This is a genomic window from Helicobacter sp. 13S00477-4 (assembly GCF_002272785.1).
Classification (GTDB): Bacteria; Campylobacterota; Campylobacteria; order Campylobacterales; family Helicobacteraceae; genus Helicobacter_J.
In genome coordinates this window covers 115,344-230,686 of record NZ_MLAS01000001.1, presented here as the reverse complement: position 1 = coordinate 230,686, position 115,343 = coordinate 115,344, and the positions used below count along the sequence as shown (strand labels likewise).

Annotated in this window: 107 protein-coding genes (2 of these 107 cut by a window edge); 62 read left to right on the top strand and 45 right to left on the bottom strand. The window is 32.2% G+C overall.

The window, feature by feature from the left end:
• The 5 genes in view from BKH44_RS01090 to BKH44_RS01070 are tightly spaced (at most 5 nt apart) and all read left to right on the top strand, a layout consistent with a single transcriptional unit that may run on beyond the window.
• Positions 1-515: the end of a peptidoglycan DD-metalloendopeptidase family protein gene (locus BKH44_RS01090; RefSeq protein ID WP_095269239.1), read on the top strand. It extends 640 nt beyond the left edge of the window; the window shows 515 of its 1,155 coding nt (coding positions 641-1,155); the start codon falls outside the window, past its left edge; the stop codon is at positions 513-515.
• A 5-nt stretch (positions 516-520) separates the two neighbouring features.
• Entirely contained in the window at positions 521-1,120 is a 600-nt protein-coding gene (locus BKH44_RS01085; protein ID WP_095269237.1) for an NUDIX domain-containing protein, read from the top strand.
• Positions 1,121-1,915 carry a plasminogen-binding N-terminal domain-containing protein gene (locus BKH44_RS01080; protein WP_095269236.1) on the top strand — a complete coding sequence of 265 codons (795 nt, stop codon included), beginning with the start codon at positions 1,121-1,123 and terminating at the stop codon, positions 1,913-1,915.
• Positions 1,915-3,300, top strand: a complete 1,386-nt coding sequence (locus tag BKH44_RS01075; RefSeq protein WP_095269234.1) for an FAD-linked oxidase C-terminal domain-containing protein — start codon at positions 1,915-1,917, stop codon at positions 3,298-3,300. Before BKH44_RS01080 ends, BKH44_RS01075 begins: the two co-directional genes overlap by 1 nt.
• Positions 3,301-3,792: a methylated-DNA--[protein]-cysteine S-methyltransferase gene (locus BKH44_RS01070; protein ID WP_219349877.1), complete on the top strand. Its 492-nt coding sequence runs from the start codon at positions 3,301-3,303 to the stop codon at positions 3,790-3,792.
• A gap of 259 nt (positions 3,793-4,051) precedes the next feature.
• Here BKH44_RS01070 and BKH44_RS01065 read toward each other — a convergent pair whose 3' ends face one another.
• From BKH44_RS01065 to prfB, 8 genes are all read right to left on the bottom strand, one after another.
• The gene (locus BKH44_RS01065; protein ID WP_095269233.1) at positions 4,052-4,591 is read right to left on the bottom strand and encodes a hypothetical protein; all 540 of its coding nucleotides are present in this window, start codon (positions 4,589-4,591) and stop codon (positions 4,052-4,054) included.
• Between the two features lies 1 nt (position 4,592).
• On the bottom strand, positions 4,593-6,998 hold the full coding sequence (locus BKH44_RS01060; protein WP_095269231.1) for a molybdopterin guanine dinucleotide-containing S/N-oxide reductase: 2,406 nt from the start codon (positions 6,996-6,998) through the stop codon (positions 4,593-4,595).
• A gap of 174 nt (positions 6,999-7,172) precedes the next feature.
• Positions 7,173-8,057: an ARMT1-like domain-containing protein gene (locus BKH44_RS01055; RefSeq protein ID WP_095269229.1), complete on the bottom strand. Its 885-nt coding sequence runs from the start codon at positions 8,055-8,057 to the stop codon at positions 7,173-7,175.
• Entirely contained in the window at positions 8,054-8,575 is a 522-nt protein-coding gene (locus tag BKH44_RS01050; RefSeq protein WP_095269227.1) for a DUF3972 domain-containing protein, read from the bottom strand. The genes BKH44_RS01055 and BKH44_RS01050 overlap by 4 nt, the downstream gene beginning before the upstream one ends.
• Before the next feature lie 10 nt (positions 8,576-8,585).
• Complete coding sequence (purE, locus tag BKH44_RS01045; RefSeq protein ID WP_095269225.1) at positions 8,586-9,092, bottom strand: 5-(carboxyamino)imidazole ribonucleotide mutase; 507 nt, start codon at positions 9,090-9,092, stop codon at positions 8,586-8,588.
• A gap of 10 nt (positions 9,093-9,102) precedes the next feature.
• Complete coding sequence (locus BKH44_RS01040) at positions 9,103-10,386, bottom strand: peptidase U32 family protein (RefSeq protein ID WP_095269224.1); 1,284 nt, start codon at positions 10,384-10,386, stop codon at positions 9,103-9,105.
• A complete protein-coding gene (locus tag BKH44_RS01035; RefSeq protein ID WP_095269223.1) occupies positions 10,386-11,081 on the bottom strand; it encodes a chemotaxis protein in 696 nt (231 codons plus the stop codon). The genes BKH44_RS01040 and BKH44_RS01035 overlap by 1 nt, the downstream gene beginning before the upstream one ends.
• Before the next feature lie 67 nt (positions 11,082-11,148).
• Positions 11,149-12,240: a peptide chain release factor 2 gene (gene prfB / locus BKH44_RS01030; protein WP_095269222.1), complete on the bottom strand. Its 1,092-nt coding sequence runs from the start codon at positions 12,238-12,240 to the stop codon at positions 11,149-11,151.
• A gap of 255 nt (positions 12,241-12,495) precedes the next feature.
• Between prfB and gdhA the strand changes: the two genes are divergently transcribed.
• Positions 12,496-13,842, top strand: coding sequence for an NADP-specific glutamate dehydrogenase (gdhA, locus tag BKH44_RS01025; protein ID WP_095269221.1), 1,347 nt, complete (start codon positions 12,496-12,498; stop codon positions 13,840-13,842).
• Positions 13,843-13,968: 126 nt separating this feature from the next.
• On the opposite strand, the gene icd is transcribed toward gdhA, so the two are convergent.
• Positions 13,969-15,261, bottom strand: a complete 1,293-nt coding sequence (icd, locus tag BKH44_RS01020; RefSeq protein ID WP_095269219.1) for an isocitrate dehydrogenase (NADP(+)) — start codon at positions 15,259-15,261, stop codon at positions 13,969-13,971.
• A gap of 177 nt (positions 15,262-15,438) precedes the next feature.
• Between icd and BKH44_RS01015 the strand changes: the two genes are divergently transcribed.
• Positions 15,439-16,722, top strand: a complete 1,284-nt coding sequence (locus BKH44_RS01015; RefSeq protein ID WP_095269218.1) for a citrate synthase — start codon at positions 15,439-15,441, stop codon at positions 16,720-16,722.
• On the top strand, positions 16,723-17,664 hold the full coding sequence (locus BKH44_RS01010) for a bile acid:sodium symporter family protein (RefSeq protein WP_095269216.1): 942 nt from the start codon (positions 16,723-16,725) through the stop codon (positions 17,662-17,664).
• A 3-nt stretch (positions 17,665-17,667) separates the two neighbouring features.
• Here BKH44_RS01010 and BKH44_RS01005 read toward each other — a convergent pair whose 3' ends face one another.
• From BKH44_RS01005 to BKH44_RS00985, 5 genes are all read right to left on the bottom strand, one after another.
• Positions 17,668-18,615, bottom strand: coding sequence for a linear amide C-N hydrolase (locus BKH44_RS01005; protein WP_095269215.1), 948 nt, complete (start codon positions 18,613-18,615; stop codon positions 17,668-17,670).
• A 14-nt stretch (positions 18,616-18,629) separates the two neighbouring features.
• Positions 18,630-20,222 (bottom strand): MFS transporter, encoded by a 1,593-nt coding sequence (locus BKH44_RS01000; protein WP_095269213.1) that lies wholly within the window; start codon positions 20,220-20,222, stop codon positions 18,630-18,632.
• A 138-nt stretch (positions 20,223-20,360) separates the two neighbouring features.
• Positions 20,361-20,909 carry a hypothetical protein gene (locus tag BKH44_RS00995; RefSeq protein WP_095269212.1) on the bottom strand — a complete coding sequence of 183 codons (549 nt, stop codon included), beginning with the start codon at positions 20,907-20,909 and terminating at the stop codon, positions 20,361-20,363.
• Positions 20,906-22,990: a TonB-dependent receptor gene (locus tag BKH44_RS00990; RefSeq protein ID WP_095269210.1), complete on the bottom strand. Its 2,085-nt coding sequence runs from the start codon at positions 22,988-22,990 to the stop codon at positions 20,906-20,908. The genes BKH44_RS00995 and BKH44_RS00990 overlap by 4 nt, the downstream gene beginning before the upstream one ends.
• Positions 22,991-23,162: 172 nt before the next feature.
• Complete coding sequence (locus BKH44_RS00985) at positions 23,163-23,981, bottom strand: CPBP family intramembrane glutamic endopeptidase (protein ID WP_219349876.1); 819 nt, start codon at positions 23,979-23,981, stop codon at positions 23,163-23,165.
• Between the two features lie 450 nt (positions 23,982-24,431).
• On the opposite strand from BKH44_RS00985, the gene BKH44_RS00980 reads away from it, so the two are divergent.
• From BKH44_RS00980 to BKH44_RS00940, 9 genes are all read left to right on the top strand, one after another.
• Positions 24,432-26,696: a TonB-dependent receptor gene (locus BKH44_RS00980; RefSeq protein WP_095269208.1), complete on the top strand. Its 2,265-nt coding sequence runs from the start codon at positions 24,432-24,434 to the stop codon at positions 26,694-26,696.
• A gap of 164 nt (positions 26,697-26,860) precedes the next feature.
• The gene (locus BKH44_RS00975) at positions 26,861-27,862 is read left to right on the top strand and encodes an ABC transporter permease (RefSeq protein WP_095269373.1); all 1,002 of its coding nucleotides are present in this window, start codon (positions 26,861-26,863) and stop codon (positions 27,860-27,862) included.
• A 1-nt stretch (position 27,863) separates the two neighbouring features.
• Positions 27,864-29,411, top strand: coding sequence for an ABC transporter ATP-binding protein (locus tag BKH44_RS00970; protein WP_095269375.1), 1,548 nt, complete (start codon positions 27,864-27,866; stop codon positions 29,409-29,411).
• An 89-nt stretch (positions 29,412-29,500) separates the two neighbouring features.
• Positions 29,501-29,704, top strand: a complete 204-nt coding sequence (gene rpmE / locus BKH44_RS00965; protein ID WP_095269207.1) for a 50S ribosomal protein L31 — start codon at positions 29,501-29,503, stop codon at positions 29,702-29,704.
• Between the two features lie 4 nt (positions 29,705-29,708).
• Positions 29,709-30,572, top strand: coding sequence for a 16S rRNA (cytidine(1402)-2'-O)-methyltransferase (rsmI, locus tag BKH44_RS00960; RefSeq protein WP_095269206.1), 864 nt, complete (start codon positions 29,709-29,711; stop codon positions 30,570-30,572).
• The gene (gene rlmB, locus BKH44_RS00955; RefSeq protein ID WP_095269204.1) at positions 30,569-31,246 is read left to right on the top strand and encodes a 23S rRNA (guanosine(2251)-2'-O)-methyltransferase RlmB; all 678 of its coding nucleotides are present in this window, start codon (positions 30,569-30,571) and stop codon (positions 31,244-31,246) included. The genes rsmI and rlmB overlap by 4 nt, the downstream gene beginning before the upstream one ends.
• Position 31,247: 1 nt before the next feature.
• Entirely contained in the window at positions 31,248-32,177 is a 930-nt protein-coding gene (locus tag BKH44_RS00950; RefSeq protein ID WP_095269202.1) for a hypothetical protein, read from the top strand.
• Positions 32,177-33,001 (top strand): hypothetical protein, encoded by an 825-nt coding sequence (locus tag BKH44_RS00945; protein WP_095269200.1) that lies wholly within the window; start codon positions 32,177-32,179, stop codon positions 32,999-33,001. Before BKH44_RS00950 ends, BKH44_RS00945 begins: the two co-directional genes overlap by 1 nt.
• A gap of 12 nt (positions 33,002-33,013) precedes the next feature.
• Positions 33,014-34,222 (top strand): LL-diaminopimelate aminotransferase, encoded by a 1,209-nt coding sequence (locus BKH44_RS00940; RefSeq protein ID WP_095269199.1) that lies wholly within the window; start codon positions 33,014-33,016, stop codon positions 34,220-34,222.
• Between the two features lie 5 nt (positions 34,223-34,227).
• Here the strand turns inward: BKH44_RS00940 and BKH44_RS00935 are convergent, their stop codons facing one another.
• Positions 34,228-35,793, bottom strand: coding sequence for an amidohydrolase (locus BKH44_RS00935; protein ID WP_095269197.1), 1,566 nt, complete (start codon positions 35,791-35,793; stop codon positions 34,228-34,230).
• A 369-nt stretch (positions 35,794-36,162) separates the two neighbouring features.
• Between BKH44_RS00935 and BKH44_RS00930 the strand changes: the two genes are divergently transcribed.
• Complete coding sequence (locus BKH44_RS00930) at positions 36,163-36,867, top strand: hypothetical protein (RefSeq protein ID WP_095269195.1); 705 nt, start codon at positions 36,163-36,165, stop codon at positions 36,865-36,867.
• A 36-nt stretch (positions 36,868-36,903) separates the two neighbouring features.
• Here the strand turns inward: BKH44_RS00930 and BKH44_RS00925 are convergent, their stop codons facing one another.
• The 12 genes from BKH44_RS00925 to BKH44_RS00870 form a co-directional block, all read right to left on the bottom strand.
• A complete protein-coding gene (locus tag BKH44_RS00925) occupies positions 36,904-38,187 on the bottom strand; it encodes a GntP family permease (protein WP_095269194.1) in 1,284 nt (427 codons plus the stop codon).
• 21 nt (positions 38,188-38,208) lie between these two features.
• Positions 38,209-38,985 (bottom strand): 3-hydroxybutyrate dehydrogenase, encoded by a 777-nt coding sequence (locus tag BKH44_RS00920; protein ID WP_095269192.1) that lies wholly within the window; start codon positions 38,983-38,985, stop codon positions 38,209-38,211.
• A gap of 4 nt (positions 38,986-38,989) precedes the next feature.
• Entirely contained in the window at positions 38,990-39,631 is a 642-nt protein-coding gene (locus BKH44_RS00915; RefSeq protein WP_095269191.1) for a 3-oxoacid CoA-transferase subunit B, read from the bottom strand.
• A gap of 1 nt (position 39,632) precedes the next feature.
• Entirely contained in the window at positions 39,633-40,328 is a 696-nt protein-coding gene (locus BKH44_RS00910; RefSeq protein WP_095269189.1) for a CoA transferase subunit A, read from the bottom strand.
• A gap of 30 nt (positions 40,329-40,358) precedes the next feature.
• Positions 40,359-41,537: an acetyl-CoA C-acetyltransferase gene (locus BKH44_RS00905; RefSeq protein ID WP_095269188.1), complete on the bottom strand. Its 1,179-nt coding sequence runs from the start codon at positions 41,535-41,537 to the stop codon at positions 40,359-40,361.
• A gap of 206 nt (positions 41,538-41,743) precedes the next feature.
• Positions 41,744-42,937: an NAD(P)/FAD-dependent oxidoreductase gene (locus BKH44_RS00900; protein ID WP_095269186.1), complete on the bottom strand. Its 1,194-nt coding sequence runs from the start codon at positions 42,935-42,937 to the stop codon at positions 41,744-41,746.
• Between the two features lie 93 nt (positions 42,938-43,030).
• Positions 43,031-44,308, bottom strand: coding sequence for an outer membrane family protein (locus BKH44_RS00895; protein ID WP_095269185.1), 1,278 nt, complete (start codon positions 44,306-44,308; stop codon positions 43,031-43,033).
• Positions 44,309-44,361: 53 nt separating this feature from the next.
• Entirely contained in the window at positions 44,362-45,720 is a 1,359-nt protein-coding gene (locus BKH44_RS00890) for an outer membrane family protein (RefSeq protein WP_180674070.1), read from the bottom strand.
• A gap of 75 nt (positions 45,721-45,795) precedes the next feature.
• Complete coding sequence (locus tag BKH44_RS00885) at positions 45,796-47,166, bottom strand: outer membrane family protein (RefSeq protein WP_095269181.1); 1,371 nt, start codon at positions 47,164-47,166, stop codon at positions 45,796-45,798.
• A 176-nt stretch (positions 47,167-47,342) separates the two neighbouring features.
• Positions 47,343-48,755: an outer membrane family protein gene (locus tag BKH44_RS00880; RefSeq protein WP_257842560.1), complete on the bottom strand. Its 1,413-nt coding sequence runs from the start codon at positions 48,753-48,755 to the stop codon at positions 47,343-47,345.
• Positions 48,756-48,968: 213 nt separating this feature from the next.
• A complete protein-coding gene (locus tag BKH44_RS00875) occupies positions 48,969-50,354 on the bottom strand; it encodes an outer membrane family protein (protein ID WP_180674069.1) in 1,386 nt (461 codons plus the stop codon).
• A gap of 177 nt (positions 50,355-50,531) precedes the next feature.
• Complete coding sequence (locus tag BKH44_RS00870; protein ID WP_095269178.1) at positions 50,532-51,404, bottom strand: aspartate carbamoyltransferase catalytic subunit; 873 nt, start codon at positions 51,402-51,404, stop codon at positions 50,532-50,534.
• Between the two features lie 91 nt (positions 51,405-51,495).
• On the opposite strand from BKH44_RS00870, the gene BKH44_RS00865 reads away from it, so the two are divergent.
• The 9 genes from BKH44_RS00865 to BKH44_RS00830 all read left to right on the top strand — a co-directional run bounded on the left by BKH44_RS00865 (position 51,496) and on the right by BKH44_RS00830 (position 61,538).
• The gene (locus tag BKH44_RS00865; protein WP_095269176.1) at positions 51,496-51,981 is read left to right on the top strand and encodes a hypothetical protein; all 486 of its coding nucleotides are present in this window, start codon (positions 51,496-51,498) and stop codon (positions 51,979-51,981) included.
• 7 nt (positions 51,982-51,988) lie between these two features.
• Entirely contained in the window at positions 51,989-52,702 is a 714-nt protein-coding gene (locus BKH44_RS00860) for a TlyA family RNA methyltransferase (RefSeq protein ID WP_095269175.1), read from the top strand.
• Positions 52,668-53,507 (top strand): bifunctional riboflavin kinase/FAD synthetase, encoded by an 840-nt coding sequence (locus BKH44_RS00855; protein ID WP_095269173.1) that lies wholly within the window; start codon positions 52,668-52,670, stop codon positions 53,505-53,507. The genes BKH44_RS00860 and BKH44_RS00855 overlap by 35 nt, the downstream gene beginning before the upstream one ends.
• A 191-nt stretch (positions 53,508-53,698) precedes the next feature.
• Entirely contained in the window at positions 53,699-55,642 is a 1,944-nt protein-coding gene (gene tkt, locus BKH44_RS00850; protein ID WP_095269171.1) for a transketolase, read from the top strand.
• Positions 55,642-58,596, top strand: a complete 2,955-nt coding sequence (locus tag BKH44_RS00845; protein WP_095269169.1) for a type ISP restriction/modification enzyme — start codon at positions 55,642-55,644, stop codon at positions 58,594-58,596. The genes tkt and BKH44_RS00845 overlap by 1 nt, the downstream gene beginning before the upstream one ends.
• Positions 58,593-58,778 carry a hypothetical protein gene (locus tag BKH44_RS08920; RefSeq protein ID WP_257842559.1) on the top strand — a complete coding sequence of 62 codons (186 nt, stop codon included), beginning with the start codon at positions 58,593-58,595 and terminating at the stop codon, positions 58,776-58,778. The genes BKH44_RS00845 and BKH44_RS08920 overlap by 4 nt, the downstream gene beginning before the upstream one ends.
• 20 nt (positions 58,779-58,798) lie before the next feature.
• Complete coding sequence (locus BKH44_RS08915) at positions 58,799-58,957, top strand: adenine specific DNA methyltransferase (protein WP_257842558.1); 159 nt, start codon at positions 58,799-58,801, stop codon at positions 58,955-58,957.
• Entirely contained in the window at positions 58,954-59,262 is a 309-nt protein-coding gene (locus tag BKH44_RS00835) for a type ISP restriction/modification enzyme (protein ID WP_257842557.1), read from the top strand. The genes BKH44_RS08915 and BKH44_RS00835 overlap by 4 nt, the downstream gene beginning before the upstream one ends.
• Before the next feature lie 50 nt (positions 59,263-59,312).
• On the top strand, positions 59,313-61,538 hold the full coding sequence (locus BKH44_RS00830; RefSeq protein ID WP_180674068.1) for a PD-(D/E)XK nuclease family protein: 2,226 nt from the start codon (positions 59,313-59,315) through the stop codon (positions 61,536-61,538).
• Here BKH44_RS00830 and BKH44_RS00825 read toward each other — a convergent pair.
• On the bottom strand, positions 61,535-62,998 hold the full coding sequence (locus BKH44_RS00825; RefSeq protein WP_095269163.1) for a hypothetical protein: 1,464 nt from the start codon (positions 62,996-62,998) through the stop codon (positions 61,535-61,537). The two genes, BKH44_RS00830 and BKH44_RS00825, sit on opposite strands and share 4 nt — an antisense overlap.
• A gap of 364 nt (positions 62,999-63,362) precedes the next feature.
• On the opposite strand from BKH44_RS00825, the gene BKH44_RS00820 reads away from it, so the two are divergent.
• From BKH44_RS00820 to guaB, 5 genes are all read left to right on the top strand, one after another.
• Positions 63,363-65,627 carry a DNA translocase FtsK gene (locus BKH44_RS00820; protein WP_257842556.1) on the top strand — a complete coding sequence of 755 codons (2,265 nt, stop codon included), beginning with the start codon at positions 63,363-63,365 and terminating at the stop codon, positions 65,625-65,627.
• Positions 65,628-65,706: 79 nt separating this feature from the next.
• Positions 65,707-66,501 carry a spermidine synthase gene (locus BKH44_RS00815; RefSeq protein WP_095269160.1) on the top strand — a complete coding sequence of 265 codons (795 nt, stop codon included), beginning with the start codon at positions 65,707-65,709 and terminating at the stop codon, positions 66,499-66,501.
• 2 nt (positions 66,502-66,503) lie between these two features.
• Entirely contained in the window at positions 66,504-67,097 is a 594-nt protein-coding gene (gene coaE, locus BKH44_RS00810; protein ID WP_095269158.1) for a dephospho-CoA kinase, read from the top strand.
• A gap of 73 nt (positions 67,098-67,170) precedes the next feature.
• Positions 67,171-68,526, top strand: a complete 1,356-nt coding sequence (gene gatA / locus BKH44_RS00805; RefSeq protein ID WP_095269157.1) for an Asp-tRNA(Asn)/Glu-tRNA(Gln) amidotransferase subunit GatA — start codon at positions 67,171-67,173, stop codon at positions 68,524-68,526.
• 9 nt (positions 68,527-68,535) lie between these two features.
• Entirely contained in the window at positions 68,536-69,981 is a 1,446-nt protein-coding gene (guaB, locus tag BKH44_RS00800; protein ID WP_095269155.1) for an IMP dehydrogenase, read from the top strand.
• Between the two features lie 11 nt (positions 69,982-69,992).
• Here the strand turns inward: guaB and BKH44_RS00795 are convergent, their stop codons facing one another.
• Positions 69,993-75,695, bottom strand: coding sequence for an autotransporter outer membrane beta-barrel domain-containing protein (locus BKH44_RS00795; protein WP_095269153.1), 5,703 nt, complete (start codon positions 75,693-75,695; stop codon positions 69,993-69,995).
• 168 nt (positions 75,696-75,863) lie between these two features.
• Here BKH44_RS00795 and BKH44_RS00790 point away from each other — a divergent pair, with 168 nt between their 5' ends.
• Positions 75,864-76,571: an MnmC family methyltransferase gene (locus BKH44_RS00790; RefSeq protein ID WP_095269152.1), complete on the top strand. Its 708-nt coding sequence runs from the start codon at positions 75,864-75,866 to the stop codon at positions 76,569-76,571.
• Positions 76,572-76,580: 9 nt separating this feature from the next.
• On the opposite strand, the gene motB is transcribed toward BKH44_RS00790, so the two are convergent.
• From motB to BKH44_RS00765, 5 genes are all read right to left on the bottom strand, one after another.
• Entirely contained in the window at positions 76,581-77,363 is a 783-nt protein-coding gene (gene motB, locus BKH44_RS00785) for a flagellar motor protein MotB (protein ID WP_095269151.1), read from the bottom strand.
• Between the two features lie 8 nt (positions 77,364-77,371).
• Positions 77,372-78,142, bottom strand: a complete 771-nt coding sequence (gene motA, locus BKH44_RS00780; protein WP_095269149.1) for a flagellar motor stator protein MotA — start codon at positions 78,140-78,142, stop codon at positions 77,372-77,374.
• 63 nt (positions 78,143-78,205) lie between these two features.
• A complete protein-coding gene (locus BKH44_RS00775; RefSeq protein ID WP_095269147.1) occupies positions 78,206-78,616 on the bottom strand; it encodes a M67 family metallopeptidase in 411 nt (136 codons plus the stop codon).
• The gene (locus BKH44_RS00770; protein WP_095269146.1) at positions 78,613-79,395 is read right to left on the bottom strand and encodes a HesA/MoeB/ThiF family protein; all 783 of its coding nucleotides are present in this window, start codon (positions 79,393-79,395) and stop codon (positions 78,613-78,615) included. The genes BKH44_RS00775 and BKH44_RS00770 overlap by 4 nt, the downstream gene beginning before the upstream one ends.
• Before the next feature lie 12 nt (positions 79,396-79,407).
• Positions 79,408-80,028 carry an MBL fold metallo-hydrolase gene (locus tag BKH44_RS00765; protein ID WP_095269144.1) on the bottom strand — a complete coding sequence of 207 codons (621 nt, stop codon included), beginning with the start codon at positions 80,026-80,028 and terminating at the stop codon, positions 79,408-79,410.
• Positions 80,029-80,189: 161 nt separating this feature from the next.
• On the opposite strand from BKH44_RS00765, the gene BKH44_RS00760 reads away from it, so the two are divergent.
• Positions 80,190-81,347 (top strand): aminotransferase class III-fold pyridoxal phosphate-dependent enzyme, encoded by a 1,158-nt coding sequence (locus BKH44_RS00760; protein WP_257842555.1) that lies wholly within the window; start codon positions 80,190-80,192, stop codon positions 81,345-81,347.
• Positions 81,344-82,342 (top strand): SAM-dependent methyltransferase, encoded by a 999-nt coding sequence (locus BKH44_RS00755; protein ID WP_095269142.1) that lies wholly within the window; start codon positions 81,344-81,346, stop codon positions 82,340-82,342. Before BKH44_RS00760 ends, BKH44_RS00755 begins: the two co-directional genes overlap by 4 nt.
• A 9-nt stretch (positions 82,343-82,351) precedes the next feature.
• On the opposite strand, the gene hsrA is transcribed toward BKH44_RS00755, so the two are convergent.
• The 3 genes from hsrA to BKH44_RS00740 all read right to left on the bottom strand — a co-directional run bounded on the left by hsrA (position 82,352) and on the right by BKH44_RS00740 (position 86,352).
• Positions 82,352-83,029: a homeostatic response regulator transcription factor HsrA gene (gene hsrA / locus BKH44_RS00750; RefSeq protein WP_095269141.1), complete on the bottom strand. Its 678-nt coding sequence runs from the start codon at positions 83,027-83,029 to the stop codon at positions 82,352-82,354.
• A 322-nt stretch (positions 83,030-83,351) separates the two neighbouring features.
• Positions 83,352-85,898 carry a flagellar hook-associated protein FlgL gene (gene flgL, locus BKH44_RS00745; protein WP_095269139.1) on the bottom strand — a complete coding sequence of 849 codons (2,547 nt, stop codon included), beginning with the start codon at positions 85,896-85,898 and terminating at the stop codon, positions 83,352-83,354.
• A 94-nt stretch (positions 85,899-85,992) separates the two neighbouring features.
• Positions 85,993-86,352 carry a hypothetical protein gene (locus tag BKH44_RS00740; RefSeq protein ID WP_095269138.1) on the bottom strand — a complete coding sequence of 120 codons (360 nt, stop codon included), beginning with the start codon at positions 86,350-86,352 and terminating at the stop codon, positions 85,993-85,995.
• A gap of 88 nt (positions 86,353-86,440) precedes the next feature.
• On the opposite strand from BKH44_RS00740, the gene BKH44_RS00735 reads away from it, so the two are divergent.
• The 22 genes from BKH44_RS00735 (at position 86,441) to BKH44_RS00630 (ending at position 102,959) form a co-directional block, all read left to right on the top strand.
• A complete protein-coding gene (locus BKH44_RS00735; RefSeq protein WP_095269136.1) occupies positions 86,441-86,818 on the top strand; it encodes a Rid family detoxifying hydrolase in 378 nt (125 codons plus the stop codon).
• 124 nt (positions 86,819-86,942) lie between these two features.
• Positions 86,943-87,254: a 50S ribosomal protein L21 gene (rplU, locus tag BKH44_RS00730; protein ID WP_095269135.1), complete on the top strand. Its 312-nt coding sequence runs from the start codon at positions 86,943-86,945 to the stop codon at positions 87,252-87,254.
• Positions 87,255-87,265: 11 nt separating this feature from the next.
• Positions 87,266-87,520: a 50S ribosomal protein L27 gene (rpmA, locus tag BKH44_RS00725; RefSeq protein ID WP_095269133.1), complete on the top strand. Its 255-nt coding sequence runs from the start codon at positions 87,266-87,268 to the stop codon at positions 87,518-87,520.
• Between the two features lie 244 nt (positions 87,521-87,764).
• A complete protein-coding gene (gene obgE / locus BKH44_RS00720) occupies positions 87,765-88,871 on the top strand; it encodes a GTPase ObgE (protein WP_095269132.1) in 1,107 nt (368 codons plus the stop codon).
• Entirely contained in the window at positions 88,868-89,779 is a 912-nt protein-coding gene (fmt, locus tag BKH44_RS00715; protein WP_095269130.1) for a methionyl-tRNA formyltransferase, read from the top strand. The genes obgE and fmt overlap by 4 nt, the downstream gene beginning before the upstream one ends.
• The gene (locus BKH44_RS00710; RefSeq protein ID WP_095269129.1) at positions 89,776-90,408 is read left to right on the top strand and encodes a biotin--[acetyl-CoA-carboxylase] ligase; all 633 of its coding nucleotides are present in this window, start codon (positions 89,776-89,778) and stop codon (positions 90,406-90,408) included. The genes fmt and BKH44_RS00710 overlap by 4 nt, the downstream gene beginning before the upstream one ends.
• Positions 90,409-90,419: 11 nt before the next feature.
• Positions 90,420-91,208: an AAA family ATPase gene (locus BKH44_RS00705; RefSeq protein WP_095269128.1), complete on the top strand. Its 789-nt coding sequence runs from the start codon at positions 90,420-90,422 to the stop codon at positions 91,206-91,208.
• Positions 91,205-92,083, top strand: coding sequence for a ParB/RepB/Spo0J family partition protein (locus tag BKH44_RS00700; protein ID WP_180674067.1), 879 nt, complete (start codon positions 91,205-91,207; stop codon positions 92,081-92,083). The genes BKH44_RS00705 and BKH44_RS00700 overlap by 4 nt, the downstream gene beginning before the upstream one ends.
• Before the next feature lie 69 nt (positions 92,084-92,152).
• Entirely contained in the window at positions 92,153-92,578 is a 426-nt protein-coding gene (locus BKH44_RS00695) for a FoF1 ATP synthase subunit B' (RefSeq protein WP_095269127.1), read from the top strand.
• 10 nt (positions 92,579-92,588) lie between these two features.
• Positions 92,589-93,095: a F0F1 ATP synthase subunit B gene (locus BKH44_RS00690; protein WP_095269125.1), complete on the top strand. Its 507-nt coding sequence runs from the start codon at positions 92,589-92,591 to the stop codon at positions 93,093-93,095.
• Positions 93,095-93,625 carry a F0F1 ATP synthase subunit delta gene (locus BKH44_RS00685; protein ID WP_095269124.1) on the top strand — a complete coding sequence of 177 codons (531 nt, stop codon included), beginning with the start codon at positions 93,095-93,097 and terminating at the stop codon, positions 93,623-93,625. The genes BKH44_RS00690 and BKH44_RS00685 overlap by 1 nt, the downstream gene beginning before the upstream one ends.
• Positions 93,626-93,650: 25 nt before the next feature.
• Positions 93,651-95,165, top strand: a complete 1,515-nt coding sequence (atpA, locus tag BKH44_RS00680) for a F0F1 ATP synthase subunit alpha (protein ID WP_095269122.1) — start codon at positions 93,651-93,653, stop codon at positions 95,163-95,165.
• Between the two features lie 20 nt (positions 95,166-95,185).
• Entirely contained in the window at positions 95,186-96,082 is an 897-nt protein-coding gene (gene atpG / locus BKH44_RS00675; RefSeq protein WP_095269121.1) for an ATP synthase F1 subunit gamma, read from the top strand.
• A 14-nt stretch (positions 96,083-96,096) separates the two neighbouring features.
• Positions 96,097-97,497: a F0F1 ATP synthase subunit beta gene (atpD, locus tag BKH44_RS00670; protein WP_095269119.1), complete on the top strand. Its 1,401-nt coding sequence runs from the start codon at positions 96,097-96,099 to the stop codon at positions 97,495-97,497.
• A gap of 11 nt (positions 97,498-97,508) precedes the next feature.
• The gene (gene atpC / locus BKH44_RS00665) at positions 97,509-97,901 is read left to right on the top strand and encodes an ATP synthase F1 subunit epsilon (protein WP_095269118.1); all 393 of its coding nucleotides are present in this window, start codon (positions 97,509-97,511) and stop codon (positions 97,899-97,901) included.
• Positions 97,902-97,903: 2 nt separating this feature from the next.
• On the top strand, positions 97,904-98,485 hold the full coding sequence (locus BKH44_RS00660) for a MotA/TolQ/ExbB proton channel family protein (RefSeq protein ID WP_095269116.1): 582 nt from the start codon (positions 97,904-97,906) through the stop codon (positions 98,483-98,485).
• Complete coding sequence (locus BKH44_RS00655; RefSeq protein WP_095269114.1) at positions 98,475-98,873, top strand: biopolymer transporter ExbD; 399 nt, start codon at positions 98,475-98,477, stop codon at positions 98,871-98,873. The genes BKH44_RS00660 and BKH44_RS00655 overlap by 11 nt, the downstream gene beginning before the upstream one ends.
• Positions 98,873-99,586, top strand: coding sequence for an energy transducer TonB (locus BKH44_RS00650; protein ID WP_095269113.1), 714 nt, complete (start codon positions 98,873-98,875; stop codon positions 99,584-99,586). The genes BKH44_RS00655 and BKH44_RS00650 overlap by 1 nt, the downstream gene beginning before the upstream one ends.
• Positions 99,586-100,839, top strand: coding sequence for a Tol-Pal system protein TolB (tolB, locus tag BKH44_RS00645; RefSeq protein WP_095269111.1), 1,254 nt, complete (start codon positions 99,586-99,588; stop codon positions 100,837-100,839). Before BKH44_RS00650 ends, tolB begins: the two co-directional genes overlap by 1 nt.
• 72 nt (positions 100,840-100,911) lie before the next feature.
• A complete protein-coding gene (gene pal / locus BKH44_RS00640) occupies positions 100,912-101,418 on the top strand; it encodes a peptidoglycan-associated lipoprotein Pal (protein WP_095269110.1) in 507 nt (168 codons plus the stop codon).
• A 12-nt stretch (positions 101,419-101,430) separates the two neighbouring features.
• Positions 101,431-102,408: a tetratricopeptide repeat protein gene (locus tag BKH44_RS00635; RefSeq protein WP_180674066.1), complete on the top strand. Its 978-nt coding sequence runs from the start codon at positions 101,431-101,433 to the stop codon at positions 102,406-102,408.
• Entirely contained in the window at positions 102,405-102,959 is a 555-nt protein-coding gene (locus tag BKH44_RS00630; RefSeq protein WP_095269107.1) for a peptidylprolyl isomerase, read from the top strand. The genes BKH44_RS00635 and BKH44_RS00630 overlap by 4 nt, the downstream gene beginning before the upstream one ends.
• 37 nt (positions 102,960-102,996) lie before the next feature.
• Here BKH44_RS00630 and ligA read toward each other — a convergent pair whose 3' ends face one another.
• Positions 102,997-104,973 carry an NAD-dependent DNA ligase LigA gene (gene ligA / locus BKH44_RS00625; RefSeq protein WP_095269105.1) on the bottom strand — a complete coding sequence of 659 codons (1,977 nt, stop codon included), beginning with the start codon at positions 104,971-104,973 and terminating at the stop codon, positions 102,997-102,999.
• Between the two features lie 97 nt (positions 104,974-105,070).
• Here ligA and BKH44_RS00620 point away from each other — a divergent pair, with 97 nt between their 5' ends.
• Genes BKH44_RS00620 through ppa form a run of 4 tightly spaced genes read left to right on the top strand, consistent with a single transcriptional unit; the run spans position 105,071 to position 108,915 of the window.
• Complete coding sequence (locus BKH44_RS00620) at positions 105,071-106,018, top strand: chemotaxis protein CheW (RefSeq protein ID WP_095269103.1); 948 nt, start codon at positions 105,071-105,073, stop codon at positions 106,016-106,018.
• 24 nt (positions 106,019-106,042) lie between these two features.
• Entirely contained in the window at positions 106,043-107,797 is a 1,755-nt protein-coding gene (aspS, locus tag BKH44_RS00615; protein WP_095269101.1) for an aspartate--tRNA ligase, read from the top strand.
• A gap of 16 nt (positions 107,798-107,813) precedes the next feature.
• On the top strand, positions 107,814-108,386 hold the full coding sequence (locus BKH44_RS00610; protein ID WP_095269100.1) for an adenylate kinase: 573 nt from the start codon (positions 107,814-107,816) through the stop codon (positions 108,384-108,386).
• 10 nt (positions 108,387-108,396) lie between these two features.
• On the top strand, positions 108,397-108,915 hold the full coding sequence (ppa, locus tag BKH44_RS00605; RefSeq protein ID WP_095269098.1) for an inorganic diphosphatase: 519 nt from the start codon (positions 108,397-108,399) through the stop codon (positions 108,913-108,915).
• 3 nt (positions 108,916-108,918) lie between these two features.
• Here ppa and folE read toward each other — a convergent pair whose 3' ends face one another.
• The 6 genes from folE to recR form a co-directional block, all read right to left on the bottom strand.
• Positions 108,919-109,464, bottom strand: coding sequence for a GTP cyclohydrolase I FolE (gene folE, locus BKH44_RS00600; protein WP_095269096.1), 546 nt, complete (start codon positions 109,462-109,464; stop codon positions 108,919-108,921).
• Positions 109,461-110,396 (bottom strand): zinc metalloprotease HtpX, encoded by a 936-nt coding sequence (gene htpX / locus BKH44_RS00595; protein ID WP_180674065.1) that lies wholly within the window; start codon positions 110,394-110,396, stop codon positions 109,461-109,463. The genes folE and htpX overlap by 4 nt, the downstream gene beginning before the upstream one ends.
• Positions 110,397-110,435: 39 nt before the next feature.
• Positions 110,436-111,539, bottom strand: a complete 1,104-nt coding sequence (gene truD, locus BKH44_RS00590; RefSeq protein WP_095269093.1) for a tRNA pseudouridine(13) synthase TruD — start codon at positions 111,537-111,539, stop codon at positions 110,436-110,438.
• Positions 111,539-112,567 (bottom strand): alanine racemase, encoded by a 1,029-nt coding sequence (locus BKH44_RS00585; protein ID WP_095269091.1) that lies wholly within the window; start codon positions 112,565-112,567, stop codon positions 111,539-111,541. Before BKH44_RS00585 ends, truD begins: the two co-directional genes overlap by 1 nt.
• Positions 112,568-112,606: 39 nt before the next feature.
• Positions 112,607-112,921, bottom strand: a complete 315-nt coding sequence (locus tag BKH44_RS00580) for a c-type cytochrome (protein WP_095269089.1) — start codon at positions 112,919-112,921, stop codon at positions 112,607-112,609.
• A 111-nt stretch (positions 112,922-113,032) separates the two neighbouring features.
• Positions 113,033-113,614, bottom strand: coding sequence for a recombination mediator RecR (recR, locus tag BKH44_RS00575; RefSeq protein ID WP_095269087.1), 582 nt, complete (start codon positions 113,612-113,614; stop codon positions 113,033-113,035).
• Between the two features lie 95 nt (positions 113,615-113,709).
• Between recR and dnaJ the strand changes: the two genes are divergently transcribed.
• A complete protein-coding gene (gene dnaJ, locus BKH44_RS00570) occupies positions 113,710-114,882 on the top strand; it encodes a molecular chaperone DnaJ (RefSeq protein WP_095269085.1) in 1,173 nt (390 codons plus the stop codon).
• Here dnaJ and dxr read toward each other — a convergent pair.
• Positions 114,875-115,343: the end of a 1-deoxy-D-xylulose-5-phosphate reductoisomerase gene (gene dxr, locus BKH44_RS00565; protein ID WP_095269083.1), read on the bottom strand. It continues 623 nt past the right edge of the window; only the last 469 of its 1,092 coding nucleotides appear in the window; its start codon lies off the right edge, out of view; the stop codon is at positions 114,875-114,877. The genes dnaJ and dxr overlap by 8 nt on opposite strands.

Genomic DNA, 115,343 nt, shown 5'->3' with positions numbered 1-115,343 from the left:
CTGTGCAGTATACAAGGATTTCATCTCGATTTTCTTATGGTAGGGTTCATCCCATACTCAAAATCATTCGCCCTCATTATGGTGTGGATTATGCTGCTAGGGTAGGGACTCCTGTCCATGCAGCTGCGAATGGGAAAATCATATACATAGGGGTGAGGGGTGGTTATGGTAAGACCATTGAGATAAGTCATGGCAATGGACTTAAAACGCTTTATGCCCATATGAGTGCTTTTGCCAAAGGGATGAAAGCTGGTTTATATGTCAAAAAAGGTCAAGTCATAGGGAAGGTTGGTAGCACTGGTATGAGTACAGGACCACATTTGCATTTTGGTGTGTATAAAAATAATCGCCCTATCGATCCACTAGGTCGTATCAGGACTACAAAAAGTGAACTCAAAGGCAAAGAAAAAACCAAATTCCTCCAAATGGCTAAACAATACAAACAAGAGCTTGATAAAGCCATTGGGCAGTTTTCTTTTGAAGAGCAAAAAGCTTATCTTTCAGATAGGAGTTAGGGTAAATGCAATATTTTTCTGAAGTCAAATCAAAAGTTGATTTTGACTCTATTGGTTTTGAAAAATGCACAAATTCACTTTATATCCAATCAAAACGTATGTCTTATAAAGAAAATGGCAAGAAAAAGACTTGGGATATTATCAGCTCTCTTGATAGTGTTTCAATCCTCTTGTATCATAAAGATTTTGATAGTTTTTTGGTAGTTAGGCAGTTTCGTCCTGCTGTTTATCTCAACAATAACGATGGCTATACTTATGAATTGTGTGCGGGTTTGGTTGATAAGGCTGAAAAATCCCTTGAACAGATAGCTATTGAAGAAGTTTTTGAAGAGTGTGGATATCAAATACAGCCTCAAAAGTTAGAAAAAATAGCTAGTTTTTATAGCTCTACAGGTATAAGTGGTAGCAAGCAAACCATATTTTTTGCTACGATTTGCCAAAAGGATAAAGTCAATGAGGGCGGAGGTATTGATGATGAATGTATAGAAGTTTTGTTTTTGCCAATCAATCAAGCACAAGCTTTTATTGATGATGATTCTATAGCCAAAACCAGTGGTCTTGGCTATGCTTTCAAATGGTATATAGATAAATTTAAAGGATTTTAAGTGTTGAAAAGATTTTTAAATATTATAGTTTTTGTGAGTATTGTTTGTGTTCAAGCTCAAGCTAGCTGGTTGAACGAACCTCTAAGGGTCAATATCCAAGAAGTCAATAAAGATAAAAAAACCATTAGTTTCCCAGCCTATGACCTGAAGGTCGGAGAAAGTGGTTTTGTCCTTGTGAAACTTGCTGATTATAGTGCTATTTCTGCGAAACTTCAGATAATATCTATTGATAATGGAGTTGCAGTAGCAGAATTTTCTCCTTTTGATAGGATGAAACAAAAATATTTGCCCACACCCCGTTTAGAACCTAAGGTTGGCGATATGGCAGTTTTTAGAGACTTAAACAATAAAGCTTTTTTGATAGCACCTGATTCGACTACTTATGAAAAGATAAAGTCTCAAATCAAAGATACTACTTTTATGAGTTCAGATTTATTGATGGGGTATTTGAATGATTATGGAGGGTTTGATCCAAAGCCAAAATTTTTAAGGAAAGCTTGTGAAGTTTATAGTGTGGGTTTGCTATATGTAGTGGCTAGTAATGGAATCAATGTTTTGGATTGTGAAACTTTAGCGACTTTAGATACTTTTGCTTTTGATACCTCAAAAGTTAGCAAAACAAGTGCTCCTTTTTTCTCTCGTTTGGAAGAAGTCAAAACAGGTAGCCTAGCAAGTCTCTTTTATAGTAAGAAATCCAAGCAGTATTTTCAATATTATGATGCCTTAGTGCAAAATAATCAAGCAAGCCCAAAAGAAGAAAACCCTAAAAAAAGCAGACCAAAAAAGGAACCATAATGCTACAAGCATTCCATTCTAGCGTGCTCAAAGGAATTGTCGGTGAAGATAATTTTTATGATGACAAAGCCCATTTGCTTGCTTATTCTTATGATGCTACAAGGGAGCATTATGAGCCTGAATGTATTGTATACCCTAAAGATGAAGAGACAGTATCAGGGGTATTGAAATTTTGTAATGAGCATAAAATATCTGTAATAGCACGTGGTGCGGGGAGTGGTTTTACTGGAGGGGCATTACCTGTTAGAGGTGGAGTCATCTTGGCTATGGAAAAATATTTCAATCAGATTTTAGAGATTGATGAAAAAAACTTGATAGCCAGAGTCCAGCCCGGTGTGGTCAACAAACATTTTCAAGAAGAGGTTGAAAAAATAGGTTTATTTTATCCTCCAGATCCTGCTAGTCAAGAATACAGCACATTAGGTGGGAATGTGAGTGAAAATGCTGGTGGTATGCGTGCTGCTAAGTATGGTATCACCAAAGATTATGTGATGGCATTGCGTGCAGTATTGCCCAATGGTGATATCATACGAGCAGGCAAAAAAACAATCAAAGATGTCGCAGGTTATAACATTGCTGGTATCTTGATAGCGAGCGAAGGGAGTTTAGCAGTGATAACTGAAATCACTTTAAAGCTCATTGCCAAGCCTAAACTCAAAAAATCTGCAATGGGAGTTTTCCCTGATATCCAAAGTGCGATGAATGCTGTTTACAAAACAATGTCAAGTGGTATAGTCCCAGTAGCAATGGAGTTTTTAGATAACCTTACGATAAAAGCTGTCGAAGAGAGATTTCATAAAGGTTTGCCTGTTGAGGCAGGTGCTATACTCATCACTCAAGTAGATGGAGATATCTTAGAGCAAATTTCTTGGCAGCTTCAAAGGATTGAAGAAAGATTTCAAGAAAATGGTTGTATTCATTTTAAGGTAGCTCAAAATGAGCAAGAAGAGGCAGATTTATGGTTTGCTAGACGCAATGCATCCCAAAGCATTACCATTTATGGCAAAAAAAAGCTCAACGAAGATATTACAGTCCCACGATCAAGGCTGCCTGATCTTTTAGAAAAAATTTCTGAAGTTAGTAAAAAATATGGCTTTAAAATCCCTTGTTTTGGACATACTGGAGATGGAAATGTCCATACAAATGTAATGGTACCCAATCCAGACGATAAAACACAGCTTGAAAAGGGCTATCAAGCCATTGAAGAGATTTTTAAAATCACAGTTGGGTTAGAAGGCACTTTGAGTGGAGAGCATGGCATAGGTCTTTCAAAAGCACCTTTTATGCCTCTGGCTTTCACGTCTTCTGAAATGGAGCTTTTTAGGAATATCAAAAAAGCATTTGATCCCAATAATATCTTAAATCCCGGTAAAATGGGATTGTAAATGAAAAAGATGGTTGGATTGTATGATTATTTTATGCCAGCACCCTTAGGGTTAAAACATCCTTATATTCATATTAGTTGTAATGATATTGGGATAAAATCCATATCTTTTGTAGATAAAAAACATTGCGAAGAAAAACCAAATGCTCTAGCATTTGATTGTGCTGATAGTTTAGAAAAATATTTCAATGGAAAGCTTTTTTCATTTGATTTGCCACTAGATCTGCAAGGCACTCCTTTTCAGATAAAAGTTTGGCAAACTCTTCTTCAGATTAAATTTGCACAGACTTGGAGTTATAAGGAGCTGGCTTTAAAAATTGGTTCTATAAATTATTGTCGTGCTGTTGGTGGGGCAAATGCAAAAAATCCTATTTTTATCATTGTCCCTTGTCATCGTGTAATAGGCAATAATGGAAAATTGGTCGGTTATGCAGGTGGCTTAGATATTAAACAATGGCTTTTAGAACACGAAAAGAAAATCCTCTCAATTTAGATTTCAAGATTTTAAAATATTTTTACAATATCAAAAACCCCAATAGATTATGATATGAATATGAAAAGAAAGTTTTTGTGCTGAAGCTTATCAAAAAATGGATAAAAATTATAAAGATTGCCTAATATATTATTTAAATTCATTAGAGTAGGGGAGTAAAATTAGAAAAGAAACTAGAAGGAATTTTTTCAAAAGTATTATCAAATACTTTTGAAAAAATTAAAAAATAATCTTGAGGATTGAAATTAGGCTTGATATTTTATTCATCATCTGTGGCATAACCATCAGTTGCATGTGCTTTGAGGTATTGAATAATAATATCAGCTTCTTTGTCTGTAGGCATCGCGAATGCTCTCATTGTAGTGAATAGACCATCCCATTCCATCATATTGTGTTCTTTTGGTGCGTGTGCTGCATGGCACATTGAGCAAGTGTCATAGTATAAAAATTCTGCATCAGCCCAAGCTTGAGATTGATCGGGATTGAGTTCATTTTTTGGCAATGAAATTTCAATTGAATCAGAATCTATTTCACCAGTTTTGAGTTGTATGAAAGGTAGTTGAAGGTTTTTTGTACCATAGAGGGTTTTTTTGTCACCATCTTTAAGATAACCTTTGACTTTAATGATTATTTTTCCATTTGTTTCGCCAATTTTTTCACCCGGGGTGCCTCTTGCGATAGTACCTATGATTTCTTTACCTTCTTTATCATAAGCATTAGTATTATCCATCACATAAAGAGTTTCTGCCCATAAAAAAGTGCTTAGGAATGCCAAAGATAAAAGTAGAATTTTTTTCATTTTATGCTCCTGTGATATCTGGGACTGATATAGATTTATAAGGTTTGATGACTTCGTTTTTGGCTAATTTTTTTATACCAACAAGGGCAGTGTTGACTGAAGTAGCTTGTGCCATTTGGCTGGTAGGGCGAGAAGAAGTAAGGACATTTACATGCCCTGCATTGCATCTTGGATTTTTTTCTTGAGTATCTTGGGGATCATACCATGCACCTTCTTGGATGGCTACTACTCCTGATCGGATATTGTCAGTCACAAAAGCTCCTGCAAGGAGTCTACCTCTGTCATTATATACTTCGACAATTTCACCATGTTTGATATTGAGGTTTTGAGCATCTTTAGTGTTTATCATGACAGGTTCTCTACCTTGTATCTTATAAATATCTCTCACCCAAGTGTTGTCAAGCTGTGAATGGACACGATATCTTGGATGTGGAGAAACGAGATGAAAAGGGTATTTTTTACTTTCTTTGGCACCTAGCCATTCAGCTGGTTCAAACCAAGTTGGATATCCTTTGAAATCTGGGAGATTGTAAGAGGCAAATTTTTCAGAATATATTTGGATTTTACCACTCTCTGTGGCTAATTTATTAGCTATGGGATCTGCTCGAAATTCAGCGTGACGGACATATTTTCTTGCTTCTTGGGGTATGTCAAATTCTACATAGCCATCTTTCCAGAAATCATCAAATTCTTTGAAGGCAGAGCCATCACTTTTTTCATAAAAACCTTTGATCCATTCTAAGTAGGTTTTGCCACCTGTGTAACGTTTTTCGACTTTTTCTCCACCAAGTTTCAAGGCTAGGAGTCTAAAGATTTCAAAATCATCTTTTGACTCATAAACAGGTTCAATAACTTTTTTCATTGCATAAATTACATTCCTTGAGTAGGTGCCTCCTGATGTAATATCATCACGTTCCAATGTGCAAGTTGAAGGAAAAACAATATCAGCCATTTTTGCCAGGGGAGTCCACCAAGGTTCATGAACAACGACTGTATCTACGCTCCTGAGAGCTTCTATGAGTTCATTGGTATTGGGATGATGACCTAATAAAGAAGCACCGCATACATAAACCATATCAATTTTTGGGAATTTGATTTTTTTGCCTTTGAAATTGATTTCTTTACCAGGATTTAAAATCGCTTCAGAAATCCTTGAGGCTGGGATCGCATTTTCGACTCTGTTTCTCCCTTGTGATAGTCCTGGAGTGGTCCGATAACCAGAATTGGCTTGCCCACCACCACCGTAATGCATAGAAAAACCAAATCCACCTCCAGGAAGTCCAATTTGTCCTATCATGCTTGCTAATGCGATGAGTGTCCAATCAGCTTGTTCGCCATGTTGTGCTCTTTGCATTGCCCAATTACCAGCTAGAAAAGTTCGTGTTGAGACAAAGAGATCGGCAAGTTCTTTGATTTTGTTTGCAGGGATTTCTGTGATGTTTGCAGCCCATTGGGGTGTTTTTGGTGTTTTGTCTTCACCTTTTCCCAATAGATAGGGTAAAAATTTATCAAATCCATCCGTGTAGGTTTGGATAAATTTTTTGTCATATTTACCAGAATTATAAAGATAATTCATCATTCCAAGCATTAAGGCGACATCTGTATTGGGTCGGATTTTTATCCATTCTGCACCAAACATTTGGGCAGTTTCTGTATAGATAGGGTCAATGGAGATGAATTTAATCCCAGCTTTTTTGTATTTGGGATAATAGCTGTCATTGACATGATTGGGTACTACATAATCAATGCGATTGCATTTGAATAAGTCTGTTCCCCACATAACATAAACTTTACAATTAGCTATCATTTCTTCGTGCGATGTTTGGAGTGAATAGACCTCCATATCTCCCATAATGGTAGGATTAACTCTGCCTGCAGCTCCATTGCTGTATTCACCATCTGTTCCTACAGCTCCTCCTAAGGTAGTGTTAAAAAATCTACCTGCAACAATATTAGAATTATGGAGTCTGCCTACATGTCCCCAACCTCCATAACTGCCATTGTAAATATTTTCTCTAGGGATTTCTTTTAGTTTTTTTCCTACTATATCCAAAGCAGTCTCCCAACTTACTCGCACAAATTCTTCTTTGCCACGTTTGGATTTATTGTTCCTTTTGCCTTCTAGGTAGCTTTTTCTCACACAAGGGTATTTTACTCTAGTGTCAGAATAGACACGATCAATCATTGCTTTTATCATGATAGAGGGATTGACATCAGTTTTTTGGGGGATGATGTCTTTGATGATTCCATCTTCAACTTTGGCTATAAATGGTCCAAAATGCGTAGCATGTGGTATCATCTCTGTTTTTTTAAATACTCCTACTGCATTCAGAGGTGATGATCCTAACATGCTAAGGGCTGCTGCACTTGCTGATCCCTTAAGCATATCTCGTCTTGAAACGGGCATAAAATCTCCTTGTTCGTTAAGATATTTTGTTATGGTGATATTTTATATGAATTGGTTTCAAAGTGGTTGTATAAAATTTTATACAATGGTTTTTGAAGGATATAACAAGTTATCTGTATAGATTGCAATGAAATATTTTATTTAAGTAGTATATATACTTATTTATATGTAAATTTAATTTAATTTTTTAAATATCATTTTTCCTAAAGGTTGTTTGAGATATTTAGCTACAACATTGCATTTGATTTTAAATAGTAGGAATATACGTGGGTCATTTTTATCTTCAAGGCATTCAAAATTGCCCATTCCTTTAGCTAAAACAATATCTGCATTGTCGTATAAATTTTGAGCTTTTGTACTAGCTATTTCTTTGATAAAGCCCGGACTTTTAACCCCACTATCAATTACTTCAGAAATATCAAATATCTTTTGGCATTCAGGATGGGTTTGTAAATCTTTCAAAGTGATGTCATTGATGATTGGAGTGCCTCTGACAAAATAATAAATATGCAAGAGTGGGTATTGATTTTTGAGTATTTCTATGAATATTTCATCAAAGAGATTTTCTCCAGCATTGTCTGCAATATATACTAGGGTTTTTGCATTTTTGAGTTGCTTGGTGAATTCATCTATGTCAAAAACAATAAAATCTAGTTGATCTAAATTGAAACAATAGCTATTGATGTTAAAAGCACTTTCACTCCCATAATCTATAACGTTCCCTAATGCAGCAATCTTTATACCCCATTCTAATTCATTTATAGGGCTTTTGAAGATTGGTTTATTATTTTTGAGGGTATTGGTGATTTTTTTGGCTTTTTGAATACATTGAGATTTGATATTTTTATAAATATCTGAATTTTGTGTGATTGAAGCGATTATTCCATAAATATCAATGGCAGTTTGTGGTGGAGGTGTAGTAATGTTTTGAATAGTTGTGATGAATGAACTGATGGCTTGGGAAGTTTTTTCTTTGATGGTTGGGGATTGGTGAGTCAGATCCATTACCTGAACTGATTGATTTTTGAGGCAGGTAAAACATTCTTTTTTTATTTTCATTTCAAATTTATTTCGTCATTTTGAATGTTATGGCTAAGGGAAGAGACTTTTCCCCACATCAAACGATATTTTCTTTTTATGAATTCAATTTCTTCTGAAGCTTTTTTTAGCTCTTCGCGTAACGTATCAATGGTTTTTTTGTCATCTTCATAGACTTCTTGTGTGGATATAATTGCATCTTTTAAGAATAAATTTTCATTTTTATAAGCAGAAATGGTTTCATTTTTAGCTGCTATAACTTTGTCGTGCAAGCCTAAAATTGTATTGATGGTTTTTTCTACAAATATAGGATCTAAATTTTTATTTGACATATCTGCAGAGACTAGATTATTTTCAGTCCGTTTGATGATAGCATCTGTAGCACTTGTGGCTTCAATGAGTAAAATATCATTATTTTTTTTGCTCTCAATAGTTCCTTCTTCTATCAATTTTAGAACTTTTTCTTCTTCTAGTCCGCTAAGTTGCACAAATTCTTTGAGTCCCATCCAGACAGTATCAGTATTTTTTTTATTTTCCATTCCTATTCTTTCATGATGGATTTGAGATTTTAATTTCTATGGATTGTGAATCTGATTGGATTTTTTTAGCTTTTTGGATGCGATCTTCTAAGAGCTTTTGATAGAGATCATTGTTTTTAAGGCTAAGGATTTGTATAGCCATATAAGCGGCATTGATAGCTCCAGCTTTGCCTATTGCAAGTGTGCCTACAGGCATTCCTGCAGGCATTTGTACTGTAGATAATAATGCATCAAGTCCATCAAGAGCACCTCCTGTAAGTGGTACGCCAATTACAGGTTTGCAAGTTTGAGAAGCGATAGCTCCTGCTAGGTGGGCAGCCATACCTGCTGCAGCGATAAAGACTTGAACTCCTTTTTTTTCTGCTTCGGCGACATATTCTTTTGTCCTTTGAGGTGTCCTGTGAGCTGAACTAATGATAACTTCGTATTTGACATCAAATTGTTTTAAAATTTCTGTGCATTCACTCATGATTGTCCAGTCGGTTTTGCTACCCATGATGATTGATATGAATTCCAAATTGAACTCCTTATTGATTTGCTTTTATCCTTAAAAAACTATATGGAGGTAGTTTTTTTGGGAGTTTAACAGGATTGATGTTGCCACTATGAATTTCTTCTAGTTCTTTATTATCTTTGAGGATGATTTTATTCAAAATCAGATAATACCTATCATTGTATTGATATATTTTGCCTGTATCATTATTAAAAGGTTCAATTTTTATATGAGCTGGAGCAATTATTTCATAAGCTTTTCCTATTTTAGTTGTGTATTTGCATAAAAAATATTCTCCACTTTCATCAACTTCTCCATTGACTTGATAATCCCCTTCACTTATAGCTGTGGAATGATTTTGCGTATCAAGTCGTTCAAATGGACGTCTGATGAGGTAGCCATCTGTAAAACCACGATTTTTAAGTGTTTGGAGTTCAAATTGATAGATTTGAGGTCTTTGTTCGTTGTTATAATAATCATCAATAGCCATTTTATATGTTCTTGTTGTTATACCTGCATAGTAAGTAGATTTAGTTCGTCCTTCTATTTTTAGTGCATCAATAACACCAGAATCAAGAATTTCTGCAATATGGCTAGAGAGATTTAAATCTTTAGCATTGAAGATATGCGTCCCTACTCCTTCTTCCTCTTCAAGTCTCATCATTACGCCATTGTCGGGATTTTTGACATAATACTCATAGTCAAATCTACAATCATTCGCACAACTGCCACGATTAGGGACTCTACCATTTTGTAAGGCAGAAATCAGACATCTTCCAGAAAATGCAAAACACATACTCCCGTGTACAAAAATTTCAAGTTCTAAATCCGGGATATGTTTTTTGATTTGTGCAGCATCGCTCAGACTTAGTTCTCTTGCAGCAACGATTCTTTTTACCCCCATTTCATAAAAGACCTCTGCATCTAATACATTCAATACATTTGCTTGAGTGGATAGGTGTATAGGGATATGAGGGGCAATTTTTTTACTGAGTTTTACAACACCTGGAGTAGCAATGATAAAGGCATCTGGATTGAGTTCAGCCATTTTTTGTATATGGGTTTCAAGGAGTTTGAGTTGAGAATTAAAGGGAAAGCCATTGATAGTAACAAATACTTTTTTATTCAATGAATGTGCATAATCAATCCCTTCTTTGAAACTTTTTATATCAAATTCTTTGCTTGCACGGTTTCTAAGTGAAAAATGGCTTACTCCGCCATAAACAGCATCTGCTCCATAATTTAATGCAATTTTAAGTTTAGTAAGATTGCCTGCAGGGGATAATAATTGAACTTTTTTTGGTGCTATTTGAGGCATTATTTTTTGCCAAATGAGGCAATGAGTGCTTCAATATCATCTTCATTGGCTAAATCATCTTTGCTATCGCCGGCTATATAGGTTGCTGAACTAGCTCTTTTATCATCATCAATCTTTCCTTCAAAAAGTGAATTCATATATTGAGTTAAAGCCCTCATTACATTGATGACACGTTCAATTTTTTGTCGATGTATATCTTGAAATTGCATTATATCCATAGCTTGCATTGATGAATCAAGACAATCATTGGCACTCTCATCAATAGATTTTAATGTTTTGAGTATTGCAGTGGTTTCTTCCAAAGAAGTTTGAAATGTATCGACTTGAGGGAATTTTTTAGATAATTTTTCAAAAATTTCTTGATGTTTTTCAAGGTAATCTTTGATTTCTTTTGAGGCTTTGATGATATTGTCTGATTGATGGTTTATATAGTCAAGTTGATCAAATATCTGGGTAGCTTTGACTTCAGAATCTTTTGTAACATCATCAAGTTGATGAACAACTTTGTGTTCATCAGTAGGGGGTGGGGGAGGCCATTTTTTCCCTGCTTCTATTTTGTAATTTTTGGCATCCATAAAATCAGTATTTGAATCTTGATTTTGCTCTGTAATATGTTCTTGTATGTTTTTTTTGATATCTGTGCTATCGTCTAAATCTCCAGACATTATGAGTGCGTCTAGTTCTTCTTGAGTCATTGATTCTCCTTATAAGGAATTTATCTTAATCATTATAAAGTTTTTTTAGTATATTTTAGATTAAATATTAAGATTTTGATACTAATACCCCTTCAATAATATCATCAATATCGCCATCAAGGATTGCTTCTACATTGCTATAGGCTAGATTACTCCTTGCATCTTTTACTTGTTGATAAGGAGCAAGTACATAACTTCTGATTTGATGTCCCCATCCAATTTCGCTTTTTTCTTCACTTGAGTTTGCAGTGTTTTGTTTTTCTAGTTCTAGTTCATAGAGTTTGGATTTTAGCATTTTGAGTGCAGTGGCTTTGTTTTTATGTTGACTCCTGTCATTTTGACATTGGACAACAATTCCACTTGGCAAATGTGTGATACGGATTGCAGATTCAGTTTTGTTCACATGTTGACCTCCTGCACCGCTTGCACGATAGGTATCAATCCTCAAGTCTTTTTCTTCAATCACAATATCAATATCATCATCAACCTCAGGACTTACTTGCACGCTTGCAAAACTAGTATGTCGCTTTGCATTTGCATCAAAAGGAGAAATCCGAACGAGGCGATGGACACCATTTTCGCTTTTCATATAGCCATAAGCATTTTCACCTTTTATTAAAAAAGCAACTCCTTTGATACCCGCTTCTTCTCCATCTTGATAGTCTAAAATCTCAGTTTTAAACCCTCTGCGTTCAGCCCATCTTAAATACATTCGATACAATATACTCCCCCAATCTTGACTCTCTGTTCCTCCAGCACCTGGCTGTATAGTAACGATTGCATTTGCTCCATCATTTTCACTGCTTAGCATTACTTCTATTTCTACTTTTTTTATGCTTGATTCCAATGAATGACCTTCTATAAAAAGCAGTTCTAAAGTATTGGTATCATTATCCATTGAAGCAAGCTCAAAAAGTTCACAAGCATCATCTATTGATGATTTTGCATTGTTGTAAGTTTGTAGGAGTCGTTGGATTTTTACTTTTTCTTTATTTATTTCACCAGCTTTTTTTGCATCATTCCAAAACTCTGGATTTTGTTGGGCTTGTTCAATTTCTTGGAGTCTTGTATTTAGTTTATCAGGCTTGATGATTTTGGTAATGTTTTCACATTTATTTTTTAATTCTTTGAGTAATTCGCTGTATTCATAAGAATCCATTTCAAGCCTTTAGGTTATGTTTGATATGAAAGAATTCTACAAAAATATTGTATAGTTAAAAATAAAATTCAGTTCAATATTAGGAATAAGATATTCTAAAATATGATTAAAAAATTTTATAAAATCTCTCAGGATTTGACCATAAATTACAAGTATTAAAAAATAATGATTTTTTTATGATTATCATGAGGGTTTATTTTTGTTAGGATAGAATAAAACCTTAAATGAGTTCAAAAACTAAAATAAGGATCTTTAATGTATGTAGAAAATGTGATTGAAAAAGTTAAACTCAAATATCCTGACCAAAAAGAATTCCATCAGGCAGTCCAAGAAGTTTTTACCTCATTAGCTTTGGTCATAAAGAAAGACAAAAAATATCAAGAAAGTGCTATTTTAGAGCGGTTGGTAATACCTGATAGGGAAATTTATTTTCGTGTTAACTGGGTAAATGATGTAGGTAAAATCCAAGTCAATCAAGGCTATAGGATTGAGTTTAATGCTGCTATTGGTCCTTATAAAGGCGGTCTGAGATTTCATCCTAGTGTGAATGCAGGGATTATCAAATTTTTGGGTTTTGAACAGGTTTTTAAAAATTCTTTGACTACGCTTCATCTTGGTGGGGGAAAGGGTGGGAGTGATTTTGATCCAAAAAATAAAAGCGATGGTGAAGTGATGCGATTTTGTCAGGCTTTTATGAATGAACTTTATCGTCATATTGGTCCTTATACAGATATTCCTGCAGGAGATATTGGAGTTGGCGGAAGAGAGATTGGTTATTTGTTTGGACAATATAGAAAATTGACTAATCGTTTTGAAGGAGCATTGACAGGAAAACGATTTGATTGGGGTGGGAGTTTGATGAGACCAGAAGCTACAGGATATGGATGTGTTTATTTTGCAGAAGAAATGTTAAAAGAACGTGGAGAAACCCTTGCAGGAAAGATTTGTACAATTTCTGGAAGTGGTAATGTAGCGATTTATACAGTAGAAAAACTTTATCATTTGGGTGCTAAACCTGTCACTGTGAGTGATTCAAAGGGAATGATTTATGATGAGGCTGGTATTGATGTTGCTTTATTGAAAGAACTCAAAGAAATAAAACGAGTCAGCTTAGAAGAATATATTAAATTTAGAACCAATGCCAAATATATTAAAGTTGGTGATTACAAAGAAGATACTAATGCAGTCTGGAGCATTCCTTGTTTTGCTGCATTCCCAAGTGCAACAGAAAATGAACTCAATGGAAAAGATGCTAAAACTTTATTGCAAAATGGTTGTAAATGTGTTAGTGAGGGTGCTAATATGCCTTCAACTTTAGAGGCACTTGATTTATTCTTGAGAGCTAAGATTTGTTATGGACCTGCAAAGGCTGCAAATGCTGGGGGAGTTGCAGTCAGTGGATTGGAAATGTCTCAAAATGCAAGTATGCATCCTTGGGATTTTGAAACAGTGGACAAAAAACTTCATAATATTATGGAAAATATCTTTAGTATTTCTTCCCAGACTGCCAAAGAATTTGCAGAACCTACCAACTTAGTTTTAGGTGCTAATATAGCAGGTTTTAGAAAAGTTGCAGATGCGATGATTGATCAGGGGGTTTGATTCTAAACTATTAATATTATATACAATACCCTTTAAAATTTTATTTAAGGGTATTGTAACATTTTGTATTTTCTAAAAATTGGAATTTTAAGCTTTAAGCTAATTTTGATTATAAAAAATGAATTTTTACATATAGCTTATCATTATATCAGCAAATTCAGAGCATTTGATTTCTTTTGCATTCTGCATTAACCTTGCGAAGTCATAAGTTACTTGTTTGGATTCGATAGCTTTTTTCATTGATTGGACAATCAAGTCAGCTGCCTCTATCCATCCCATATACCTTAACATCATTTCAGCACTTAAAATAAGTGAACCTGGATTTACTTTGTCTAGTCCAGCATATTTTGGAGCAGTTCCATGAGTGGCTTCAAACATTGCTACACTATCATTCAGGTTTGCACCTGGTGCGATACCAATACCTCCAACCATTGCAGCAAGTGCATCAGAAATATAATCACCATTGAGATTCATCGTAGCTATGACATCATATTCTGCTGGTCTGAGTAGGATTTGTTGCAAAAAAGCATCAGCTATCATATCTTTTATGATGATTTCTTTGCCAGTTTTTGGATTTTTGAATTGACACCAAGGTCCTCCATCTATTTCTATTGCATTAAATTCATTTTTGGCAAGAGCATAACCCCATTTCATGAATGCACCTTCAGTGAATTTCATGATATTGCCTTTGTGTACTAGAGTTACTGATGACCTGTCATTTTCAATAGCATATTGGATAGCTTTCCTTATCAATCGTTCGCTTCCTTCTTTGCTGACAGGTTTGATACCTATGCCACTACTTTCTGGGAAACGGATTTTAGTAACTTTCATTTCATTTTGTAAAAATTGAATGAGTTTTTTTACTTCATGGGTTCCTTGAGCAAATTCAATACCAGCATAAATATCTTCACTGTTTTCTCGGAAGATAACCATATCGACTTTTGAAGGCTCTTTAATAGGGCTTGGACTGCCATACCATCTGACAGGACGTAGACAAACATAAAGGTCTAGCATTTGACGTAGTGCAACATTAAGAGAACGGAAACCTTCCCCAATGGGTGTTGTCAAAGGTCCTTTTATGGATATTTTAAAATAATTTATCGCTTCAATAGTATCAGGTAATAACCATTGCTCCATAGGAGTGAGAGAAGATTCATTTTTAAATTTGTTGTAGCATTTTTCTCCAGTAAATACTTCATACCAATGTATTTTTTTTTCGTTTTTGTAAGCTTTTGAAACCGCACTATCAATCACTTTTAGCATTGCGGGTGTGATATCTACACCAATACCATCCCCTTCTATATACGGAATGATAGGGTTGTTGGGTATATTAAGTTTACCTTCTTTTGTAAGTGTGATTGCCTCTCCATTTTGAGGGAGTTTTAAGAATTTTGGATTGTAACCATTAAAATTTGACATTTCAATTCTCCTTATTAAAATTTAAATCATATTGTGTAGTTTAGCACTAAAAAACACAGAAATATAAAAATATGATGAAGTATTGACTTATTTTAAGTGTTTATGTGTAAAATAGTGCTTATACATGAAAAGATTGTCAAATGACAAAAATCAATCCATTTATGAAAGGAAACTAAAATGGGAACAATCACTTTAATCAATAATACTACCAAAGAGAAGTTTGATTTTGATCTGATTGAGTGTACTAGGGGACCTAAAGCAGTCAATTTTTCAAAACTATTTGAAACAACAGGTATATTTTCTTATGATCCGGGTTATGGTTCTACTGCAGGGTGTGAATCCACTATTAGCTATATAGATGGCAAAAAGGGTGAATTGCTCTATAAGGGACATTCAGTTCAAGAACTTGTAGCTAAATATAAATTCAGCGATGTTTGTAAGCTTCTTATCAGTGATGAATTACCTAAGAATGAAAAAGAATCGCTTGAATTTGATTTAGAATTACGTCATCGAAGTTTTTTACACGAAGGTTTTATCAATCTTTTTTCTGCTTTGCCAGATGGAGCTCATCCTATGGCGACTCTTTCTTCGGCTGTTTCTATCCTATCTACATTGTATTTTGATCATAAAGATATGGAAGATGAAGATGATTATCAAACCATGGCTCGTAGGATTATTGCAAAAATCCCTACAATGGTGGCTTTTTGTTATCGAAATGCTGTTGGAGCTCCTTTTATCTATCCAGATATTACAAAGTCTTATGTTGAAAATTTTCTTTATATGCTTCGTGCTTATCCTCATGGTAAGCTAAAACAAACATTAGATGGAGAGCAAGAAATTTCATCTTTGGAAATAGAAGCTTTGGATAAAATTTTTACATTACATGCTGATCATGGACAAAATGCTTCCACGACTACTGTAAGGAATGTAGCTTCTACGGGCGTACATCCTTATGCAGCTATCAGTGCTGGTATTTCAGCTTTGTGGGGACCTGCACATGGGGGTGCAAATGAAAAAGTACTCAGACAACTCAATGAAATTGGTGATGTAAAAAATGTGGATAAATTCATTGAGAGGGTAAAGGATAAGAATGATTCTTTTAGATTGATGGGATTTGGTCATCGTGTATATAAAAATTATGATCCAAGGGCAAAAGTGCTAAAAGGACTTAAAGATGATTTGGATAAAAAAGGTATAAAAATGGATACTCATTTGAGTGAAATAGCACAAAAGGTTGAAGAAGTCGCTTTGAATGATGAATATTTTATTGAAAGGAATCTCTATCCTAATGTGGATTTTTATTCAGGTATTATCCTCACGGCATTAAAAATCCCTGTGCAGTTGTTTACTCCAATATTTGTAATTGGGAGGATGCCTGGATGGTGTGCACAGCTTTTAGAACATATAAAAAATCCACATGCTAGGATCACGCGTCCTAGACAAGTATACATTGGCAAATAAATGAATTTTTTAAAACAAAGTGCTTCTTTTGCAGGCAAATACCTTGCAATGATTGTAGTTTTTTTTGCAGGCATGGCTTTGTTTTTGCCTCAATATTTTAATTTCATTCGTTCTGATTTTATTGCTCCTTTATTGGGAGTTATTATGTTTGGGATGGGCTTATGTATCCGTATGCAAGATTTTAAGATACTTTTTTTGAAACCAAAGGAAGTCATCATTGGAGGGTTTGCTCAATTTTTAGTGATGCCTTTGTTGGCTTTTGTGCTTATTAAAATTTTTGCTTTGCCTGTAGAGCTTGCTATTGGTGTGATTTTGGTAGGGACAAGTCCAGGTGGGACTGCTTCTAATGTCATTACTTATCTTTCAAAAGGAGATGTTGCACTTTCTGTAGCTATTACAAGTTGTACAACATTCCTTGCTCCAATTATTACTCCTGTATTGATTTATTTTTTTGTGGGAAAAGATGTAGAAGTTGATGTTTATAATATATTTTTAAGTATTGTGCAGGTTATTTTAATACCTATTGGTTTGGGTATGTTTGTCCATAAGTTTTTTCCAAAATTTTCTAAGCATTTTGAAGAAATCCTGCCTTTAATATCTACAATTGGTATCGTAGCGATTATTGTTTCTATCGTAAGTGCAAATGCTTCAAAAATTTTATCAAGCAGTTTTATCATTGTATTGGTGGTGATTTTGCATAATTTGTTTGGTTATTTGTTTGGTTTTTTGATTGGTAGATTTTTTAGATTTTCAGTTTCTAAGATCAAAGCAATTTCCATTGAAGTGGGTATGCAGAATTCAGGATTAGCTGCAAGTCTTGCTGTGATTCATTTTGCTGCATATCCTCTTGCTGCAGTGCCTGCTGCAATCTTTAGTGTATGGCATAATATATCAGGAGGTATTTTGGCAAGTATTTTTGTAAAAATAAATGAAAAGAAGTGAATTTTAGGTCATTTTCTTAAGGACGATTGGATTTTTTGCATCAAGATAATTTTTCAAACCAAATACTTCCAAGTCTAAACCATCATGATGTTTTAAGTAATAATTAAGTTCAATGTTATCCATTATGGCAATGTATTGTGTGATTTCAAATACTTTATCTTTTTTCATTGCACCAAAAGGAATATCAAATTGATGTAGTATCCTTAATGCTTGTTTGACTCCTTTGAGGTTGTCTTCAAATATCGGAGAATTACGTACAAAAAATGCTGCTCTAATGAATCGTGAAGTTGGTGTAAAATCTCCAGGAAGTCCCATAGAGGTACTTCCCCAGCCATAAGGGTTTATCCCTTCAAAGTCGTGATTGTTTTTTTCTTCTGCTTGAAGGTGAGTATAATTAGATAGATTTTGGATATGCCAGGGGAATTGCGGGGAGTTGGTCATTACTCTGATTTTACTTTCATAAATCTTGAGTTCTTTGTCTTGAGGTTCTATGACTAAAAAACCACCTTGTTTGTCAAACAATGCAATATGAAGGGCTAGGACTGATTGAGTCCCTTCAAAAGGTATTTGAAGCATTTCAATATCTTTTAAAAATTCTTTTGCTTCATTGCAATTCTTTACATTTCCTAACAAAAAAGGGAATAAATCCTGAGGAGTAAAAGAAAGATTTTTACTTGGGTTTTGTGGGTAAGAACTCAAGTGAGGGAACAGATTTACACTTCCTGAAAGCCCATGTTCATTTATTCCATCACAAAGAGAGTATAAGCCATAATGACTGCTACCTAAAATAGCATATCGATTGGGGATTTTTTGATTTTGAGCATTGGGTATGCAAAAACCTTTAGGAAGAACTAAAGTATTGAAATGCTCATAATTTCCTGGAGTTGGGCTTTCCATACTTCTAGCACTTATGAAACCTTTTTTTGTTTGTAATGAAAATGCAGTACACATTGTTTTTGAACTCCTTATTCTTGTTTTGTATGAAATTTAGGGATATGGCTTGTGCCAAAAAGCGATAAAAAGGCTATAAATGCAGCAAAAAACATTGCTATTTTTGAAATATGAAGTCTGTCTGAAATATAGGCATTTTTTAAGATAGATTGATCGGAAGGATTTTGATTGGAAATCAGAGAGTTGAATTGTTGATTGCTCATAAAACGGAATTTTTTATCATGGAGAAAGTTTTTTGTCTCTTCAGAAATAGGCTGTTTTTGAATGGTATTAGAATAATGTAAGGGCAACATAAATGTCAAAAACATCCCTAAAAGTGCGATAATAATTGATTCTCCTATATTTCTTGTAGTGGCTTGTATGCCTCCACTTTGTTGTGCATCTCTTTTATTTACAGAGTTTGCTACAACGCTGTCTGCTTGAGAGGTCAATATACCCATCGCTGCACCACAAAAACTAAGACCAATATACATCAACATATTTACTCCATTAGCTTCCATGCCAAAACCACATAAGATAAATCCTATGATGAAACTAACATAAGCTATCCTGATAGCCAACTGTCTGTTTATGTCAGGGAAAAGTTTGGGTACACCCATAGAAAAAAGGATCATCATAATTGAGGCAGGTAATACGGCTATACCTGTTTGTCCAGCACTGAAACCAGCTACTAGCATAAAAAAAGGATCAATAACAATAATGATAGCACCCAATCCGCCAAATACCATTGCACAACCATATAATCCATTTCTGACTGCAGGGTTGGAATAAAAACTCTTTGGCAATAGGGCAGAGCCGTGTTTTTCTTCAATTTTTTTCTCTATCGGTATTAGGATTGTCAATAAAATAATGCCAATGAGGATGCTCAAAAGTGCTGGGGAGATTCCAAAAAATTCAAAAGGAGGTTTAATAGGTGTTATCAATCCCCAAACTGATATTTTATTAATACCTATGACAAACAAAAATAGTCCAAGAGAGGCAATAATTGTCCCGATAAAATCAAAGCGAATTTTTTTGTTCTCAGTGCTAGTTTGTGGGATAAAAATACTCATTATTAACACAATAATAAAATAAAAACCCAAAATTGCAAAAGCAAATCTAAATCCAAAAAAATCAATAATATAACCACCCACAACCATACCAAATATTTTTGCAATACCAGTAGCAGTGCCAATAAAACCAAATGCTATTGCTCTTTGCTTGTTTTCATAAATAGCTGCTACTAGACCCAATACAGAAGGAATGAGTAAGGAAGCACCCAAGCCTGTTAGCACTCTGCCTACCCAAATAAAAAAAGTGATATTAGGGGAGAATGCAAGGCAAAATTCTCCTATAGATATCATCACCAAGCCTATTCTAAGGGTATTTTTGAGCTTAAGGACAATAGCAATGAGTCCACCAGCTATCATAAAAGAGGCGGCAATAAGAGAATAGACTGAATTTGCCAAAGAAATATCAGAAATATTGGCATTAAGGTTTGAGATAATCGCACTCGCACCGATAGCTAAAAAATTATTATCCGCACTTGTGCCAAATTGTCCCATACATAGGACTATTAAGGGTAATATTAAGAATGCTGTATTTGAATTTTCTTTCAGGATTTTCATAAGATTTCCTCAAGATTTGATTGAAAGATAAATCATTTTAGAATGATTTATCTGAAAGCTTATGGTTGAGTGTAAAATAGATTTATGGTTTTTACAAAAAGTTACATTTTGTTTGGTGGATATATGGCTAGAGGAGAACTAAAATGAACTCCAATAAGCTATAAACGATGTAACCCCTAATCCTAAAAAGAATGTTATCCAAAGGGGTTTTTTATATTTGGAATGTCTGATCATAAGGATTCCACTAAGATAAAATATACCTAAAGCGATACCAAAACAAATACCTAAAACATCAAAATACCATCTCCCTTGTGCGAAATGCAAAGCTAGGAGATTGCTAATAAAATCTCTTTGAAATGTTTTGATGATTAAAATATCTTTTTCTTGTTTGATTTGAGCAATATAACTCATCACGCCAATTTCAATACCTTTTTTGTCTCTTGTAGGTTTTGGAGTTTTGTCATTAGGGATTTTGAGTTGATTGGATGATAAAAAATCAAGTAAAAAATCTTTGAGTTCTTCTGTTAGTAAAATCTCTTTTGGATTGTGCTTGATTTCATAAGTTTGGGTTTTGATATTTCCATAATAGCCTGTTAGGAAAAAAATACCACTCAAAGCATATATAAATGCTAATGGCAAGAAAAATAAGCTTGAATACAGATGGATAGAGTGTAATTTCTTTTTCATAATTTTATACCAAGCTCAATACCAATGTTTCTTAAATTTTGTAATTGTGAATAATATGGTTTTCCTTCACCAAAATTGTAGGCATAGCGATAATGTTTGTAGTTTCCAAGATTGTTGCCATAAAGTCTGATTTGTATATTTTTCATCTCAAGTCTTAAAGAAGCGTCAAATAGAGCGTAAGGATTTTGTTTTACAAAATTTTGATTATCAAAATAAGTTGTTGAGTAGTATTGTAGGTTTAGATTAGCATAAAATTTTAGGTTACTTAAAGAATAGAAATTGTAATCCACATTTGCATTGAGGGAAACATCTGGAGCAAAGGTGAGGTAATTGTTAGTGATATCTAGTTTGGTGATAGGGTCATAACTATTTTTGAATCGTGAATTGCCTATGTTTGTATTGAGCGAGAACAAAAGACTTTCAATGGGGTTATATGATACATTAAGTTCTAAACCTGTGCTTTGGGCATTGCCTAAGTTTGTCAAAGTTATTTTTCCTCCAGCAATACCAGCAGGCTCTTGTCTATCAGTGATATAAATATAATAATAAGCTGCTTGTAAACTTAGCTTATCACCAAAAAAGAAGGCTTTATAACCAATTTCTCCATTATAAGAGATTTCAGGATTGAAATGATTTTTATAGGCTTCAGAAAATATAGCATTTGGAAAACCTCCGGGTTTAAAACCTTCCGAAAAAGACACATAGACTCGATTATCATCATTGATTTGATATCCAAGTGCGATTTTTGGAATCAATCGTTGGTATTGATAAAATCCTTTAAAAGAATCGAAGCCTTTTTGAAGAGGGTGCTCAACTGTATAGTTGATATCTGATGTCCCATACTGATACCTCAGACCAAAAGTAAAATCAAAAACTTTTAAAAAAGAGATTTTATTTTCATTGAAGATAGCGTATTGATTAGTGATGAGATGATTAGAGGCTCCATTGAGTTTGCCATCGGGGAAATTTTTTAGCGTATCAGGGGTTTGGTGATGAAAATTTGCATTGGAAAAATAAAATCCCACAATAGAGTTGCTCCCATTTTGATATTTTTTGACAAAGCGAAGTTCATCAGTGATTTGATTTTGTTTTTCATACCAATCACCCCATTGTGTGTCTTGATAAAGGTTTCTTCTTTGGAATGAGAAAACATTATAAAAATCAATGTTTTCAAAACGATAACCTAGCTTTAGGGCATATGTATCTACTCTGCGTTGCACGAAAGGGACAAAACCACTGAATACTAAATCTTTGAACTCTGTAGGGTTGAGGTAAATAGAATCGTGTGTTTTTACATCATCAGCAGAATAATTCAAGCTTGCATAAAAAGGATGATTTTTTGGTTCTAATAATAAAGTAATATTGCCTAATAGCATATTGTATGTATCGACTTTTAACCCTGTGATTTTTTGTTTTATTTGCCCTGAAAAATAAGATTTTTCTAGATTACCTCGCATATATAACCAATCTTTGATGATAGGTGTGGAAATAGTGATGAGTGCATTTTGTTTGAGGAGAGAGAAGTTTGTACGTATATTTGTTTTTGGGGTATTGGTTTTGGATGTGTTGGTGATGATGTTTAGGATACCGGCTTGAGCATTTTCTCCATAAAGAGTGCTTTGAGGACCTCGCAGGAGTTCTACTCTTTCTACATCTATCAATGATTGGTTGATAAAAGCCATATCTTGAGGGATGCCATCAACATACAATCGTATGCTTGGAGAATAGTAATACCCTGCATGTATGCCTCGCAATGTAACAGAAGGATAACCGATATTTCCTGAACTCGTAATGATGAGTCCTGAAAAGACTTTACCTAACTCTTGAGTATTTGTAATACCTAATTTGTCAAGTTCTTTGCCTGTCGCAATGGAAAGTGAAGAGTCGCTTTGAAATGCTAATTCTTCAATTTTGTTTGAAGTCGTTGTGATGGATTTTAGCTGGTAAGAATTTTTGGATTCTATAAAATCATTAAAATCATTATCAGGTGGAGGGGAGGTGCTTGGATTATCTGCAAATAATAAGCTAGACAACATTAAAAAACCCAAATTAAATTTTTTAAAACTATTTTGTTTTGTCACTTTATTTTCCTTTTGTAGTAAATATTATTTAAAAATGATTATTATAATTATTAATAACTTAAGGAAGAATAAATGATTCAAAAATATTCTGTTTCGAATAAGAAAAAAACATTGTCTTAAGGAGAAGAATTGTAAAGATTTAATTTTAGAGTAGACTGGAGAAAAGGTTTTTTTAAGCTCTATACATTGGATAGGTGAAGAAAAGTAAATGTGTTAGATTGAACCCAAAGTGGAATAAAGTGCTTATCCATAATTTCCCGCTCCACATCCAAGCAATACCATAGATAAGTCCTGCCAAAATAGCAAAAATCACTAGCAAGTATCCACCTGAATAATGCATCATACCAAATAAAATAGCAGTGATGAATAATGCAATCAAGTTGCCTGTGATTTTAGATAAACGTTGTTGGATATAACCGCGAAAAAGAGCTTCTTCAGCAAGTGAAACAAAAAATAGATTTGCTAAAGCAAATTGCCATAACCAGTTTGGAAAATGTGGTTCAATTTTTAATCCCCCTATTGCCATAGCAATTAGCAATAAGAGAGGCACAGATATAACAAGTAAAATCCAGTGCCACCAAACTTGTTTTTTTGATGTCCCTGCATTAAAAAGAGTTGGCACTATCATGAATAAAATAAATGGTATGAGTGCTTTGTCAAAGTTAAAGTACATAGTGTAAGGAGTGCTATGGGGACCTATAGTTACCTTATCAAGAATCCTTAAATTCTCAATACCAGGCAAAAAATGTAATACCAATAAAATTGTTGAGATAAACAATAGTATTTCTGTAGGGATACGGAGTGTGGTATTGGAATATTGATGTAAAAACCCAATGCAAGCAATGGTCAGCAAACAGGCTAATGCAATTGGTGTGAGTACTCCTTCGAAAATACCCAAGACAATAGAGATGAATAATAATGTGATAGCTAACATTTTCTTTGAAGAAAGAAAACCTAATGAAGTAGCTAAAATAAACCACATAATAAACATAAAAATCCTTTTTAAGAGTATTTTGATATTATATTATTGCTATAATATATAAAAATTATTTTAATATATTATCATATTTATATAAAAGATTGTTTTTAATGTTTTATTAGTATTTTTCCATATATTAATGGATTCATTAAGGATTTTTTGTTGAGATTTTTAGGGATAAAGCTTTCTGATAGTCTATGATTTAGACATTTGAATAATTTATAGAATAAAATTTGTATTTGGGTTGTTTTTAGTATTTTGCTCTTCCATATTCTTCAATGTCGTTTATTTTCTTACAAATATCAAAAAAATATAACACTTGTTTTTTGATTACGATTAATTTTATTTGATTTTATTGAAAAATAAAATTATAACTATATTTAATAAAATTTTAATAATCATTATTATAACCTTCGTATATTGAAAAAAATTCATAAAAAATTCACGATAAAAAGGTTTAGAATGAAAGTATTTAGAAAAGCTTTAATTGCAAGTTCAATGGTTTTGTTTCCTTTGCTCACATTTGGAGATGAGCTAGGTGGAGAATCAGAAAAGAGTTATCTTCTTCAAAAGTCAGTTGTATCTGCGACTGGTTTTGCTCAGGATATAAAAGAAGCACCCGCTTCTATATCTGTAGTGGATGAAAAAAGTCTTCAAGAAGTAGATTATCATGATTTGGCAGAGGCGGTATTCAATCTACCGGGTGTAGATATTGGTACAGGACAGGGTAAAAGTGGTGGATATGAAATTTCAATTCGTGGGCTTCCTGCAATCTATACATTAATATTAATGGATGGTTTGAGGCAGAATGTGGCTGGGGATGTAGGTACTCAAAATTATGGTTGGGCTCAGGCTTTGAATGTTTTTATGCCTCCGAGGGTTGCTATTGATAGGATAGAGGTTATTAGGGGTCCTATGAGTACTTTATATGGAAGTGATGCTATTGGTGGTGTAGTCAATGTGATTGTAAAAAAACCCAATATGAAGAATTGGGAAACTGCCTTTGAGCTTCAAAGTACAATCAATGAACGTAGACAATTTAGTGATTATTATGGGGTGAATTTTTATACTTCAGGACCTATTGTGAAAGATAAATTAGCCTTACAACTCAGAGGGATGTATTTTTATAGAACCCCTTCAAATGTCCAGTTTACATATACTGATATAGATGGAGTAAAAAAAGAAGCAACTCCAGGCTATATTGGGAATCCTTCAGAGGGAAATGCTTATAATATCGGATTGAGGTTAGCCTATGCAATGGATGAGTCGAATTATTTTTATTTAGATGTTGCTAATGGTTATCAAAACTATGACAATCGTAAAAAACAGCTTGGAGATTTTACTTCTTCTCCAAAATTTTACATAAATTGGCGGACAAACTCTGTATTGGCACATTTAGGGAACTATTCTTGGGGTAAGACAAAAACAACTTTACAATACAACAATACAACAAATTTGGGTCGTGTGGTTCCGTATGTCATTTCGCCAACGAATCCAGATCACGAAAATAGGGATATTAAGGGAAATGATATGATATTGCAGTCTCAAGCGGCTATCCCTTTGTATACTAATAGTTGGTTTGCTGATACGCTTACTGTTGGAGCACAATATTGGCTCCAAACATTTCATGATGCACCTTATGGGACTAATAAATACCCTTGGAGTCATGATGGCACTAAAACAGCAGCAAAAGACACCACACTCACTGATAAAAATGAAATTATTTATGCTACTCCAAATGGTATCAATACAGCTAAAAGCCAGATAGCAATATATGCAGAAGATGAGGCGAGTTTCTTAGAGAGTATCACATTGACTTTTGGAGGACGATATACATATGACCAGCAATTTGGTAATAATTTCTCTCCAAGGGGCTATCTTATTTATGATCCTTTTTCTTGGATCCAATTGAGGGGGGGGGTCTCCACATCGTATAGGCAACCTTATGTGAGCGAGACTACAGACTTGGCATTTGGCTATGGAGCACAAGGAGGGTTACCATTTTTGGGTAATTCAAAATTGAAGCCAGAAACTTCTGTGAGTTATGAAGCTGGATTTGCACTAGATTTTGATCCGATAACTTTCAGTGCGACCTATTTTAGGAATGATTATAAAAATAAAATCAACCGTTTATCGCTTGCTTATGGTGACCCTGGATGTATCAACCCTCATGTGGTGGGGCATGATAGCTCAACAAATGGATGTAGTACACTTACTAATGTTGATGAAGCTTTTACTCAAGGCGTTGAAGTTGTTTTTGATGTCAAGCCTATTTATGGATTTCATTTCAATGCAAACTATACTTTTACTCATAGCAAGCAATTGAGTGGTGGATCAAAAGGTGATCCAGTCACAAACACTCCTCAAAATCAAGTCAATGTTACAATGGGTTATAATATATTAGGTAAAGCAGATGTTTATTTACAAGGGGTATATAAATCTGAACGATACCGCAATCAGAGTGGAAAAACTTTGCAAAATCTTCAGAAGAATTTGGGTAATTATAAAGCTAAATGGTATTTGCCTTATTATGTATTCAATCTTGGGGTTAACTATCGTATTGATAAAAACTTTCGTGTGAGTTTTGGTATTCAAAATCTTTTGAATACCAATTTTATTGATTATTATGCTTATGGCAAAAAAGGTGCTGGAGATCAAATCACAAATCTATGGAATTCTAGCTATGAAGGTAGACGTTATTTCATCACTTTGTCTACAACATTTTAAGCCATCAAAATCCTTTACCATAAGTTAATAGCTTATGGTAAACATATTTCTTATTTATCAAGATTTTTTCTTCTATAGTTTTTTGGTAAAAATTTATTTTTTTTATGTAAAATTTGAAGAAAAAGGAAAATAGAATGGGCTTTTTGAAATTTTCAGAGTCTGTAATGATATATAGACGTTGGAGAATCTTCAAAGCCAATAAAAGAGCTTTTTATTCTTTGTGGATTTTTATTTTGATGTTTATGCTTTCAATGGGTGCAGAATTTTTTGCCAATGAAAGACCTTTTTTTATCTATAAAGACTCTAAGGCATATTTTCCTATGTTTGTGAGTTATCCTGAAAAAGTCTTTGGTGGAGATTTTTATACAGAACCTAATTATAATGATCCTTATGTCAAAAATTTATTAAAAAATGCTTTTGTTATTGATGCCCCCATCCCTTATAGCTACAATACGATTGTGATGGATTTAAAAAGTCCTGCCCCCACATCTCCAAACTCCAAGCATTGGCTAGGTACAGATGATCAGGCTAGGGATGTGTTAGCTAGATTGATTTATGGGTATCGTGTGTCAATATTTTTTGGACTGGTATTGAGTATTTTTAGCGTGATAATAGGAGTAGGTATAGGTGCTTTACAAGGATATTATGGGGGTTTAAGTGATTTATTTGGGCAAAGATTCATTGAGATTTGGAGTGGCATACCTATATTATTTTTATTGATAGTGATTTCTAGTTTTTTAGAGCCAAATTTTTGGTGGGTTTTAGCTTTAGTTTTAGCTTTCAGTTGGATGGGGTTGAGTGGTGTTGTGAGGGCAGAGTTTTTACGTGCGAGGAATATGGATTATGTAAAGGCTTCTAAGTCGCTTGGAGCTAGTGATTTGCGAATAATTTTTTATCATATTTTACCCAACGCACTTGTAGCTACGATTACTTATATTCCTTTTATCATGGCTGGTAGTATTGCAACTTTGGTGAGTTTGGATTTTTTGGGTTTTGGTATGCCTGTAGGGAGTGCTTCTTTAGGAGAGTTGCTCAATCAGGGAAAAAATAATCTTTCTTCGCCACACTTAGCTATTGTAGGTTTTTTATCTGTAAGCTTGCTTCTTTCGGTGCTTGTATTTATCGGAGAAGGAGTTAGGGATGCATTTGATGCCACTACAAAATGAAATCTTAAAAATTTCACATTTGAACTGTAGTTTTGAAGAAGGTTTTTGTCTGAAAGATATATCTTTAGGAATAGGCAAGGCTCAAAGAGTTGGTCTGGTAGGTGAGTCAGGAAGTGGGAAAAGTTTGATAGCCAATATCATACTTCGTTCGCATTTGCCTATTGCTATTCAATCAGGTGTGATTGAATTTGAGGGTTATGATTTGCTTACTTTAGATGATGATTTTATGAGGAAGATTCGTGGTAGAGATATTGCTTATGTTGCTCAAGAACCCCTTTCAAGCCTAAATCCATTGCAGAAGGTTGGATTTCAAGTTTTAGAGTCTTTATTATTGCATTGCCCATATTTGAGTAAAAAAGAAATGTGGAAGAAAGTTGATGAAGTCTTTTTGCAGACAGGTTTAGAGCTTGGACTCAAAAATCGTTATCCATACCAGCTTAGTGGTGGTCAGAGGCAAAGGGTTAGTATTGCTATGGGGATTGTGAATCGACCAAAAATTTTGATTTGTGATGAACCTACTACAGCTTTAGATGCGAATATTCAAAAACAGATTTTAGAGCTACTAAGGACATTGGGTGAGCAAAATCAAATAGCAATTTTGCTTATCAGTCATGATTTGGGTGTGATTAGGGGATTTGTTGATAGGATATATGTAGTTAATAAAGGTAAAATATGTGAAGAAGGACAGACACAAAATATTTTTGAAAAACCTAAAAATGCTTATACTAAAAAACTTTTAGATTCTTTAAATTTGCCAAAAAAATCTATTTTACCCACAAATAAAAAGATTTTTGAGGTTAAGAATTTTGGGATTATTTATGGCAAAAAGAAGATTTTTTTTAAAACAGATTTTAAGCAAGCACTTTTAGGGATAAATTTTTCAATGTATGAGAGAGAAACTTTGGGTATTGTGGGAGAGTCAGGTAGCGGGAAAAGCAGTTTGGCTATGGGGATATTAAAACTCATAAAAAGCCAAGGAGAAGAATATCTTTTGGGCAAGAGGGTTGATACTTTGAATCAAAAAACATTTAAGCCTTACCGGAAGGATATTCAAGTTGTTTTTCAAGATCCATATGCTTCTCTCAATCCAAGAATGCGGGTCAGAGATATTATTTCGGAAGCTCTTAGATTGCAATATCTTCAAGCAAATGATTATCACGTATTGATTGAAAAGATTTTAGATGATGTGGGTTTGGATGGTGATTTTGCCAATTTTTTCCCATATCAGCTTAGTGGTGGGCAGAGACAAAGAGTTGCTATTGCTAGAGCTATTATTTTGAAACCCAAGATTATTGTCCTTGATGAGCCAACTTCAGCACTTGATAAGAGAATGCAAAAAATTATATTAGAACTTCTTTTAAGGTTACAAGAAGAGTTTGGCTTGAGTTATTTGTTTATTAGTCATGATTTAGATGTGATTGAAGCAGTTTGTGATAGGGTAATAGTACTCCAAAATGGTAGATTGATAGAGAGTGGTAGTGTTATGGATGTGTTTGGTAAGCCTAAGGAGTTGTATACAAAAAGTTTGATAGAATCTAGGATAAGGTAAAATTACTATAAAATTTAATAAAATCTAAGGAAATATAAGTTATAATCCTTAGCTTAAATTTAAGACTGTCAAGTTTCAAGGAATAGTAAATGAAAAAAGGCATCCATCCTGAATATATCCCATGTAAGGTTACCTGTGTCACGAGTGGAAAAGAGATAGAGGTTATGAGTACTAAAAGTGAGCTTAGGATTGATATTTCTAGTTTTTGTCATCCTTTTTATACAGGTAGTGATAAAATTGCAGATGCTGCTGGTAGAGTTGAAAAATTTAGACAAAAATATAATTTAAAATAATGTCGTGTTGACTTTTTTGCCTACGCCTATAGGTAATCTTGCTGATGTTACTATCAGGACATTGCAAGTTTTAGCTCAAGCTTCTATTTTGATGTGTGAAGATATTAGAGTTAGCAAAAGATTAGTTTCCCTTTTTAAAAAAAATCCCCTGATACAATCAAATTTTAGTCATATTTTTGTTGAAAAAGAATTTGTTTCTTTTCACTCTCATAATGAAAAAGAATTTTTACACAACATTCAAAGAGATTTTTTTGTTAAAAACAATGTCGTTTTTATGAGTGATGCAGGAATGCCTTGTGTCAGTGATCCAGGTATGTCTTTAGTGGCTTATGCTATTGAAAATAATATTACTTATGATGTTTTGCCCGGACCTTGTGCAGCAATCAATGCTTATTGTTTTTCTGGAATCAAAACAGATGGTTTTTTGTTCGGTGGATTTTTACCTCCCAAACAACAAGATAGGAAAAATAGAATTATAAATCTTTTGGAGAGTTGTGCTAGGTTTGAGCAAAATATTTCGATAATTTTGTATGAGAGTCCTCATAGGATTTTGGAATCTTTAGAGGATATTGCTTCTTTGTGTCCAGATGTTTATTTGTATGCTATCAAAGAAATGACGAAAATCCATCAAAAGTATTTTGTAGGTTTGAGTTCTGAAGTTTTTTCTCAAATCAAAACGTCTAATATTAGTGGAGAATGGGTATTGGTATTAAAATCAAATCGTGATGTTGAACCTACTTTATCTTTGCATCAAATCCAGCATCTTGATATACCTCCAAAGATTAAAGCCAAAATACTTGGAAAACTCCAAAATGCAGATATAAAATCTATTTATAAAAAAATTTGTGAACAAAGTGATAAGCGATGATTGTTTATGGAAAACAAGTTGTATTGCATTTGGTGGAATCATACCCACAGTATATTGAAGAAATATATTTAGCCAAAGAGGTTGAACCTAAAATATTTTCTTTGATAGCTAGGGATAATCGTGCTATTGTTCGTTTGGATTCTAAAAAGGCTCAAGCAATGTCAAAAGGAGGGAATCATCAAGGGTTTTTAGCTAGGATTGTTCCGCCTGTAAGTCTTGCATTTAAAGAGATAAAAAAATATAATAAGATTTTAGTCTTGTGTGGTATTACTGATGTTGGGAATATTGGAGCAATTTTTAGGACAGCTTATTGTTTAGGCATTGATGGCATTGTATTGAGCTTGTGTGAAAATTTTTCTTATGAGGGTGTATTGCGTTCTAGTGTCGGATCTATGTTTGATATGCCTTTTTGTGTGAATAAAAATGTTTTAGATGTCATAAATGAGCTAAAAAATGAGAATACTTATTGTTATGGAGCCGACATTAGGGGTGAAAATATTAAAAGTATCCAAATAAAAGATAAATGGGCTTTATTTTTAGGTGCTGAAGGAGAAGGATTGAATAAGAAAATTTTATCAAAACTTGATAAAATAGTTAGGATTGAAATGAAAAAAGATTTTAATTCTCTTAATGTAAGCGTAGCTGCTGGTATCTTGATAAATAGGATGTGTTGATATGGAAGAGGCAATATTGGTACTCAAAAAAATTGGTGTCAAAGAGATTAGCAAAACCACTAAAATTTCAATGAGTAAAATTGAAGATATACTTGAAAAAAGATTTTCAAATCTTCAAAGGGTTAGGGTAGTAGGTTTTTTAAATATCCTAGAAAGGGAGTATAAGTTAGATTTGAGTCAGTGGCTTGAAGAATATGATGAAAATATTTTTTTTGATGTAAATACTTACGAGCAAATCCCTACTGTTAATAATGAGGGTTTTGGTGTTGGTAGCTTGAATTTTGATACACAAAAGCAAAAGGATGATTTGATAGAACAGAGGAAGAAACAATTTGTTTTAAAAAAGAGATTTTATCTTTCTTTGATAATTGTAGTTATAGTATTGGTGGGTTATTTTATGTATAAAAGTTTTTTTGGAAATAACCAATCAAAAACTACTTTGTCACAAAATCAAGCATTGCAAATAAATAAAGAACCAAAAAGCGATGAACTTTCAGAAAATACTGAAGGACAACAAGATTTTACCTCACAAAAAAATCAATCTGAGGAATCTATGCCTCCTGCTGAAGATTCTCCTCAAAAAATCCCTAATGTGTCAACTCAAGAATCTTTATCATCCCAAATAACAATCAATCCAGATAAGGAACTTTGGATTGAAATCATAGATTTGAGTAACGGACAAAAATCAGAAACTATTACTTCTAAACCTTATTCTATAGAGACAGGGAATAATAAATTATTAATATCTTTTGGTCATGGTGAGTTTGAATTAAGAGAAGGGAATAAGGTTGAGCATTATAGCAAGTCTTATCCTATGCGTTTTTTATATACTCCAAATGATGGCTTAACGCATATCAAATATACACAATATTTAAAATTAAGCAATAAAAATACTCAAGATATAAAGGATAATGCAGGTGGCAAAGATTAATGATTTTTAGGATTATTTTTTATTTTGGTTTGTCATTGTGTATGGTTTTTGGTGATGCTTTAGATGACAAGATACAAAACCTCATTGGAATGCAATCTTATAATGTAAATAGAAATTTTATTGATAGGATTTTTCAAAATAAAAATGATTTTTATACTGATGGTAGGATTGATATTCAAAAACTCATGGCAACCTTGAAAGATAATGGTTTATTGGTTTTAAAATTTAAAGAACCTGCAGAACTCAATGTTGCATTTGTATCACAAACAACACCAATTTTCCTAACTCGTAGTATCAATAGCACACTTTCTTCAATGGGTTATTCATATTTTGCAGTTTCAAAGGCTGAGTATATTGATGGTATTGCTAAAATAACTTTTAGCTTTTCTACAGAACATGCTTTAGATCCATCTATTGTAATCAATGAGCTTCTTAAAAGAGGGTATTTTTTTACAGATATTAAGAGAAATTCTATTTATGATTGGGAATATGATATTGAATTGATAGATCCTAAGCTTGCTAATGCTAGAGAAATATCATCTGCTGATGGTATTATTGATGTGAGGGATGTGAGTGGAGAATATTGGTTCAGCACACAGGATAGTGGCAATATTGCTATCAAGGCAAAAACTTCTTCTTGGCATCCTAGGATCATACTTTATGACAAGAATTTGCAAATCATCAATCTTATCAATCAAACTACACCAACAAATAAAATAACTTTTAGTCTTTTGGATGGGGTTCGTTTCATTATGATTAGTGATACTCAAAATCCTGCTATAATAAAAAATGGCATTCAAATTCAGTTTGAGACTTCTGAATGATTAAGGTTTTTTATGTTTGATGAAATAGAGTTTGAAAAAATTAAACGTTTACCAAAATATGTTTTTGCCGCTATTAATGAAATCAAATCAGAAATGCGAGGGCATAATGAAGATGTCATTGACTTTAGTATGGGCAATCCAGATGGGCATACTCCTGAACATATTATTCAAAAGTTATGTGAGGCATCAAATAAGCCTAAAAATCAAGGGTATTCTGCTAGTAAGGGCATTTATAAGTTACGTTTAGGTATATGTAATTGGTATAAAAAAAAATATAATGTTGATTTAGAGCCCAATACAGAAGTCTGTGTGAGTATGGGAAGTAAGGAAGGCTATGTTCATTTAGTGCAAGCTATTACCAATCCGGGTGATAATGCTATTGTTCCTGAACCTGCTTATCCTATCCATTATTATGCTTTTATCTTAAATGGTGCAAATGTTGCTAGGTTTGGCATTAAATGGAATGAAAATATGGAGCTTTGTGAAGATAGCTTTTTTGCTAATCTTTCAAGAGTATTGAAAGAAGCTATGCCAAAACCTAAATTTGTAGTTGTAAATTTTCCTCATAATCCTACGACTGTAATTGTTTATAAGAGTTTTTATGAACGTCTTGTAAAAATGGCAAAACAAGAGAGATTTTATATCATTAGTGATATAGCTTATGCAGATTTGTGTTTTGATGGGTATAAGACTCCAAGCATTTTGGAAGTACAAGGAGCTAAAGATGTAGCTGTGGAGACTTATACATTGAGCAAAAGCTATAATATGGCAGGCTGGAGGATTGGTTTTGTAGTAGGGAATAAAAAAATGATTGAAGCCTTGCAAAAGATTAAAAGTTGGATTGATTATGGCATATATACTCCTATGCAAATTGCTGCTACTATTGCTTTGGAAGGATCTCAAGAATGTGTAGATTCTATTCGTTCTAAGTATGAGCAACGGATGGAAGTTTTGATAAAATGTTTTAAAGAAGCAGGCTGGGAAATGGCAAAGCCCAAAGCAAGTATGTTTATTTGGGCTAAGATCCCTCCTTGTGTAGAACATTTAGGTAGCTTAGAGTTCTCAAAACGATTGTTAAAAGAGGCTAAGATTGCTTTGAGTCCGGGTGTTGGGTTTGGTGAAAATGGAGAAGGCTATGTTCGTATCGCACTCATAGAAAATGAGAATCGTATCCGACAAGCAGCAAGGAATTTAAAGGCTTTTTTAAAAACCTTTAAATAGTAATTTTAGACAACTTGTTTTCCATTGATATAAACTTCTTTTGGTAAGACTTCGCTTAATTTGCTAGTAGGCATAGTAAAAATATCTTTATCTAGAATCTGGAAGTTAGCATCATAACCAACTTCAAGCTTTCCTGTTTGAGTAAGACCCATAATTTTTGCTCCATTTATTGATAACATATCAATAGCTTTAGGAACACTTATAGCTTCTTTTTTGTTCATATCCTCACCATTTGCACTCACTCGATCTACGCTTGCTTGAAGTGAAACATATAGATTTTCAGGGTTTGCCCAAAGTGTTGCTGGAGCGTCGCTAGATAGGGTCGTCAACACATATTCATCATCTGTTTTCATTCCATAGGCTATGGATAATAGATCAGGTGTTAAATTATTTTTATAAGCAATATATTCAGCAAATAAAAATATAGGTTGTGGAGCGATACCAAAAGTCATTTTTGCTTCTTTGAGCTGTTTGAGCATTGGTACAGACATAATAGATGCATGTTCAAGGCGAATGGTAGGGGCGTCTTTTATCCAAGGATCTATATCTTTGAGTGTGTCAATGACAAACTGTATTGAAGCATCCCCCATTATATGGATAGCGATTTGTAATTGATATTTTTTGGCATAATCGACTGCTTCTAGCAATTCATCTTTATCCATTAGTTTCATTCCCTTGTCTTTGCTATTAGGATAATCTTTTTTCATAAAAGCTGTTCGTCCAGCAATACTACCATCCATAAATAGCTTTATCCCACCAATAAAAATATCTCCATGCTTCCTTATAAGAGGTTTTTTGCCATGTTTTTTAATGTCATTCCAATCATAGTAGAGTACAACTTTTTGTAAAAAACCTTTTTCTCTTGCTTTTTCATATAGTGTGATTTGATCGTAAGGTTCAAAAAGACTGACCATATCACTTACTGCACTGATTCCAAGCTCATTATATCTTTTGCCAAGTTTTAGGATTTGATTGATTATATCTTCAAAACTATCAGGCTTTTGTTTGTCTCTGATTAGATTAATAGCAGCAGCTTCATAAAAAATCCCATTAGGTTCACCATTTTCAAATCTACCGATTTTGCCTTTTTGAGGATCTTTGGTATTTTTGTTGATATTAGCTATTTCTAATGCTTTGGAATTGCAAGCAATAAGGTGATAGGATGAGTGATAGATCATTACAGGTTGTTTGAGAGAAACTTTATCCAAGTCTTTGCAGGTTGGAACTCTTTTTTCTTCAAGGACATTTTCATCCCATCCAAAACCCTCTATCCATTGATCGGAGTTGCCCGTATTGAAAGGTGATTTTTTAAGCACTTCAATCATTTCAGCAATCGAATTTACAATTGGTGGCAAACAAGGAGTTCTATCAATATTTTTTGCTACCATTGTAGGATGAGTGTGAGAATCAATAAATGTTGGGATGACAAATGCGTTTTTTAAATCAATAGCATTTTCATTTTTAATATCTGTATTTTTGCCCAGCCAAGAAATTTTGCCATTTTTAATCCCCATAGCTTCATAGAAAGCACCATTATCTTGAAAAACCTTAGCATTTTTAAAGTATTGCATTTTTACTCCTTTTTGTTTGTGGTTGTTTGTTTGTATTGTTTTTCTAGTCTGCTTTTGAACCAGATATAAAAAAATATATCAATAAATGATTAATATTTACAATTTTAATGATGAAGTATCTAGTTGGCTGGGTAATATATTTAGAAAAGCTTTTATTGCTTATATAAAATTTTCTAATACAGATTGAAGGTTGCTATATTATGCTTATTGAGTCTATCTTGTATTGAAAATTATATTAAAATATAATTTATTTTGTAATTGTAACTTTTTTACTCAAAAAAAATTCATAAATAATTGATAGTTGTGATAAAATTTTATTCTGTATTTGATTAATATGATATTTAATTTTAGTAAAAAGAAAGGAATAAAATGAAAAAAAGAATATATGTATTTATGGTAGGGGCTTTATTCTTGAATTTTGTTTTTGCTGATAATATTTTAGCAGAGAAGAAAAAAGACTTACAGATGATTCAAATTGATAAAAATGGTTTTTTTGTTGGCGTTGAGGCGGTCTTAGGAGATTCGTATATAATAGATAGTCAAAAAAAAGTTACTTTTGATCTTGGAGTATTGGGTGGTTATCAACGTTATTTTGATATTGAGCAAAAGCATGGGATAAAGGGTTCAGTTTATTTGCATTCTGGTTTTGGCAATAAATTTGATATGCCTGCTCCTAAATATGGAACTTCAAGCGTAAAAGCTGTACCTGATTCTAAGACCTACATTCCCTTGAAGTTTGGTTTTGATGTGAAATATTTATGGGATTTTTTCCAAAAAGGTAAGCAAACTTTGGGTTTGAGTGTTGGGTTAGGTTATGAGGCAGATTGGTTTTTTGATACGACTCCAGTGCCTGCGACTCCTGCTTCTAAATATGCAAAATATACCACACCTTCAACACCTAATAAAAATCTTTTTGTCCAAGATATTTATCCTGTGATTGGAATCCACTATTATTATTCTCACCATCAATTTGAACTTTTGAGTAAATTTTTACAGACTAATTTATCACATGTAGTGAATGGTCCTATATTGATTCAAAGTTATTTGACATTTAATTATTCTTATCGTTTTTGATTGAAAATGATTTTTATCATTTGCATAGTAGAGGGATTAGAGTAATCCCATATAGCTTAAAAAGATCACAAAAGCTAATGCAATCAATGGGATTATAATCCCGACTATACCTATATCTAAATAGCTTTTCTTATGAGTCATTCCTGTTACGGCTAAAAGAGTCAAAACAGCTCCATTGTGAGGTAAAACATCCAATCCTCCTGATGATATTGAGGCTACTCTAGCAAAAAGCTCTAAATTTAAGTTTTGTTCCAAAGCAATTTCGTAATATTTCTCTCCCAAAGCTTCTAGTGCAATCCCCATCCCTCCACTAGCAGAGCCAGTAGCTCCAGCAAGGATATTGATAGCAATGGCCTCAGATATTAAAGGACTTCCTTTGATATTCATCAAAAAATGGGTAAGTTTGTCAAAACCCGGGACAATTTTGATAACACTTCCAAATCCAACAGCTGCACTTGTGTTGATAATAGCTATGAGAGAACTATTGGCTCCTTCATTGATAGAAGAAATGAATATTTTGAAGTTTTTGAAATCTAATATAATGATAAGGATAATCCCCAAAAGAAGAGAGGGGATGATAGGAATTTTAGCAAAATTCAATGCACATACTACTGCAATCAAAGGTAAAATTGAAATGATAAAATTTGGAGTTTTTATGATGTTTTCATCATTGATTTTTCTTTGAGGTTCATCAAAATTTTCTCCATTTTTTTTAAGTTTTCTTTCTCTATAAATGAGATAAAAATGTCCCCCAACTGCCATAATAATAGCAGCAATTATGCCCATCAAAGGTGCTGCAGTAGGTGTAGTATGAAAATATTTCATAGGGATGAGGTTTTGGATTTGAGGTGTTCCAGGTAGGGCTACCATTGTAAAGGTAAAAGCTCCTAATGCGATCGCACCAGGGATAAGCCTGCGAGGTATGTTTGCCTCTCTGAATAAAGATAATGCTAGGGGATAGACTGTAAATACCACCACGAAAAGACTTACACCCCCATAAGTTAGGATAGCAGCTGCAAGCCATATGCCTAAAATAGCTTGTTTTTTACCCACTATTTTGCTAATCATTATAGCGACAGAATTTGCCATTTTTGTAGATTCCATTAATTTTCCAAATATTGCACCTAGCATAAATACTGGGAACCAGTCTTTTGCAAAACCTACAAAACCGCTCATATAAGGACCGGTATAGCTTGATAACAAGTCCAGTCCACCAGTGAGTGCAACAACTCCTGCTGCAATAGGGGCAACCCAAATGATAGACCACCCCAAATAAGCTAAAACCATAATAACAATCAGTCCTAAAAGAATACCTAGCATTTTTATTTCCTTGTATAGTTTTTATTGAATGGTATAGCCCCCATCAATGATCATACTTTGACCTGTTATATTTTTGGCATGTTCAGAGCTTAAAAATAATGCAAGCTCAACAATATCATTAATATCAACTAATTGTTTTTGAGGGATAAGGGGAAAAAGGACTTCTTCTAAAACTTGCTCAATACTGACCCCTCTATTTTTGGCTAAATCTGCCATTTGACCCCTTACAAGAGGTGTATCTACATAGCCTGGACAAATTGCATTTGCAGTGATACCTTTTAAGGCACCTTCTAATGCAGTTACTTTTGTCAGTCCAATGAGACCATGTTTGGCACTATTATAAGCAGATTTACCAGCAAAGCCAATGACACCGTTTATAGAAGCCATATTGATGATGCGACCAAAATTCTGCTCTTTCATTATAGGAAAGGCATATTTAGTTGTTATGAATGCTGCTGTAAGCATTATTTTTATCATGAATTCAAATTTTTCTGTTGGGAAATCTTCAATATTTGCTACATGTTGTAAACCTGCATTGTTGATAAGGATATCAATCCTGCCATAGTTTTTTTGACTTTGCATGATGAGATTTTTTATTTCATCTTCTTTGGTCACATCGCATTTGATACCAATACAATCTCCTCCTTTAGATTTTTCTTCAGCAACAACTTTTTGTAATCCTTCTTCATTGATATCAGAAAGGATTACTTTTGCATTTTTTTTGAGATAACCTTGAGCAATATGTAACCCAATACCACTTGCTGCACCCGTAATGATAGTAATTTTATTTTTAAGCATTTGTTTATCCTTTCAGGCAATTTTCAAAAGAAGCTAATGTTTTTGTTTGAATTTCTTGTAGTGTAATACCTTCTTGGAGCTCAATAAGCCTCATTTTGCCTTCTAAAAAATCAAAAACTCCAAGATCAGTGATCAATAGATTCACTACTCCACATCCTGTGAGGGGTAGGTCACATTTTGTTTTGACTTTACTTTCACCATTTTTGTTGGTATGTTCCATTATGACAACAACTTTTTTTGCACCATGGACTAAATCCATCGCTCCACCCATTCCTTTGACAAGTTTTTTTGGAATCATCCAGTTGGCTAAATCTCCATTTTGAGAAACTTCCATCCCTCCTAATATCGCTAAATCAATATGACCTCCACGTATCATTCCAAAAGATTCTGCACTATCAAAATAGCTAGCTCCTTTGATAGAACTCACAGTTTCTTTACCTGCATTGATCAAATCAGGATCAACTTCACCGATTAAAGGGTAAGGTCCAATGCCTAACATTCCATTTTCTGACTGGAACATGACATTTTCAACCCCTTGTGGTAGATTGTTAGCTACCAGTGTTGGCATTCCTATCCCTAGATTGATATTCATATTGCTTTTGACTTCTTGTGCAGCTCTTTTGATGATAAGTTCTCTACCAGACATTTTATACCTCCCTTGTGGTAATTTTTTCAATTCTTTTTTCGTAGTTTTGTCCTTGATAAATATATTGGATATAGATACCTGGCAGATGGATTTCATCAGGTTTGAGTTCCCCGATTTCTACGATTTCTTCAACCTCAGCAATTGTGATTTTTCCTGCCATTGCACATAGAGGATTGAAATTTCTGGCAGTTTTGTTAAAAATCAAATTGCCATAAGTATCTGCTTTTTGGGCTTTTATAATACCAAAATCCCCATTGATAGCTTGTTCTAAAAGATATTTTTTGCCATTAAATTCTCTGGTTTCTTTACCTTCTGCAATAAGAGTGCCTACCCCTGCAGGTGTATAAAATGCAGGAATACCTGCTCCTCCAGCTCGAAGTTGTTCTGCAAGTGTTCCTTGAGGAGTAAGGATAACTTCAATCTCTCCATTGATGAATTGTTGTTCAAAAGTTTTGTTTTCTCCTACATAAGATGCGATAATTTTTTTTATCTGTTTGTTGGAAAGTAAAATACCCAATCCAAAGTCATCAATACCACAATTATTGCTAACAATAGTAAGATTTTTTGTACCTTTGTTTTTGATTGCTTGAATACATTTTTCTGGTATTCCGCATAGCCCAAACCCACCGACTAGAAGAGTATTACCATCTTTTAGTGTTTTTAAAGCTTCGTCTAAATTATGAATAATTTTGCTCATTATTTTTTCCTTATGTGATTTATTTTAAATCTAGCAAGATTTTATAATGCTTGCGATGCCTTGTCCTCCGCCTATGCACAAAGTAGCAAGCCCATAGGTTGATTTGCGTTTGAGCATTTCATGAATAAGGGTTACTAAAATCCTAGCACCACTCGCACCTATAGGATGTCCTAATGCGATCGCACCCCCATTCACATTCAGCTTTTCTGGATTAAAGTGCAATTCTTTATCTATAGCAAGACTTTGAGCACTAAAAGCTTCATTAGCTTCAATCAAATCTATTTGTTCTAAGTTTAATTTTGTTTTTTGAAGGACTTTTTTTGTTGCTTCAACAGGTCCAATACCCATAATGCTTGGATCAACACCAGCTGTTCCAAAACCTTCTATGCTCACTAATGGTTTTAATCCTAAATCTTGAGCTTTTTGCTTGCTACATAAGATAACTATAGCCGCTCCATCATTAATACCTGATGAGTTTCCTGCTGTTACACTCCCATCTTTGTTGAAAGCAGGTTTTAGTTTTGAGAGGGATTCTAATGAGGAATCTGCTCGGATAAATTCATCGTTATCAAAAATTTTAATACCTTTTTTGTCAGGGATTTCAATAGGAATGATTTCATCTTTAAATCTTCCTGATTGTTGTGCTTTGAATGCTTTTTGTTGCGAATTGAGGGCAAAATTATCTTGTTCTTGTCGAGTGATTTGATAAAGTTTGCATAAATTTTCTGCAGTTTGTCCCATGTGGTAGTCATTCATTGCACACCATAGACCATCAATAATCATAGAATCAATCATTTCGGCATTGCCCATTTTGTAGCCAAACCTTGCTTTTTTGAGTAAATAAGGTGTTTGACTCATATTTTCAACTCCACCTGCTACTACTAAATCATTTTCTCCACTGAGTATTGATTGGTAGGCTAATGCTACAGCTTTGAGTCCAGAACCACATACTTTATTGACAGTATAAGCAGGTGTATTTTGATGGAGTCCAGATTTTATGACAACCTGTCTTGCTGTATTTTGACCATTGCCTGCTTGAAGTACTTGACCTAGGATGACTTCATTTATCTCTTTAGGGGAAAGTTGTATTCCTTCAAAAGTGGCTTTTAAAACTTGTGAAGCTAGATTGACAGGAGAAATATCTTTTAAACTCCCACCAAAATTTCCAATAGCAGATCTTTTCGCTGCTACGATGACTACTTCTTTCATTAGAGTTTCCTTAAAAATTTTTAGATCTTAAAGCATATTAGTATTATTTGAAACAAGAAGTCAATAAATGAAGATTTAAATTTTTAACTCTTTTCTTTTTGAAACAATCAAAATAAAGTATTCATATATTTTTGATTATTAAAAATATTATACTAATGATAATTTGAATTTAAAGATCGTTGATAAATAAAAAATAATATACATTCTTAATCTTTTTTAAAAATACTGCTTAAGCCAGATATCTTAATATTCCATAAATTTTCTATGATGCGTTTGAGTATATAAGCTTTGAAACCAGAAATATTCCTGCCATTTACAGTTCCTAGCCCATATCCTTTTCCTAATGAACATATACTATCGCCGGATTTGAATACAAATGGATTTTTGGGTTGATTTCCCAACAATGATACATTTATGTTTTTTGCAAGATACTTCCCTTCTTGTGTCGCTAATTGGGCAGTTGGTGGAAAGAATCTTTTGGTATTAGGATCTTGTAATGCACCACAATCTCCGAGTATAAAGATTTTATTTTTATTGGGGAGTTCTTGGATTGGGTGTAGGAAAGCATCAATTTCAATTTTGCTACGTTTGCTCTCAAAATAATTGGAATTTTCAATCACACTATTTCCTTTGACTCCTGCACTCCAGATGATTGTATGTGCTGTGATTTTTTTCTCTTTATCTTCATTTTGTATGATAACCCCATCTTTTTGACATTCTAGTATTTTAGAATTTTCCCATACTTTTATCCCTAGATTTTGAAGCCTTTGGACAGCCATTTTAGACATATTTTCATCAAACATTGGGAGAATATGAGGCATTGCTTCAATGCAAGAAATTTCAATCAAGCTAGTATCTATATTGAGTTTTTTAGCTTCTTTATGAAGTTCTTGTGCTAATGAAGCACTAAATTCAATACCAGTGAATCCACCCCCACAGACAATAAATTTGAGTTCATTGTTATCTTTGTTTTCAAGGTAAAATTTGAGTTTATTTTGAATATGATTACTGATATTTTGAGCACTCAAAAAAGATGTAATACTCAAAGAGTATTGTTCAATACCCTTGATTCCAAAAGAATCAGATTGAAACCCTAAACCAATGATTAAATAATCATAATCAAAACTTTTATTTTTAGTGATTACGCAATTTTGTTTGATTTCTGTTACTTCATCAATGATGAGTTCAACTTCTTTGGGCAAAATATTTTTGAGATCATATTGAGTACTTTTGTTTTTTGCTCCTGCACCAACTTCGTGCAAAACTATTGTATGATAGTGGTAAGTATTATTATTGATAAGTGTGAATTGAGCTGCTTTGAAAATATCTTTTTTCAGTTCTTTTAAAAAACTCAAACAGCCATAACCTGCACCCAATAATAAAATCTTTGGTTTTTTCATTTATTTTCCTTGTCTTTGAGAGGTATTAAATTCAATATATTTTTAGAATTATAAACTAATTTTGAAAGAAATAATCAAAACTAAATATATAGATTAAAAAGTATAGGTGATATGCACCATTGCGTGGCTTCTGTCAGACTTATTGTTATTTTGAAGTATTGGACCATTACCAATGTGATAGCCTTTATGTGTGGTATCATTGAAATATTCAAGTTTAAGCCCTGCATCAATATGTTTGTTGAAGGCATAACTTAAATAGAGTGCTAAACTTTGTTCATTTGCTCTAGGACTAGTTGTTATCCTCCCAAGCAACTGCCAGTTAAAATCTTTTATTTGTGAACCTACAAATAAAAACCAGCTTAAAGCATCTTTGCCTATCATATTTGACAAAGATGGTCCAGAATCATAAACGCTTCCTGTCCATACATTATAAGCAATAGGGTCTCCATATATCCCGATTTTTCCATTTGCATTCCCAAAGTTTTTATAAACAATGCCACCAAAGCTGTAATTATCAATATCAAATTGTTGTCGGATAAATAAAGTTTGTGCATTTTTACCCAATAATTCTCCAAATACAATCACATCTCTTGAAGTTGGAGTCGTTTGACTATAGAATGGAAAAAGTCCTACAATAGTCGTTTTCATACGAAAACCTTTTTGATCAAAATTAGGATTTGTATCATAGGTGATATTAAATCCTGGGGCATTTAAACTTTCTGGAATATAATAAATATAAGGAGAAACACTCAAGCCATTTTTGGAATATTTTATACCAGCAGCAAAAAAAGGAGCTCCTGTGCTATAATATCTACCATAAGGCCAAAACCAATCATTATATGCTGAAGCACGAGCATCAGAAAATAATCCCCAAATTTTTATCCCGCTATATTGAACATAAGCCTCTACTCCTTGATTAAAAGCACTAAACCAGTCATATCCTGTGGTTTCGTATCGTCCAGCCTTGAATCCAAAGATACCTTGATAATCATAGCTAATGTAAGCATTGTGAATCATATAAAATCTTGGCTGTTGTTGTATTTGTCCGCTATGTCCAGCATACCAACCTATATATTCAGTTGCCAATGGACCATCTCCTTGCCAAAGCGTAGAATCATAGACAATTCCATTGATCATTCCTCCAATAGTTATATTAAGTCCTTCGGCAAGATTCATATCCAAATCAAGCTCTCCCATCATAGTTGCATAACTTTCTGTGGGATATATCCCTTTATTAGGATCATATTTTTTTCCATCAAAACCTATTTTTGAAAAGCTACTTGCCTGTCCCCTGACTTTATAATCAAAAGAAAAAAGAGGCAATGAAAGTATAGAAATAAGATATAGGGTTTTTTTGATGATTGTTTTCATATTTTTTCCTACAAAGTTTTGTGTCTTGATTTTATTTTGAATATGATCATAATCTAAAAACTATGTTTTATATAGGTGGAGAGATAACTTCTATCTTCCCTAATATTATGATTGAGATAAGTTTGATAGATCTGATAACCCTTTTTGGTAGTATCATCAAAATAAGTAAGGTTAATGCCAAAGCTAGTTTTTTGTTTTAAAATATAATCCATATTTAATGATAAGCTTTCTTCATTGCTTCTAGGGCTGATAGTATAACGATTGACCACATTAATGTTTAATTTTTGATATTTCAGTCCATAAAAGACAATGTTATTAAATGCGTCGGTGGCAAAAATAGCATTATTAGCTGTGCCTCTATCATATATAGTGCTATCATTGAGGTCTAATCCGAGTGGATTTCCATATCCTCCTATGAATTCATTTGCATTCCCAAAATTTTTATAAATTTGAAATCCAAAATGATGCTTAAGATTCTTTTGAGGGATTCTAAAAATTTGTTTGAGTAAAAAGCTTTCGCCACCTTGCCCTACAAGTCTACCCTTGTAACCATCAAGAGTTGGTGTGTTGATGGGTCCAAATACAGGTGTATTGCCATCATCATAAGTTGAGATGCGTTTTTTAGCTGATGGAGTATAATGAACATAAAAACCAAAAATATCAGTCTGAGAATATATAGGGATTTCCCAAAGTGTAAAGCTATCTTGGTAAGTGCTGTGAAATCCTGTCATTAAATATAAGTTTGGTTGTGTTTGTATATAGGGTATGAATGTTATTTTTGGATAAGTGATTTTGCTACCTATTGCAAATGTTGGCATTGTTGATGAGTTGATGTATTTAAAATCTTTGAGCCATTTTCCACCTAAAGAAGATTTTTTATGTGTTATGACTCCCCATGTATCAATATGTTTAGTTTTTAGGTGGGTTTCAATACCTTCTTGATTGCCAGTAAGCCAATCAGTATTTTTGAATAAAAATCTTCCTATTTTAAAACTAAAAAAATCATTATCATAACCAATGAAAAAATTTGAAAAATAATAGTCTTTTGTATCCATTGGAGTAGCTTTTTCTTTTCCATCATGCCCACTATAATAACCCATATATTTATAAGCTAGACCATCAGGATTGAGAAGTTTACCTTTGATATCTTTGTCAAATTTTGTAGAATCATAAATAATTCCCCCAAATGCAAATCCTATCCCTGCACTAAAATGATTTGAAAAATTAAAATCAAAAGATGGATCACTATAAAGGATAGAAAAACTATCTGTAGGGTATTGACCTATTGTTTCATCTATAATTGAATGATTGAATCCAAATTTAGAGTAATTAGCAATATCTCCTGTAAAATGATATTCAAATGCAAAGATTGCTTGATAGGCACTAAAGGATAAAAAAAACAATTTCTTCACAAATATATTATCTCCAGTTCCATATTTTAGATTTTGTATTTTAAATTTTTATTATATCTAACTAGGGCATAAATATTAAAAATTATGCGAAATATAGGTTGAGACATAACTCCTATCTTGTGTTACATTTGATTGTAATGGCATTGGTTTTGGTTGATGGCTTGTATAACCCAATGTATATCCTCTGAATGTAGTGTTATTGTAGTACTCAAGCTTAATCCCAGCAGTGATATTCAAAGGGAATTTATAATCAAAATTTAAAGAAACAGCTTGTTCATCAGCTCTTGGACTGTGCGTGATGCGACCAAGAAATCCCCAGCTCCAATGGGTGTATTTACCCGAGGCAAATATAAAACCATTGATCGAATCTCTGCGGAAAACATTATTCCAAGCAGTGCTATCATAGACACTATTGTCGTAGTTATCAAAACCAGTTGGATCCCCATAGGGTGTGAGGAATTCATTAGGATTGCCAAAGTTTTTATAAACTATAGCCCCAAAACTATAGTTATTTATGTCAAAACTTTGTCTTATCATCAAGCTTTGCCCACCTTTTCCTGCAAGTTGAGGTCCTGTGTATAGAAAAATATCATAATTGTTATAAGAAGTTGTTTTGTTAAGAGCTTGACCAACATGTTGCATGAATAAATAGATGATTTCTGTTTTTGATCGAAAACCTTCTAAATTGAAATTTGGATTTGTATCATATGTTAGGTGAAGTCCTGGTGCGATGAAACGAGAATCTTGAGCATAGACATAGGCTTGGATTCCGAAATTTTTATATTTAAAATCTGCACCTAATGAATACATATAAAACCCTTTGCCATTGTCTAAGGCTATATTTTGATTCATGTATTTAAAATCTTTGAGCCATTTTCCCCCTAAAGAAGCTCTTTTATTGGTAGTAAATGCCCAAATTTTTGTGTGTGGGATGGCTGAAGATTGTAGCCATAAACCTTGTATATAGCCACTAAGCCAATCTCCAGGTATTGAAAATCTACCAATTTTGGCTTCAATGTATTTGTCATACTGGTAACTTATAAAGGCATTTTGAAAAAGATAATTTCTTGTTGTGCGTGCAGATATTTGGGATCTATAATCAGGACCTGGCCAAAAACCAAAGTAATTCCAAGCGAGTCCTTGAGGATCATAAAGCTCACCTGTTGTCGTGTGCTGGAATTTTGTGTTATCAAAAACAAGACCGCCTACCGTCCCACCAAGACCTGCTTTAAATCCTGCTCCTAATTGTAGCTCTATCCCTAAGGATGCAGAAATAACAGAAAAACTATCTGTAGGGTATTTGCCATTGATTGTGTCTATTTTATTATTATTAAAGCCAAATTTCGACCAGTTTTGCACTTGTCCGCTGATATTATAATCAAAACCCCAACTTACAGAAACAAATAATCCTGTTAGTAATAAACTTTTAGTTTGTGTTTTTAGCATTATAAGCTCCTTTTTTTATTCATATCAATTAATTTAATTTATATATTTAATGTAGAGAATATTAAAAATAGTTTAAAAATGGAAAGTAGATTTAAATGAAAAACAAAAGTTTTAATTTTGTAACATACTTTTTGAGATTTAAAGATATGTTACAAGGTATTATCAAAAAATATTTTTTAAAAACTATAAGTAATATGTGTCATTAAATGGCTCCTGTCTTGAGAGATATTTTTTGAAATGCCAAAATTTGGATTTCCATCAATATTGATAGGTATACCGTTTTCAGCAAGCAGACCTGAACCAGGATTGTAACCAGTTTTTGTTGTGGAATTGAAATATTCAAGTTTAAGCCCTGCTTGAATATGTTTTGTAAACTGATAATCAAGATATAAAGCTAAGCTTTGTTCATTTGCTCTTGGAGCTGTCGTAACCCTTCCAACCATATTCCAGCTGAATTGACCATAACTTGCACCACCTTTTAAAAATACTGTGATAGCATCAGCAGCTGTAATATTATTAATCCCTGCAAAACCAATATTGTAAATGCTATCTGTCCATTGTTCTATTCCGATAGGATTTCCGTAAGTACCAATATTTGGATTTGGATTTCCAATATTTATATACAGACCACCTCCAAAGTTATAATTATTTAGATCAAATCTTTGTTTGACAAGGATTGTTCCTCCACCAGGACCTTGTAGATACTTCCACTTTCCTCCATCTAAATATGGATCCCAAGTGTTATACCTAGCTGGGGCATATCTTCCCCATTTGTCATTATTGGCTTGATAGACATACATCCCTATGAAGGTGGTTTTTGATCGAAAACCACTGCCTTGAAAATTTGGATTGGTATCATAAATTAGTTTGAGTGAAGGTGCAGTAAAAGTTTCTGGAGAAAACCATACGTTGGGTTCTATAGTAAGATTTTTATGATTGTAACTAACACCTAAAGCATGGACACCATAATATTTTTCTCTATAAAAGTTATATAGCCATTGTCCATCAGCAATACCTCTTCCCCAAGATGTAAAGGCGTAGAATGTGAAATCAGATAGTTTTAATGTTGCTTTGGCTCCTTCAGTGTATTCATAAAACCAATCCATATCAGATTTGTATCTCCCTACGATGATATGAAAAATATCAGCATATTTATAATCAATATATGCATTGTAAATAACATATTTTTTTGCGTTTCGGCTTGTAGCAGGTGGATAATAATCTTTTGGAAACCAACCGTTCCATTCACCCATATACTCAAAACCTAATCCATGCGGGGTAGCCAAAGAACCATCAGTATATTTTGCAAATTTGGTAGAATCATAAGCTTGCCCACCAATTGCTCCACCTATACCAGCACTGAAACCAGCACCTAAATCGGCATCTACTTGTAGTGTTCCTGTGAGGTTGACAAAAGTTTCTGTTGGGTATTGTCCTTTTTGTGGATCAATCCTGCTATCATTGAAACCAAATTTAGAAAAATTAATGGCACTGCCACTGACTTTATAGTCAAATCCATAAAGACTCGACATCAAAAGCATAGAAGCTATCAAGTATTTATATTTTTTTGCAACATTTATTTTCTCCATTATTTTCTCCATGATTTTAAGTTGTTAACCACTGATTTTATTGAAAAAAAATAAATATTCATATTTAATTCATAAATAATTGACAATTTAATAATAAATACTAAATAAAAATTTTATTTATAAAATAAATTTTTGATAATAAATCATTAGTGATTTTGCTAAAGAAAGAGGATAGTATGTCTCTTTAGCAAAGCAGTTTATTAAAGAAAATAATTAGAATTTTGTCCTGAAAAATGCCATTAAATGGCTTCTGTCTGATATATTTTTGGGCTGATTGGCAAGATTTGCACAAGCACCTGTTGAACTTGGACCGCTGCAACCGACTTTATAACCGGCTTTTGTTATATCATTGAAATATTCAAGTTTAAGTCCAATTGAAATATTTTTTTCAAAATCATAACCAACATTTAGAGCTAAACTTTGTTCATCACTCCTTTTGCTTGTCGTTAATCGTCCTAACAGCCCCCAAAGAAATCTTCCGTGTACACCTCCTGCATATAAAAAGCCGCTCAAGGCATCTTCGCCCATCATATCACTAATAGAGGAACCAATATCATAAGCAGATGCTGTCCAAAAGTCAATACCAATAGGGTTTCCATAAGTTCCTACTTGAGCATTAGCATTTTTGAAGTTTATGTAAATACCACCACCAACATTGTAGTTATCAATATCAAATCTTTGTTTGAGCATTATGGTTTGTCCATTTTTGCCAGTTGGGTTGCCGTATCTATAAACATCTTGGACTCTTTTGTCAAAAAAGGAAAATAGACCAATGAATGTTGTTTGAGACCTGAACCCTATGCCATTGAAATTTGGATTGGTATCATAGCCAATTTCAATACCTGGAGAGGTATAAGTTTTAGGTGAAAAATAAATAAAAGGGGCTGCTGTTATACCATTGTGATAATAAGTTGCTTTAAATGCATGAATACCTAAATTGATTATTTTACCTGAAGAAGTCGTATAAGTTTTTGGTGCATAAAAATCATAAACCCATTCATCATAAGCAAATCCTCTTCCATACGAGCTAAACCACCAAAGTTTTAAATCAGAAAATTTTGCGTAAAGTTCAAAACCTTGTGTATACCCACTTGAAAAATCAGCACTTGATTCATAACGACCACCCTTTATGCCAAAAACCCCATTATAATCATAGTCTAAATAAGCATTATAGATCACATAATTTCTTGTATTTGCTGCCATACCTGTATTTGTACTTGACCAAGAGGCATTCCCATCATAATGTGCCCAATAACCAGCATAATTATAGATAACAGATCCAAATTTTTGTCCAGTTGCTTGATCAATTAAATTTCTGGTAGAATCATAAGCCAATCCTCCTATTAGTCCTCCAATTCCTGCATTCAATTTATGCTCAGTCAATGTTTTTGGCAATAGATTCATATCAATTTGTAAAGAACCCACCATTGTAGTGAAACTTTCTGTTGGGTATTTACCTTCGGTTGAATTTATTGGCGTATGATTGAATCCATATTTAGTGAAGGATTCAGCTTTGCCTGTTATTGTATATTCAAATGCTTGAAGTGAAATACTTGTAAGTAATGCTACTGAAATAAAACCCAAAGATGATTTTTTCACATTAATCCTCCATTGTTTTAAATTGAATTATTGTATTTCCTAATACAAGGCTTTTATTCTTAAAATCATTACATTATACATAAAATTATTTTTATGGCTAGTTTGCTAGTGTTTTTTCATTTTATTGGTTTTTTCTTTGTGAATTTTTTACACAATTTTCTTTGTAAATTTTATGCTTTATAATAAAAAATGTTCCATAACAGCCATTCTTAAGGCAACTCCATTTGTTGCTTGCTGTAAGACTTTGCATCTTGGGTCTTTCAATACTTCATCTTCAATATCAATATTCCTATGTACAGGACCTGGATGGAGGATAATGATATTTTTGTCTTCTATCATATCTTTGGTGATACAAAAGTTATGAGCATAATCTTTGAGTGAGCCATAAGTTTGTGTATCATGCCTTTCAGTTTGAGTCCTTAGGCTCATTATGATGTCAATTTGATTGATAATGGATTTCAGATTTGAGCTTGTTTTTAGTTTAGTTTGGGGTAAAAAATGAGGTGGTCCTATCAAAGTGATTTCTAATCCATAGCGACTGAGTAGTTCAATATTACTATTGGCAACTCTTGAATTTTTTATATCCCCTACTATAGCAATTTTTTTGCCTTTTAGATTCCCTTTGAAGTGATTTTTTATGGTCAAAAGATCTAAAAGGGCTTGAGTTGGATGGGCATGAGCTCCATCACCTCCATTTATAATAGGGCAAGAGACATATTTAGCCAGGTGTTCTCCTGCTCCAGCATTTTTATGACGGATAATGATAGCATTTGGTTTCATAGCATTGAGATTTGCAGCTGTATCAGAAATAGACTCTCCTTTTGCAGTCGAGCTTTTGCTAACATCAAGTCTGACGACATTCGCACCTAGTCTTTTCAAAGCAATTTCAAAACTACTAAGTGTGCGAGTAGAATTTTCAAAAAATATTGTAACAACCATTTTTCCTTCTAAAGTGCAGGGATTGTATTCTCCTAGATAGGTATTGGCTTTGTCTAAAATCTGGTTGATTTCATCTGTGCTCAAATCAGTTGTTTGTATCAAATGCCGCATTTTTGCTCCAATTTTTTGTGATAAAATCTTATTATGATTTTATCGTATAAATATTAAAGAAATACTCTTGAATAGGAATTGGATTTTAATAATGCACAAAATATTTTTTTTGATTGCGCTGTTTTTTTTGGGTTGTAATAGTTATTATATAGATAGCTATAAGCCTGATATTATTGCAGAAAAAAAAATTCAAGCCAGCAGGAAAGGACAGATTATTAAAAATCAAAAACCTGTTGTCATTGCTGTTGCAACCCATCTTAATGAGGTAGATGATGTTGTTTATGGGGGTAGAGAATATTTTTTTGTAGAGATTTTCAGTGAAGATCAAAGTATTTTTTTGAATGATATGATTGATTTCACTCTTTTTAAAAAACCCCCTATCTGGGTACGTGAAATCAAAAAAGATGAGTTTGATGAAATTTTACATTCTTCTAATAAATGGAGTAAAGTTTATTTGATTGCTTTTAATAAGCTTGATCCACTAAGTTCTAGGAATGCAAAATTGATAATGGAAGTTTATGGTTTAGGAAAGATAGTGTTTGATTTTGCTTATCAAGCTATCCCTATGCAATTTTAGGAAAAAAATGAGATTAGATAATTATTTAGTAGAGGCAAAATATTGTAAAAGTAGAGAAAAGGCTAAAATGTTGATATTGGAGGGAAAAGTTTCTTTAGGGGATCGTTTGATTTTAAAACCTTCTTTTGAACTCCCTATTGATTTACAAGATTTTCTTGTTGTGGATAAATCAGAATTATTTGTTAGTCGTGGGGCACAAAAGCTTTTGGGTTATTTGCAAACAAATCAAATTGATTGCTTGGATAAACATGTTTTAGATGTTGGTTCAAGCACAGGAGGTTTTGCTCAGGTGCTTTTGGAAAAAGGGGCTAGGAAGGTAACTTGTGTAGATGTAGGTAAAGATCAGCTTGACTTGGATTTGAGGAGAAATCCTAAAATAAGATTATTTGAGCAATGCGATATCCGTGATTTTTTTTCACAAGAGATTTTTGATTTTATTGTGTGCGATATAAGTTTTATATCTTTGAGCAAGATTTTAGATGCTTTGGTTCGTTTGGGGAATGAATTTATTTTACTATTCAAACCCCAATTTGAAGTAGGTAGAGATGTAAAACGTAATAAAAAAGGTGTTATTTTTGATAAATTGGCTATCAAAACGAGATTGGATAATTTTTTAAATGAATTAGAAAACAAAAAATTGAAAGTTTTTGATGTGAAAAAATCTGTTTTAAAAGGAAAAGAGGGAAATGAAGAATTTTTTATCTATGCCAAAAAATTCTAAAATCACAGCTATTGCAATGGGTAAATTTGATGGTGTGCATTTAGCACATCATAAGCTTTTTGAGTTTTTGGACTCAAATGGTTGTGTGCTTTTGATAGATAAAGACAGGACTCCTTGCATTACTCCTTTTAAATTCAGAGAAAAACTAATTCCTTTTAGGACTTATTGGGTTCCTTTCAAAGAAGTTTATTTGTGGGAGGGGAAGGATTTTATCGTATTTTTATGTGAAAAACTTCCACAACTCCAAAAGATTATTGTTGGGTATGATTTTCGATTTGGTAGGGACAAAAATTATGGTGCAGATGATTTGAAAAATCTTTTTAAAGGGGAGGTTGTTATTGTCCCTGAAGTTAAGATTGATTCTATCCCATTGCATTCAAGTATTATCAGAGAATTGATTGCTTTTGGCGATTTGGCTTTGGCAAATAGGCTTTTAGGAAGGAATTATTTTCTTGAGGGTAGAGTGGTGTCAGGTCAAAATTTGGGTTCAAGAGAGCTTTATCCTACTATCAATATCAAGCATCGTTTATTTGTGTTGCCCGCTAATGGTGTATATGCAGCCTTCACACATATAAAATCCAAAATTTTTCCTTCAGTTTGTTTTGTAGGGAACCGTTTGAGTACAGATAGGAGCTTTGCGATTGAGACACATATATTAGACAGAGAAATTATTTTGGATGAAAAAAATATTCGGATTGAATTTGTTGCAAAAATACGAGATAATCGGCATTTCGAAAAACTAAGTGAGTTAAAAAAACAAATCACTCGAGATATAAAGGTTGCTAAAAAAATCTTAAAATATTGATAAAATCTATTTTAGAATATTTTAAAATCATAAAAACATTTTACCTCTATTTTAAATTTAATAATAGTAATTCAAATTAAAATTTTTTCTATTTAGATCTTAGAATCTTGGAAAAAATCAAATTTAATATATTGCTAAATCTTTAAGAGATAGAATTTCAACATCAAATCAAAATAAATGGGGATTTAGATATGGATTCTATACCGATTCAAGCAAATGATTTTCCTATGCTTTCAAAGATGGCTAACACGATTCGTTTCCTTTGTGCTGATATGGTTGAGTCTGCTAATAGTGGACATCCAGGTGCTCCTATGGGGTTAGCAGATATAGCTACTGTTTTATCTCATCATATTCATATCAATCCTAAGAATCCTAATTGGTTGAATCGTGATCGTTTGGTTTTTAGTGGAGGACATGCGAGTGCTTTGGTTTATAGTTTGCTTTATTTGTGGGGATTTGATGTTAGTTTGGAAGATTTAAAAAATTTTAGAAAAATAGATTCTAAGACTCCTGGACACCCAGAGTTTGGACATACAGAAGGGGTAGAGATCACAACAGGTCCTTTGGGACAAGGCTTTGGAAATGCTGTGGGGTTTGCTATGGCAGCTAAACATGCACAAAATATTTTGTGCAAAGAACTTATTGATCACAAAGTGTATTGTTTTTGTGGTGATGGTGATTTGGAAGAAGGTATTAGCTATGAGGCTGCTTCTATGGCAGGGCATCATTGTTTGAATAATCTGATTGTTGTTTATGATAGCAATGAGATTACGATTGAAGGGGATGTTGCTGCGGCGATGAGTGAGGATATTTCGTTGCGTTTTGAGGCACAAGGATGGGAAGTTTTAAAATGCGATGGACATCATTTTGATTCTATTAATTCTTCTTTTTTGAAAGCTAAAAATGCCTCAAAGCCTATTTTGATTATCGCAAAAACGATCATTGGAAAAAATGCTATTGGTCTTGAGGGAAGTCATAAAACTCACGGTTCTCCTTTAAGCAAAGGGGTGATTGCAGATTCTAAAAAGGCTTTGGGTTTTGATGAAGAAAAAAGTTTTGTTGTTCCAGATGATGTGGCTTTGCGTTTTGCAAATGTCAAAGAAAGAGGAGAACTTTATGAAAAGCTTTGGATTGAAAAACTAGAAAAATCATCCTTTAAGGATAAAATCTACAAAATGCAACATCCAGACTTTAAAGATATTGTTTATCCAAATTTTTTAGAAAGTGATTTGTTAGCTACAAGGGTTAGTAATGGGAAGATTTTAAATGCAATTTCAAAGACTCTTGATGGTTTTTTAGGAGGGAGTGCTGATCTAGCTCCATCTAATAATACTTTTTTAGAAGGTGAATTTGATTTTCCTAAGGGTAAAAATTTACATTTTGGTATACGAGAGCATTCAATGGGTGCTATTACAAATGGATTAGCTAATTATGGGTTATTTTTGCCATTTTGTGCGACTTTTTTTGTATTTAGTGATTATATGAGTGCTAGTATTCGAGTCGCTGCCATCATGAAAGCAAGAGTATTTTATATTTTTACTCACGATAGTATAGGTGTGGGAGAAGATGGAGCCACGCATCAACCAATTGAGCAACTAACTCATTTTAGAGCTATGCCTAATCTTTATGTTTTCAGGCCTGCAGATGCTAATGAAAATATCGCTTGTTGGCAAGTAGCCTTAAAATTAAATGCTCCTTGTATGTTTGTCCTTTCAAGGCAGGATCTTCCTGTTTTATCACTTGTCTTGCCTGAAAAAGTCAATAAAGGTGCCTATATCCTCAAAGAAAATCAAATGGCTAAAATCACTTTACTTGCTACAGGCAGTGAAGTGTCTTTGGCACTTAAAAGTGCTGCTGTTTTAGAATCTGAAGGGATTGATACAAGGGTGGTGAGTGTGCCTTGCTATGACCTATTGTTGGAACAAGATGATGAGTATATAAAATCTTTGTTTAAAGATAGCAAAGTCCTTGCTATTGAGGCTTCAAGAGGACTAGAGTGGTATCGTTTTGCTGATGAGGTTGTAGGGATGGATAGCTTTGGTAGTTCAGGAAAAGGCGATGAGCTTTTTAATCGATATGGATTTGATACTCAAAATATAATTGTCAGAGTCAAAACCCTTTTGGAGGCAAGATAATGATAGAGCATATTAGGGATTATTTGGTAGCTATCAATGATATTTCACTCCAATCTAGTGAATATCAAAAACGTGGAGCATTAGAAAATTTCCTTAAGGCTTTTGCCCCTGAGGGTGTGGTAATCAAGCACGAACCACCACGTGATAAAAGTGAGAATAAGGCAGGCTCACCTGATTTTTTGATTTTAAAAGATTCTTTGACTTTGGGTTATGTAGAAAACAAACGAGTGAATGCAGATTTGGAGGCAGTTGCCAAAAGCCCTCAAATAGCAAAATACCTTACTTTAAGTGATAATATCTTGCTCACTGATTATTTACGATTTTGCCTCATTAGAGCAGACAGTAAGGGCAGTGCTTGCATTATCAAAGAAGTGAGGCTTTGTAGTCTCAATGAGATAAATGCAACCATCAAAGCATTTCAAAAATCTTCTTTGAGTCAAAATATCGAACAAATCTCTAAAGATATAGATGAATTATTCAATCTTTTTTATTGCTACCAGCTAAAACCCATAGCCACATCTATCCAATTTGCCAATTCTTTGGCATTAAGGACGCGATTGCTTAGGGATTTTCTTTATGATTATAGTTCAAACTCTAAGATTTCAAGCCTTTATGAGACTTTTAAGCAAGGGCTTTATAAAGAGCTTGAATTTTATGATTTTTGTGATAGCTTTGCTCAGACCCTCACTTACAGCCTTTTTTTGGCTAAGCTCAATAACACAAGTGGCAAAGAGATTGATTTGTATAATGTCAAAAAGTTTATCCCGCATTCTTTCCCTCTTTTGCGAGCATTGAGCGGATTTTTGGAAAATCTTGATGATTTAAAAGATTTGCAATGGTTATTACAAGAAATACTCAATATCACCAACCACATCGACATCACTGCTATCATAAAAGAACTCAACCAGCTTGGTGAAAAAGATGAATTTGGTATCGTGCATAAAGACCCATATTTGCATTTTTATGAAACCTTTTTGGCTCAATATGATCCTAAGCTTCGTGAGCTTAGGGGTGTGTATTATACCCCTGCAGCGGTAGTGGATTTTATCATCAATGGCATTGATGAGGTATTGAGAGAGGATTTTGGAGAATCAAAAGGGCTAGGTTCAGCTCTAAAAAAAGAGTCCAACATCACGCTTTTGGATTTTGCTACAGGGACGGGGACATTTCTTTTGGAAGCATTTCGCAAGGCTTTGAGTTCTGAGCCTAGAAATTCTGCATATTTTGAACCTGCAAGATTGATAGAGAGATTCAAAGGATTTGAATTCCTCATCGCTCCTTACACGATAGCACATCTAAAGCTTTCTCAAACACTAAAAGAAGAGTTTGGCTATGAAGTAGGGGCAAAAAATGAAGAAGAACGGCTCAAAATCTTTTTGAACAACACGCTTAGTATCGATGATGTAGGCACTGATGAAAAGAGTGCCACACAGCTTTTTAGTGAATATGAGCTTGCCTTAGAGACAAAGTCAGCCCAAAGGGTCAAAAATGAGCCTATCCTTGTCATCACGGGCAATCCTCCTTATAATTATACAAGTGTGAATATATATGAAAAGGTTAGGGATTATTATGATTTTGGTGTGGATAAAAATGGTAAACCTATTAAAGAAAAGAATTCAAGAGGGCTTTTGGATGATTATGTTAAATTTATCCGCTTTGCAGAGGATAAGATAGAGTCTCAAAAAAGTGGAGTCATAGGCATTATTACCAATCACGGCTTTTTGGACAACCCTACATTCAGAGGTATGAGGAAGCATTTGCTCAATTCTTTTGATAAGATGTATTTGATTGACTTGCACGGCAATGCAAAGAAAAAAGAAAAATGCCCCGATGGTAGCATAGATCAAAATGTCTTTGATATCCAACAAGGCGTCTCTATCAGTATTTTTGTCAAAAAAAATTCTGCTGATAATGCACCCCCCCCCCCCCTAGAATCCAAGAATACAGAAGTCTATCATTATGATCTTTTTGGCAAACGCGATAGTAAATATGACTTTTTGTATGCCAATACACTCAGTAGCATTGCGTGGAATAAGCTCAATCCACAAGAGCCTTTTTATGTCTTTGTTCCCAAGAATGAAGCCTTAAAAAAAGAATACGAGCAGGGTTGGGGCATTAAAGATATTTTTAGGATTTCAGGCACTGGAATTTATACCAATAGAGATCAGGTTGTATTGCATAAAACAAAAAAACAAATTGAGCAATTAGTTTATGATTTTTGTAAAATGGAAAAAGATGAAATTGTTAAAAAATATGATATTGATAAAGATAGTCGAGATTGGCAAATCCAAAGAGCTATTGATTCGGTCAGGAAATCTGAACAAGATGGGAGTGGTCTGATATGTCAAGTTCACTATCGTCCATTTGATTTTCGTTGGACTTATTTTAATGGCAAATGTAGAGGTTTTATGGCATATCCAAAAGAGGAAATAATGGAGCATTTTTTACAAGATAAAAATAAAGCCCTATTATTTTCGCGTCAAGCTGTGATCAAAGATGAGGGGTTTAACTCTACTTTTGTGAGTGATAGGCTGGTTGATTACAATTCCATTGCAGGAGGAGGAGCGAGCATAAGCCCGCTTTATTTGCACAATACCCCTGATGCCAAAAAAAGCCTCAAAAAACAATCCAAGCAACCTGATGAACATCTCTTTAAAGATGATAAAACATTTGAATCTGATCCTTTTGAGGGCAAAGATAGGATAGAAAATTTCACTCCAGAATTTCGAGATTTTATAGATAAAAAATATGGAGAGCATTTTTCTCCTGAGGTGGTGTTGGGCTATATTTATGCGATCTTGTTCCATAAAGCATACAGGGAGAAATATTTGGATTTTTTGAAAAATGATTTCCCAAAAATCCCCTTTAGCGATAGCAAAGAAAAATTCTTAAAATTAAGCCAGCTAGGCTGTGAACTCATCGAGCTTCATCTCGGGGGGGGGGGCAATATATGAATATTGGTCTGAATGTAGTCAGACAAATGAGGCTACAAGGTGGATGGAAAAATGCGATGGTAACAAACACATTAGTGGAGTATGGCTTCAATATTGGCGGTTCTGGAGCGGGGTATATCTTCCCTCTCTACCTTTATCCAACCCAGAGGGCAAAAAAGCTACTCAAAAATACTTCAAAGTAAAAGAATGCTATAATATTGCGTTGGTATGTGATAGGGGATGTAAGCTTCAAAAAGTGGATAATATGTTTATCACGCAAGATATAGTTGATTACCATTTGATAGGATCTGGGAGCTATGCTTTCCCACTTTATCTATACCCGACTGGCTCAGCTAAAAAAACACTAAAAAAGGAGAAATGAATTTGGGAGAGTTGCCAGAAAACATTGGCGATCCATTTTATAAGGATGAGCAAGATAAAAATAGAAAAATAGAAAAAATTTCATACATTGAGAGTGAGAAAAAAATATTCATCAATAAGAGTTTGTATTTTGATAATGTATTTACAGAAGTGTGGGAATATAAGATTGGGGGTTATCAAGTGCTTGATAAATATTTAAAATCACATAAAAATGAAGAAATTGATTTGGAACATTTTTCTAAAACTATAAAAATTCTTCACAAAACTATTCAAATAGAATCTCAGATAGCAAAATGCGATTGGTAGATAGCTTCAAGGAAAAATCTCCTTTATATGTTTTTTCTACTAGGAGGCGGTTGAATGATTTTTATTTGAAGCAAGGCGATGGGTTTTTGCCTCAAGGATTTAGTGCAAAGGAATTTTTTACAAATGTCGTGGTTGTTAAGGCTTTGAGATTTATTCCAAAAAATATCCGTAAGGTATTCCTTATATCCATCATTTCAAAAATGCAAAATTTTTCTGAAAATTGGGTTTTTGAAAAAAGTTTTTTAGGGTATTTGGAGAGTAGTTCATTTTTGTTTAATTTTTTTGATGAATTGGCTTTGTTTTGTATTGACCTTGAACAGATACCTTTAAAGGATACTTATGGGGATTATGAAGAGCATCTTAATGTCCTTTTTGAAATTTATAGGTTTTATAATCAAGAATTAGAGCGATATGGATTTTATGATGTGCTTTATGGGAGGGATTATGAAATTTTGAGGGAATATTTTAAAGATATTTCTTGTGTGGAGTTTTATTTGGATGGTTTTTTATCTGTCCAAGAAAGGCAAATCTTAGAAAAAATACAAGAAATAGTGCCTGTATATTTGCATATTGAGTGTGATATGTATAATCAAGGGCATTTTGGATTTTTGAATGTTTCATTACAAAAAGACTATGCTTATCGTATTGAGCTTGCAACTTCTGAAATTTCTTTGCAAAAATCTTTAGAGCAGATAGGTGAAGTTAATATTTTTGGTTTTGCTTCTAGAATGTCTCAAGCTGCTTTGGTTTTTGAACGTGTGAATGAATGGCTAGGAGCTGGCATTGATGCTGAAAAGCTAGCTATCATTATACCCAATGAAGGTTTTTCAAAATATCTTAAATTATTAGATACTTATAATAATCTCAATTTTGCTATGGGTAAAAGCATCGAAACCTCTCCTTTCATCTCTGCACTCAAAATGAGGTTAAAATCGCTCAAAGAAGTCCATAATCGTATTGAATCAAATCCATTAGATATGCTCAAAACAGAAATTGAGATTTTGCTTGAAAATAGTACTGATAAAGAGGTAATGAGTAAATTTCATCAAGAGATTTTATTTAGTTATGAGAAGATTGCTTCTAGTTTTGAAGGTTTTGGCTTGAATGAGCTTTTGGAATTATATATTTTGGATTTGTTAGATTTTCGGATAGATGATGTTGGGGGTGGTAAAGTCAAAGTAATGGGTGTATTGGAGTGCAGAGGATTACATTTTGAGCGAGTTGTGATTGTTGATTTTAATGATGAATATATACCTGGTATCAAAGATAGTGATATGTTTTTGAATACAAAAATCAGAAAATCTTTAAAAATCCCCACATTAAAAGACAGACAAGATTTACAGAAACATTATTATTTACAGATTTTTAAGAACACAAAAAAAATTGATATTGCTTTTGTTGATAATGAAAATTCATCATATTCAAAGATGATTGATGAGCTTGGCTTGCAGGGAAAGATTGAAAATGGAGATGAAAAATATAGGATTTTTCCTTTCAATCAAGAGAAAAAAGTAAAACAAGAGTGTTTTATTGAATTGATGCCTAGAGATTTTATTTTTTCAGCTTCTAAAATAAATGATTTTTTTTCTTGTAGGAGAAAATTTTATTATAAATATTTAAAAAAAATAAAATCTAATGATAGTAATAGTAAAGCCAAAATTGGTGTCGCTATCCATCAGATTTTATTTGATGGGTATAGAAAATATATCAATGCACCTTTAGATATAGAAAAAATCAAAAAAGATTGTCTTAAACAGATTGATTCAATCAAGCTTGATTCTCTTGGAGAATTCTTAGATTTTGAGTTTAGCTTTAAGAGTCTTGAAGCATTTTGGGAAAATGAAAGCAATAGAGTTAAGAAAGCTGATATAGTAGTGCTAGATTGTGAAAAGACATTTGAGATTCAAATAGCTGGATTTCCCTTTAAGGGGGTCATTGATAGGATTGATAATTGTGATGGGGAGATTTTATTGATTGATTATAAATTCAAATCCAACCTCAAAGTTGATAAAGAAAAAGATTTAGATAGAACAAGTGATTTTCAGTTACCTGTTTATTTCTATGCAGCGAAATATTTAGGGTATGCAAATAATAATATAAAGGCATATTATTATGATTTAAAAGAAGGAAAAATGAAAGAAGAAGAGACTTTGGAAATAAAGGCTACTTTTTTGGAAAGTAAACTCAAAGTGTTTGAAAAAGAAGTTGATTTTCAAATGACTCATGACAGAAAAATTTGTTCATATTGCGATTATAAAGATATTTGTGGTATTTAGTCTTTTAGGGCGGCTATTTGCTCTTTGGAAACAATACTGAATTTTGTATTTTCATTATATTTTGATTTCCTTGCATCATCAATAAGTTGCTTGATATCAGCATCAATATAAGGATCAATATAGCCTAATTCAAATTTTTGTTGGTTTATATTAGTATAAAACTCACTATCTTTTTTTATGATGATAACAGTGTAGTGTTTTGAGATTGACATTATCTGGATTTTTAGACTCATTTCGAGTTTTTGATTGGTCGTAAAAATAAGAAATCTTCTTTCAAAAGTTTGTTTGTAATTGAAATAATAATTATAAACAACACGTTCATTCTCACTTAGTTTGGTTTTATCAAGAAGTCGAAGGTATTGACCTAAAAAAGTCATCGCACAATACGGATTATTAATATCATGTTTGAAAAACATATTTTTGATTGCTGTTGAACCCATCCCAAGTTTCCATATTTTATCATCTAAGTTGCTTGCACAAATATCCATTGCTTCTTTTGTTTTGTTGACTAAGATTTCGTGGAATTTCTTGAATACATTTTCAAAGACCTTAAAATACTCTTCCTTAAATCCTTCGGCTAATTTTGTAAGGTTTTCTAAAGCTTTATTGAGAATTTTAGTTTCTTCTTCGCATTTTGCAATCATATTTCTGATGCTTGTAAGTCTTGTATTGAGTGTTTTTTCATCATTTTTTTTATTTTCTAATTTGATTTTAATTTGTTTGGTTTCATAAATACAGTTTTTTACTTTATTGCTGAGTTGGAGTATTTTTTCTTTAGTGCCAAGTATTGCTCTGAGCACTCCTTTGTAATTATATTGCATATCTAAAAAGGATTCTGTATAAATTTTTTTGATATTGAGGTTTATTTGTTTTGTGAAGTTTTTGTATGAATATTCAAGGCTATTGAGTGTTTGTAAATCACCAGCAAAGTTATCCATTGTGATGTTCCTATCTGTAAAGACTAGATAATCCATAGCTTTTATTAAAAAACGTTTGATGTATAAGTAATTGATAGTGGAAGGATCATTAGTGTTATTTTCATTGATGACAAATTTAATGGTATTAAATTCTTGAACAAAATATGTTTTGAGGCAATCTTGGATTGAGGAATTTAATTCAATAGATTTTAGTGTAAAATAATTTGTTTCTTTGAATATTTTTTGTGCAATTTGATTGCGGATGTCTTGTTCTTTTTGTTTGAGCTCTTCATCAGTATTACTTTTCCAAAAATCTATTTCTTTGATAATACTTTCGGGTGGGAATTCTTGGTAATAAGATGCTTTTGCACTTGTGATAGAGTAGCCATTATTATCGCATCTAAATTCGACAAACATCCCTACCACTGGTAAGAATCTAGTGTCATGCCAACTTTCTTTACGGAGTTCAAATATTTTTTTTGATGCATTAGTTACAACCCCCAATCCTGTAGAAATTGAGTACCTTAATATTTTTCCATGCATTGCTTGATGATCCTGATTTTGTTTGTCTTTTTAAAAATAGGTATTATGCTATAATATAGGCAAAAAATACCTAAAAGGATAAACGATTAATAAATTATACCTATTTGTAATTTTTTGTGCAATACTGATATTTTTATCAATTTCAACAATAGTTGGTAATAGTGGAATTGTTGGTGATTTTGGTGTTGTATTTGCGAAAATAAATATTGAACTTTTTGGGTATATTGCATATTTTTATTTGTTATTTTTAATCTATCCGGCTTATTTTTTTTATAAAAATGGGAATTTAAATCAAAATAGAATTGAGTTCATTATTGCAGGTATTTTGACATTTTTTTCTTTATTGATTTTGCAAGCAGTTGTGATGGAAAAAGGTCAGGTTGGTAAGGGTATATTAGATTTTTTATATCCTTTTATTGGATATTTTGGTGTTTTTGTTTTGGTGTCTATAATGCTTTTTTTGTCTTATAGGATTTTTTTCCCAAATAATTTTTTTAGCTTATTGATGATATTAAGGGGAATATATCGAAATATACTGCTTTCATTAAAAACTTTTTTTGATAATCAAAAATCTTCTAAATTGCAAGAAGCTTTTTCAAAGCCATCTAAAAAAGATGAAGAAGAAATTTTTGAACCAACCTCTATGAGTATTTTGACAAGTAAAACAAAAGAAAATTTAGATGTTGATTTTGATGAGAGTAGTATCAAGGTGAGTTATACTCCTGCCTTTAATAAAAATCTTGAAGAAAAAAAGTATGCTGATATGGTGAGGCTTGTAAATGATGATGAAGGGGCAGAAGTCAGGGAAGTTAATGTTGAGCGGATTTTAGAAAGGAATAAAAAAATTTTTGAAGAGCTGAATGTTAAGCATTTTGAAGAACCACCAATTTTAAAATCAAGAGAGCAAAATCAAGATAATACTTTAAAGCAGGTTGTGAATGATTTCAGCCTAAATCTTTTGAAAAAGCAAAATATCCCCAGTGAAGAAAAAAATACTTTTATCTGCCTAAATGAAGGTAGTCTAAAACAAGAAGAAAATATTTTACCTTCAAAGGATATATCTTTTGAGTCTGCAGAAGAAAATATTTTAGGACTTCAAGATGGTGTTGAAGAAAATAAAAAATTCATTTCACATTCAAAGACAAATCCTTTTCAAAAGCCTTTGATTGTCAAAGAATTGGCAGAAAATAAACAACTTTTGGAAGAACTTGAATTTGGTGAAGTTGAAAAGCCAAAAGACTATAGATTACCAGATGTGAGTCTTTTACAAGTTGTAAAATCACAGCTTATTCAAGTTGATGAAAATGAGATTGATCAAAAAATACAAGATTTACTTTCCAAACTAAAAATGTTTAAAATAGAAGGAGATATTGCTAGAACTTATTCAGGGCCTATCGTGACAACCTTTGAGTTTCGACCTGCTCCTAGTGTTAAGGTTAGTAGGATTTTGACATTAGGAGATGATTTAGCGATGGCTTTGCGTGCTCAATCTATTCGTATACAAGCTCCAATACCTGGTAAAGATGTTGTAGGTATTGAAATCCCTAATGCAAAAACAGATATTATTTATTTGAGAGAAATTTTTGAAAGTGATTTGTTTAAAAATTCTGCTTCACCACTTACATTAGCACTTGGAAAAGATATTGTAGGCAATCCTTTTATTACAGATCTTAAAAAACTCCCTCATCTTTTGATAGCTGGGACAACCGGAAGTGGCAAGAGTGTGGGTGTGAATGCGATGATTTTGTCGTTGCTTTTTAGAAACTCTCCAGATAACCTCAAGTTGATTATGATTGATCCTAAAATGGTCGAATTCAGTATGTATGCAGATATTCCACATTTACTTACCCCCATCATCACTAATCCAAAAAAAGCTATTTCTGCTTTGAGTAGTGCAGTGAATGAAATGGAGAGACGATATAAGATAATGAGTGAATGTAAGACTAAAAATATTGATAAATATAACCCTAAAGCTAAACTTGAAGGGTTTGAGGTTTTTCCATTTTTGGTGATTATTATTGATGAACTTGCTGATTTGATGATGACTGGAGGTAAGGAAGCTGAATTTCCGATTGCCAGGATAGCACAGATGGGTAGAGCTGCTGGATTACATTTAATTGTAGCCACGCAAAGACCAAGTGTAGATGTCGTGACTGGCTTGATTAAGACCAATCTTCCTTCTCGTATTAGCTTTAAAGTAGGGTCTAAAATAGATTCTAGGGTTGTTTTAGATGCTGAAGGGGCTCAAAGTCTTTTGGGTAGAGGGGATATGCTTTTTACTCCTCCAGGCATTGGAGGAGTCGTTAGATTGCATGCTCCTTGGGCTTCAGAAGAAGAAATAGAAGAGATTGTAGAGTTTATAAAGTCTCAACGAGAAGTTGAATATGACAAAACTTTTTTGTTAGATGAAGCAGAGGTTAGTTTACCAACGATTTCTTTTGAAGGCGGAGGAGAGCTTATTGATGAAGCTAAACGTATTATTTTGCAGGATAAAAAAACTTCCATCAGTTATCTGCAAAGAAAACTTGGAGTAGGTTATAATAAAGCTGCCTCAATCATTGAGGAGCTTGAAAAACAGGGATTTTTATCTACTCCTAATTCAAAAGGTCTTAGAGAGATTCTTTATTAGGTTTGATTTTGATTGAAGTTTTATATAATTTTGATTAATATTTTGATTTTATAGATTTTCGAAAATAAGGATAATGACTATGTGGATCGCTCGACAAATAAGCCCAAATTTTCGTCAAGAATATACAATAGATACAAAAACACTAGATGCAAGGAGTACTGAACATATTCTTGAGATTTTTAAATCCAGTGATTTTGATGAAATAGCCGTGTTTGATGAAGAATATATAATGCTCAAAAAATACCTTTATGTAGAGAGTGAATTGTATTCTCATTTGCCTATTTGTTCACATCCTGATCCAAAAAATGTCCTTATACTTGGTGGTTTTAATCTTCAAATAGCTTTTGAATTACTAAAATATGAGGAGTTATGTGTAGATTTTGTTCAAAGTGATGATAAAATACTTGATTCTTTGATTAGTTTTTTGCCTGATTTTTCTTCTGTGGTGAATAATCCAAGATTCAATAAATATCATAGGGCTATTGACTTGGATGTCAAAAAATATGATTGTGTGATTTGTCTACATCAGCCAAATAAGCATGAAATTGATGGCATTCAAAGGATGTTGACAAAAGAAGGTATCTTGATTTTTGCCACCAAACATCCTTTGCTTGAATTTCATTCATTTAGAAGCATCCTTGAAGATATTGGAGGATTTTTTAGTATTGTGATGCCATTTTTTGCACCTTTATCTATTTTGGCAGATAAAGGATTTGTTTTTGCTTCTAAGAAATATCATCCTATTGCAGATATGTTGTTGCAAAAAATTGACATGTTGGATGGTTTGAAGTATTATAATGCAGATATCCATCAAGCTGCTTTTGTGATGCCAAATATTTTGAGTCAAAAATTAAAAGGTGTTATAAAAAATTAAAAATGTATTTGAAATATGCTATTGCTATGACTGGAAATATAGGCTCTGGAAAAAGTACTGTTGGAAGTGTTTTATCCTTGCTTGGTTACCATATTATTGATGCGGATAAAATTACACATCAATTGCTTCAAAGCCATCAAAAATATATTACAGATTTATTTACCAAAGATATTTTAGATGAAAATGGGGATATCGATAGGAAAAAATTAGGCAAGATTATTTTTTCTAATAATATAGCTAGAAAGCAATTGGAAGTATTTTTACATCCTAAGATTCGTATTGAGATTTATCATCAAGCCTTGGAGCTTGAAAAATATTGTAAACATTATTTTTTAGATATTCCTTTGTTTTTTGAGGTTGGAGGAAGAAAAACTTATAATGTTGGTAAAGTGTTGCTTGTTTATGCTTCTTTGGAAGTTAGGAAACAAAGGATTATGCTTAGAGATTCTATGGATATTCAAGAGGCAACTAGAAGGATTGAAGCTCAAATGGATGCTGAACATAAAAAAACTCAAAGTGATTATATTATTGACAATACAAAAGGCTTGAAAGAACTCCAAAAAGAAGTTGAAAATTTTTTACTGACTTTGTCTTAACATTTTTTTATAAGCAATAAAACCTTATAATTATTTAGTCAGTAGAATCAATCTGGTTTATAAGGATACAATGATGATTACTTTAAAAAAAGCTCTTTCGCTTTCTCAAGAGGAGTTAAAAGAAATTAAATTACAAATCAATCAAAAAATAAAAGAAAAAGTGGAGTTAAACGCTTATATTGGTCAACCAGAAAATCATACATATGATGGTGTGCCTATTTTAATTAAAGATAATATCAATGTAAAAGATTGGGAAATCACTTGTGCAAGCAAGATTTTGAAGGGTTATATTGCTCCTTACAATGCTGGGGTCATTGAAAGATTATATGAAAATGGAATGTGTCCTTATGGAAGGGCAAATATGGATGAATTTGCTATGGGGAGTACTACAGAATCAAGTTGTTATGGGAAAACTAAAAATCCTCGTGATATGTCTAGAGTACCTGGTGGTAGTTCAGGTGGCAGTGCTGCAGCGGTGGCAGGTGGTTTAGCTATAGCTGCTTTGGGTAGTGATACTGGAGGTTCTATCAGACAACCAGCAGGATTTTGTGGATGTGTCGGATTGAAGCCTACTTATGGTAGGGTGAGTCGTTATGGACTTGTTGCTTATAGTTCAAGTCTAGATCAGATTGGTCCTATTGCTCAAAATGTTGAAGATTGTGCTATTTTATTTGATGCCATTAGTGGACATGATAAAAAAGATTCTACAAGTGCTCAAATGCCTGCTACCCAAACTTTTTCAAAACTTGATAGTGATAAACGTTTCAAGATAGCTATCCTTCAAGATCAGTTAAAAAATGCAGATATTGAAATCCAAAAAGCTTATGAAGCTACTATAAAAATATTAGAGTCAATGGGACATCAGGTTGTTTCTAAGACAATGTTAGATACTCATTATCATATTTCTGCTTATTATATTATCTGTACAGCAGAAGCTTGTTCAAATCTAGCAAGATTTGATGGTGTCAGGTATGGTGATAGGAGAGGAGCTGATTCTTTAAAAGATCTTTATATTAAGACACGTAGTGAAGGATTTGGTGAAGAGGTTAAAAGACGTATTATGCTTGGGAATTTTGTCTTGAGTAGCGGTTATTATGATGCTTATTATCTGAAAGCTCAGAAAATAAGAAAAGTCATCAAAAGACAATATGAAGAGATTTTTAATGATGCAGATTTGATACTTTCCCCTATTGCTCCAAATATAGCTCCTGAGTTTGGAAGTATCCATTCCCCACTTGAAATGTATTTGAGCGATATATATACAATTGGTGTAAATCTGGCTGGATTACCCTCTGTTTCTCTGCCTATAGCAAAGTCGAAAGAAGGCTTGCCTATAGGAATGCAGTTGATCGGAAGAAGTTTTGATGAGCAGAGTATTTTGGATGCTGCTTATGGATTGGAACAGATTTTAGAGATAAAATTTGATTAGGAGAAAAAAATGAAACCCATACAAAAGGCTTTGACTTTTGAAGATATTTTACTCGTGCCTAGTTATTCTGAAGTGTTGCCAAAAGAGGTTTGTGTTGTTTCTAAATTGACAAAAAATATTTCACTCAATATTCCTTTTGTGAGTGCAGCTATGGATACAGTGACTGAGTATAAAACGGCAATTGCTATGGCGAGATTGGGTGGTATTGGGATTATTCATAAAAATATGGATATTGCTTCTCAAGTCGCAGAGATAAAAAAAGTCAAAAAAAGTGAAAGTGGGGTTATCACTGATCCTATTTATATCTATGCTAATAGGAGTTTGGCTGATGCGAAGGCTATTACTGATATTTATAAGATTTCAGGTGTACCTGTAGTTGATGATAATGGGCTTTTGATAGGAATTTTGACCAATAGAGATGTGAGGTTTGAGACCGATTTGAGTAAAAAAGTCGGAGATGTGATGACAAAAGCTCCTTTAATCACTGCATCAGTAGGTATAAGTTTAGAAGAAGCTAGAGAAATAATGCATAAACATAGGATAGAAAAACTTCCTATTGTTGATGAGGAAAATAATTTAAAAGGTTTGATTACCATAAAAGATATCCAAAAACGTATTGAATATCCCAATGCAAACAAAGACGAATTAGGAAGGCTTAGGGTAGGGGCTGCTATTGGTGTCAATCAGCTTGATAGGGCAGAGGCTTTAATTCAGGCAGGTGTAGATGTTTTGGTTCTTGATAGTGCACATGGGCATTCCATCAATGTTATAAGGACATTAGAAAATATTAAGAATAAATTCAATATTGATATTATTGTGGGGAATGTTGTGACTTCAAAAGCAACTCAAGATCTTATCAAAGCAGGAGCTGATGCTATCAAGGTAGGTATTGGTCCTGGAAGTATTTGCACTACTAGGATTGTAGCAGGGGTAGGGATGCCTCAAATTTCTGCTATTGATGCTTGTTCAAATATGGCTTCAAAGCATGGTATTCCTATCATTGCTGATGGAGGTATAAAATATTCTGGAGATATCGCAAAAGCACTTGCTGTAGGTGCTTCTAGTGTAATGATAGGTAGTTTATTGGCAGGCACTGAAGAATCGCCGGGTGATTTGATGATTTATCAAGGTCGACAATACAAAAGTTATCGTGGTATGGGTAGCATTGGAGCGATGACAAAGGGAAGTTCAGATAGATATTTTCAAGAGGGTACTGCTAAAGAAAAGCTTGTGCCTGAAGGTATTGAGGCAAGAGTGCCTTATAGGGGTAAGATTTCAGATATAATCCATCAGCTTGTAGGTGGTTTACGTTCTTCAATGGGGTATTTGGGTAGTAAGAATATTGAAGATTTATGGGAAAAGACTGAATTTGTAGAGATTACATCTGCAGGCTTGAGAGAGTCTCATGTCCACGATGTGGATATTACAAAAGAAGCTCCAAATTATCATGGATGATTTTTACGATTTTATTTAGTTGATTTATTTTGAGTTTTTGATTGTTTTGCATTGAATTCTTTTTCTAGTTTTTGAGCTTTTTTTATCCTTTCTTCTTGATTTTTTATCAAGTTTTTCATATCTTTTTTATTCGAATCTTCCAAAGCTTTGTTTTCTTTATCTTGTTTGGTTTTGAAATTTTTATATTCTTTTGCTTGTTTGATTTTAAATTCTTCTAAGGATTTTGCAAGCTTGGTTTTTAAATCTTTATTTTTTTGTGTTGATTGATCTAGAATGGTTTTATTTTGTTCTTCTTCAAAATCTTTTGCTTCTTTTATTTGTTTATCACTAAAATATTTGAGAGTGTTTTTATGGTTTTCTTTGATTGTCTGAATGCTTCTGGCTTGAAAATCTTTGAATACTTGGAGTTCTTGGGTGTTGATAGTTTTTATATTATTGACTGAGGGTCTAGTTTGAAGAGATTTTTCAGCTTCTGTTGCAAATTTTTTTAGGATAAAAGTTTTTTCTAAATCTTGAGTTTTTAAGATATCTTTGTGTTGTTTATCTATGAGTTTATTAAATTTTTTTTCTATATGAGCATATAGAGCTTTCTTTTGTTGGGCTTGTTTTTGTTCTAGTGCTTTATTTACATTTTCTTGTTTGGTTTTGAAATTTTTATATTCTTTTGCTTGTTTGATTTTAAATTCTTCTAAGGATTTTGCAAGCTTGGCTTCTAAATTTTTGTTTTCTTTATTTTTTTTGCTAAGTTTATGTTTTTGTTCTAAATCTTGTTTTTGTTTTTCAATATTTTCTTTTAAAGTTTCTAGTATTTTATTTTGTTTTTCTTTGAAATTTTGGATTTCTTGCATTTGTTTTTCTTTAGAATTTTTAAGTTCTAGGGTTTGGTCTTGGATAAGTTCTTTGAATTTTCTATTTGAATAGTCTTGAAAGATTTTGAGTTTTTCTTCATTGATAGTCTTTGTTTTTGCTACAGAGGGCTCATCTTTTAAAGATTTTGCAATTTCTAAATTGAGCATTTTGAATTGATTTTTTGTTATCTTGTCAGCTTCTTTTCTGTTTATTTGTTTACTTTGTTCTTCTGCTTTTTTTGTAGCTAGTATTTGTGCTTTTTTAGCTTCAAAGATTTGTTTTTGTTTGGCTTTTTCTTGTTTTGTTTGTATTTTTGATATACGTTCATCATAGCGGTTTTGAGATCGTTTGATACTGGCTATCCTTTTATTTTCTGTTAATTTTGCTGCCAAAGGATTGAGTGCATGTCCAAATTCATAACGCATACCAACTGAGACTAAATAGTTTTGATTGAAATATTTACCTAAAAATCCAGTGTCTATATCTGTATAAAATCTCCAGTTTTCTGAAATCATTGAATTCAAACCAATATTGATCATCATTTGTTGATTGGGATAAAGTAAAGTTTGGCTTTCAGAATAATTAGTTTGGTATTTGACAACGCCACCATTCACAACATCGGCTAAATAGAATGCACCCACCCTAAGGCTAGTTTGGTTTTTTGCACTTAAAAGTTGATAACCTATACTTCCTCCTAATTTTGCCCTAAAGCTGAAAATATATGTCAAGTCTGCCCTTAACCTAGGAGTATATTCTGGTTTGTAATCTAATAAAGCTCCCTGATTGACTTGATTTATAATCCCACCATTCATCAGACCTAAAATGATTTCACCAGAAGGTTCAATATAAAATCTTTTTTTCTTGTCTATAAAATATCTATAACCTAATTCTTGACCTAAGCTTCCTCCATTAGAGTTTAAAGGCACATTGTAAAAAAGGTTGTTTTTTAAGGAAATATTGTTGTGGATATAAGTGTATTTGATAATTGTATCAGTGTAAAATCCAAAATCATTTACATATGAATAATACAAAGCTAATTCAGCTAGATTTGCACTTCCATTATAGCTATTTCCTTTGATTGAGTTATAGCCATAAGTGAAAGCACCACCTAAGAATTGTTCCCCTGAATCTGTTTTCCAACCATAATCATAACCAAATTGTATGTTGGTAGAATAAATTTTAGCTTCTTCGCCTCTATTAGAAGTATTTAATCCACTGAACACTCTAGACCATACACCTTGTGCATATGAATTGTCTCTGAGTTCGCCAAGTCTTTTGTTGAGATTATTAATATTAGCTAAGTAAATTGAGTAGTTTGAAGTAATGGCATTATTGGTATTATCAAGACTTTTTGGATTTATAGCAGTGGAAGCTGATTTGATAAAATAACCTTCTGCATTTTCTTTGTCCTTAGATGGGTTAATATCAATAGTGCCATCATCATTGATTTGAATCTTTTTGGTGTAAAGTATAGTATTGACTTCGTCATAACCTTGTTGAACCCTTGAGGCAGAAGTATCAAACTTCATAGAAGTATTTCTATCTCCTGGTCCAGGTAATTTTACAGCAGCCACTAAAATGTTATTTTTACTCAAATCCCCTGTAGTTAAACTTGTATAATCTTGATAGACTTGAATATAATCACTTAAATTTTGTCCTATACTCATCCCTTGAATGATAATTCGGTCTGAATTTTTAGATTCTATTAGGTAATTGTTTGCAGGGTCAGTTTTGTTAGGATTGATAGCAACTCTAAAGACAGCATCATTAAAGTTATCAATTTTTTTTATGATCATTGTAGAGAATTTTTCTTTTGTGAAGGTATTATTTACTAGTTGTCCTTTAGTAGCTAAGTCGATAATTACATTGTTTTTTTGAGCAAGGGTAGAACTGAACATTGTGTTTGTATCTACATCAAAAAAGCCATTTTGTGATGTGAGTTTGGAAATAATAGAATGAGAGCCATCATAAAGGATTAATTTGGAACCTTGAGATAACACAAAATCAGTATTTTGTGTATTTGCATACATATTGCCAATGAAAGCTGAATTAGGCGTGAAAGTTATTTGATATTTTTGTGTTTTTGAATCAATCGTATCGCTAGGAAGATTATATTCAGCTCCTACAATAACACCATCAATTTTCATTTTATACAATTCTTTTTTTGTTTTATCTATAAATATAGAAACGAAATTACTATGATAAATATCTCTAAAGGGTTTTAGTACTTCATTGGCATTTGTTGCATTTAATGTGAAAGCAATGCCATCTTTGTAGGTATAGCCATTGATTTTAAAGTTTCCTTTCGTGGAGTCTATTAAAGAAGGTTGTAAAATAGCTTCACCACTTTTTAGACAATCTTGAGAGATTGAATCCACATTGCATTTTCCTGAGGGATTGGAAGTGTTGGCAAAGAAATTTTTTGCATCATTTGCATTTCCTCCATCTGCAAATATGATATTGCTTGTACCACCAACATAATCAATTTGGGCAGAACCACTAACTGGACCATAAATAGAGATATTTGAAATACCTCCATTATAATTCCCAATATGAAAAACTGGATAAATTCCTTTGTCAGTGAGCATTTTAGAAATAGTTTTGTCGACGCTCAAAGTGATGTTGCTTATCCCATTGTAAGTGTTGATTTCAGAAATTTTCCCATATTGATTAGTGTATAAGGACATATTCAGATCAATAAAATTTTTTCCGTTATAAGTATTCATAGAACCTGCAAAGATAGAGCCTGAGCTGAAAGAAGCAATATTAATCCCTCCAGTAGTGATCATATTTCCATAAAATTGAGAATTAGATAAAGAGGTATAATTGATACCATTTTGTGTTGTAATATTTCCAATGAGCGAAGAATCTATAAAATTATTTTTTGTCAACATATGTTTTCCATTAGAATTGATATTACCTATCATGAGGGTTTTATTAAAATTAATATTGCTGGTTATTTCAGTAGATGAATTGCTTAAATTTCGGATAAGGATATTACCAAAGATCGTTCCATTTGAGGAATTTATAGTATTTTTAGTATTGTTGGCACTAGAAGCTTGTAGGGTGATATTTCCTTTGATTAAATCAGGTTGGGTATTTTGGATAGAGGCGATAAACTCTGGAGTCATTTGATTGCTCAAAATTTTTTTTGAAATCAGGTTTTCTTGAGTATCAGGAGTGATGAGATTATCTATTGTTGTTGATAGGACAGTATTTTGAAAATTAAGTTGATTGTTTTTCCCTCCATTGATAATCAAATCTCCTCCAATTTTTGCAGAATCGGTGAAATTTAAGTTATTGACTTGTCCGCCAATGATGACAATATTATTATTTTTCAAAGAAGTATGGTTGAAATTAAAATTATTTGATCTTCCACCAATGATTGTGATATCACTTTGAATGCTATTAGAATCAGTTAAGTTTATTGTATTATCAGGGTCAATATAGCAAAGAATATCAGAAGCATTACAAATAGCATCTACTGGAGCATTATTTTTCCTGAAAATTTGTCTGGAAATATTAATGTTCATATTGTTTAATACAGAATGATCACTGATATTAAAAGTATTGGTTCCTCCATCTAGAGATATGACCCCTGATTTCAGAGTAGACTGGTCTAAAAGGGTATTTTTTATATTAAAAGTATTGGTTCCTCCAGAAATGTTTAGTCTTTCTATTGAGGGAGTTCCAAAAGTATCTAGTTCAAAGATTCCATTATTGACATCAATATTTTTTACTGCAGTTTTGGTAGATAACACGATTCTATTATTCCCGCCATTTAATTGTATGTTATTCATTTTGGAATTTTTATCTAAATTTATTGTAGTTTTTCCACCTGCGGCTTTAAAATCTCCTAGTATTGATTTGTTTGTCGCATTTAGTATGCTTTCTCCATTTTGTATTGTTATATTTCCTAAAATAGAGTCATCTAAATTTATTGTAGTTTTTCCACCTGCGGCTTTAAAATCTCCTAATATTGATTTGTTTGTGGCATTTAGAATGCTTTCTCCATTGTTTATATTTATATTTTTCATTGAAGAATGATCAGAGATATTGATAGTATTTTTTCCTCCTGAGGCTATAAAGTTTCCAATAATTGAAGACTCTTTATCTATAGCGATGGTATTGTTACCATTATGAAAATTTATATCTCCTAGAGCTTTGGATTTATTGCTAAAAATACCATTAGTTGTCACACCCCAAAGATCTATTATCACTTTTCCATTATTTTCTATAGTGCTATTATCAAAAGAAAAATTGGCAATGGCATTTCTTTTAGAGGTTATATTATAAGAAAAAATAGTCCCTTTCATTTTGGCATTATTTTTAAATTTTATAGTGTTATTGCCAATTCCAAATAAAAACATTCCTACAAAAGAATTGTTTTGTAAAAAAGGCTTTAAGGAAGCATCGGCGATATTTTCTTTATATGAGCCATTGAACTCAAGTTCACTGTTGCTTGATTTATCAAAATTGATATTAGCAACAAGGACAGAATCAAAAAATTTTTCTTTGAGGTTTGCACCATAGATATTGAAGGTGTTATATTTGATTGCATTATTAGAAACATAAGATCGTGATTTGATATATACTATTGCGTTGTGTGCTTCAATATTATTAGGAGGAGCATATGTAAAAGATAGGGTAAATTCATTAGGTTTGTCTAGTCCACCTGGATTAGCAGTGACTGCTGGATTATCCGTAATTTTAAGAGAAGTATTCGTGGATGAATCTGTTGGAGGAGTAAATATCTTATCTGCTGCTAAACTTACTTGAGAAAATAGTAATAGCCCCCCCCCCCATTGGATTATTTTAGAAATATCCAAAAGAGATTTAGAAACTACTTTTAATGCAATGTTCATTTTTGATTTCCTGTATTCAATGTTAAATGATTATAGAATATTTTTTTTAAAAAGTAAATATAGAATCAAGTTAGATCTAAAGATGTTATCTGATATCTATGATGAAGGGATAAAATTATTATAAAAATATGTATTATTTGATTTTATAAAAAAATTAGGATTTATTAAATGCAGATTTTGAAAAGTTCTGATGGAAGCAGTACAATTTTTAATGAAGAATTCCAACAATGTTATCATAGTTTAAAAGATGGTGCTTATACAGAGACCTTATATAAACATATCTTACCACCTATTTATTTTGGAAATTTGTTTGGCAAGAAGACTTTAAAGATATTAGATATTTGTTTTGGTTTAGGGTATAACTCTTTTTTGACTGCTTTATATTACTCAAATATGAATTATCAGGGCAATATTGAAATTTTTTCTCCTGAAAAAGATGATGATATTTTTAATAAAATCCTTTGTTTAGAGTATCCTAATGAGTTATTAAAAATAAATATACCAAGGATTGTTGATGATTTAAAATCAAAAGGAGAATCAATTATTTTTTCAAATATCAAATTGAAGGTATATTTTGGAGATGCTTTAAAATATCTAGAGCAATTTGAAGAAAAAAGTATTGATATTGTTTATCAAGATCCTTTTAGCTTGAAGGTTAATATGGATTTATGGAGTGAAGCTTATTTTACTAAAATGTTAAAAATCACACATAAAGATTCGATTGTCACAACTTATTCTGTCAATCAAGAAATTTATAAAAAACTTAGAGATTTAGGTTTTTTTATTTATCAATACCATAATGGATTTGTAAGAAAAAGTAGTTTATTTTCAAGGAATAAGCTTTTAGAAAATGAACATCTTGTACAAATTATTTGATTGAATATTTTATTTATTTTTTTGTTTTTTATCTAAAATTGATTCTACTTCTTTGACATTGTCTGGATTGGTAGATAAAAAGATTTCTACGCGATTATTTTTTAATCTATTTTCAATTGAGTTGTTTGGCTCTAAAGGCTTATATTTACCATAAGATGAAAAGGATAATTGTCCAGGAGAAACACCATCTTGAATCAGAGCTTTCATCACTGTTGATGCTCTATTTGCTGCTAAATCATAATGATCTTTAAAGGTGGAAGTTTTTGGTAAAGGAGAATCATCTGTATAACCCCTAACATCTATAGAAACCTGAGGAGGAAGTTTTTTGATGATTTGTGCAATGCGTTTGATATACATCATCATATCGCTATTAGAAATATCAGCACTGCCATTTTGAAACATCAGATTAGCTGGCAGTTTAAGGACTACTCCTTGTTCAATTTGTTCAAGTATACCGCCTTCTTCAAGCATATTATCAAGTTGATTGACATTTTCTATAGCGATAGAGGAGCCAACCTGCTGGGATTGAAACGATTTATCACCATCTGTTTCTTCTACTTCTTCTCCAGGATTGGGAGGAATCTTGATTACAGGTTGCATTGTTTCAGGTTTGGCAGTAGAGTCAAAAATTTTGATGAATTCAATTTTGAGTGCTTCAAGCTTGGATTTATTTGTAGCAGAAATTGCATAAAGAGCAATAAATAATGCCAAAAGCAAAGAAAGAAAGTCTGCATAAGGGACAGCCCATTTTTCACCTGCAGGACATTCAGCTTGTTTATGTTTTTTTGCCATTTTTTGTCCTATTCGAATTGAGAAACTTTAGGTTCATCAGGACCTAAGAAACTCAATAATTTAGCTTCTAAGCTTCTAGGGTTATCGCCATTTGCAATCCCTATGATGCCTTCTAATATAACTGTCTTTTCTTTTATGATATCTTTTGATTTTGCTTTTAGTTTATTTCCCCAGGGTCCAAATATCGCATAACTGCACATAATACCTGTAACTGTTGCTGTAAATGCTCCTGCAATACCTGCTGCCATTTCTGCAGGATTGTCAAGCTTTTGTAATGCCAACATCAACCCCATAACAGCACCTACTAGACCAAAGGTAGGTGCTGATTCTCCCGCTATGATCCAATAATGAGCAGCTCCATGATAGTATTCTTCTAATTCTTGAATTTGGACTTCCATATCTTCACGAACAGATTTTGCATCTTTGCCATCAATAATCATTGAAAGGGCTTCGCGGGTAAAATCATCCTCAACTTGTGCTGCCTTTGCCTCAAGTGAAAGCACACCATCTCTTCTAGCCATAGTAGCAAATTCTACGAGTTGTCTGATAGTAGTGTTTAGATTGACTTTAGAGTTTAAAAATACGACTTTTAGTTCTTTGTAACCAGCTTTTACAAATCGTGCATGTGTGCCTGTCATAGCTGAAAACAAAGTTGTCGGGACAATGATAATAACAGAACTTATATGTATGATATGGAGTGGATTGCCACCTTCTAAAATATCACCTAAAGAAATGGCAACAAGAGCAAGAATCATACCCAGCAGAGTCGAAAGATCCATAATTTTTCCAGTATCTAAATTTTGTTTTGCACATTCAATTATACTAAAAATCGGCCAAAAATTTTAAAATTTTATTTTTTCCTTATATATTTTTTTTGTGTCAATCCTATAAGAAAGTATGATTGGCTCTGATTTTAGAGAGATAATGCAATAACTTTGTCTATTATCATAGATGTATTTTAGATCTTCAGAGGAAGGATAAGCTTCGCTAAATGGATGAGAGTGAAAAATACCTACAATGTCTAGATTTTGTTTTTTGGCTTTTTGAAAAGCCTTGAGTTGGTCTTTTGGGTCAAGGATAAAAAAGTGTTGTGGATTTTGATGAATGTTTTTAATTTCAAAAATTTCATTGATATGATTATCTAAAGTTAAAGGGTTTTGTTTGCCAATCAAATATCCACAACATTCGTTTGGATAATGATATTTTGCATTATGAATAAGTTTCTCATAAAGTTTTTTGTTTAGGTGTATCATTGTGGATAATCAATGAGTTCTTTGATACCATCTTTACCACATACGCGGCACTGTGGATTTTTTGATATGGTTATTTTCCTAAAATCCATTGTTTTTGCATCAACACTTAAGAGTTTATTGGTCAATAATATACCTAGATTTAATAGGTATTTGATAGCTTCAGTGGCTTGTATGCTACCAATTAGACCTGGTAAAACTCCAAATAAACCAGCTCTAAAGATTGGATTGAGTTCTATTGGGGGAGGAGTATCAAATGCACAGGCAAAACAGGCACTTTTGTGGGGTATAATAGTCATTGTTTGACCTCTATATTTTAATATGCCAGCATGAGAATAAGGTTTATTGGCTAATATGCAAGCATCATTGATTAGAAATTTTGCTGAAAAATTATCTGTAGCATCAATGATAAAATCGTATTCATTTAGTAATTTTAGTGCATTTAAGGAGGTAAATTTTTCAAAATAGGTTTCTACTTTTATTTCAGGATTTAGAGCATTGATGGTAGTTTTTGCAGATTGAACTTTTGGAGAACCAATTGTTTTTGTTGTATGAATGATTTGTCTTTGTAGGTTACTGATTTCTACAATGTCAAAATCCAGTATCCCAATCCTGCCTATTCCTGCAGCTGCTAGATACATAGCATTTGGAGATCCTAAACCTCCTGCACCAATAATAAGTACACTTGAATTCAATAGTTTTAATTGGCCTTTTTCATCAACATCTTCAAGCATAATATGACGTAAATAACGTTCTTTTTGATTTTGATTGAGTGTTATCATTTGAATCCTTGTTTAAGTATAAAATCTATGAATCCAAAAGGAGACATTTTTTTGTTCTGTAAATAATGAGGTTTCTTCTCCATGTCCAGGATAAATGACTTTGTCAGTTTTTGAATCAATTTGTTGGAATCTTAATAAAGATTCTTTCATATCTTTGGCATTGGAATAAGGAAAATCATACCTTCCAATAGAGCGATGAAAAATAAAATCACCACTAAAAATCATATTGTCATTGATTTGAATGATAGAACATCCAGGTGTATGTCCAGGAAAATGAAAATATTCAATTTGTATCCCTAAAATCTCAAATGATGTATTTGATTTTTTTCCTTTTATTAAATGATTAGCAACGCAGGGAGTCAACCCTGTATCAAAACAATCAGACTCTAGCATAAAAGCATCTTCTTTAGGGGCATAAATTGAGATATCAGGCAAGGATGATTTTAAATCTGCTAGGCTCCAGATATGATCATAGTGACCATGAGTGATAAGGATTGCAAGTGGATTTTTTGTGTTTTGTAAAATCCATTGAGTTGCTCCAATACCAGGATCTATTATCAATTCACCCGCATTTGTTTTGAGTATATAACAATTAGTTTGTGGGGGACCAAAGGCTTTTGAGATAAGTTCCATATAATTCCCTTAGTTTATTTTAAAATCTTAAGAAAATTGAATTGATTAAAAAATTATTTTTAGATTTGATTTTATCAAATCTTTTTGTAAGATTTTGTAAATATTTGCATAAAAAGTAGTAGAATTTACGAAGATATGATTGAAGTTTATAAGGGGTTATTATGTTTGATAAAGACTATAAAATTGAGGATTTGATGGCTTTTGATGAAAAATATGTTTTGCATACTTATGCTCGAAGGAAGATTCGTTTTTCTTTTGGTGATGGTGCTAAGCTTTATACGCCTTGCTCAAAACAATTTATAGATTTTGGGAGTGGTATTGGGGTTTGTAGTGTCGGGCATGGGAATAAAAAGCTTTTTGAAGCTATTGCTGAACAAACTAGAGATTTGATCCATTTGTCCAATATCTATCTGATAGAATACCAAGCTCTTTTAGCAAAAAAAATCATTGAGCTGTGTGGTTATGATATGAGGATATTTTTTAGTAATTCCAAAAGAGAAGCAAATGAATGTGCTATTAAAATTGCTAGAAAATTTGGAAAAAAAAATACTCAAACCACTAAAGATAAAATAATTATCCTAGAATCAAGTTTTTATGAATTTATGGATGATTTGTTTTTAGAAAAGATTTTAAAGGCTAAAAATATTAATCAAATTTATGATTTGATTGATGAAGAAACTTGTGCTGTGTTTATACATTTAACATATGGCGAAGATGGATTAGGATTGCAAAAACAGGAAGTCCAAAAACTGACAAAAATTTTAAAAGAGAAAAATATCCTTTTGATGGTTGATGAAACTCATAGTGGTGTTTATAGATGTGGAGAATTTTTTGCATCCAAAATTTATGGTATTGTCCCTGATGTTGTTACTATTTCTAATGGATTAGGTGGAGGTGTGCCAATAGCTGCTACTTTGAGTAATATTAAAGATATTTTTGAACCGGGTGATTATGGTAGCATTTTTGGTGGTAATTTTCTTTCTACAAGAGCAGCATTGAGCGTGTTGCAGATACTAGAAGAAGAATACGGTTTGGGAAAAATTTCTGAGATAAGCGAATTTTTTAATCAATACTTAGAAGAGGTTTTGAAGAAATTTCCTTGTTTGTTTGAAAAAAAAATTGGCTTAGGTCTGATGTGTGCTTTATATGTCAAGAATGAACAAATTCAAAATAGGATTCTTGAGAGTGCATTTGAAGAGCAACTTTTGATATTGAAAGCAGGTAAAAATCTCATTAGTTTTTTGCCTGCCTTGAATATTAGTAAAGAAGAGATAACTGAAGGTTTTATGAGATTTCAAAAGGCTTGCGAAAAAATATGATTCGCTTCAGTTCTTATATGAATGAATGGCTTTATGGGGAGGGTGGTTATTATCAAGATGCAATGATAGGTAAGGCAGGGGATTTTTATACTGCAGTTTCTGTGAGTAAATTTTTTGGTGGGAGTATTGCTAATTATTTGCTCAATTTATTGGAAAATGGAGTATTGACATTACCATTGAAGATTATTGAGGTTGGTACCCATAAAGGCTATTTATTGAATGATGTTGCTCAATTTTTACAAACACTTTCAGAAGGAGTTGTTCAAAATTGTGAATTCATTAGTATTGAACCACTTCCTTTGATGGCTAGATTTCAAAAGGAATATTTTATAAAACATTCTAATTTAGAATTGAAAATCTATCAAACTTTTGATGAGTTGGAAACTGATAGTAATGATTGTGTATTTTGTTTTAGTAATGAACTTTTTGATGCTTTTGCTTGTGAACTCATTGATGACAATAAAATGGCTTATATTAAAAATCATCAAATTATATGGGGCGATGTGCTTCCTGAAGTTGATTTTTTCAGGAAAAAGTATGAAATTTTTCAAGGAGAGATCCCTATTCTTATTGAGGATTTTATTTCTTGTTTGATACAAAAACTAAATCATTTTAAAGATTGGATTTTTTTGACTTTTGATTATGGGGATTGGGAAAGTCGTAATGATATAAATTTGAGGGTTTATAAAAATCATCAAGTGAAGAATTTTTTAGATATTAAGGAGTATTTGCGTGATTATTATCAAAAATCTGATATTACTTATGATGTAAATTTTTCTTTTTTAACAAAATGTTTTGAATCTTTTGGAGCAAAAAAAGTATTATATGGGAATCAAGGGAAAGTATTGATAGAACTAGGATTGATGGATTTACTTGAAAAATTTTCTCAAAATACTAGTTATGAGGGCTATTTAAGAGAGATTTCAAAAATAAAACCCCTCATTAGTCCTGGAGGATTTGGAGAAAGGTTTCAAGGAATAGTATTTAAAAAATAAAATTTGATTTTATTCTTCGGCTTGTTTTGGATAACAAAAACGATATCCTCTACGGCGAACAGTTTCAACTGTTGATATATTGAGCGGTTTATCCATTTTTTGTCTGATTTGGTTGATTGCTACTTCAATCACATTTGGTGTGACAAGTTCTGGTTCTTCCCAGATAGCATCTAAAAGTTGTTCTTTTGATACAATCTGATCGCGATGTCTAGCTAGATGGGTAAGGACTTCAAAAGGCTTTCCTTTTACTTCAATTTCTTTGCCTTTATAGGTAATTTTCTCTTCATCTGGATTAATGATTAAATCTTCTATTTCTATAATGCTTGAACCCCAGAATCTAAGTCTGGCTTCAATCCTAGCGATCAATACATTTAAATCAAAAGGTTTTAGAATAAAATCATCAGCTCCTGCCTTAAAAGCTTCAATTTCTTGTTCAGATTTTGCTTTATTCGAGCTAATAATAACAGGTACGCGTGGGTGTTTTGATTTTATTTGAGTAATTATACTGATGCCATCGCCATCAGGAAGTTTTGAATTGATTAAAACAAGATCGTAGTTTCGTATGCTTATGAAATATTCACCGTCTTTGAGGTTTTCTGCAATATCAGTTTGATAGCTATGTTGGTTTAAAAAATCACTGATAGTTTTGGCTATGGGGGATTCATCTTCTATTATTAAAATACGCATTCCAGTAATCCTTAAGCTTAAATAATATATGTAAGTTTTGATTATAGCATAGTTTTAGATTAATTTAAACGAATAATTGGTAATTTTTATATTTTTAAGTTCTATTATCCAAATATATACTTTTTGTTTATAAAATAGTATTAACCAAATACGATATATTTCGGTTTGGCCAGATGCACAAGGGTAGAGTAACCTCCCCCTCCTTTCTCTATCCTATTGAGTGCATCGATCTCCTTTTTGTTTTGTTAAGTTATTAAATTTACTTTTTATTATATATGGCTATCCCTTCTAAAACCAGAGGGATAGCTTTAATATTGTTAATTTATAAATAATTTACCAATGACATTTGATTGATTTTGCTTGTTGAGGCTAAAACAGCATTATAGTTAGTCGTAAGGTTGGAAAATTTATTATAGGTTTCTGCTAAATCTGTGCCTATAACTTCTCCTTTAATAGAATCAACTTGAACCTTTAAGATTTCATTTCTCCTGATAATATTTTCAAATGTTTTACTATGTGAACCATTCATTGCTATCATTTTTTCAATATGATCACTCAAATGATCAAAGGCTGTTATTCCATTTTGGATTCCAATTTTTCTCATATCATCAGTGTATTTATTTCCAAGTGAATCTGGCCTATATATACCTTTTTTTACTGAATCAATAATTTCATCTATTTGCTCAAAAAAATTAATACTGGGCTGATCAATAGTGAGTGCATTATTGGCATTTAATGTTATTCCTGAAATGTCATTTTTTATTGCTTGTGTAGAAAAGTCATCAGTTGAATTATTATAAAGCATGAATTTCATTTTGCTCATAGAGCGGATATTGTCTTGAATCTCAATTTTTCCATTATTGGTAAGATTGACAGATAGGTTTGTTTTGGCTTGCTTGAGTAAATCTTCATAAGCTTCTTTGTTCGCTTGACTTGGATTATTGTCTCTATTTTCTGCTTTAAGGTAATATTCCCCTCCTTGATTGCTGTAATTTAGAGTTATGCTTATGGCATCCATTAGTTGTCTGTAAGTTACTTCATCAGCCTTCGTGATGGTGATAGCTGGTGGTTCATCATGAGGATTGTAAAGAGGGATAATATATTCAGATTTATTGGGTGTTTTGCTTGGTAGTTTAAGGTATGATCCTTTGGCATCAAATATTATTTGAGCTTCAAGAGGTACGCCATTATGATCTTGAATTTTGAGTGTATAAGATTGTCCTTCAATGCTTCCTCCAGCTGCTTGAATGAGTTTTGTCTCTGGTGTGGCAAAGCCACTTCCATCTGATAAAATTTGAGAAACATTACCAATGAGTTTTGAACCTTTGTTGGTAAAATATGTTTTTTCATATTCGTTTTCATAGTCTGTAGGGATTCCTTGAATTTCTAAGCCATTTTTATCTAAAGTTTTTAGAGAAATACTGAATCCATGTTCTCCGTCAAAAGGAGGGGATTTGCTATCATGTTTTTTATTTTTGACATTATAATCAACGATATTAAGGCGACCATTGGCAAGTTCTACTTGTAGGTTGCCACCAAAATGAGATTTTATTTGATCTATCAAGTCTTGCATTGTGGAATTTTTTATGTTTATGTAAAGTGGATCTATGGGATTGGTATTTATGGTCCCATCTTCATTATTAGGTGAAGTTCCTTGTATTTCTAATATATCAGCTTCTGGATCAAAAATGTCTTCAAGTTTTGTATTTTTTGATGCAGTTGTATTGTCTTGTGTAATAAAAGCAGTAGGGATTTTGACATACCTGAAATCATAATTATCATTTACGCCCTCTATTTTACTAAGTGCTTTGTCTGTTAGAAAAGGGCTTTTATTAAATGAGGTAATCCTAGCACCATTAGTTTTAAGATCTTTAATATCATTTACATCCATGTCACTAGAAATCATATGGAAATCAATAGTTGAATTTCCAGGTTTTAGATCTCTGATTTCTAGTTGTCCCCAAGCGTTTAAGTTTACATCAACAACTTTATTGTGAGGCGTGTTGCCATATTCATTGCCAATCTGTGTTAACAAATCATTTACAGTAGCTGCACTTCCTCGATTAGTATAAGCTTTATTAAAACTAAATTTTGCTTTAAAATGTGAACCATCTGGTTTGACTCCACGAAGGTAAAAATATTCTTTAGGATCATTGGAAGGATCGTTGTCATTATCGCCTATAAGGTCTCTGAGAGTATCTTCGGGCTTGATATATACTTCTTGGGGGGGTTGTGTATTGTTGGATGAATCCATGATATCTGGATGTAGCTTGTTTTGGTTGAGCATTTTAATATTAGAAGTGATTATTTTTTCTTTATCTGAATCCCTGCTAAAAAAAAGTTCTTGACCTGTTATATTATAAGGAACAAGATTTTTTGAACTAATAAGAGCAGTAAGTTTTTCGTCATTTCCAAGATAGTTTCCTTGTGAGTCAAAGGGCATCCTATCGACTTTGCTACCCCCGAATAAAAATTCTCCACCTATTGAGGTATTTGCAATATTAATAATATGTTCTTTGAGTTTTTCTAAATCTTGAGCTATGGCTTCTCTTGAGTTTGAAGAATGAATATCATTAGCTGCTTGGATAAGTTTTGTTTTGAACTGAACCATTGTTTCGGATAATTCGCTTAGGGATTTGTCTGTATTGAGTGTTGAATTATGAGCATTTTTAGCTATATCAATCCCTTGATCAAGAGTATTTTTTTCAAATTCTAGTTTTAGATTTTGATTATTGATACTACTATCTTGATAACCATACTGTATTTTGAGTCCTGATGCTATTTTTGTATTCATTTGATTGAGTTTATTTTGAAGAACATTTTGATAATAATTCATTTGATTATATTTTGTCCCAAAAGTAATCCGCATTCAGATGCCTTAATGATGTTTTTAGTGAAATTATTTTTCAATCAAGCAAAAATAATTCCTTATTTTGAAATATATCGGAATATTATAAAAATATTCAATTATTTGTATTCAATTGAATTATTTCCTCTTTTGTTGAGAAAGGAATTTTTTTCTTGTCCCATTGTTTGGTTTTGTTGATGAGTGGTTTTTTGATTTGAATTTGAGGTTTAATATTTTCTTTTATGGGTGGTTTTTTTAGTTTTGATAGACTTGGTAAAGGTAGTCGGATGATTTTACCTGTTTGTGTGATCTGCATGATGCCAATAGCTTTTTTTGTGCGATAATCAATGAGGAGAATTTGGTTAGATTTTAGAGGGATATTTTCAATGGAAAAATCTTGCTCTATGATTGTGTCAGATAAAAGTATTTTAAATAGACTCAATAACATCAATAGTGCTAAAAAGATTTTTTTCATACTATGTCCTTATAAAAAATTTATTATGTTATTAATTAGATTTTAATTATAATCTAAATTAATATTTAAAAAATAAGGATTATTAAATATGGTAGAAATTTTAACTTTAAAAGCCCCACAAGCTATAGGACCTTATTCACAAGGTATTGTTCATGATGGGTTAGGACTCATTTATACATCTGGGCAGATTGCACTTGAAGCAAATGGCAATTTTTTAATCGGTGATATTAAGAGTCAAACTAAGCAAGTTTTGGAAAATCTTAAATTTATTTTAGAGGCAGGTAAAAGTTCAATACAAAAGGTTTTGAAAACCACTGTTTTTTTGACCAATATGGATTATTTTGATGATTTCAATGAAGTTTATTTTAATTTTTTTAAAGAACATAAACCTGCAAGAAGCACTGTGGCAGTGAAAGCATTGCCAAAAAATGCTTTAGTTGAAATTGAATGTATTGCATTTATCTAAACAATGATTTTAAAGTAAATATCAGGTTTTTTTTCATATAATAAGGGTTTTATTTCGCAACATTTGATAACTAAAAATAAATGCGTTCTAGAAATTATTAAAACAACTTCGTAAGGACATAACAATGTATGCAGTGTTTAAGAATGGAGGCAAACAATACAAGGTCCAAGAAGGCGATATTGTCTTGCTTGATAAAATGAGCCTTGAGCCAAAATCAAAAGTTGAATTAAACGAAGTTTTAGCTATATCTGATAATGATGATTTGAGATTAGGTACCCCTTTTTTAAAGGATTCTAAGATTGAAATAGAAGTCATTAATGAAGGTAGAGCGAAAAAAGTCATTACATTCAAAAAAAGAAGAAGAAAAGATAGTAAAACTAAAAGAGGCTTTAGACGAGATTTTACTCGAGTAAGAATCTTAAAGATAGTTGGCTAAAGGAGATATAGATGGCACATAAAAAAGGTCAAGGCAGTACGCAGAATAATCGAGATTCTGCAGGGAGAAGGTTAGGTGTTAAAAAATTTGGTTCACAATTTGTCCGAGCAGGTAATATTATTATCAGGCAAAGAGGAACAAAAGTTCATCCAGGTCTTAATGTTGGTATTGGAAAGGATCATACTATTTTTGCATTGATTGATGGGATTGTCAAATTCCAACAAAAAGATAAGATTCGAAAAAAAGTGTCTGTAATTCCTGCATAGATCTTTCAACTGAAAGAAATCCCCTATTTTTTTTGGGTTTCTCCCTGATTTTATAAAAATACTTTCGTAATATTCTTATTATCTAGTTTAATATTTTTCTTATTTGTGATATTTTGAAGGGTATTATATTCAATATGCTAGAATAATCAAAATAATGGTAGTTAATAAATATGCAGTGAACTTCAAATTTGCACAGTGCTTTATTCTTAGGAATACATATTTTATAATATTTTAGGAAAGATTTATGTTTGTTGATAATGTTGATATTTTTATTGCTTCAGGGAATGGTGGAAGCGGAGCAGTTAGTTTTAGACGAGAAAAATTTGTTTTGAATGGTGGTCCTGATGGTGGTGATGGTGGTGATGGTGGTGATGTGTATTTTGAAATTGATAAAAATAGCGATACACTTTCTTTATTCCGTGGTGCCAAGCATTACAAAGCTAAAAATGGTCAACCTGGTAGTGGAAAAAAATGCACTGGCAAAAGAGGCGAGGATATCATTATTAAAGTCCCTCCAGGTACTCAAATATTTGATTTTGATACAGATGAATTGTTATATGATTTTACGATTCAAAAAGGTAGGATTAATGTCTTGAAGGGTGGCAAAGGAGGGATGGGGAATGTTCGATTTAAAAATTCTGTAAATCAACGCCCTATTTATGCACAAAGTGGACTTTCTGGAAAAGAGAGACATATTCGCTTGGAACTTAAATTGATTGCTGATGTTGGTTTGGTTGGATTCCCTAATGTGGGGAAATCAACATTAATATCTTCTATTTCTAATGCAAAGCCTCAAATTGCTGATTATGAATTTACAACTTTAAGACCTAATTTAGGTGTTGTTGAACCTGATGGGATGAATTCTTTTGTTATGGCTGATATTCCGGGCATTATTGATGGTGCAAGTGATGGAAAAGGACTGGGTATAGAGTTTTTGCGACATATTGAACGAACAAAAATTTTACTTTTTGTTATTGATGTGAGCAATTATAGAGAACTTTTTGAACAATATGAAAAATTAAGGACAGAATTAAAAAATTTTTCTGAAGAGCTTTATGATAAGCCATTTGGAATTGTATTAAGTAAAATGGATACTTTGAATGGAGCTTTTGAAGTTATTGATAAATTTTATACTTCTTTGAACATTAATGATTCAATGTCACAAGAGTTTGGACTTGAGGTTAAATGGAGAAATTTTATAAATAATGATTTATTGCAAAAATCATCAATTGAAAAAATAACAACTCCATTTTTTATTGTTCCTATTTCATCTGTGCATAGAATTAATACAAAACCATTACAATTTATTCTTTTAAAAATGTTGAATATATTTGGAGAAAGGAATAAATGAAGATTTTGTTTATGGGTACGCCAAATTTTGCCCAAATTATCTTAGAAGCATTATTAAATGATCCTTATTTTGAGGTGGTAGGTTTATTTGCTCAGCCTGATAAACCTTTTGGCAGAAAACAAGAAATTAGATATCCTCAGACAAAAGAATTGCTTTTAAAAAAAAATATTTCTATTCCTATTTTTCAACCTGAAGTATTAGATGAAAAAAGTGTAAAAAATATTTCAGACCTAAAACCAGATATCATTTTGGTTGTTGCTTATGGAAAAATATTGCCAAAAAAAATATTATCACTCGCTAGATGTTTGAATATTCATGCCTCTTTATTGCCAAAATATCGCGGTGCATCGCCAATACAAGAAATGATTTTAAATGATGAAGAATTTTATGGTATATGCGTGATTGATATGGAAGAAAGACTTGATAGTGGAAATATTTTAGGGAAAATTGAATTCAAACGTGAAAAGTATTTTAATATAGAATATTTGAGTAATATTCTAGCACAAATGGGTAGTGCATTGATTGTTGATGTATTAAAAAATTTAAGAACGATTCAATCCGTTAAACAAGATGATAGTCTTAGTACTTATTGTAAAAAGATTGTCAAACAAGATGGAATCATAGAATTTGATGAAGCTAAAAAGATTTATTTAAAATTTTTAGCTTATTTTAATTGGCCAGGCATTTTTTTGAGAAGTGGTTTGAAACTGTTCGATATAGGACTTATATCAGAAACAAATTGCTACCAAAGAGGAGAAATTTTAGATATTAAAGATAATTCTATTTTTGTAGGTTGTAGTTTTGGCATACTTAGAATTGGTATGCTCCAATCTCCTGGAAGACAAAAAACTTATGCTAGGAATTATATTCAAGGTAAAAGGTTAAAAATAGGGGATTTACTGATATGATTCCTATTGAGTATTTTGAAATATTACCTTCTACTCAAACCTATCTCATTGATAAAATCAAAAAATCTCAATTAAATTCACCTATTTGCATCGTCGCAAAAATACAAACAAAAGGTATAGGGAGTAGGGGAAATCAATGGGAGCAGGTTGAAAATGGATTGACTTTTTCTTTTTCTTTTAAAGATTCTAGCTTGCCTATAGATCTTCCTGTTCAAAGTATTTCCATATTTTTTGGATTTATTTTTAAGGAAATTTTAGTTTCAATGGGGTTTGATATATGGCTAAAATGGCCTAATGATTTATATATTGGAGGATCTAAAATTGGTGGTGTTATGGTCAATATTGTTAAAAATCATATTGTATGCGGGATAGGTGTGAATATTTATGGAAAGAGATTTGCTTCTTTGATGGTCGATATACCTAAAGAAAAGGTGTTGAGAGATTTTTTTGAAAAAATTAGAAATACTTCTTCATGGAAGGAAATTTTTAGCAAGTATGCGTTAGAATTTCATAAAAATTTTAAATTTTCATTTCATTATGAAAATGAGACATTAGATTTGAAAGGAGCAAATTTAATGTCAGATGGGGGTATTGAATTGAATGGTAAAAAAATTTATAGTTATAGATAATGGAGTTAAATATGTGTGAAGTTATAGCAGTTGCAAATCAAAAAGGTGGTGTAGGAAAAACAACAACAGCAGTTAATTTAGCTGCTTCTTTAGCCTTAGCAGAAAAAAATGTTTTATTGATAGATTTTGATCCACAATCAAATGCTACAACAAGTTTAGGTTTTCGAAGGAATGATCTTGAATTTGATATTTATCATGTCTTAATGGGTAGCAAAAAAATATCACAAATTATTCAAAAAACTGAGATGCCTTTTATGGATCTAGCACCATCTAATATTGGTTTGGTAGGAATTGAAAAAGAGTTTTATAATAAGAAAAATGCCAGTAGGGAATTGATATTGAAAAAGAAAATTGAAGAAGTGATTGATTTGTATGATTTTATTATTATTGATTCTCCTCCTGCATTAGGTCCTTTGACGATTAATGCACTTGCCGCAGCAGATTCAGTTATTATTCCTATTCAATGTGAATTTTTTGCACTTGAAGGATTAGCTCAACTTCTTAGTACAATAAAAATACTGAGAGATTCTATCAATACAAAGCTAGAAATTAAAGGATTCTTACCTACAATGTATTCTTCTCAAAATAATCTTTCAAAGCAAGTTTTTGCGGACTTATCTCAGCATTTTGACACCAAATTATTTAAAGATAGAGAAAAAAAATCTTATATTATTGTTCCTCGTAGTATTAAATTAGCTGAATCACCAAGTTTTGGAAAGCCTGTTTTGCTTTATGATATAAAATCAAATGGCAGTATAGCTTATCAGGCATTAGCTCAAACGATATTGCAAGGAGCATGATTTTGGCAAAAAAGAATTTAGCATTAGGTAGAGGCTTGGGTGCAATATTGAGCGAAGTTGGGCAAGCTTATGAAAATAATCTTTCTGATAATTCTGAGCTTGTAGTTGAGCTAGATGTTGATATTATAAAACCCAATCCTTATCAACCCAGAAAGCATTTTATTAATGATTCTGTTAGCGAGCTTTCTGAATCAATAGCTGAACATGGATTGTTGCAGCCTATACTTGTGTATGAAGATGAAAAAAATGATTATATTTTAATTGCAGGTGAGCGAAGATTACGTGCAACTAAATTAGCAAATTTAAAGACTATAAAAGCCATTATTGCAAATATTGATACTATAAAACTTCGAGAAATTGCATTGATTGAAAATATTCAAAGAGAAGAACTCAATCCTATAGATTTAGCAAATTCATATAAAGAATTGATTGATGATTACCAAATTACCCATGATGAATTGGCAAAAAAGATAAAAAAATCAAGAACACAAATAACAAATACTCTAAGATTGCTCAACCTTTCTTTAAAGGTACAAGGTTCATTGATAGAGGGGAAAATTTCTCAAGGTCATGCTAAAATCTTAATAACCTTAGATAAAGATCAGCAAGAGGTTGTCTTGGAATCTATTTTAGGACAAAAGCTGTCTGTCAGGGATACTGAATCTCTTGTGCATAGATTGAAAAAACCTCTTGAAGTCGAGAAATCATCTAATGTAAATAAAAAAACTTTGATCAATGAAACAGAAAAGATAAAATTAAAAAAGATTTTTCAGGGTTATCATATTTCAAGTTCATTTAAAGGCAACCATCTCATCTTGAATATCTCAGAAAAATCTCAAATTGATGAGTTGATTGACAAATTATCATTAGTTTAAGAGTTTAATTTAAGATAATTTTTGATAGAATCAACTAAATGATTATAATTTTCAATTGTGGGAGTCTGAATGTCCATTACTTTAAATCCTTATCTTATGCTCTTGGTTTTTGTTGTTTTTATTATTACTCTTTATCTCCTTAATATCTGGCTTTACAAACCTCTTCTTTCTTTTATGGATAATCGGGACTTGTCTATTGAGCAAGATATGCAATCCATACAAGAAAATAACCAAGAAACATTAAAAATTGATAAGGAGATAAGGCAAACAATTGAAAATGCTCGTTTAGAAGCCCTGCAAATCGTAGAAAAAGCTACAACAGATGCAAAACTAGCTTATGAGACAAAAATGACAAAGAAAAAGATGGAATGTGCAGCTAAGATTGATGAATTTTTAAAAGGTTTACAGACTCAAAAAAATGATTTGAAAAAGCAACTTTTAGCTGAAATACCAGAATTTGAAATTACTTTGAGAAAAAAAATATCTCAAATATAGGGAGAGAAGTGTGAAATATCTTTTTTGTTTTTTATTTGGTGCTTCTTTTTTATTTGGAGCAGACATAAACCTTTCAGATACAGATATCGTTGAACGTGTTATTAATTTTGTTATTTTTATTGCGATTATATGGTATTTATTAGCAGATAAACTCAAAAAATTGTTTAGCGACCGTAGAGAAAGTATAGCAAAGAAGCTTGATGAAGTTCAAGAAAAGCTAAAAATAGCAAATAAAACAAAAGAACAAGCTTTACAAAAACTTGAAGAAGCTAAAGAAAAAGCAATAGATATTGTTGCTATTGCTAAGAAAGAGGCTTATTTGATAGTGCAAAAGATTGATGAGCAGTCTAAGGTAGACATAGAGAATTTGATTAAAAATAATGAAATTTTGATGGATTTTGAGCAAAAAAAGATGGAAAAAGAGGTCATACAAGATATACTTTTTGAGTTATTCAGCCAAGAAGCATCTTTTGAAAATTCTGATTATCTTAATATCTTAAATAAAAAGGTCTCTTAATGCTTGAAAATATTGCTAAAAAATATATAAAAGCTATTGTTTCTGATTTAAAAAAAACAGACATCGACTCTTTTTTAAAAGAATTAGAAAAAATTGTTGGTCTTTTTTCTATAGAGAAATTTTTAAATATCATCCATTCACCCTATATTCAAACACCTGATAAACAAAATTTTTTATTACAGTTAGTTGAATCAAAGGATCATAGAATAAATAATTTTATTAAACTTTTAATAGAAAATGATAGGCTTGAAATTACCCCATTTGTATGCGAAGGTTTGCGAGCTTATATTAATGAAAAAGATAAAGTTTATATTGGTTTATTGTATTTGAGAGAAAAAATAGACTCTGTTATGCTTGAAGAAATAAGGAAAAAAATTTCAACTCGATTGAGTATTGAATTGAAAATTGAACAGGTAATTTCTAAAATAGAAGGGATTAAGTTAGTCATAGAAGATCTTGATATTGAAATATCATTTGTTAAAGAAAATTTTTTAAACCAATTAAAATCTCATATTTTAAAAGCAGTTTGAAATTAATAAATCAAAGGAGAAAATTGTGGTAGCAAAATTAAAACCTGAAGAAATCAGTTCAATCATTAAAGAAAGGATAGAAAATTTTGAAATAAATGTTGATATAGCTGAAACAGGCAGAGTGATTTCTTATGCTGACAATGTTGCAAGAGTCTATGGACTTAAGAATGTTATGTCCTATGAAATGGTTGAATTTGAGACAGGTGATAAAGGCTTGGCATCTAATCTTGAGGAAGGCAGTGTTGGTGTTGTTATTCTTGGTGAAGGAAAAAATATCAAAGAAGGAACATCTGTAAAAAGATTGGGTAAGTTGATGAAGGTTCCTGTTGGGGATGTTGTTGTTGGAAGGGTTATCAATGCTTTGGGTGAGGTCATTGATGGTAAAGGTGAATTAGAAGCAACAGAATATCGTTTTGTTGAGCAAAAGGCACCTGGTATTATGGATAGAAAATCTGTTCACGAGCCTTTACAGACAGGAATTAAAGCTATTGATGCACTTGTACCCATTGGTAGAGGACAAAGAGAACTCATTATTGGAGATAGACAGACAGGAAAAACAACAGTTGCTATTGATACTATTATCAATCAAAAAGGACAAGATGTCATTTGTATTTATGTTGCTATTGGTCAAAAGGAATCTACGGTTGCTCAAGTTGTTAGAAAACTTGAAGAATATGGTGCAATGGAATATACTGTAATCGTAAACGCTTCAGCGTCAGATTCTTCCGCAATGCAATTTTTGGCTCCTTATACAGGAGTTACGATTGGTGAATATTTTAGAGATAATGCAAGGCATGCTTTGATTATTTATGATGATTTAAGTAAACATGCTGTTGCATACAGAGAAATGTCATTGATATTAAGAAGACCACCAGGCAGGGAAGCATTTCCTGGAGATGTTTTTTATATCCATTCCAGATTGCTTGAAAGGGCAGCAAAAGTTAGTGATGAAAAAGGAGCAGGGTCTTTGACTGCTTTACCTATTATTGAAACTCAGGCGGGAGATGTCTCTGCATATATCCCTACGAATGTTATTTCTATCACTGATGGTCAAATATTTTTAGAGACAGATTTGTTTTTCTCTGGTATCAGACCAGCTATCAATGTGGGGCTTTCAGTTTCAAGGGTTGGTGGTGCTGCCCAGATTAAAGCCACTAAACAAGTTTCTGGGACTTTGAGATTGGATTTGGCACAATATAGAGAATTGCAGGCTTTTGCTCAATTTGCTTCTGATTTGGATGAATCTAGCAGGAAACAATTAGATAGAGGGCAAAGAATGGTAGAAGTTCTCAAACAGGCCCCTTACTCCCCTTTGCCTATTGAAAAACAAGTAGTGATTATTTATGCAGGTGCTAAAGGCTTTCTTGATGATATACCTGTTAGTAAGGTTGTAAAATTTGAAGATGAACTTTATCCGTTTTTAGAAGCAAAATATCCTAAAATTTTTGAAGATATTAGGATGAAAAAAGCTTTGGATAAAGATTTAGAATCTGTTTTAGCAAAAGCTTTAGATGAGTTTAAGATAGGCTTTACAGCTTAAAAAGAAATTTAGGAAAATTCATGGGAAACAATCTAAAAGAAATTAGAAAACAGATTGGTAGTGTTAGGAATACCCAAAAAACTACTAGAGCGATGAAGCTAGTTTCAACTTCAAAGCTCAAAAAAGCTGAAGAAATGGCTAAAAGATCAAAAGTCTTTGCCTTAAAGTTAAATGAAGTTTTTGATGATATTTTATCAAAAATAAAAACAAGAGGATTAGAGAATATTAATAGCCGATACTTTTTAAGTACAAAAAATAGGGATATTAAAAAAATTGATATTATTTTTGTTACTGCCGATAAAGGTTTATGTGGTGGTTTTAATTCAGTAACAATAAAAGAAGTAGTTCGTCTAATGAATCATTATAAATCACAGGGTATAAAAGTAAGGCTTAGGGGTATAGGAAAGAAAGGCATTGCTTATTTTGTCTTTAATGATATTGAAATTTTAGATAAAATAACTAATTTGAGTTCTTTTCCTGATTATGAAAAGGCTTCTGAATTTGCAATGAAGGTTGTTGAAGATTATCTTGAGGGTTTGACTGATGAAGTATTGATTATTCATAATGGTTTTAAAAATATGATTTCTCAAGAACTTAGTATGAAAACTATTTTACCTTTAGGATTTCAAACGACATATGACAATATAGATTCTGTGTCAATTAATATTGAACCTGATGAAGAAGAAGATATTGTTTTAGATCAATTAGCAAAGAAGTATATAGAATATAATATGTATTATGCTTTGATAGATTCTTTAGCCGCTGAACATAGTGCCAGGATGCAGGCAATGGATACAGCAACTAACAATGCAGGTGAATTGGTAAAAAGTTTGACAATTTCTTATAATAAAGCTAGACAAGAGGCAATCACTACAGAATTAGTAGAGATCAATGCTGGTGTTGAAGCTATGAAATGAACAAGGAGGATAAAATGCAAGGAAAAATTATTCAAATTATGGGGCCGGTAGTAGATGTTGATTTTGAGTCTTATTTGCCCGTAATCAATGAAGCTTTAGATGTTGTTTATGATTTTGATGGTATACAAAAGAATCTTGTTTTGGAAGTTGCAGCACATTTAGGTGATAATCGCGTCAGGACTATTGCAATGGATATGACAGAAGGACTTACTAGAGGTCAAGTTGTTGTAGCTAGAGGTAAAATGATTGAAGTTCCTGTTGGTGAAGAGGTATTGGGTAGGATTTTTAATGTTGTAGGAGAAGTAATTGATGGGGGAGATCCTATAAAAAATTCTTTAAATTGGCCTATTCATAGAAATGCTCCAACATTTGAAAATCAAAGCACAAAGACTGAGATGTTTGAAACAGGGATTAAGGTAGTTGATTTACTAGCACCTTATTCCAAGGGTGGTAAGGTAGGTCTTTTTGGTGGTGCTGGTGTTGGTAAAACTGTTGTTATTATGGAGCTTATTCATAATGTTGCTTATAAGCATAATGGATATTCTGTATTTGCTGGTGTTGGCGAGAGAACTAGAGAGGGAAATGACCTTTATCACGAAATGAAAGAAGGTGGGGTATTGGACAAAGTTGCATTATGTTATGGACAGATGAATGAGCCACCAGGTGCAAGAAATAGGATTGCCTTTACAGGTCTCACAATGGCTGAATATTTTAGAGATGAAAAAGGTCTTGATGTCTTGATGTTTATTGATAATATTTTTAGATATGCACAATCTGGTGCTGAAATGTCTGCTCTTCTTGGAAGAATACCTTCAGCAGTTGGTTATCAGCCCACATTGGCAAGTGAAATGGGAAAACTTCAAGAAAGGATTGCTTCAACTAAAAAAGGTTCTATTACCTCTGTACAAGCTGTTTATGTTCCTGCTGATGATTTAACGGATCCAGCTCCTGCTTCTGTTTTTTCACACTTAGATGCAACTACTGTTTTGAATAGGAAAATTGCTGAAAAAGGTATTTATCCTGCAGTGGATCCTTTAGATTCCACTTCAAGGATATTAGATCCTCAAATTGTTGGAGATGAGCATTATAGAATCGCTACAAGTATCCAACAAGTTCTCCAAAAATATAAAGATTTACAAGATATTATTGCTATTTTAGGAATGGATGAGTTATCTGAAGAAGATAAAAAAGTCGTTGAGCGGGCAAGAAAGATTGAAAAATTCTTATCCCAACCTTTCTTTGTTGCTGAAGTTTTTACTGGAAGTCCAGGAAAATACGTTACATTGGAAGAAACCCTTGAAGGTTTTAAGGGTATTTTAGAAGGTAAATATGATCATATCCCTGAGAATGCATTTTATATGGTTGGAAATATACAAGAGGCTATTGAGAAAGCTCAAAAAATGAAGACTGCATAAGAGGACAAATTATGGAAGAATTGGTTGTAAATATTGTTACACCTTATGGAGAAATATTTTCAGGCGAGGTCAAAAGTATTACGTTGCCTGGAGCGGAAGGTGAATTTGGAGTTTTGAAGGGACATAGCGATATGCTTTCTTTGCTTAAAACTGGTGTTGTTGAGATTGAGAGATTGAACAATCAAAGAGATTTAGTTGCTATTAATTGGGGCTATGCCAAGATTAATTCTATTCAAGTAGATATTTTGGCAGATGGTGCTGTAGCAATTAATGGGAGTGATGAGAGTGAGATTTCAAATTCAATTTCTAATGCTAAAAAACTCCTTGAAGATGCAACTTCAGATAAAGTAGCTATATCAAATGTAGTTTCTAGAATTGAAACTACTGCAAAAGGAAAATTATAAAAATGTCAATCATACAGAATTTTTTTTATCAAAGTGGTTTTATAACATTATTTGTTCTTTTTTGGTTATCTTTATACTTTATTTTGACTTTATGGGTTTTTATTTATAAATTTTTATCAATTAAATATTTAATCAATAGAGAAAAAGTATCTTTGGATAAGATACTTAAAGGAGAGCAAAAATTTCCAAATTCTTTATTTTATTTTGGTAGTAATATTGGTGAAAATATTTCAAAAGAAATGTTTCATATTTGGAAAAATCAGGTTTTAAAACAGGCAACAACAGGTTTAGTTGTCTTGAGTATTGTTTCTTCTACAGCTCCTTTTATTGGTCTTTTTGGAACAGTTATTGAGATTTTAGATGCTTTTGGAAAACTTGGAATAAGTGGTCAAGTTTCTTTTGATGTGATAGCACCTATTATTTCTAAAGCATTGGTAGCTACTGCTGCCGGGATATTGACTGCAATCCCTGCTTATTCTTTTTTTCTTATTTTAAAACGTAAAGCTTATGACTTATCTGTATATATTCAAATACAAACAGATGTCATACTTTCAAAAAATATTGGGAATGATTATGGAAAATGATTATGACTGGGATGATAAGCCAGAGCTTAATATAACTCCTCTGGTTGATATAATGCTTGTTTTGCTTGCTATTTTGATGATCACTACTCCTACCATTACTTATCGAGAAGATATTACCTTGCCTAAAGGTTCAAAAACATTTAAAGCTTCTCAAGATAAAATACTAGAAATTAGGATGGATTCAAAAAAGAAAATTTATATCAAAAATAGTACTTATGATTATAATTCATTTCCTGATACTTTTAATCTTTTATCTAGGCAATATGATAAAAATATAAATGTTTATATCAAAGCAGATAAAAATTTGACTTATGATAATATTATTTATTTGCTCAAAAGTGTTAAAGAAGCAGGATTTTTAAAAGTTTCTTTGGTTACTAATGGCTAATGAATAAACGTTTTTTGCTCAGTCTTTCAGGTATTTTTTCCATATTAATCTATTTTTTTATTGTATTTGGACTCATTTTTGGATTTTGGTTTTCTGATCCAATCAAATACATTCCTAAAATGGATACAAAAATTGAGCAAGCTATTTCTATTGATGCTCTTTTGGATAATTCTAGAAGTGAAGATCAAGATGAAGGTGGGAATCCTTTGGAAGGTACTGGGATAAAGGATGTTTTTTCTTCTATTGATAATGAACTTTCTTCAAAAGATGAAATTCCTGATAATCGAGATGAAAAAGTAAAAAATTTGGAAATGAATAAACGAAGACAAAAGGCTTTTGAAGAGCTTCAAAATAGTATACAAAATTTCAATGCAAAATTAAATACTATTAAAAATAAAATCATTGATATTCAATCACAGAGCCCTAAACCAGACACTTCTGATGGTATTTATGATAAGTGGTTTTCTGAAGTTTATAAGATTTTATATTCAAAATGGCAAATTTCATTCTATCAAAATGCTTCAGTAAGTGTTTTACTGACAATTACTGATAATGGTGATTTTAGTTATAGAATATTGAGATATTCAAACTATGATGATTATAATAAGAGTGTAGAAAATTTATTAGAATCCTTAAAAAATCAAAGATTTCCTCCTTATCCGAAAGGAAAACTTGTTAATATTGAGGTTAATTTCAAAACAGAAGGAAAATAATGAGAGTTTTATTGTTTGTTTTTATTTATTGTAGCACTCTATTTGCAGTAGATGCTACATTGGATGTTGTGAAAACAGTTCAGAAAATTCCTAACATTGAAGTGAGTTATTTTGATTCAAAGGATGCACAAGAGGCTAAGAAAATTTTTAAAATTTTAATGACAGATTTAAAAGTTAGTAGTCATTTTGAAGTTTTTGATGGAGATTCTTATAAGGGTAATTTTGTTGATTATCCTTCTTATAGGTCTAAAAGGATTGACCTTTTAGTGCGTATTGAAATGAGGAATGATCCAAAAGAGGATAAAGCAATATTATATTTATATGATATTAACTCTACAGAACTCAAAATCAGTAAAATCTATACTATTTCTGATAAGAAGTTATATCCCTTTATTGCACATAAAATGGCTATTGATATTAATGATTATATTAAAGCTCCCTCTATTGCTTGGATGAATCGTTTTGTTGTTTTATCTAAATATGTAGGCTCAGGACAAACAGATATTGTTATATCTGATTATACTTTGACTTATCAAAAGGTTATTGTAAGAGATGGCTTGAATATTTTTCCAAAATGGGCAAATGCAGATCAAACAGAAATTTATTATACAAAATACCTTGCAAAGCCTACAATTATAAAATACAATATTTATACAGGATTGAGCCAAAATATAATCCAAAGTAATGGAATGGCAGTTGTCTCTGATGTAAGCAAAGATGGAAATAAATTACTCTTAACCCTTGCTCCAGACGCACAATCAGATATTTTTTTATATAATTTACAAACAAAAAAAACAATACAATTGACTAGATATCCTGGTATTGATGTCTCAGGAAACTTTATCAATGATGATAGTGCGATGATTTTTATTTCTGATAGGGCAGGTTATCCGAATGTTTTTGCTAAAAAGCTTGATATCAATGCACCTGTGGAGCAAGTTGTTTATCATGGTAAAAATAATAGCTCTGCTTCTTCTTATGGAGATTATGTTGTTTATACAAGTCGTGAAAGTGCAAATGAATTTGCATTGAATACTTTTAATTTATATTTGATTTCTACAAAAAGTGATTATATCCGCAGACTTACAGCCAATGGGACGAATCAAATGCCTAGATTTTCTATTGATGGAGGCAGTATAATGTTTTTGAAGCAAACTCAAAATCAAAGTGCATTGGGAATTATTCGATTGGATTATAATCGCAGTTATCTTTTTCCATTGAGTAATATTAAAATCCAAGCTTTTGATTGGTAAAATCAAATTAAATTTTAGATATAATAGAGCTATGGATACTAAAAAAAAGTAAAAATAATGAGGAGTTTAAATATGAATAAGGTTTTAATGGTTGGTTTTGCATCTATTGTTTTATTGATTGCAGGTTGTGCTCAAAAAGATGTGAGTGTTTCTGATTCAGGAGTTACGCATGAAGAGATTCAAAATAATATTGCAGAAGCACCACCAACTCCTGAGCCACAAACACAAGAAGAAAAAATTCCTAGTGGTACAGTGATAGGTAGTATATATTTTGATTTTGATAAATTCAATATAAAATCGGATATGCAGAATATTATTGATGAAAGTGCACAAAAAATCAAAGATAATGATATGAATGTTTTAATTGAAGGTAATACTGATGAATTTGGTTCTGATGAGTATAATTATGCCTTAGGAACTAAAAGAGCCTTGAGTGTTAAAAGTGCTTTGGTGATCAAAGGTATTTCTAAAGACAAAATTAGAGTCATTAGTTTTGGTGAGAGTAAACCAATTTGCCAAGAAAAAACAAAAGAATGCTATCAAAAAAATAGAAGAGCTGATATAAAGCTTGTCAAATAAATAGTGTTAAAAATGAGTCAAGTGAAGGATTTTTGTTATAAATATAAGTTATGTTTAATTTTCTTGATTTATATACCTTTAAATGCAGAACCTTCTGCTTTTGAACTTCAGAGTGGTGCAACCAAAAAAGAGTTAAGCACCATAAAATCAACGAATAAAACTCTTGAATCTGTTGTGACAGATTTGCAAAATAGAGTTTCTTCTCTTGAGCAAATTCAAGATGGACTAAAGAGTTTATTTGAAGGTCAGAGTTTAAAGATAAAAAATTTACTTGATAGTGTGGCTAATCATCAAAATTCTATAAAATCTTTGGAATCTGTGCAAGAATTGCATTCTAATACATTAAAGCAACAAGCAGATTTAATTCAAGCACTCAAAACAGAAGTTGATAATAATCAAAAATCCATAAAAGAATTGGATAAAAAACTAAACGATCTGAGTAATTTGCTCACACAGATAAATACGACCATGATTTCTCAACTCAATACTATCAGACAGAATTTAGAAATCCAAACTCCAAGTCCAGATACAAATAAAGATTTAAACAAGCAATCAAATCCAAAAGTTTCAAAATCTTCACAATATATAAATCCAAATAATTTTAAGAAAGATGTTTCCAAGCAAAAAGAAATTTTTCAAGAAGCAAGGAAAATGATTCCTCAAAATAAACTTCAAGAAGCCAAAGCTAGATTTGAATGGATGGTAGAGAGTAATTATAGGCCAGCACATAGTTTATATTTCTTGGGAGAAATTGCTTATAAACAAAAGGACTATAAAGAAGCAATCAGTTTTTATAAAAAAAGTGCTTTATTGAATGATAAAGCCAATTATATGCCTATATTGTTGTGGCATACGGCTTGGGCATTTAGGTATTCAAAAGATTTGAGTAATTATCATAAGTTTTTAGATTCTTTGATATACTTATATCCAAATAGTGAACAAGGGCAAAAAGCCATAGAAATAAAAAATCGAACAAAAGGAAAAAAATGAACAGTATAGAGAATAACAAAGTCGTTTCTATTGAGTATGAAGTGATGGATTTTGGGACTAAAGAAATTGTAGATTCAAATATAGGTACAAAACCTTTAGAATTTTTAGTTGGTGCTGGTCAAGTTATTACTGGATTAGAAAAAGCAATCATTGGTGCAGAAATTGGAAAGAAAATTGAAATTGAAGTGAAGCCTGAAGAAGCCTATGGGATTTATAGGAATGATTTTTTGCAAGAGATTCCTAGAGAACAGTTTGAAGGTATTGATTTGAAAAAAGGGATGACTCTTTTTGGACAGGGAGAAAATGGACAAACAGTTCAAGTTATTGTCAAAGATTTTAGTGATAAAATGGTTATGATTGATTATAATCATCCTCTTGCTGGTAAAACACTTTTGTTTAATATAACTGTTCTAGATTCAAGAGAGCCTACCGAAGAAGAAATCATAAGTGGTCATATCGGTGGGGGTTGTGGTTGTGGGACTGGTGAAGGACATCATAAGGAAGAAGGTGGTTGTTGTGGAGGTGGTGGAGGCTGTGGTTGTTCACATTGAGTTATAGATGAAAGAAAGTATGGTCTTTAAGATTTATTTATAATTCAATGCCTTCATTTTTTAATCTTATTTTGAATTGTTTTTCATCAATCAATTCAATATTTAATTCTTTTCCTTTTTTCAGTTTGCTTCCAGCATTTTGTCCATAAATAATTAGATCAGTTTTTTTGCTTATGCTTGAAGTCATTTTTGCTCCTAATGATTCTAGTAACGAGGATATTTCTTCTCTGGGTTTTGATAGACTTCCTGTTAATGCAATCGTTTTTAGAGCAAAAAAAGAATTTGATTTTGTTGCTATATTTTGAGGAATTTGAGGTGAAATGATTTCAAATAATTTTTTTATTAAATTTTTATTTACTATTCCAAAATCAATCACTGAAGCTGCCATTTCTTTTCCAAATCCATCAATAGAATTGATTTCATCATAATTTTTTTGAAAAACTTCTAGTCCAAAATTTGAAGCAAGTTTTTTGCTTGCAGCTTCTCCAATATGTTCGATTCCAAGTGCATTGAGTAGTCTCCATAAAGGGATGTTTCTTGTATTTTTGATTGCATTGATGAGATTTTGAGCTTTTTTTTCTTTCCAACCTTCAAGTTTTAATAAATCTTCTATTTTGATACTATAGAGATCAAGTATATTTAAAATGATACCTTCTTGAAGGAGTTGTTCAACGATTTTTTCCCCTAGTCCTTCTATATTAAGAGCTTTCTTTGAGGCAAAGTAAGCGATTGATTCTTTGAGTCTTGCCTTACAAGAGAGATTTTGACAACGGATAAAAATCTCTTCTATTAAAAGTTCGCTCCCACAAATTGGACAATGAGTGGGCTTTTTTATATCTATTTGAGTCCCATCCCTTAGAGTTTGTATGGATTTTATAATTTTTGGGATAACATCTCCACTACGAATGATAATAACGGTGTCATTGATTTTAATGTCTTTTTTTTCTATTTCCGAATAATTATGTAATGTGGCTCTAGAAATTATAGCCCCTTCAATTTCAATAGGTTTAAGTTCTGCGACAGGTGTAATGACGCCAGTTCTTCCAACTTGATTGGTTATGGATAGAATTGTTGAACTTTTTTCGATTGCAGGGAATTTGTATGCACAAGCAAATCGAGGAGATTTTATTGTGTATCCTAAATTTTTTTGTGCCTCAATAGAATCAGTCATGATTACCATTCCATCAAGCATAATTGGATAATCATGTCGTATACTTAAAAGATTATCATAGCAGGCTTGAATATCCTCAATATTTTCGCAATATTTAATAAAAGGAGTAGGGTAGAAGCCATATTGTAAAATTTCATTTATAAGTTTAAAAAAACTTCCTTTTTGAATTTGGTTTTTCCCAATTCCCCAAGGAATGAACTTTAATTTTCTTTTAGCTGTAATTTTAGGGTCTAATTGTCTCAAGCTTCCAGCAGCTGCATTCCTTGGATTAGCAAACAGATTTTCACCTGATTGAAGTCTTTCTTGATTGATTTTTTCAAAATCATCTTTGGTGATGACTACTTCTCCTCTGATTTCAATACTTTCTTTATAGGGTATTTTAAGAGGGATAGAACGAATAGTTTTTGCATTTTGAGTGATAAGTTCTCCCTCAATACCATCTCCTCTAGTTGTCGCACTTTGTAATATTCCATTTTTATAGTATAAATTTAAAGAAGCCCCATCAAATTTAGGTGAACAGGTAAAATTTATATTTGGCCAAGATTTATAGATTCTGTTTAACCATTCTTCCAGCTTTCCTGGATTGAAAATATCATCCAAACTCCACATTCTTTCAAGGTGCTTATTTTTTTGAAATGCTTCTAATACATTGCTTCCAACTCTTTGGGTTGGAGATGTTAAAATAACTTGATTGGGATTTTGTTCTTCATAGTCCTTTATTTGATGATATAATTCATCATATTCTTCATCTGTAGATATAGGATCATCTAATACATAGTAGTGATAAGCCATTCGCTCTAACAGGGCAATATTTTTTTTATAATTTTCAAAATTTTTTATCATCAATACCTCATTGATATGAAAATTTTATTGTATTTTAGGTAATATTATATCATTGATTTGGTATGTTATTTAGGAAAGTAAGGATAAAGGAGTCTTTTTGATAAGTGATGTTGATAAAACGACTTCATTACATCTTAATAATGAAGTTCAATTTTTGTGTTTTACCCTTGATAATGAATCCAATTCTCAATTATATGCAATGAATGTGTTCAAAATCCGAGAGATTATTTATTATAATGGTGAGTTTACTGAAACGGCAGGAGAAAATGATGGCATAATGCTTGGTTTTTTGACTGTGAGGGGTGAATCTATCCCTTTAGTAGATATGAAAAGATGGCTTCATTATAGTTCGCAGGATACACAAAGGGATTTAAGACCTTATTCTATTGAAGGAAAAAAAAGTTTAGTAGTGATATGTAATTTTTCAAACCATACTATAGGGTTGAAAATACTTGGCGTGAAACGGATTATTCAAAAAAATTGGTCAGAGGTCAGTGTGGGGAGTGAATATGGTTTTGATAGTGATAGTAAAGTTACAGCCACGACAAAATATGATGATGGTTCAGTCATACAGATTTTAGATGTTGAAAAAATGATTTTAGATGCTTTTCCAATGCTAGAAGATTTTTCAGGACTAGAGCTCCAGCCTATTGAGACTATTCGTAGCAATAAAATTATTTTATTGGTCGAAGATTCTAAATCAGCTGCAAAATCTTTACAAAAAATTATAGAAAAACTTGATTTAAAATATTTCACTTTTCCAAATGGAAGAATTTTATTGGATTATTTAAAATCAGACAACAATATTGAGCATATAGGTGCAATCATCACAGATTTAGAAATGCCTGAAGTTTCAGGATTTGAAGTCCTAAAACAAGTAAAAGAGAATCCTCAAACAAAGCATATTCCAGTTATTATTAATTCTTCTATGAGTAGTGATTCTAATAAACAGATGGCTAAGGTTTTGGATGCAGATGGTTTTATTACTAAATCAAATGCTTTGGAAATTGAAGAACTTTTGAAGCAATATTTGACAGAATATTGAGTTTATTTTTTAGGAAAGGTAATAATGTTAAGGACTCATTTATGTGCGGATTTGAATGAAAATGATATAGGCAAGCAAGTTAGTTTATGTGGATGGTGTAATACTTATAGAGATCATGGAGGTGTAGTTTTTATTGATTTGAGGGATAAGAGTGGTTTGATTCAGTTAGTTTGCGATCCTGCGACGCCTGCATATAATATAGCTTCAAATGTAAGAGATGAATATGTTTTGATTGCCAAAGGTAAGATAAGGGCAAGAGGAGAGGGACTTGAAAATCCAAAACTCAAAACTGGCAAGATCGAAGTTGTTCTTGATGAATTGATAATTGAAAATAAGAGCCTTACTCCACCTATTTTTGTTGGAAATGACAGTGTGAATGAGGATTTGCGATTGAAATATCGATATTTAGATTTACGTTCTAAAAAATCTTTTGAAGTTTTTAAAATGCGTAGTGATATTGCTATTGCAATTAGGAATACATTGGCAAAAATGGATTTTTTAGAAGTAGAAACACCGATTTTATCAAAAACCACTCCAGAAGGAGCTAGAGATTATTTAGTTCCTAGTAGGGTGCATGATGGTGAATTTTTTGCTTTACCTCAAAGTCCTCAATTATTCAAACAACTTTTGATGGTTGGTGGATTTGATAGATATTTTCAGATAGCTAGATGTTTTCGTGATGAAGATTTGCGAGCAGACAGACAACCTGAGTTTACCCAAATTGACATTGAGATGAGTTTTTGTACACAAGAAGATGTCATAGAAGTAACGGAAAAATTACTTAAAAATATTTTTGCTACTGTTTCTAAGGACATACAAATCCCATTTAAACGAATGAAATATAATGAGGCAATGGAAAGTTATGGATCCGATAAGCCAGATTTAAGATTCTCTATGCCATTGATTGAAGTTAGTGATTTATTTGAAGATTCCAGTAATGAAATTTTTAGTTCTATTGCCAAAGATAAAATCAAAAATCGTTTTAAGGCATTGAAAGTAAAAGGTGGGGATAATATTTTCACACGTAAAAGTTTGGGCGAAGCAGAAGAATTTGTTAGGAAATTTGGAGCTAAAGGTTTGGCTTATATTCAATGCAAAGAAGATGGACTTAAAGGTCCTTTAGTAAAATTTATTTCTGAAAAAAATATGGAAATTTTACTCCAAAGATTGGGTATAGAAAATGGTGATATTATATTTTTTGGAGCAGGAGAGAAAAAAATAGTTTGGGATTATATGGGTAGACTTCGGATTAAAATAGCTCAAGACATGAAAATAATTGATGAGGATAAATTTGAATTTTTATGGGTAGTTGATTTTCCAATGTTTGAACGAACGGAAGGTAAAGTATCAGCCTTGCACCATCCTTTTACTATGCCAAAAAATTTGGATAAAGAAGATATTGAAGAGATAGAATCTATAGCTTATGATATAGTTTTAAATGGCATAGAGCTTGGTGGAGGAAGTATTAGAATCCATAAAGAGGAGATTCAAGAGAAAATATTTGATATTTTAAATATTGATAAAAAAGTAGCCGAAGATAAATTTGGGTTTTTATTAGAAGCATTGAGTTATGGGGCTCCTCCTCATGGAGGTATTGCTATCGGTTTGGATAGGCTTGTAATGTTATTATCTAAAGCGTTTAGTATTCGAGATGTTATAGCTTTTCCAAAGACCCAAAAAGCATCTTGTTTGCTTACAAATGCTCCTAGCAAAGTAAATGAAGAGCAGCTTAGAGAGCTACATATTCGTTTAAGAAATCCTAATAAAAATCAAAATTAAACAAAAGGGAGAAGGAATGAAAAAATTATTTTTGTTAATTGGAGCACCTGGGAGTGGAAAAACTACTGATGCCCAGATTATTGCACAAAATCATAGCGATAGGATTGTGCATTATTCAACAGGAGATTTGCTCAGATCTGAAATTACAAGTGGGAGCGAAAGGGGTAAGCTAATAGATAGTTTTACTAGTAAGGGAAATTTAGTTCCTTTAGAAATTGTTGTAGAAACAATTGTTACAGCTATCAACAATACTCCTAAACAGATTATTTTAATTGATGGATATCCTAGAAGTATTCAACAAATGGAAGCTTTAGATAAAGTGCTCAAATCCCAAAGTGATATTGAATTATTGAATGTTATTGAGGTTGTTGTGAGTGAGGATATTGCTAGAGATAGGGTTTTAGGGAGAGCAAGAGGTGCTGATGATGATACTGAAATTTTTGATAATAGAATGAAGGTTTATTTAGAACCTCTTGAATCTATTGAAACTTTTTATTCTCATAAAGGTATTTTAAAGAAAATCAATGGAGAAAGAAGCATTGAAGAAATTGTAAACGAAATAGAAAGTTTCATTCAATCAAAAATTTAAGGAGTAAAAAATGAACATTTCGAAATTATCCATAGGAGAGAATCCTGATAAAATCAATGCAGTTATTGAGATTCCTTATGGATCAAATATTAAATATGAGATTGATAAAGACAGCGGTGCGGTTGTAGTTGATCGTATAATGTATAGTGCAGTGTTCTATCCAGCTAATTATGGTTTTGTTCCAAATACATTGAGTGAAGATGGCGATCCTGCTGATATTTTAGTTTTAAATGAATATCCGCTTCAAGCTGGCTGTATTATCAAATGTCGTTTAATCGGTGTATTGATTATGGAAGATGAAAGTGGATTGGATGAAAAGCTTTTAGCCTTACCTATCAGTAAGATAGATCCATATTTTGAGCCTATAAAATCTTTGGATGATTTACCAAAAATTACTTTAGATAGGATTAAAAACTTTTTTGAGACTTATAAAATGTTAGAGCCAAATAAATGGGTGAAGGTAAAAGGTTTTGAAGGTAAAGAACAAGCACAAGTGATTTTGGATAAAGCTATTAAGGCTTATAAATAAACTTTATTTTAATAGTTGCATAAATTCAGATCTTGTTTTGGGATCTGATTTAAATAATCCTCTGATGGCACTTGTATTGATACGTGCATTTTGTTTTTGTACCCCACGCATACTCATACATAAATGTTGTGCTTCGCACACTACCATTACTCCTTTAGGGGCTAAAACTTCCATGATTGTATCTGCAATTTGAGTGGTGAGTTTTTCTTGGATTTGAAGCCTTCTGGAATAAATTTCTATGAGTTTGACTAGACCACTGATACCTGCAACTTTTTTATCAGGGATATATCCTAAGCTAATATGACCAAAAAATGGCAATATATGGTGTTCACATATAGAATAAAACTCAATATTTTTTAGCATCACCATTTCATCGCAAGCACCTTGTTCAAAAATACTTCCAAGAGCTTTTTTGGGATCTTGTTTGTATCCACTATAAAGAAAATTCCAAGATTCTTCTACTCTTATGGGAGTGTCTTTTAATCCTTCTCTTTCGAAGTCTTCGCCAATTTGATTGAAAAAATATTTGAAAAAAATTTCCTTATTCATTGTGTTCTGCCTAAAAGGGATTTGATTCTATTTTGAATACTAGGGTGCGTACTAAAAGCTTCATAAGAGTTAAAAATATAAGCTGCTTTTCTAGTAGGGTTTGTATCAATTTCAGAATAATCATTCGTGCTATAATCGCCACTTATTTTTTGTAAAGCCCTTATTATAGGCTTTGAATCATTCATGATGTAAGCAGCTCCGCTATCTGCCATATATTCACGACTCCTACTAAGATACATTTGTAAAAATAAAGTAAAAATAGGGAGTATAAATTGCAAAATGAACAATATTGTTTTTGCAGTATTTGCTCCTTTTTCACGATTATTCCCCATAAACATCCATACAGCAGAATTTGCAACTAAAAGCATAATATTGCTAAGTATGCCCACGCACATTGTCAGTCGAATATCTCCATGTTTAATATGACTAAGCTCGTGTGCCATTACTGCTTTTAATTCTTCTTTTGTAAGGTTTTTTATTAACATTGTTGTAATGGCTATGAGGGAATTTTTTTCATTCCAACCACTTGCAAAGGCATTCATATAAGGTGCTTCCATTACATAAAGTTTAGGTATAAAATTACTTTGAGATTCTTTGATAAGTTCTTCTAAAATCCCATATATTTCTTTTTCTGTTTTGCTCAGGACTTTATTTGGATTTATCAATTTATATTCACTTCCATTAAGCATAATTCCTGTAAAGTTTTGGATAGATATGAAAATGATACCTATACATACTAAAAGCATACATATTGTGATTGTGGGAAAGGTTTCAAAGGTAATTAGGCTAATAAAACCACTACTTAATGTTGATGCATTTATCCTGATAATATCGACGAGCAAACCAATCAAGATAAAAATTAGCATATAAGTTATTAAAACCATATTGGTTTTGAAACGATTTTTAGAAATTATAGTTTCAAAATTCATCATTTCTTTCCTTGTTTGATTTGGTATTATTACAAAAAAACCTTAATCAATTTTAATATTTTTATGTGCAAGTTCTTCAATTAGGGTAGTTGCATAACTTCCTTTGGGTAGAAAAAATTCAAGTTCTAGCCAAGCATTTTCTTGAATATACTTGTATTGAAGATTTTCAATCCATATCCATGCAAATCGTCTTGAACCTATGGCTTGGATATCTTTGTCAAAATCTTTCTCTATTTCTTTTGCTATTGATTGACAACGAGGTGTTTTTGAACCACACAAAAGTCCTGTAGGTGAAATATCTTTATTTAAAAAACGTTCTGAGTCCTCAAATGTTTCTGAAACAAATAGTTTTCCGTGAGGATAATGACACATCAAATCCCCTTCAAATAGCTTAAAAAAATGGGGTTGAGATTTGATAGATTTGATAGATTCTAAAGACAGAGGAAAATTTTCTTGGGCTATTGCTTGTTTGATTTCATAAGGTTCAAAAGTTTCAAATATCTTGCTAAGTTTAATCCTATTGCTTAGCCATTGATTGAATAAAAAACTCTGATAAGCTGATATGAGGAAATGGCTTAGTTTTTTATCCTTGAGTTTGAGTTTCTTGTGGATAATTTTTTCACCCTCAAGATGATTATTACCTTCTTTGCCAAATCTTTGGTAGCCAAAATAATTTGGCAAACCTATTTTTTGGATATTGTGTAAAATAGAGTCAATTTTATTAAATGCAGAAGGCGTAATTTTTTTAAGTCGAATAAAAAATTTATTCCCTTTTAGATGTCCGATTTTGAGTTTGTTGTTATGGTAAGTAGCAGAAATTATTTTTATATTTTTATCTTCTAGCAAGTGCATTACGCTATCAAGATTTTTTGTATAATTTTTGTGAATAGAGATGTATTGGGTTGTTGTAGCGGATTTATCTTTAAGACCACAATAGCCTATATCACTTGCCTTACAACCAAAAATATTTGATAGGAATTTTATCATTTCTGATGTATTTAATCCTTTTTTCCTGACATTTAAAATATGGTGTTCTCCTTCATTATTAAAGGGATACAATGGAATTTCTCTGACCATAAAATCTCTTGGATTCTGGGAAAAATAAAAATCTATTGGGGAATGATTGAGTGCATAAATCTTATCCATTAAATAATACTTCGTTGTATAAAGGGAGATAAATGAGTAAGGATTTCATAAGGGATAGTATCAAATATTTTAGCTATCAAAGAAACATCATCAAAAACGCAAACCTTTTCTTTTTGGCAAATACAAGAAAAACAATCCATTGAAGTAATAGGCAATATAGGATAGCCTTCAGATGTTTTTAGTTCGGCTTTGTTTTCATTCACTCTAAATAATCCATCTCCATAACCAATGTCATAAGTGCTAATGATAGAATCTTCTTTTAAGACACTTTTCCCTCCATATCCAATTTTTGAACCTTTTGGAAGTTTTTGTTCACATATTTTATCTGCCCAAAGGGAAGCAATAGGTTTTAGTGAATTAGAAATTGGCAAAGAAAAATTTTGAGCCAAATAACCATAAGCAGCAATGCCAATACGAACCAAATCATCATCAATCTTCGAACTCCTCAATGCTCCAGAAGAGCTTAATGAGTGAAATCTTGGTAGTGGAAAACCCATTTTTTTTGACAAATAGCGAACTTCTTCTTTGATTTCTGAAAAGTTTTTTTGTATATTGTCAAAATCATCTCCTAGTTCATCACCATATCCATTATGAGCAAAAACACCTAATAATTGAAGTTTTTTACTCAAGATTTTTTCAATAAAAAATGATAATTCTTCTTTAGGTATTCCATTTCGATTCATCCCTATATTGATTTTGAGTTCGACAAGACGATATGCATCACATTTTTGTATATCTTCTAAAGTATTGATACTTGGATGAATATTTTTTGGAGCTTGTTGGCTTATATTTTTATATAAAACTGTAATATGTTCGAAAAACTCAGCTATCTTAAGTGCTTCAAGTTCGTTTTTTACAAAAACATTCTTAATACCATAATCTTTAGCCAAAAGAGCTATTTGTTCAATACCATGTCCATAAGCATTATCTTTCAATACTAATGCAAGTTTATTTTTATCTTTAATATGATAAGTAATGGTATCAAGATTATTTTTGAATTTTTGAGAATCAATGAGAATTTTTGACATTATTTTCTAGTATTTTCAGGGAAAACCCTGAAATGAAAATTATTTTTTCGGAGGAAGTTTAGAAATATAATCAGCAAGTGCTTCAATATCAGTATCCGAAACATTTTTCATTTGCCCATACATAATTGCTTTTGCACCACCATTATCGGCTGTACCTGCTTTATAGCCTTTTAGATCAGCAAGCAATTTAGTTTTTGGGAGTCCTGCGATGGTTACTCCACCTTTTGCTCCTGGAGCAACTTTTTGTCCATTAATGCCATGACAAGCAACGCATTTTCTAAATGCTGCAGGAGCTTCAGCAGCAATTCCAATACTTAAAGCACCAAGTAGTGTTAAGGCGAGAATTTTTTTCATTTTAACTCTCCTTTTAGTTTTGTTTAGTTTGTGTTTAGATATTATTATTTTCAGGATAAATCCATACACTTTATGATTCTACAGATTTCGACCTTAAAATTATCTAAGTTTTTAAATTTTTATCCTAGAACTAAAAGCTCGTGAAAGTGATAATTGATCAATATTTTCTAACCCTATGCCTGTAGGGACTCCTTGTGCAATTTTACTGAATGTTAAATCCAATCCTTGTAATTTGTCTTCAATAAAAAGCATTATCGCATCATTAGCAAGGGTAGGGGAAAATGCAAATATGATCTCTTTAATATTTTTTTCTTTAATATTTTTTTTAAATGTTGTAAAATCAATTTTTTCAAGCTCTCCAATCGTAAAATATTGTCCTTCAAACTCACCAATTTCTTCAATAGTAAAAATATCTTTTGGATGTAAGATAATGCAAAGTTGTCCATTATTACGATTTTCATCTGAACATATTTCGCATATTTCATTTTCGCTTAACCCTCCACATATGCTGCATTTTTTTACATAATCAATAGCATTTTCTATGCAATGTGCTATTTTTAAGGCAAGATATTTATCATCTATGCTTAAATAATATGCCATTTTTTGAGCTGATTTTTTTCCGATTGTTGGGAGTTGCTCAAGGGATTCAACAAGCGAGAAAAAATGATTAAGATTATTTTTATAATTTTTCATGATTGTAATGTTATCCAAAGCTATTTTAACAATGGATAAAAGTTTTTTAAGATAAAATTCACACTAAAAAAAATTTTTTGTGATGGAGAGATATTTTGGAAAGTTTTGATTATTATGAAATTTTGGAAATTAGCAAAACTAGTGACAAAGAAGTTATCAAGAAAGCTTATAGAAAAATGGCATTGAAATATCACCCTGATAGAAATCCTGAAAATAAACAAGCTGAAGAAATGTTTAAAAAAATCAATGAAGCTTATGAAGTATTAAGCGATGATACAAGACGTCAAATTTATGATCAGTATGGTAAAAAAGGACTAGAAAACAATGGAATGGGTTTTAGTGGACGTGATTTTAGTGATATTTTTGGCGATTTGGGTTCTATTTTTGAGTCTGCTTTTGGAGGAGGATTTAATTTTGGTGGATCTAGCAGGAGAGAGAAAAAAATTAAATTTATTCCTGATTATATTTATAAATTAGATTTGAGCTTTAAGGAAGCTGTTTTTGGTTGTAAAAAAACAATCCAGACAAAATATAAAGTTTATTGTAAAGATTGCGATGGTACTGGAGCAAAAGACGGAAAAGTTCAAGTTTGTCCTGATTGTGGTGGTAAAGGGCAAGTGTTTATGAGACAAGGATTTGTAACTTTTTCACAAACTTGTTCAAGGTGTTCTGGAGAAGGTTCTATTACCAAAGAAAGATGTTCTATTTGTAATGGTGAAGGTTTTAATTTTGCAGAAGAAAGCTTTGAGATATCTATCCCTGAAGGGATGGATGATGAAAATAGAATGCGTGTTGTTGGTAAAGGTAATGAGTTAAAAAATGGCTCAAGAGGTGATTTATATATTGTTACATTTGTTGAACATGATGATTATTTTGTCCGTGATGGGAGTGATGTTTATATTGAAATACCTGTATTTTTTACCTCTATTCCATTAGGTGCTAAGATAAAAATCCCTTCATTGCGAGGAGAAGTTGAATTGAATATACCACCAAATTCTGAAAATGGCTCAAAATTTATATTCAAAGATGAAGGGATAAAAGAAGTCAATGATAAAGGTTATGGGGATTTGATAGCTATTATTAAGATTATTTATCCAAAACAGCTCAATGAAGAGCAAAGAGAGCTTTTATTAAAATTACATAATAGCTTTGGTTATGAAAGTGAGCCACATAAGAATCTTTTTGAAGAATGTTTTGATCGTATTAAAAATTGGTTCAAAGCAGATGCTAAACCAAGTCTAAAAAAATCCAAAATCAAACTTAAATAATTGTATTTGTAAAGCTTCTAACTTCTTTATCCAGTCTTATAATATCTTCAATATTTTGAAGATTTTCAACACAATCCTCAAAATTTTGAAGGCTTTTTGTAATCATTTTTTGGATATCTCCAAAAACAATCCTAGATTGCAAAAATTTTTGGATTGCTACTTCATTGCTTGCATTCAAAATAACACCCAATTTTGGTTTTTTGATGAGTATATCTTTAAGTCCCCATAGGGGATATTTTTGTGTATCAATAGGTTCAAATTTTATATTTGGAAGTGTTTCAAGTTTTAGGTTTGGGATGATTTGATTTTGTGAGGCTTTTTGTTTATCTATGGCATAGGCAATAGGGAGTTTCATATCAGGATACGCAAAATGTGCAGTTGTGCTACCATCTAGAAATTCAATTAAAGCATGGATGTTTGAGCTTCTTTCAATATAACCTTCAATTTCATTGGTTTTGAAA

Excerpts from the sequence above, each read along its gene's own strand:
- BKH44_RS01085 (WP_095269237.1), top strand. The coding sequence starts at position 521 with ATGCAATATTTTTCTGAAGTCAAATCAAAAGTTGATTTTGACTCTATT.
- BKH44_RS01075 (WP_095269234.1), top strand. The coding sequence starts at position 1,915 with ATGCTACAAGCATTCCATTCTAGCGTGCTCAAAGGAATTGTCGGTGAA.
- BKH44_RS01070 (WP_219349877.1), top strand. The coding sequence starts at position 3,301 with ATGAAAAAGATGGTTGGATTGTATGATTATTTTATGCCAGCACCCTTA.
- BKH44_RS01065 (WP_095269233.1), bottom strand. The coding sequence starts at position 4,591 with ATGAAAAAAATTCTACTTTTATCTTTGGCATTCCTAAGCACTTTTTTA.
- BKH44_RS01060 (WP_095269231.1), bottom strand. The coding sequence starts at position 6,998 with ATGCCCGTTTCAAGACGAGATATGCTTAAGGGATCAGCAAGTGCAGCA.
- BKH44_RS01055 (WP_095269229.1), bottom strand. The coding sequence starts at position 8,057 with ATGAAAATAAAAAAAGAATGTTTTACCTGCCTCAAAAATCAATCAGTT.
- BKH44_RS01050 (WP_095269227.1), bottom strand. The coding sequence starts at position 8,575 with ATGGAAAATAAAAAAAATACTGATACTGTCTGGATGGGACTCAAAGAA.
- BKH44_RS01040 (WP_095269224.1), bottom strand. The coding sequence starts at position 10,386 with ATGCCTCAAATAGCACCAAAAAAAGTTCAATTATTATCCCCTGCAGGC.
- BKH44_RS01035 (WP_095269223.1), bottom strand. The coding sequence starts at position 11,081 with ATGACTCAAGAAGAACTAGACGCACTCATAATGTCTGGAGATTTAGAC.
- prfB (WP_095269222.1), bottom strand. The coding sequence starts at position 12,240 with ATGGATTCTTATGAATACAGCGAATTACTCAAAGAATTAAAAAATAAA.
- gdhA (WP_095269221.1), top strand. The coding sequence starts at position 12,496 with ATGTATGTAGAAAATGTGATTGAAAAAGTTAAACTCAAATATCCTGAC.
- icd (WP_095269219.1), bottom strand. The coding sequence starts at position 15,261 with ATGTCAAATTTTAATGGTTACAATCCAAAATTCTTAAAACTCCCTCAA.
- BKH44_RS01015 (WP_095269218.1), top strand. The coding sequence starts at position 15,439 with ATGGGAACAATCACTTTAATCAATAATACTACCAAAGAGAAGTTTGAT.
- BKH44_RS01010 (WP_095269216.1), top strand. The coding sequence starts at position 16,723 with ATGAATTTTTTAAAACAAAGTGCTTCTTTTGCAGGCAAATACCTTGCA.
- BKH44_RS01005 (WP_095269215.1), bottom strand. The coding sequence starts at position 18,615 with ATGTGTACTGCATTTTCATTACAAACAAAAAAAGGTTTCATAAGTGCT.
- BKH44_RS01000 (WP_095269213.1), bottom strand. The coding sequence starts at position 20,222 with ATGAAAATCCTGAAAGAAAATTCAAATACAGCATTCTTAATATTACCC.
- BKH44_RS00995 (WP_095269212.1), bottom strand. The coding sequence starts at position 20,909 with ATGAAAAAGAAATTACACTCTATCCATCTGTATTCAAGCTTATTTTTC.
- BKH44_RS00985 (WP_219349876.1), bottom strand. The coding sequence starts at position 23,981 with ATGTTTATTATGTGGTTTATTTTAGCTACTTCATTAGGTTTTCTTTCT.
- BKH44_RS00980 (WP_095269208.1), top strand. The coding sequence starts at position 24,432 with ATGAAAGTATTTAGAAAAGCTTTAATTGCAAGTTCAATGGTTTTGTTT.
- BKH44_RS00975 (WP_095269373.1), top strand. The coding sequence starts at position 26,861 with ATGATATATAGACGTTGGAGAATCTTCAAAGCCAATAAAAGAGCTTTT.
- rpmE (WP_095269207.1), top strand. The coding sequence starts at position 29,501 with ATGAAAAAAGGCATCCATCCTGAATATATCCCATGTAAGGTTACCTGT.
- rlmB (WP_095269204.1), top strand. The coding sequence starts at position 30,569 with ATGATTGTTTATGGAAAACAAGTTGTATTGCATTTGGTGGAATCATAC.
- BKH44_RS00950 (WP_095269202.1), top strand. The coding sequence starts at position 31,248 with ATGGAAGAGGCAATATTGGTACTCAAAAAAATTGGTGTCAAAGAGATT.
- BKH44_RS00945 (WP_095269200.1), top strand. The coding sequence starts at position 32,177 with ATGATTTTTAGGATTATTTTTTATTTTGGTTTGTCATTGTGTATGGTT.
- BKH44_RS00940 (WP_095269199.1), top strand. The coding sequence starts at position 33,014 with ATGTTTGATGAAATAGAGTTTGAAAAAATTAAACGTTTACCAAAATAT.
- BKH44_RS00935 (WP_095269197.1), bottom strand. The coding sequence starts at position 35,793 with ATGCAATACTTTAAAAATGCTAAGGTTTTTCAAGATAATGGTGCTTTC.
- BKH44_RS00930 (WP_095269195.1), top strand. The coding sequence starts at position 36,163 with ATGAAAAAAAGAATATATGTATTTATGGTAGGGGCTTTATTCTTGAAT.
- BKH44_RS00925 (WP_095269194.1), bottom strand. The coding sequence starts at position 38,187 with ATGCTAGGTATTCTTTTAGGACTGATTGTTATTATGGTTTTAGCTTAT.
- BKH44_RS00920 (WP_095269192.1), bottom strand. The coding sequence starts at position 38,985 with ATGCTTAAAAATAAAATTACTATCATTACGGGTGCAGCAAGTGGTATT.
- BKH44_RS00915 (WP_095269191.1), bottom strand. The coding sequence starts at position 39,631 with ATGTCTGGTAGAGAACTTATCATCAAAAGAGCTGCACAAGAAGTCAAA.
- BKH44_RS00910 (WP_095269189.1), bottom strand. The coding sequence starts at position 40,328 with ATGAGCAAAATTATTCATAATTTAGACGAAGCTTTAAAAACACTAAAA.
- BKH44_RS00905 (WP_095269188.1), bottom strand. The coding sequence starts at position 41,537 with ATGAAAGAAGTAGTCATCGTAGCAGCGAAAAGATCTGCTATTGGAAAT.
- BKH44_RS00900 (WP_095269186.1), bottom strand. The coding sequence starts at position 42,937 with ATGAAAAAACCAAAGATTTTATTATTGGGTGCAGGTTATGGCTGTTTG.
- BKH44_RS00895 (WP_095269185.1), bottom strand. The coding sequence starts at position 44,308 with ATGAAAACAATCATCAAAAAAACCCTATATCTTATTTCTATACTTTCA.
- BKH44_RS00885 (WP_095269181.1), bottom strand. The coding sequence starts at position 47,166 with ATGCTAAAAACACAAACTAAAAGTTTATTACTAACAGGATTATTTGTT.
- BKH44_RS00880 (WP_257842560.1), bottom strand. The coding sequence starts at position 48,755 with ATGGAGAAAATAAATGTTGCAAAAAAATATAAATACTTGATAGCTTCT.
- BKH44_RS00870 (WP_095269178.1), bottom strand. The coding sequence starts at position 51,404 with ATGCGGCATTTGATACAAACAACTGATTTGAGCACAGATGAAATCAAC.
- BKH44_RS00865 (WP_095269176.1), top strand. The coding sequence starts at position 51,496 with ATGCACAAAATATTTTTTTTGATTGCGCTGTTTTTTTTGGGTTGTAAT.
- BKH44_RS00860 (WP_095269175.1), top strand. The coding sequence starts at position 51,989 with ATGAGATTAGATAATTATTTAGTAGAGGCAAAATATTGTAAAAGTAGA.
- BKH44_RS00855 (WP_095269173.1), top strand. The coding sequence starts at position 52,668 with ATGAAGAATTTTTTATCTATGCCAAAAAATTCTAAAATCACAGCTATT.
- tkt (WP_095269171.1), top strand. The coding sequence starts at position 53,699 with ATGGATTCTATACCGATTCAAGCAAATGATTTTCCTATGCTTTCAAAG.
- BKH44_RS00845 (WP_095269169.1), top strand. The coding sequence starts at position 55,642 with ATGATAGAGCATATTAGGGATTATTTGGTAGCTATCAATGATATTTCA.
- BKH44_RS08920 (WP_257842559.1), top strand. The coding sequence starts at position 58,593 with ATGAATATTGGTCTGAATGTAGTCAGACAAATGAGGCTACAAGGTGGA.
- BKH44_RS00835 (WP_257842557.1), top strand. The coding sequence starts at position 58,954 with ATGAATTTGGGAGAGTTGCCAGAAAACATTGGCGATCCATTTTATAAG.
- BKH44_RS00825 (WP_095269163.1), bottom strand. The coding sequence starts at position 62,998 with ATGCATGGAAAAATATTAAGGTACTCAATTTCTACAGGATTGGGGGTT.
- BKH44_RS00820 (WP_257842556.1), top strand. The coding sequence starts at position 63,363 with ATGGAAAAAGGTCAGGTTGGTAAGGGTATATTAGATTTTTTATATCCT.
- BKH44_RS00815 (WP_095269160.1), top strand. The coding sequence starts at position 65,707 with ATGTGGATCGCTCGACAAATAAGCCCAAATTTTCGTCAAGAATATACA.
- coaE (WP_095269158.1), top strand. The coding sequence starts at position 66,504 with ATGTATTTGAAATATGCTATTGCTATGACTGGAAATATAGGCTCTGGA.
- gatA (WP_095269157.1), top strand. The coding sequence starts at position 67,171 with ATGATTACTTTAAAAAAAGCTCTTTCGCTTTCTCAAGAGGAGTTAAAA.
- guaB (WP_095269155.1), top strand. The coding sequence starts at position 68,536 with ATGAAACCCATACAAAAGGCTTTGACTTTTGAAGATATTTTACTCGTG.
- BKH44_RS00795 (WP_095269153.1), bottom strand. The coding sequence starts at position 75,695 with ATGAACATTGCATTAAAAGTAGTTTCTAAATCTCTTTTGGATATTTCT.
- BKH44_RS00790 (WP_095269152.1), top strand. The coding sequence starts at position 75,864 with ATGCAGATTTTGAAAAGTTCTGATGGAAGCAGTACAATTTTTAATGAA.
- motB (WP_095269151.1), bottom strand. The coding sequence starts at position 77,363 with ATGGCAAAAAAACATAAACAAGCTGAATGTCCTGCAGGTGAAAAATGG.
- motA (WP_095269149.1), bottom strand. The coding sequence starts at position 78,142 with ATGGATCTTTCGACTCTGCTGGGTATGATTCTTGCTCTTGTTGCCATT.
- BKH44_RS00775 (WP_095269147.1), bottom strand. The coding sequence starts at position 78,616 with ATGATACACCTAAACAAAAAACTTTATGAGAAACTTATTCATAATGCA.
- BKH44_RS00770 (WP_095269146.1), bottom strand. The coding sequence starts at position 79,395 with ATGATAACACTCAATCAAAATCAAAAAGAACGTTATTTACGTCATATT.
- BKH44_RS00765 (WP_095269144.1), bottom strand. The coding sequence starts at position 80,028 with ATGGAACTTATCTCAAAAGCCTTTGGTCCCCCACAAACTAATTGTTAT.
- BKH44_RS00760 (WP_257842555.1), top strand. The coding sequence starts at position 80,190 with ATGTTTGATAAAGACTATAAAATTGAGGATTTGATGGCTTTTGATGAA.
- BKH44_RS00755 (WP_095269142.1), top strand. The coding sequence starts at position 81,344 with ATGATTCGCTTCAGTTCTTATATGAATGAATGGCTTTATGGGGAGGGT.
- hsrA (WP_095269141.1), bottom strand. The coding sequence starts at position 83,029 with ATGCGTATTTTAATAATAGAAGATGAATCCCCCATAGCCAAAACTATC.
- flgL (WP_095269139.1), bottom strand. The coding sequence starts at position 85,898 with ATGCGGATTACTTTTGGGACAAAATATAATCAAATGAATTATTATCAA.
- BKH44_RS00740 (WP_095269138.1), bottom strand. The coding sequence starts at position 86,352 with ATGAAAAAAATCTTTTTAGCACTATTGATGTTATTGAGTCTATTTAAA.
- BKH44_RS00735 (WP_095269136.1), top strand. The coding sequence starts at position 86,441 with ATGGTAGAAATTTTAACTTTAAAAGCCCCACAAGCTATAGGACCTTAT.
- rplU (WP_095269135.1), top strand. The coding sequence starts at position 86,943 with ATGTATGCAGTGTTTAAGAATGGAGGCAAACAATACAAGGTCCAAGAA.
- rpmA (WP_095269133.1), top strand. The coding sequence starts at position 87,266 with ATGGCACATAAAAAAGGTCAAGGCAGTACGCAGAATAATCGAGATTCT.
- obgE (WP_095269132.1), top strand. The coding sequence starts at position 87,765 with ATGTTTGTTGATAATGTTGATATTTTTATTGCTTCAGGGAATGGTGGA.
- fmt (WP_095269130.1), top strand. The coding sequence starts at position 88,868 with ATGAAGATTTTGTTTATGGGTACGCCAAATTTTGCCCAAATTATCTTA.
- BKH44_RS00710 (WP_095269129.1), top strand. The coding sequence starts at position 89,776 with ATGATTCCTATTGAGTATTTTGAAATATTACCTTCTACTCAAACCTAT.
- BKH44_RS00705 (WP_095269128.1), top strand. The coding sequence starts at position 90,420 with ATGTGTGAAGTTATAGCAGTTGCAAATCAAAAAGGTGGTGTAGGAAAA.
- BKH44_RS00700 (WP_180674067.1), top strand. The coding sequence starts at position 91,205 with ATGATTTTGGCAAAAAAGAATTTAGCATTAGGTAGAGGCTTGGGTGCA.
- BKH44_RS00695 (WP_095269127.1), top strand. The coding sequence starts at position 92,153 with ATGTCCATTACTTTAAATCCTTATCTTATGCTCTTGGTTTTTGTTGTT.
- BKH44_RS00685 (WP_095269124.1), top strand. The coding sequence starts at position 93,095 with ATGCTTGAAAATATTGCTAAAAAATATATAAAAGCTATTGTTTCTGAT.
- atpG (WP_095269121.1), top strand. The coding sequence starts at position 95,186 with ATGGGAAACAATCTAAAAGAAATTAGAAAACAGATTGGTAGTGTTAGG.
- atpD (WP_095269119.1), top strand. The coding sequence starts at position 96,097 with ATGCAAGGAAAAATTATTCAAATTATGGGGCCGGTAGTAGATGTTGAT.
- atpC (WP_095269118.1), top strand. The coding sequence starts at position 97,509 with ATGGAAGAATTGGTTGTAAATATTGTTACACCTTATGGAGAAATATTT.
- BKH44_RS00660 (WP_095269116.1), top strand. The coding sequence starts at position 97,904 with ATGTCAATCATACAGAATTTTTTTTATCAAAGTGGTTTTATAACATTA.
- BKH44_RS00655 (WP_095269114.1), top strand. The coding sequence starts at position 98,475 with ATGGAAAATGATTATGACTGGGATGATAAGCCAGAGCTTAATATAACT.
- BKH44_RS00650 (WP_095269113.1), top strand. The coding sequence starts at position 98,873 with ATGAATAAACGTTTTTTGCTCAGTCTTTCAGGTATTTTTTCCATATTA.
- tolB (WP_095269111.1), top strand. The coding sequence starts at position 99,586 with ATGAGAGTTTTATTGTTTGTTTTTATTTATTGTAGCACTCTATTTGCA.
- pal (WP_095269110.1), top strand. The coding sequence starts at position 100,912 with ATGAATAAGGTTTTAATGGTTGGTTTTGCATCTATTGTTTTATTGATT.
- BKH44_RS00635 (WP_180674066.1), top strand. The coding sequence starts at position 101,431 with ATGAGTCAAGTGAAGGATTTTTGTTATAAATATAAGTTATGTTTAATT.
- BKH44_RS00630 (WP_095269107.1), top strand. The coding sequence starts at position 102,405 with ATGAACAGTATAGAGAATAACAAAGTCGTTTCTATTGAGTATGAAGTG.
- ligA (WP_095269105.1), bottom strand. The coding sequence starts at position 104,973 with ATGATAAAAAATTTTGAAAATTATAAAAAAAATATTGCCCTGTTAGAG.
- aspS (WP_095269101.1), top strand. The coding sequence starts at position 106,043 with ATGTTAAGGACTCATTTATGTGCGGATTTGAATGAAAATGATATAGGC.
- BKH44_RS00610 (WP_095269100.1), top strand. The coding sequence starts at position 107,814 with ATGAAAAAATTATTTTTGTTAATTGGAGCACCTGGGAGTGGAAAAACT.
- ppa (WP_095269098.1), top strand. The coding sequence starts at position 108,397 with ATGAACATTTCGAAATTATCCATAGGAGAGAATCCTGATAAAATCAAT.
- folE (WP_095269096.1), bottom strand. The coding sequence starts at position 109,464 with ATGAATAAGGAAATTTTTTTCAAATATTTTTTCAATCAAATTGGCGAA.
- htpX (WP_180674065.1), bottom strand. The coding sequence starts at position 110,396 with ATGATGAATTTTGAAACTATAATTTCTAAAAATCGTTTCAAAACCAAT.
- truD (WP_095269093.1), bottom strand. The coding sequence starts at position 111,539 with ATGGATAAGATTTATGCACTCAATCATTCCCCAATAGATTTTTATTTT.
- BKH44_RS00585 (WP_095269091.1), bottom strand. The coding sequence starts at position 112,567 with ATGTCAAAAATTCTCATTGATTCTCAAAAATTCAAAAATAATCTTGAT.
- BKH44_RS00580 (WP_095269089.1), bottom strand. The coding sequence starts at position 112,921 with ATGAAAAAAATTCTCGCCTTAACACTACTTGGTGCTTTAAGTATTGGA.
- recR (WP_095269087.1), bottom strand. The coding sequence starts at position 113,614 with ATGAAAAATTATAAAAATAATCTTAATCATTTTTTCTCGCTTGTTGAA.